Here is a 108,677-nt window from a genome sequence, read left to right as displayed (position 1 = left end):
CAAATGGGTTATGAAGTAGAGCTACGTGAGATAGTCCCAGCATAACTGTAACTTTATGGATATTAATGTTGCTTAGGAAACCTTTTCGGTCCAAGGGACTTTAGCGCTTTAATGTTAAATAGTTTATTTTCGTACAAACAGCCTCAAATGCAGGTTCTATGAAGGAGCGCTTATGGATTTGGTCGCAACATGCCGTTTGTTTTGCGAGAGTGGGGTTAGTATCTCGAATGTTATCATACAAGGTTTAATAGTTTTTTTGTAAATTTTAGTACGAAGAAGAAGGCCATGATCGATATCTATAGTAAAATAAAAATAGTATCGTGTGATTTTCGATGATTCGGAGGAAGGCGAAATGGCTGATATACGGCATGACTTCTTGGCTACAGAGGTTCCAATAGGTACGAAATTGCATATTCCCGAAAGCGTCCCCTCGAGTGTCTATCGTTCACGTTTATTCGAGAGGCTGGACGAGGGGCGCAAGGGCAAGCTTACGCTCATCTGCGCCCCGGCGGGATTCGGGAAGACGACATTGGTGAGCGATTGGATTCGCAGTTCGCGCGTGCAAGCAGCATGGATTTCATTGGATGAAGGGGACAATCAACCGATCCGCTTCTGGCGATACATGGCTGCTGCCTTCGAATCGGTCGATCGGGGGATTGCCGATAATGTGCTTCAAGCGTCTGCTCAACTCGCTTCCATGGATTTCGAACAGGCGATTCGCCTGTTTCTCAGCGATTTGCAACGGTTGTCGAAACCGATTACGGTTGTTCTCGATGATTTTCATGTCATCCGGGATCAGGGGATTGTCCAAGGACTGGCGTATTTGCTGGCTCATTTGCCGGACTCGGTCCATTTTTGCATCATGAGCCGTACAAATCCCGGGTTCGACTTGTCCCGGCTGGAAATCGACGGGAAGGCCACCTGTTTCACTTTGGAGGAGCTTCGGTTCAGTGAACGGGAAGGAACATTGTTTTACCGGAATTGTATGCGGTTGGAATGGGACGATGCGACGACTGCAGCGCTGGTGCGCAAAACGGAAGGTTGGATTGCCGGGCTGTCCGCACTTTCGTTTCGTGACAAGGAGGATGCCGTTGGGGAGGCGCTGCGCGAATTTTCCGGAGATTTGCGGCAGGTGGAACGTTACTTGCTGCAGGAGGTATTCCGGCATTTGAGCGAGCCGATGCGGCAATTTTTGATGAAATGCTCGATATTGTCCCGGTGGAACGCTCCGCTCTGCCAGGCGGTAACCGGTTGGGACAGCCGGCCTTACATCGAAGCGTTGGAGGATGGGCAACTATTCATCGTGCCGTTGGATGCGAAAGGAGATTGGTACCGATTTCACCATCTGTTCGCCGAATTTTTGCGCAAACAGCTGGAGAAGCATGATCCCGCATCCGTTCCCGAACTTTATTTGAGAGCGGGAGACTGCTGCAGAGAGCGGCAGCTGGACGAAGAAGCGATTGAATATTATTTGCTCGGACGGCATTACGACCAAGCGGTCGAGCTGCTTGAGGAGACGGCGGCAAACGTGGTGAACCGGGGGTGGTCCGTCCTGCGTGGGTGGCTCTCCTCGATCCCCAACGCAATCTTGCTGAAGCATCCGATGTTGTACTTCTCTTATGCGCTCTCGCTCAGCAACAGCGGGCAAGGGCATCTGGCGGAACGCAAGTTGCAGGAAGCGCAACGCTGGTACGAGGAAGCGTCCCCGGAATGGAGCGAGGCGGAGCGCAGCCGGTATTTGGGCTGGATACATTATGTAAGAGGCAACACGATGGTTTTTCTCCATCACGATCTGAACCGGGCCAGAGAGCATTTTCGGCTCTCAGAGTTTTACGCTCCACATGGAATCGCTCTGATCTACGGAAAGGAAGATGCGCCTCTGCAAGCGATCGACGTAAGATCATACGCCATCGAGAACGGACATGCGTCCCCGGAAGTGGCCACTCCCTATACGATGCAGATGGCCGACATTTTTCGAAAGGCGAACCCGTCTTTTTTAGGCAGACTTTATTCCCATCACGGCGAATTGAGGTATTTATGGAACGATTTGCAGCAATCGGAGCACTATGCGGGAAAGGCGCTGAAATGGATCGAGCAGCTTCCGGCGCGTTCGGAATTCGAACGGATTCCAAATTGTATTCTGCGGGCGCGGCTTAAGGCGGCCGAGGGGAAGAGCGAGGCGGCCAAAGATATACTGCACGCCGGCATCGATTGGATGAAGCGGATGAATATACGGCGGGGTATTCTGCTGCTGGAAACGGAACGAGCTCGGCTTGCCCTGATGGAAGGCGATGCGGCTATGGCGGCGGCTTGGATTGAACGTTACCAATTGTCCGCCTCGGATATGATATCCGTCTTTCAGCTTTATGAATACGAATTTCTCGCCAGGGCTCTGATTGCCCATGATCGGCTCGATGAAGCGGGAAGACTGCTGGAGCGGCTGCAGGGGCTGGCGGAAAGCGAGTTGCGCCCGATTGACGAGGCGGAGGTGCTGGCGATGCATTCGCTTCTGCTGAAGCGCCAAGGGTTTCAGGAACCGGCGCTGCTGAAGCTGGATCAGGCGCTTTCCAAGGCGGAGGCCAATGCGATAGTGCGGATATTTATAGACGAAGGTCCCGATATGTCCGGACTTCTCATCGAACTGATTGCAACGCGGCAGCAAGGGAAGCTTCGTGGACGATGGCTGTCTTCTTTGGAATTTGCGCGGAAAATATTGTCCGGTTTCGGCATCGATGAAACGTTCGCGGGAACGGAGACGCCGTTAGCCGCTCTCCTTACGCCAAGAGAGTTGGACGTCCTTCATTGCATGCGCGAAGATTTAAGCGCGAGACAAATCGCCGAACGGCTGCAAATCGGCTATGAAACCGTCAAGACGCATCGCTCGCGCATATACGGCAAGCTGGGAGTCGCCAGCCGGATGAAAGCGATCGAGCGAGCCAAGGAGCTCGGTTTACCTGAATAAGCGAAGTTTAGGGCTAGTCCAGACATCCCCCGATTGGGGGATTTTTTTCGTTATGTTCTGCTTTAAAATCGTATTGTTGCCATCTATTTCGATTGGGACAAGAAGAATAGGATCGCCGCTGTCCGCTCGTACCAATTGGCGGGTAAAGATCGTTGCTATTTTTTCAAGACTGGAGAGGGGAAAATGGATAGAAAAACAATGCGAAGAGCGCTTCATGCTGCCTTGTTGGCGGTCATGCTGACCGCCGTCCTGCAACCGTTTGTTTTCCAACCGGCATATGCGATTGCAGCACAGAATGGAGACGGCAGCCGGGCAGTGATGACAATCGCGGCGGGACAAAACCATTCGCTGGCGTTGAAGCCGGACGGCACGGTCGTCGCTTGGGGACAGAACGATTCCGGCCAGGCGAACGTTCCGGCGGGACTGAGCGGAGTGGTGTCGATCGCCGCGGGAATCAACCATTCGCTCGCGTTGAAATCGGACGGCACCGTCGTGGTTTGGGGAAACAATGAATTGGGTCAAACGAACGTTCCGGCGGATTTGAATGGGGTCGTATCGATCGCTGCGGGAAATAGCCATTCGCTGGTATTGAAGTCGGACGGCACGGTCGTCGCCTGGGGCAGTAACGGCTACTCGCAAACGGATGTGCCTTCCGATTTGAATGGAGTGGTATCGATCGCCGCAGGATGGGGCCATTCGCTGGCGTTAAAATCGGACGGCACCGTTGTGGCTTGGGGGAACAATGATTTCCGGCAATCGAGCGTTCCGCCCGGTTTGAATGGAGTCGTGGCCGTTGACGCGGGAATATACCATTCGCTCGCATTGAAATCGGACGGCACCGTCGTCTCTTGGGGAGCCGCGGCGACCGCGCCTTCCGGTCTGAATGGGGTGGTATCCGTCGCCACAGGATGGACCCACTCGCTCGCGTTGAAATCGGACGGGACCGTTATCGGATGGGGGAATAACGGTGCGGGTCAATCGAACGCGCCTGCGGCTCTGAACGGGGTCATATCGATTGCCGCAGGATCAGGCCATTCTTTGGCTTTGAAATCGGACGGGACTGTCGTCGCCTGGGGGGGCAACAGCGAAGGCCAGACGAATGTGCCTGCGGATTTGACCGCACCGGTCAAAGGGATCGCGGTTGCCGCGGGAGAGCATCATTCCTTGGCATTGAAATCCGACGGCACGGTCGTTGCTTGGGGATTGAACAGCCTCGGTCAGACGGACGTACCCGCGGGGTTGAACGGGGTCGTTTCGATCGCTGCGGGAGCGCATTTCTCGCTCGCGCTCGAAGCGGGCGGCACGATCGTGGCTTGGGGAGACAACCAATTCGGTCAGACCGACGTGCCGGCAGGGTTGAACGGAGTGACGGCGATCGCTGCGGGAAACAATCATTCGCTGGCGCTCAAGTCGGGAGGTACTGTAGTGGCCTGGGGGAAGAATGACCTCGGTCAAACGAACGTACCGGCAGGTCTGAACGGAGTAGTGGCGATCGCTGCGGGAAACGACCATTCGCTTGCCCTTAAAGCGGACGGCACGGTCGTTGCTTGGGGATGGAACAGCCTCGGTCAGACGAATGTACCGGCAGGATTGAACGGAGTGAAGTCGATCGGAGCGGGGGCGGACTATTCTCTGGCGCTGAAAACGGACGGTACCGTCATCGCTTGGGGGGGTAACGCCTATGGCCAAACGAGTGCCCCCCCAGGTCTAAACGGAGTCGCGGCGATCGCCGCGAGAAGTTTCCACTCGTTGGCGCTGAAAGCAGACGGCACACTCGTCGCCTGGGGATATAATGACGCCGGGCAGAATGAAATACCGTCCGATTTGGACCAAGTGGCGGCGATCGCTACGGGCACGTATCACACTCTGGCACTGAAATCGGACGGAAGCGTCGCCGCTTGGGGGAATGTTGCTTTTGGCAAGACGTACGTACCGGAAAGCGATTTGCGCGATATACAGATGCAAGACAACGAAGGAACGGAATTGCCCTTCATTTTTAACCCGAATGGAACAGAATATATCGTAGCTGTCGACGGTTCGGCAACCGAAGTGCGCATACAAGCCGGCTTGGATCGGCCGGAGTATGCGGATGTTTATACGGGCGGCAAAAAACAATTATCCGCCTCGGAGGGAATAGTCATACCGCTCACCGGAGATTCAACCGTCATTCCGGTGCGAGTATCTCCCTATTTACGAGCCGATAAAACCTATACTATTACCGTGATCAGGGCGCCGGAAATTACATTCGACCCCGATGGCGGCGAAGAATGGAAGCAAACCGCTGTGACAAAGGTATCCGTTGAACATCCGGGAAATTTCGCTTTAAACTACGCATGGTCGGCAACCGATCAGATACCGGGGGCACAAGCGGAGTGGAAGACGTTTCACAGCGGCGAAACATTGAGTATGGCGGAAGGCGAGGGCGACTGGTACTTGCATATACGCGCGGTCCATTCGGAAGCGGGAACCGTCGACAAGCGGACTGAGCGGTTCCGGCTGGATTATACGCCTCCTCAAGTAACGGTGCGAATGACGCTTGAAGACGGATCCCCATACGCCGATGGGATGTGGATCAACCAAGCCGTTCATGTGACTGCGGAAGCAAGCGACGCACTGAGCGGATTGGCTTCCTTGCAAGTATCGTCGGATGGCGGTCAAACATGGCAAGAGGATATATCCGGGAGCGGGATCATCATCCGGTCGGACGGCGTCCATCATCTGCAGTTCCGGGCGATCGACCGGGCGGGGAACGAAAAGGTGGAACGACGAACGGTCAAGATCAGCGCGAACGGACTTGCGATGACAACAGTGTTGCAGCAAGCCGACGGGACGCCATACATAAGCGGGGAGTGGACTCGCGAACCGGTAATCGCCAATTTAGAGGCTTATAACTCAGATGGAGCGGCCGTTACATCCGTGACCTATTCATTCGATTTCGGTGTAACATGGAACACGTATACAGAGCCTGTATTCTTTACCGCCGATGGACAATACGATGTATGGTTTCAAGCGGAAGATGAAGCGGATAACCGCTTGACGGAGAAGGTCAGCATTCGATTGGATCAAGCGGCCCCTCATGCGGACTTTTCTCCGGACGGAAATGATACGTTGTCGTCTGCCGCCTCTACGATCGTTACGGTGAATGATGCCGGTGCCGGCGTGGACGAATCTTCCTTGCGCTATATATGGTCAGCAAGCGAAGCAACTTCGGAAGAAGAGGAAGAATGGAAGCTTTTTCGCAGCGGCGATACGTTGACCATGACCAATGCCGAAGGGAGATGGTACTTGCATATTCGCGCCTCCGACCGGGCAGGCAATCGGATCGAAACGCACTCCCGTCCGTTTCGGTTAGACAATCCCGCCAATCATAACGCCCGGTTAAGCAAGCTTCTTATAGACGGAACGCCTGTGCAAGGGTTTGACCCGAACGTCGCCGTTTATACGGTTTATGTCGGAAATACAACATCGAGCGTTACGATATCGCCTATGGCAGAAGTTCAAACGGCTGCGGTAAGCATGCGTATCAACGATGGAGAGTATGCGGCTGTGCCCGGCGGAACAGGCAAGAGCCTGGCGTTGCGCCAGGGGATGAATGTCGCAGAGATCCAAGTGCTGGCTCGAGACGGAGTGACGCAGAACAAATACATCTTGAATATTATTAGAGCGGAGCCCCCAAGTTATGGCGGCGGAAGCGGCGGAGTCTATCATGCCGCTCAACCCGCCAAGTCGGGCGACGCCGGCTTAAGCGGGCTGATACTATCCCATGGTCGACTGGCTCCAGAGTTTTCGCCCAATATACTGCAATATACCGTTCGGGTAGAAAATCAGATCGATCGTCTCACCGTCAAAGCAATGCCGGCGCATTCCAAAGCAACGATCCAATTGAATGGGACAACGACGGATGGGGGCAAAGAAAGCGATCCGATTATGTTGCATGTTGGCGATAATCGGATTGAAATCGCGGTCACTGCGGAGGATGGCACGAAGAAAACTTATGTTGTCACCGTTATCCGAACTGACCCGGAGAAACCGGGTTGTCATCCGGAGAGTCATCGATTGGCCGATCTTGTCGGCCACTGGGCGGATTCAACCATGCGGAAGGCGGCATGCGCCGGCATGGTGAAAGGTTATCCCGACGGTTCGTTCAAACCCGACCAGCCCGTCACACGCGCGGAATTTACCTTGATGCTGATGGATGCGTTGACGCAGCAAGGGCGGATTGCGGAATTAGGAGTAGGGGCACCAAGCAATCCAGGTTCATTCAAGGATCAGGAGAAAATTGGCGCTTGGGCGCAACAAGAGATCGCCCAAGCGGTCGCGAGCGGCATCGTCCAAGGGTACGATGATGGCACGTTTCGGCCGGACGCGCCGATCATCCGTGCGGAAATGGCGTCGATGATCGCCAGAGCGCTTCAGTTCACCGTTGAGACCGACGCATTAACCGGTTTCGCGGATGATCATGTAATTCCAGAGTGGGCGAAAGGTGCGGCGGAAGCATTGAGACAGATCGGCATAGTAGAAGGACGCGGCGGCAACAAATTCGTTCCGGACGGCATGGCCACACGTGCGGAAGCGGTGGTCATGCTATGGCGTATGGTTGATCGGGAATGACATATTGAGGAAATTCGATATGAATGAACGAGCAAGGGATCGTCGAGCAGTTGGAGCAGAAGGAATACAAGCGGAGAGGCGGGGCCGGCTAGCGGCAACGAATCTAACAACGCGGTGCGTTCTTGGAACGCGGACCGCGTTGTTTTTTTACAGATATTTACTTCTATACCGGATATGCCGAAGATATAAATAGACAACGAATATCGGGGAAAACCCATATGGAGGGCTATTTCATGAGCAATAGAGGTATATTTGAAAATAGATCCCGATCGTTACTTGGATTACAATGAAGAAATTTCGAAGAGATATAAAAGAACAGATGAGGAATTTCAACTCTCTCTTTTAAGAGGGATAAATAACAAATTTGATTTAATGACTAGATTTCATAAGCGAAATCTGGTTGCCGAGAATATAACCGTTTATTGTTATTGGGGCGAATCTTTGCTGGGAAAAACAAATTTTACTCGTGACAAGGATGAATATAAAATGGTCGAGCCTTATCCTGATCTTTCACTGTTAGGGGAGGATAACAAATGGTATTTGAAATATGATGTGAATGGGAAGGAAGAAAGAGTATTTCTCAAGGAACGCCAAGGACGTGATTTCGGGATTCGATGGGATGAAATGGGACCATGACAAGAACAACGCGGTCAACGAATTCAAACTAACTGCGAAATTCAGACTGTTGAGAAACCCGAACGCGCCTTGCTCTATGATTGGGAACGATAGTGCCTTCCTAAGCACTAGCGTTGCATTAAATCTTCTGGCTGGGATGCGGTACCATGGAAATATAACGGATTTCCGAGGTCTTATTTTTTGAATTCCAGTCGAATATTGGAATTAACGGATTTTCGAACCGTTAACATGTCGCGATCGGGTGAGAATCCTTGGTTTTGTGAAGTTTCGACAAAAATAGAGCCCTCAAAATCCGCTAACTCCGCCAAAATTGCGTTATTGGATCAAATAAGGCCTCCAAAATCCGTTAACCTTGTTCATCCCTATCGCAATCATCGGCTTGAAACGCAGTAAAACATTCGGTGCAACGCTAGTGCCTTCTTAAGCCCCATTTGTTCGCTAATTCTTCCGGATTTCGCCGTACCCTAAAACCACACCAATCGCGGAAAATAAGGAATTTCGAGTCCCCAATAGGGCATTTTGATAATCAATCTGCTTCACAACGATTTTCACAGACACGCCATATCTCAACAGTCTGATAATTGCATTTACATGGCCGCCAAACCGGAGAGCCGCCCCCCAATGTATCTGGATTTCTGCGTTCGTAGCGGCAAATCTCCGGCAACCAACGGAAAGAATGCGGGCAGCCCCGGCACCTCAACGGGTCCGTAACGGCAGCCAGGCGAGCACATCTTTTATTTTAGCGTCCCAATAGCCCCAATCGTGATTGCCGGGGCCTTCTTCGTAGGTCAGCGCCAAGCTCGTGCGCCGGCAGGCGTCGCGGAAAGCCGCGTTGTCCTCGTAGAGGAAATCCTCCGTACCGCAGCATTGATACAGCATCGGCTTCGGACCGTCCGCCCGGTCGAGCCGGTCAAGAAGGCACAGCAAATCGTTGTCTGTTCCTGTTACTTTTTCCTCGCCGAATATTAGCTTGAACGGACGCCGGAGCGCGTACTCGTCGCCGTCCGGCGCCGCATCCGCCCGGCGGGCGACATGCAGCACCCCGGACAGGCTGGCTGCCGCCGCGAACGCATCTGGCCGCCGCAGCGCCCATTTGAAGGCGCCGTATCCGCCCATGGACAAGCCTGCGACGAAGTTGTCCTCCCGCGCGGCGGACAAGGGGAAGAACGAGCGGGCGATCTGCGGCAGCTCTTCGCTTAGAAACGTCCAGTACTTCTTGCCGTAAGCCATATCGGTATAGAAGCTGTGATCGACTTGCGGCATCACGACAGCCAAGCCCAGCGGCGCCGCATAGCGTTCGATCGACGTCCGCCGCAGCCAGATCGTATGGTCGTCGCTATACCCGTGCAGCAAATACAATGTCGGATGAAGCTCTCCGAATTGGGTGTTCGTCATGCCGATTTGCGTTGCCGTCCGCTGCGGCAAAATCACGGTCATCGCCGTGCTCAAGCCTAATACTTCCGAGTAAAAACGGCAATCGATCAAAGCCATTCAATCAAGCTCCTTTGCGCATCGAATTTTGGGCCAGGTACGACTTATTGGCATACCCGGACTACATCATTATATCAAGCTACAACTTTTTCAACACCTCGAAAATTCTCAGTTCGTTCACCGTTTTCACGACGTCGGCGGCGCTGCTCATATGAAACTTTTTCAAGATGCTGCTAATTTGTTTTTTCACCGTTTCATATTCCACGATTCGTTCCTCCGCGATTTGCCTTCTCGTCTTGTACTCGCATAATAGCTTAAGCACTTGCAATTCGCTTGGCGTCAGTTCGGAAATAATGCGGATGATGTAAAGCAGACTGTTCTCCGTCTTCTTGATCCGCGCGAATTCTTCGCGAATTTTATGGGCGATCATCGGACGGATCGGGGAACGATCGGCGTATGCGAGCCGGATCGCTTCCGTAATTTCTTCCTTCGGCGCCGATTTCAGCACATAATCGATAATCCCCGTCTGAAACGCGGCGAAAATAATATTGTCGTCCTTATGTACGGTGACGACGATAATTTTCATCTCGGGGAATTGCTCGTTGATTCGTTTGGCGGCTTGAACGCCTGCCAGCTTGTCCTCCATTTCAATGTCCATCAGCACGATATCGGGCTGCAGTTTCTCCGCCACGGCGACAGCCTCCTCGCCCGATTCGGCCGACCCGACGCATGTCATGTCCGCACAATCGGCGATCATCCTCTCCAGCCTGCGGCGATGCGCTTCCATGTCGTCGACGACAACGATGCGTATATTGCGCTCCATATCGAATATTCCACCTCCTAGAATCCTTGCGATCAAACGAGGGGCAAATAAATTTTGAAGGTCGTTCCTTGTCCCGGCTCGCTTTCGGCCGTTATTTTGCCGTCATGTCCTTCCACGATTTTATGACAGAACGAAAGTCCGATTCCCCAGTTCGTTACCGAAGATTTCGTCGTGAAAAACGGCGAAAAAATCAATTCCAACTGTTCCGCCGGTATGCCCGGACCGTTGTCGGCGATCGATATCGTTCCCCACCCGTTTTGCCGTTTCGTTTCGACCGTAATTTGCAGCCTTTGTTTGTCCTCCGCCGCTTCGGCCGCATTCGTGAAGATGTTGTAAACGACTTCTCCCATATGCTTCTCGTCCAGGTAGGCGAGCGCGCTCTCGGCTTCCGAACGGTAGAAGATGCGGATATGTTCGTGCTCCGCTCGCATTCTCGCCATGGCAGGACCGATCGGGGCGCTTAAAGAGAGCGGCTGCAAATTCAATTCGATCGATCCTAATTGGCGGGCGGCGAAATCGATGCTGTCCAGCGCTTGGCCGACCGAATCGTCGATCAGTTTGAGACTGTATGTCGTCTCCCCATCGCCGGAATGCTTGTCCTTGAGATATTCCGTTTCCGCGCGGACGGCCAGCAAATGGTTTTTCAACGCGTGCGTAAAGGCGCGGGTGCCCAGCGACGCGGTATCGATGCTTTTGTTGATTTGCATGCTGTGGTTTTTATGATACGCTTCGATCGAATTGTACCGGTATATGATATAAGCCAGCAGCGCGAGCGCCATAAAGACGACGTACGGAAAGATTGACAAAATTAACGGGTACGCTCCGATCGGCGGCTGCAAATAATTATAAAACCCTCGCAAAAAGGTTGCCCGCACTAAATTTTTCGGCGCCCACGGAAACAGCATGCTGTGCACGACGGCCACGAAAACCAAAATATAGATATGGTATAGGGCGTAATTTTTCAAAAAACGAATTTTAGGATAGGTCAAGTAATCATGGATCATTAATGCGAACGTTAGCAGGATATAGATATATTTCATGTATTGAAACACGTTGTTCGCGGCGTTCACGGCGGAATTGGACCAGGCGGCGGCATGCTCCGGCAGACCCCCGATCGCATTCTGCATCCAGACGTTGACGGCCGGATCGTAGAAAACGATTTGCGCCAACGAAATGACGGTAATGACTGGATATATCGCTTTGTTGTTCCACTTCTTCCGGGTGCCCGCAAAGGATACCGCAAAGCACAGCAACGAATAATGAAACAGGATGACCCCGCCGTTCAACAGCCGGATCAGCAGATCCGTATTAAAATTGGTTAGTACGAGATAGTTCCACGTTCCGGGGCTAAAGTTGAAAATAGAATTGATTATGTTGTGATAATAATTGAATTTGCTTAAATATAAAATGAGACAGAAAAAAGAGACGGTCCAACCGACGATGATGCCGTACATGAAACGGATCGATTGATTGTTCAATCTCCGATAGGTGAATAACAGCGAGAAAATAAGAAATATAAGCGCCAAGTAGATCATCGGATGTCCCTGCCTTTAGAAGGTGGACGAGCGGAGCGGGAGGGGGTATAAAACTTTCACCTTCTTCCCGGCGTGCGCCACCATTATAATAAACACAGGAAAAAGAAAGCGTATACAAATCATACTGAACTTCAGGGGGAATGTAAATGAAAAAAATATGGTCTGCGATGATCGCTGCTGTTCTGTTGATCGGACTCCTGTCGGCCTGCGGCTCCGGCTCGAATTCCGCTTCCGGCGGAAACGGCGAGCCCGGATCGGGCGAACAGACGGCGCAAACCGGCGGCGAAAAAGTAACGTTGAAAATGACGGTGCTGCCGGACGATCTGGAAACGTTCAAATTGGCGTACGAAAGTTTCAAGCAAGAAAACCCGAACATTGAAGTGGAATTCGACACGATCCCGCAAAAGCAATATTACGAAAAACTGCGGCTGCAGCTTTCTTCCGGCGAACCGATCGACTTGTTCGGGGGCAATATGGATGTCTTTCTCGACACGGGAATTGTCGAGCCGTTGGACGATTTGATCAAGAACCATAACGTCGACGTGTCCGGCTTCGGTCCGCTGTACGACGAAATGAAGGTAGGCGGCAAAACGTACAGTTTGCCGTACCGCAAATCGAACTGGATTCTGTATTACAATAAAACGTTGTTCGATCAACTGAATGTCCCGTATCCGAAAGACGATATGACATGGGACGAGTTCCGCGAACTGGCCAAACAAGTAACGAAAGGCGAAGGGGCGGATAAAATATACGGCGCGTTCCTGCATCCTTGGGCGCAAACATGGTATATGCAAGCCGTTCAAACCGGCGCCTCCATCATCGATAAAGATCTGACTCCGTTCAAGGATGCGCTCCAATTCCGGATGGATATGGAGAAGGACGGTTCAATCATGCCTTGGAGCGAACAAATAACGACTTCCGCTCATTATAACGCCGCATTCCAGAAAGGCAACGTCGCCATGAACCTGATCGGCGATTGGCATGTGGCCCAGCTACGAACGGCGGAAGAGGAGAAGAAGATCGATTTCGATTGGGATATCGTCCCGGTTCCGCATCCCGAAGGGGTGCCTGCCAACACCAGTATGGCGACGCCCGTGTCGATTATGATCAACAAAGATTCGAAACATAAAGAAGAAGCTTTTAAAGTGCTCGAATATATGACGGGAGCGAAGGGAGCGGCCATCTTCGCAGCCAAAGGATTCCTCACCGGCTATTCCAACGATGAGATCAAGAAAGCGTACGTCGGCGACGGAAGCAAAAAACCGGCCAATATTCATTATTTGGTGGAGCAAAGGGAATATCCCGAATATCCGCTGTTACCCGGCGTGAAAAGCGCCGTTGTCGGAGCGATCTACTTGCAGGAAGGCGAAGTAGCGTTAACCGGCGGACAAACGGCGGAGCAGGCGATCCAAAAAATCGCCGAGCGCGTGCAAAAGGAATGGGCCGACAATTACAACGAATACGCAAACGCCAACCAATAAATCGAACGCCAACAAGATAGGAAACGTATCGAACTTCACTTCCGCGGTGAAGTTCGATACGTCAGAGGAGGGAAACGGCATTGAAGCATACATCCAGTAAAGCGTCCAGCGCATATGTGAGAAGAAACAGGCTCGTCGGTTACGGCTTCCTGCTGCCGAATTTGATCGGTTTTGCCGTCTTTATTTTATTTCCGGTATTAGCGTCCTTTTTCATGAGTTTCACGGATTGGAACGGTTTCGGACAGATGAAATTTACGGGATTCGCCAATTACATCCGCTTGTGGTCGGACGAGACGTTTCGCATTTCGTTTGTGAACAGCTTGATCATGACGTTCGTCACCGTTCCGGTCACGCTGTTCCTGGCCATTCTTGCGGCCGTAGCTCTGAACAAGGGCGTTAAAGGGTTAAAACTGTTCCGTACGGCCATGTTTCTCCCGCATATTACGGCCACGATCGCCGTCGCTGTCATTTGGCAGCTGCTGTTCAATCCGACGATGGGGCCGATCAACAGCTTTCTGCGCGCCGTCGGGATCGACCAGCCGCCGGGATGGTTCGCTTCCGCCGATTGGGCGCTCGTTTCCGTCATTATCGTCAATATTTGGCATTCGGTCGGGTATTATATGGTTTTGTATTTAGCCGGACTCCAAGGCATTCCAAGCGACTTGTACGAAGCGGCGGAAATTGACGGCGCGGGCAAAGCGTCCCAATTTCGCAACATTACGCTGCCCATGCTGTCGCCGGTCATTTTTTTCACGGTCATTATCGGCATTATCAATTCCTTTAAAGTATTCGATATGGTATTCGTCTTGACGCAGGGCGGCCCGGGCCGCGCGACGCATGTGCTCGTATTCGACATTTACAATACGGCATTCCAACGCTATCAATACGGATACGCTTCGGCAATGGCCTATGTTCTGTTCATTCTGATCTTGATCATCACATGGATCCAATTTCGAGGCCAGAAAAAATGGGTGAATTATTAACGGATAGAAACAGGAGGGTTCGAGATGCAGACGACCGTTAAAGCGGAAATTCCCCGCGCGTACCGCAAATCGTTGAAACGAAGCGTGAAGTTGTCCAAGGCGTTGCTCTATGCCGTGTTGATTGTGGTGTCGTTGTCCATGATACTGCCGTTTCTGTGGATGATCTCCGCATCGTTCAAATCGGAAGGGGAAATCTTCGGCTTCCCGATTCAATGGATTCCGAGCACATTCTATTGGTCCAACTATGAGAAGGTGTGGACGAAGCTGCCGTTCGGCACCTATTACATGAATACGGTGAAAATATCGGTCATTACGACATTGATTCAAATTTTCACCTGTTCCATGGCGGCGTATGCGTTCGGAAAGGTCAAGTTTCCGGAGCGGGACAAATTATTTTTCGTATATGTCGCGACGATGATGATTCCGTACCAAGTCATGATGATCCCGCAATTTATGCTAATGAAAGAAATCGGATTGGTGAATTCGCATTGGGCGCTAATTTTGCTCGGCGCTTTCAGCCCTTTCGGCGTGTTTCTGTTCCGCCAGTTCTATATGACGATTCCGGAAGAACTGTCGGAGGCGGCGCGGATCGACGGTCTGGGCGAATTCGGAATCTATTGGCGCATCATTCTGCCGCTTACCCGTCCGGCGATCGCCAGTCTCGTCATTTTCACTTTCATGCATTCGTGGAACGATTTCCTCGCTCCGCTTATTTATTTGAACTCCGATAAGCTGTTTACATTGCAGCTCGGCATGCAGCATTTCCAGTCCGAGCACAGCACCGAATACGGTCCGTTGATGGCCGCCGCGGTGTCTGCCGTGATCCCGACGATTATTCTGTACTTTCTTGCGCAAGATCAATTCGTGAAGGGCATTACCGCGGGCGCGGTCAAAGGTTGAAGGCCGGCTGGGTCGGCCGAATCAACCTTAATTCAATCACTGCGGGATGAACGTGTGTTGGCATACCGTGCCATCCGCGTATTTTGTTCAACAGGAGGGAGATTGTCGATGAGCGCAGAGCGACCGAATTTAATCTATATTTTTGCCGATCAATGGCGCCGGCAGGCTGTCGGCTACCGCAACGAGGACCCGGTCATTACGCCCCATATGGACGAGTTCGCCCGCAACAATCTGGTATTCGACCATGCGATCAGCTGCACGCCGCTTTGTTCCCCGCATCGGGCGGCGCTGCTGACAGGGCGTTATCCCCAATCGACCGGCGTCTATACGAACTGCAAAATAGGAGCCGACGTCATGCTAAGCCCGGACGAAACCGCGATCGGGGATGTGTTGAAGGAGGCCGGGTACGACACCGGTTATATCGGCAAATGGCATCTTGACTTGCCGGAGATGAACTTGTCCGAGGCGTCGGAATCGGGCGCGCGGGATTGGGATGCCTATACGCCGCCGGGACCGAAGCGGCACGGCTTCGATTTCTGGTATTCCTACGGCGCGGACGACCATCATTTGACGCCGCATTATTGGCGGGACGATCCGCGGATGATCGAGGTCGATCAATGGTCCGCGGAACACGAAACCGACGTTGCGCTCGAATATATGCGAAACCGGAATCAAGACAAGCCGTTTGCGCTCTTCCTTTCCTGGAACCCGCCGCATAGCCCGTTCGAGCTCGTACCGGACAAGTACAAGAAATGGTACGAGGGGCGGGAGCTGCCTTTTTATCCGAATGTGCGGTTCGAAAGGCTGCAAGCTCATACCGGCGAACCCGTAGCGGGAGGGAAAGAGAATCTCGAACGGTACATGCGCGATTACTATGCCGCGATTACAGGCTTGGACGAACAGTTTGGACGAATTCTTGCCGGTTTGCGGGATATGGGATTGGAGGACGACACCATCGTCGTTTTGTCGGCCGATCATGGGGAACTGCTGGGAGCGCACGGCTTGATGGCCAAGCATGCGTGGTACGAGGAATCGATTGGCATCCCGTGCCTGATGCGATGGCCGCACCGCATACCGCAAGGCCGCACCGACATCCTTTTCAACAGCGTGGATATTATGCCGACATTGCTGGGGCTCATGAGCTTGCCGATTCCAGCAAAGGTAGAGGGCCGCGATTATTCGGGCGATTTGCTCGGGCGAACGCGATCGGAAGTTTCCTCCGCCTTTATCTCCGCTTTTCCCGGACGCAAGGAAGCGATCGAGGCATTCGCCCGTTGCGGCCTGGATAACAGGCGATACGGTTGGAGAGGCGTTCGAACGCTGCGCCATACGTATGTCGTTCATCGCGGATATGCCCCGAACGAGCCGTTGCGGCGCTATTTGTACGACAATGTCGAGGATCCGTTCCAAATGAATCCGGTCTGCCTCGATTCATGCGCGGATCATCCGTTGGCGCGGGAATTGGAGGAAGAGTTGAGAGGGTGGCTGAGCAAGACGAACGACCTTTTTGCAATCGATTGATTGGGGGAGATCTATGATATGAATAAGAAGAGGAATGCGTTGATTGCCGGCATGCTTATTATTGCATTATTGATAAGCGTCTTTCCGCCCCATACGGCGGAAGCGAAAATAGCGGAGGGACAGACGTTCGCGAAGGTTACGTTCGACAATTATCCTGCGGAGCCTTCCTCTTCCGCACCCGCCGCGGAGATCGGGGGCACTTGGGGAGTGTATAACTATAACGTTACGGGCGACGTCTATGGCCATTATTTGCAAGGGGAGACGGTAGAACCGCGCACCGACCGCAGCTTAAAGATGGTTTCCGGCTTGAGCGGCCAGACGATGTATATCGCCAAAAATAATATGGGGCTGAACGGCATCGTCGTGCTGGAAGCAAGCGTCCGGTTCAACGATACGCTCCATGACCGGCAGGCATTCCAATTGAAAAGCTTGAGCGGCAAATTTGCCAATATGGTCGTGTTCGGCGGCAACGGACGGGCGAAGTTGTTAGGGGGAACGATGTTCGATTACGAACCGCATAGTTGGTATTTCATTCGAATCGTTATCGACAACCCCGGCCGGACGGCGGATATTTATGTGAACGAAGAATTGAAAGAGGCGGGCGTTCCCGTCGATGCCGCCTGGGACAAGCTGAATAACGTCAAGTTCCAGCAAACCGGCACGGAAAGCGCCGTCGGTGAAATGTGGATTGACGATATTAGAATATACGAGCAATTGGAGCAAATCGATCCCGTAGAGAATATCGCCTTGCCTTCCGCCGCGAAGGTGGCCGAAGGAGACACGGTTTCATTGCGGCCTAGATCGATTGCCGTTCCTCCGGACAATGCCGGCTTTGCCTGGTCGTCAAGCGATCCGGACATCGCTTCGGTGGACGAGAACGGAATCGTCTACGGCCGCCGGAGCGGGCAAGCGACGATTACAACGGTTTGGGATCACGGGGAGCAATCGGCGCATACGGAAATAACCGTATTCCGGGACGAGTCGGCGGAATGGGACGATTATCGGCGGCTGCGCCAGAAATGGACGGTCATTTTGCTTAACGGGGTCCCGTATACGGGAAGCGATCCCGAAACGGCCCGTCTGACGAAGGAGAAAATCGAATCTGTCAACCGGGAAGCGGTCCAGTGGTGGGAATCCATGAACGTGTACGAACAACGTAGTACATTGTGGGATGACGCTCGGATTCCCGCCGATTTGAAGACGTCGGATTTTCTTGCCCAATGGTCGAACCGGTTAAGAACGATGGCGACCGCTTATGCCATGCAAGGCGGCGTATTATACCATAACGCCGTCTTGTGGGACGATATGATAGCGGCGCTCGACTGGATGCATGACAACGTGTACCGCGATTCCGGAGAAATATACGGCAACTGGTGGAACTGGGAAATCGGCGCTCCGCTCAGGCTGGCGGACATGTACATTTTGCTGGCCGACGAGCTTGACGCCGAACGAATCGGGAAGTATGCCCGTTCGATCCATCATTATATCGGAGACGTTACCTCCCCGTCATTCCGTCATGTAGGCGCGAACCGCTCCGACATATTGCTGATCGAGCTGCTCCTGGGGCTCGTGGAACGCAACGGCAAGCGCTTATCCGACGTACGCGAGCAAATGAGTCCGTTATTCGAGTACGTGACAAGCGGCGACGGCTTCTACGAGGACGGTTCCTTCATTCAACATAAGACGATCGCTTACACGGGCAGTTACGGCGAGGTGCTCATTCGCGGCGTCGGCAATTTGCTGTATTTGTTGAACGACTCCCCATGGGAGATTGTCGACCCGAATGCAGACAATGTGTATCGCTGGATATACGAATCATTCGCTCCGATTATTTATAAGGGCGAAGTGATGGACATGGTTCGCGGCCGGGCGATTGCCCGCGATTTTCTGGACGGATATAAAGCCGCATCGGGCATGATGTCCGGCATCGTGCAACTGGCCCGAATCGCGCCCGATCATCATGCGCAACGACTGAAAGGATTGGTCAAGTACTGGATTGCGAGCAATCCCGGCATTCACGATGTCAATCGCATATTCGACAATACGGAGCAGATCGAAACGGTCAAAGGCTGGCTGGCCGATTCCACCGTCGTGCCGCAGGGCGATGAGCCGGGGCATTTCGAGCTGAACGCGATGAATCGAAGCGTGCATAAGGGAGAGGGTTACGCCTTCGGGGTCAGCAAAAGCTCGAAGCGCATCTGGACCTACGAACTGACGAACGGAGAAAACCGCAAGGGCTGGTATACCGGCGACGGTATGACGTATTTGTATAATGGAGACGCGATGCATTACAGCGACGATTTTTGGTCGACCGTCGACTACTATCGATTGCCCGGCGTTACCTTGAATACGCGCGAACGCGATTCAAGCCAATATCAGTACGGGGACGGCGAAGGGGCTCCCGCCAACAACTGGGCGGGGGGCGTTACACTGGACAAATATGGAACTTCCGGCATGAACTTGCGGCAGATCGGAACGACGCTGACGGCGAACAAATCGTGGTTTATGTTCGACGATGAAATTGTCGCGCTCGGTTCGGGCATTACAAGCGAGGATCGGGAAAATATCGAAACGATCGTGGAGCAGCGCAAACTTTCCGCCGAGGGAACGAACGTTGTGACGGTTGACGGCGTTCCGCAACCGGTTGCGCCCGGCCGGAGCGACGGCCAAGCGGCAAACTGGGCGCATTTGGCGGGCCATATGCCGAATTCGGACATTGGATATTACTTTCCCGAGCGGCAGACGCTGCATATGTTGCGCGAACGGCGCAGCGGAACATGGTTCGATATTAACCGCAACGAGAACGGGGATGCGGGAGGGCCTCAAGACGTTAGAACGCGCGATTACATGACGATGTGGTTCGATCACGGGGTTCGTCCCCGCAATCAAACATACAGTTATGTCTTGTTGCCCAACAAGACGGCGGAAGAAACGGAGCGGTACGCCGCCAATCCGGATATCGAGATCGTGGCGAATACGGCGGATGTCCATGCCGTGCGCGAACGAAAGCTCGGTTTGACGGGCGTGAATTTCTGGAGCGCTGCCGGCGGTAAAGCCGATTTTGCGGCAAGCAACCGTCAAGCGTCCTTAATGATCGGGGAGCATGACGACGATACCCTCGCGGTCGCGGTTGCCGATCCCACGTTGGAGAATACGGGCGTCATCGAAATCGAATTGGATCGATCCGCCGCGGGCGTTGTAAGCGCCGATCCGGAAATCTTCGTGACGCAATTGTCTCCGACGATTCGATTTCAGGCGAATGTAAACGGCTCGCTCGGACGGTCGTTCAACGCCGTGTTCGATCTCGATCCGGACAAGCCGCGTCCGGAACCGGAGCGGCCGTTGCCGGAGCCGGGGAACGAGCCCGAACCGTTGCCGGATCCGCCGCCGATCGCATATATATACGATCATTTCGACGATCAGACGGAAGGGAATATTCCTGAAGGGTGGAAAGCGTCGATCGCCCCGGATACGACCGCAAGCCTTCAGCAACCGGCCGGGCGGGACGGGTTGTATTTCCGCCTGCTGGACCGGAACGCGAGCGGCGGTTCCGTTTCCGCCGAGCGCAATTTCGAGCCGCAATCCGGCAAGCTCGAAGTGGAATGGAAGTTCGCCGAACCTGAAGGCGCGGCATCCTCCACGTTCGAATTGCTGGACGGAAACAACGTTGCCGTGCAACTGGTCAGCGACGAAGAGGGACTGCAATGGGTCGGCCCGGACGGATGCAAACATCCGATTCGCGCACTGGCCCCCGCAACATGGTACAAGGTGAAATTAAGGCTGGATCCGGCCCGCGGTTCGTTCGATGTATACGTTGACAACGAATTGGCTGCGACAGACGCGCAATTCAGGAACGGGACCAATTCGATCGGCGCGATTCGTTTCGCGACGACCCCCGCGGCGAGCAGGGCCTCCTTATACGTCGACGATGTCATTGTATATGTAACCGGTGCGAAATCCTTTGTCTACGAGACGTTTAACGGATACGAGACCGGAACCAAACCGGCAAGTTGGACGATTGCCGAGCAAACCGACGCGACGGTAGCGATCGCGGACGAACCGTCGGCAGCGAACCGAAGCTTGCTGCTCGACGATAATAACGCCAAATTCAGCGCGAAAGCGAGCAAATCTTTCCCTTCGCAGAACGACCGCATTGTTGCCGAGTGGAAATTCAAGGAGGGGACGAGCGGCAAATGGCCGGTGTTCGAACTGACGAACGGCAAAGATCCGGTCATCACACTCAAGTCGAACGGACAGTACTTGAAATATATCGATCCGGACGGCGGAATCGTCGATTTGATCAAATTTGCCCATAATGTGTGGTATTCCGTCAAACTGGATGCGAATATTGCGGAGAATACGTTCGATCTTTATTTGGACGGTGCGCTGCTGGAGCGTTCTTTGCCTTTTACGCAACCGTCCGCTGCGATCGACGGGATTGCCTTTACTACGAGCTATGGCGCCGTGAATGCGCCGCTATATATTGACGATGTCAAGATTTACGGATTCGAGCGGCAGGTCGAGCGTATAACGGTGGTCCCGTCGAACGCGAACCTGCGCGTGGGAGATACATTAGCGCTGAAGGCGGAGGCTGATCCCGCGGATGCGGTCAACGCGCAGTACGTCTGGGAATCGCTTCAACCCGCAATCGCAAATGTCGACGATCAAGGATTGGTAACCGCTCTTGCGCCCGGAACCGCAAAAATCATTGTACGGACAGAGGATCGGCGCGAACGCGCCGAGAGCGTCATTACGGTTACGGGCAATGAGAAACCGGGGGATGGCGGCGGCAACGGAGAAGGCGGCAGCGGCGGAGGAAGCGGCGGCAATAGCCGGAATGACGATAAACCGGACAACATGTCTGCCAATATCGACCAACAGGCCGGGAAGAGTGAAGAGGACGAAGACGGTAACGCCGATAGCGGAGAGCGCGGAACAGACAATTCCGGAGAAGAGGAGTCGGCAACGAAGGGCGATCAAGATGCGGCAATTCGCGATATCGCCGGCCATTGGGCGGAAGAGACGATTCGCAGAAGCATTGAAGCGGGGTGGATGAACGGCTATCCGGACGGAAGCTTTCGCCCCGATCGGGCGATGACCCGCGCGGAATTTGCCGTTTTGATCGTACGCGTTCTTGGTCTTGCGCCTCGATCCGGACCGGCATTCGCCGACCTGAACGGGCACTGGTCCGCGGAACTCGTAGGAACGGCGGCGGCGCACGGCATCGTTAACGGCGTATCGGATACGTCGTTCGCGCCGGACGAGCCGGTTACGCGGGAACAAATGGCGTTAATGGCGTTCAGAGCGTTTCCGATCGAATCGGCGTCCGGCATGAGGCCGTTCCAAGATAGCGGACAAATTGCGGAATGGGCAGGCGAGGCGGTCGCTTCTTTGACTGCGGCAGACGTGCTGCAAGGTTTTGAAGATGGTACCTTCCGGCCGAAACGGCGTGGTACAAGAGCGGAAGCGGTCGTCCTGACGGAACGGATCTTCAAGGCAGTGCCGGCCGGATCGTAACGGCCTGTGCGACATCAAATCAGAAACTATACGCTGGAAAAGGAGAACAGAACGATGTGGGAGCGGGCGATTGACGATGCAATGACCAAAATAAAACGGAATATCGAACGTTATCCCGGCCTCTTCCCCCATATTGCGGGGAAAGAAGCCGCGGGGGAGAAACGTTACGAATGGGGAGCGAACGACGATTGGATTGAAGGCTTTTATACCGGTATGATGTGGCTTGGTTTCGAATATGGGGGAGACGCCTCGCTCCGCGAAGCGGCCGCGTCGCAATTGGACAGTTATCGGGAGCGGTTGGAAAAGCATATTTGTTTGGATCACCATGACATCGGATTTCTATACTCGCTTTCCGCCGTCGCCCAGTGGCGCGTGCTGAAGGACGAAGGGGCGCGGGAATTGGCGCTGCGGGCTGCGGACAAGCTGCTCCAGCGTTGGCGTCCGCGAATCGGCGCGATTCAGGCGTGGGGCGTTAGGGACGATCCGGAGAACGGAGGGCGCATTATTATCGATTGCCTCATGAACTTGCCGCTCTTGTTCTGGGCATACGAGCAGACCGGAGAGCGGCGGTATTACGACGTTGCGTACCGGCATGCTCATATCAGCCGCCGATATCTGGTGCGGGGCGACGATTCGTCGTACCATACCTTCTACTTCGACCCGCAGAACGGCAACGCTCTCCGCGGCGGTACGCATCAAGGCTATCGGGACGGGTCCACCTGGACGCGCGGACAGGCATGGGGCATTTACGGGTTTGCATTATGCTTCCGCTATACGAAGGATGTGCGGTTTCTGGAAACGTCGAAACGAATGGCGCGTTATTTCATCGAGCGTTTGCCGGAAGACGGCGTCGTCTATTGGGATTTCGACGTGCCGATCGAACCGGATACGCCTCGCGACAGTTCCGCCTCGGCCATCGTCGCATGCGGCTTGCTGGAACTGCTCGATCTGCTGGAAGGGGGCGACCCGGATCGCGCTCTGTTCGCGGACGCCGTCCAGCGCAAGATGAAATCGCTTGTCGACCATTACTCGACCGTCCGCCTTCCCGACGCGGAAGGATTGCTGCAGCACGGATCTTATCATGTCCGCGGCGGGCGCGGCCCGGACGATTACATGATCTGGGGCGATTATTACTATCTGGAGGCGCTGGTCCGGTTGTCCAAAGGCATCAAGGGGTACTGGTACGAATAAGCGGCGGTTCGGGACGAAACGTTAGGGAGTTCCGACAGGCCGAACGGCGGCATTGCTGCCCATTGCATCGCTTTGATGTTGCGATTGCGTTTGTTAAAACTTGTATATTACAATAGTTAGGTCGAGTGCGAAGAACGCTCGGCCTATTCGCACTTATTCGTCCGGAAACGCGGAATGCCCGGTGGTCTATCGCGGATACCGATGCCGGATACGAGGGAGGATGAATGATGAAAGAGCAGGTCCCGCCTGGGATAAAATGGAAAAGATTGGAGTTTCTGAATAAAAGGGTGTGCGGCGCGTGGCTGATCTGGGTGGCGTTGGTCATCTTCGCAGGGCTCATGGCAGGAGGAAAGGAGCTAATCATGATGCCTGTCTTTTCATTTGGCTACGTCATCGGCATCGTCGGCATTCTAGGCAATAAAACGGTGAACCGCAAACTGTCCTACGGCAAACCGACCGTTCTGCAGAAACGGATGCTTATTTTTTCCATTGTATTGATGATTGGTTTGATGGTACTGATTGGCGGTCCGCATTTCGCGGACGGGAATTACCGCTTGATCTGGCTCGGCGCCTTTCTTGCCATCGGCATTCATTTTATACCAATGGCTTGGGGTCACGGCCCATCCATGATAGCGCTCGCCGTCCTGCTTTCTGCGAACGCCTTGTTCGGTATGTTGGACGAGAATGCCAGCTTTCAATTGGTCGCGTATATCGATATCGGCCTGAAATTGATTTTCGGCCTTTACCTGCTGCTCGCCGGCAAACCGGCATTTCAAAGAACGAATCATATTCAAGGGTAAGGCGATGATTAAGGTATGTTGGGAACGAAGCCCCTTATTTGACGAACGTTAATTCGTGAATGAGGGATACTTTGTTCCCATTTTCGTGTTTCATTACTGACCGCAAGAGCCTGGGTAGCCGTCATTCTTTTTGAATTCTTCAAGCTGCTCCCGCATTTCTTCGTCCTCAGGCATTTCGGCAACGACTTTCACCTTTTGAGCAGGTTTTTGCCGAAACTCGTCTTGATCGCTCCCCCAGATATAATCATATCCCGGCTTTATGTCGGGGGTATTTTGAAGTTCTGTGTTGTTTCTTTCATCTTTGTGCGTCAATGAAGATAGCTCCTTTCAGCCGTAAATTTGGAATCATCCATATCATTCGCAGCTTTAGGGGGGAGTATGCGGAACAAAGCGCGGTCGAAACAAGGGGGCGAGCGGTGTCCGATTGTGATCCCGCTGCCATTGCTTTCAGTGAACGGCATTATATATTTATATGTTTAAATATTTTGCCGGAGTGGACAGCAAGCAATATGATATAATTCGATTATAGAATTCAATATTTTGAAATGGGAAGGCGGTGCTCTGAAACTCTATGGAGCATATCGTATCGAAACAATGGCTGCTGGCGAGGCTCTATGAACCCGATCTTGTTATTGTGGACTGCCGCTTTGCTCTGGGTAAGCCGGAATCCGGCAGAACTGATTATGAAGAAGCGCATATTCCGCGGGCAATCTATCTAGACCTGGAGAAGGACCTCTCCGCTCCTGTGGCAAGACATGGGGGACGCCACCCCCTTCCGGACATGGAGCAGCTTGCCTTGGCACTCGGCAAAGCCGGCATCCATCGAGGCGTGCGCGTCGTCATCTATGACGACCAAGGCGGCGCGATGGCCAGCCGGTTATGGTGGCTGCTGCAGTACACGGGGCATCGGCAGGCTTATGTCTTGGATGAAGGCTTTACGGCCTGGAAGAACGCTTCTTATCCCGTCACGAACGAGCAGCCTGTCGTCATTCCGGTTACGTACGAGCTGTCGCTTAAGCCGGCCATGCTGGCCTCGATGGAGGACGTCCGCGCCGCTTCGAAGGATGGGTCGAACATCATTATCGATTCCCGCGAGCCGCGCCGCTATGCCGGTTTCGAAGAGCCGCTCGACGCGAAGGCCGGCCATATCCCGGGCGCGGTCAATTACTTCTGGAAGGGCGTTCAGGATTCCTCCGGGCATTGGAAGAATGCCGATGCGCTTCGCGAGCATTTTGCAGAGCTTCCGAAGGATGCCGGAATCATCGTCTATTGCGGGTCCGGCGTTACCGCATGCCCGAATGTGCTCGCCCTGAAGGAAGCCGGCTTTACGAAGGTGAAGTTGTACGCGGGCAGTTGGAGCGATTGGATTTCGTACGCGGAGAACCCGATCGCGACGGGAGAGAAGTAAGAGGCGGGTGGCCGCGTCGGACGCGGGCTGGAGGGCTGTGGCAGGTTGCCGGTTGACGACCTGTTGCGGCCCTCTTTTGGTTTCTCGTTCAACAGTTTGCAAACATGAAGTCGGGGAAAGCAGTTGCAAGTGGCCAGGAGTCAGCCAAGGTCAGGCAGTCGAGACTAGATCGACCACAGTAAATTGAACAGATAAATAAAGGGCTAGTTGAATGAGCAAAACAGATAAGGAGCGAAACTACAATGCCTCAAGCTAGTTGAAGTAATGTAGTCATGGTGATAGCCTAACATTTAGAATATTATTTCTTAACTATGATGGATGTACTTTCGTTTCAATGGGTCAGAGATAGAAAGGAGATGGTGTATTGTGCTGAATGAAAAGTTTGTTATCGAAAATTTGGTGCAGCAAAAGCGTTCGAGCGAGGCTCCCGTCGTGGTGATGATGTGCGGCGTGGCAGGATCGGGTAAAACAACCTTTGCTCAAAAGCTGGAGAAAGAGGGATTCGTCCGGCTCTCGATAGATGAGGATATCTGGGCCAAACACGGCCGTTATGGAGTGGATTATCCGGAGCGGAATTATGAGTCCTATCAAGAAGAATCGGAAATAAAGTTGCGTGGCGTGCTGATTAATCTGATTCAGGCTAAACACCCTGTCGTCATCGATTTCAGCTTTTGGCAGCGTCAAAGACGAAACGAATACAAGCAACTGATCGAGCGGCATGGTGGCGTATGGAAACTGATTTACTTAAAGGTTCAACCGGATGAATTGCGTCGGAGGCTTCTCGTCCGGAGTGAACGTTTTGATGCCAATGCGGCGTTTCCAATCACTGAAGATACCCTAACCCGGTTTTTAAGTGGTTTTGAGACCCCTACTGGAGAAGGGGAAATGGTGATCAAAGCATAGATAACCCTCGCACAACCTGTTACTTAGGACACCACCCCGTTGAAGGCCAAACTAACGGGATCGATAGTGCTATTTGAGGTTGGTTAGTAAAATTGCAAACAACTGTCAACAGGTTGCAAACAACAGCGTTCCAGCCTTCCCCGGCCCATCCACCCTTCGGGTATTACCTTGCTTCACTTGGCCTTTTGTTGGCGTTCCGTTCGGCTTGACCCAGCCACAGGTGGATGACTTGCTCCGGCTCAAACCGGAGTGTCGCCCCTTCCAAGCTGAAAAGGACAAAACCCACCTTTGGCCGCTAAACCTTGGGGTGGGTTTTTACTTTCTCTTGTAGTTATTCGCGATGTATGTTAAAAGAGCAATGATAAAGGTTGAAAAAGCAATCATGATGAGGATTGCATCTTTTAATTCCACGGCTTCACCTCCTTTCGAAGGGAAACCATGCCCACCCAAGGTTCAATTGTACAAGAATATCTTATCGTATACCCAAGATGCGAGCAAGTGTTCCTGCTCGAAACGGATAAGATAAGTTTAATTGACCTCTTTCATGAGATTTTCTAGATCATTCATCAAATCAGGTATCCAAGCCTCAGAACCAGGAATGGTGTCCGTTCCCCCGTATACTAGCCATTTCAACGTTTTGACAAGCCAACATATCCCGCCTACGCTTACTTGCCAGTTAAGCTGTTCTATAGATAAATCGGAGTGAACCTCATCACGAAACGCTGATAAAATATCCTTCTTTGACACGTTGCTAAAAGAACGGGCTTCAGCAATTAAACAATATAAATCTCCTAGATGGGGACTTAAATAAGCAAGTGACCAGTCAATCGGCAAAATGCCATTCTTCTGAATTACCAGGTTCTTAGCATGATAATCATGATGGACGAGGGTAAATGGGACTGTCTGATATAATTTCTGAAGTTCATGTGGGAATGTGGTTTGCAGACTTAAAAGAGTTTCGTTTCTTACAAGATGGCGCGACCTAAGCAGATCGTCCAAAAGTGCAAGGAAGTCTGCAGCGGACGCCGAGTAGGAACGAATGACTTCGCTGCGAAGATTCTTCCCTAGATTAGCCGATGCCGTTTCTCGCAATCTCGCCAATACCCTTGCCGCCTCCAGAAAATGAGCAGGGTTAGGCTGCTGTTCCAAATTATACCTTCCGCAATCCTCCATGATTATAACTGCGCTATTTTCCAGTTGAAAAAAGCCATAAATATGGGGAGATGGTACCTTTAAGGAACTCACGAGCTGTTGGTACATGGTTGCTTCCCCAGCCATCTCTTTTCCGCCCCATTTCATAATACGAGTTTGGCCCGATTTCAAAGTTACCCTGTATACTTCAGAAAGAGACCATTTCCGCAAGAGCGACCATTCAATGACTTCATCAAGCAATGGTATAATTGCATCATAAGCAGATAAACGTTCTGGAATCATAGACATCCTCCTGTGTTGTTTTTATTTATACAGCGGGAATTTTACATGAATATCCAGAAAAGTATAGACTTATAATTTCCTGTTTGATATGATGTTGAATGAGGTCTTGAAGAAATTCAGGACTCTTTTGGAAAAATAAAACAGGCTGCGCCATTACGGGCAGCCTGTTTCTTTATTTATGAACAGAGAGAATGAACTTCTCCAGTGGTCCTGTATCGGTAATGCTCTGATTGCATAGATGATGATCCATACATACGTACTGGCCAATAGCAAAATAATTATCCGGCGAAGCGTTCGCAGACTTGGTCTTGACCGAGAAGAAGGCAAGTTCTTGATGCCGGTTGCAGAACAGGCAGTACCCTTTCTTGTTGATCGGCATAATCCTTCCCTCGATCCCGGCGAATTGTCCTTCGAACGGGTAGACAATGAACAGCCTGCCCGTGGCAATATCGACCCAGCTCAAGTATGTCAAATATCGGAAGTCGATGGTTTGCAGATCCGGAACTTTCAACTTCTTATTTTTAGGGAATAACTTCTGAAGCTGTTTCGGCGTAATCGGCGGATACGGCTCTAAGTATGGTTCTAATTCGCCAAGATATCTCTGGAAATCATTGTCCGTCTCCAAGGCGGATACTTGTTCCAGCATCTGCCGCTGATCCTCTGTCAATTGAGGAAACGCTTCAATAATGTTCGCCGCAGTACGATATCTTACGGATTCAATAACCCTCCGATCCGCGACGGTTTGCAATGTCTTCTGAAGAAATTCCGCTTGCTTTTTAATGACATTGTATTGGTGGTTTCTAATAAATGTTGTACTCATAGCTTTTCAGCCCCTTATTTTTTGTTCAAAAGCAATAAGGTGCAAAGCCCATTATTAGAAACGATATAGTTGTTTGGGCGATGGAATCTATTCTATCGCACCCCACGCAAAGTATCGCCCTAGATTAGGCTTTGCATGAGGACTTCCTAGCTAATGAGCAATTCAGCATTGCCATATCTATACAACCCCCGTTTCGCTAACATACGAAAAGTATAGCAGAAGATCACTGAGTGACGCAATTGACCCCAGTGGGTAGATCATCAGATCCTTAATTTTGGCAATTTCATCATCCGACATTTGCAACATCGCGGCCTCTCCTGCCGTCTCAAGTGTGAAGATTACTTTTCCAGTTGGGGTTGATGTAGATGAAAATCGGGATGGCATTCATTATGATACTCATTGTATTGCTTACGGCATGTTCAACTGAAGTTGCGGAAAAAAGCATGAGCGGGACTAGCGGGATAGACGCAATATCTAAAACAAACAGCGGCACGGAACCGTTGCATCGGGAAGAGTCCGCTTCAAAACAAGATATGGGGGAAGCGTATAGTCTCGTTTTCGACGAGTTCATGCAACATGGAGGCGGGCTTGAGCGCGATATGCAGTATCTAGCCATCGAATTAAGCAAAATAGAGAATATTACCGCAGAAGACAAAGAGAAGGTACAAAACGATTTGAGCAAATATGGTGTGGATGTGCTGGATACGACATTGGATGAATTGGAACAAGAGGGGCGCTTGGGAGAGGCACGTTATATTGAAGGGGTGCTGCTTACTGTGGAGAGCGCGGAAGTTTCGGACAATAAAGTGATCGTTAAGGGTTCTGTCTATAAATCCGCCAAAGGCGCGATCGGTATTGAAGTCGTTGTCGAATATCGGGATGGGAAATGGGAAGTTGCCAAATCCGCAGAAACTTGGATCAGTTAATGTATACTGCAAACTTAGAATGTAGTTATTGACTTATTTTGGAGCGCGGGTTCGAAACATTAAAGACGCTTCTCGTCAAAATGGTTGGCATTGCGCAATAAATTGAACGACCAAGGGGTTGTAATGACGGATATATACGATCAAGGAAGCATACGCAATTTTATTTTTATCGATAATAACGGAATTCAGTTGGAAGCCGCTTGGCCCAAAAAGGGAGAATGAGACATATCATACGAAAGTTCAAGGAACAAGCCTCATAGTGCCGATCGTACCGGCGATGAAGGCTTGTTTCTTAATTATGGGAAAAATTTGTTTACTTTACATTACGATTATATTATGATTAACAATATTATCAATGATAATATAAAATGGATTGCAAAATAGGTGGGAGCAAATTGAACATTCAAAACGTCATTCTAGGTTTTCTATTGGACGGTCCGATGGCCGGATATGATTTGAAAGGCAAGTTCGACGAGTCGATTTCTTATTTTTTTGAGGCCACCTTCAGCGGCATTTATCCGGCCCTCAGAAAAATGGAGAGAGAAGGGCTAGTAATCAAGGAAGTGATGTTTCAAGAGGGGAAACCGAATAAAAATGTATACGCCATTACGAACAAAGGCCGCGAAGCGTTCGCGGAATATTTGGCGTCGCCGGTAGCGCAGAGCGTTCAGCGTTCCGATCTGCTCTTACGCATTTACTTCGGCTCCCATTGCTCGGACGAGCAAATCGTGAAGTGGCTCGCACAAGAACGAGCGCGGCTTCAAGACGGTCTTGCCCATCTATCGGCGATGCGGGAGGCGTTGCTTGCGAATCCGGCAACGGATCCGTTTCGGATGAAGACGTTGTCGTTCGGCATCGAGCAGCTTCAGTTAAGCTTGCAATGGGTCGATAACGAATTGGCAAATTACTCCGAAGGGGGTCGCCGTCATGAGCGATAAACGGTTATTACACTTAAGCGCGGCGGAAATGGCCAGAGGAATTCGACAGGGGCAATGGACTTCGGAAGCATTGGTGGAAGCTCACATCGGACGAATAACGGAGATCAATCCGCTCCTCAATGCAGTCATTTTTCCGATGTTCGAAGAGGCCCGGCAACTAGCGAAGGAAGCGGACCGCAAGATGAAGAGCGGAGAAGCGCCGGGGCCGTTGCACGGCGTGCCGATCACGGTGAAAGAATCGATCGAGGTTGCCGGAACGCCAAGCACATGGGGACTTGCGAGCCGCCGCGGACAAAGGGCGCAAGAGGACGATCCAAGCGTAGCTTTATTAAAGGATGCGGGCGCCATCGTGCTAGGCAAAACGAATGTCATGCAGCTATTGATGGGAAGCGAGTCCGTCAATCCGTTGTACGGTCGGACTTGCAATCCTTGGCGCCCGGGGGAGCGTTCTTCCGGCGGAAGCAGCGGGGGCGAAGCCGCTGTGATCGCGGCGGGCGGTTCCCCGCTCGGACTTGGCACCGATGTCGGAGGAAGCGTTCGAACTCCGGCCCATTACTGCGGGATTCATGCGCTCAAGCCAACGCCTGGGCGGGTGCCTGCGAAGAAACCGGAGGGAATTGCGCACGTTGTACCGGAGGCTGCGTCAATGTCAAGCATAGGCCCAATGGCGCGGCATGTCGAAGATCTCGCTTTGGCGATGCAGGTTATTTCCACGGCAGAGTCGCTGAGCCGGGCCCCTATTCGGATGAACGCTAACGGAGTGAAGGGCTTGCGCATAGCGTTTTACACGAGCGATGGCATGCTTGCTCCTTCTCCTGCGATCCAACGGGCGGTGCGCGACGCTGCCGGCGTTTTGCAACGATATGGGGCCGAGGTGCGGGAATTCGCGCTGCCGGATCCGGAGATTGCGCTGCATTCTTTTTACGCATTGCTATCGGCGGGAGGAGCGGAAGGAATCGAGAAGACCGTCGGAACGGATGAAATAGCGGAGCAAATCGCCGGCATTCGCCGGTCGTTCGGTATGTCCGCCGGCAAGAAGCGCATAGGTTCCCTGATCCTTCGCTTGCTTGGACAAAATCTGGCGGGAACGCATCTCATTCCATACATGGGGAAAAAGTCGGCGAAGGAACTGCAACGATTGATATCGCAACGGGAAGAGTACCGTCAAAGATTTCTTCGGCAATTGGAACGGCAGCAAATCGATGCGCTCATTGGCCCGCCTTTCCCGGTTCCCGCTATACCGCATGACCTATCGTTGGAAATGAGCTTCGAAGGCGCGTATGCTCTGTTGTATAACTATTTGGGCCTGCCTGCCGGCGTTATCAGCACGACTGCCGTTCGTCCCGAAGAGGAGGCGGGCGCTGCAGGAGTTGTCGGCAAGGATCGAATGGCGCAAGCCGCGGCGAAGGCGAATGTGCGCAGCGCGGGACTGCCGGTAGGCGTACAGGTGGCCGGACGGCCGTGGCGCGAAGATTTGGTACTGACGGTGATGGAATGTTTGGAAAGAGAAAGTTCCGCAGCGCAGGATTATCCGGTTGGAAAGCCGGTTCGTCGGTTGCCGGCTGGATACACCATCGACGAATAGCGGACTAATATGAAAAGCTTTCACGAATATCGAAATATTGCACAAACATATTCAAATATTGCACACCGTGGAAGCGCTCTCCCTACTACAATCGAAATCGAAGGAACTTTATGAAAGGTAGGGGGATACCAAATGACAAGGTTCAAAATGTTATTGATAAGCTTCCTTGCGATCGCATTGGTTGCGGGATGCGGATCAACCGGGGGCAATACGCCGGCAAACGAACAGGCTGCGGGAGGCGAGCCGGCCGCAACTCAGCCGAAAGAGGAAGAGAAACAGGATATGGTTACGATCAAATACTATACTTGGTACAATGGTTCGCAATTTGAGGATATCAAGAAGATTGCCGACAATTTCGAGAAGGACAATCCCGATATTCATGTAGAACCGGTACAACTTGTAGATAACGCAAACAGCACCGACTTCTACAAGAAGTTGGATATTATGAGCGCGGCGGACGATCCGATCGACGTCATTCAATTCTCACATGTCGACTTTATTATCGAGCGGGCGGCCCGAGGCGTTCTGGCCCCGATCGACGAGTATCTGGAGAAGAATAACATCGATCCCGGTAACGACTTTTACGTCAATCCGGTATATCAGGGTAAAGTGTACGGTCTTCAAGATATGGCCAGCCCTTGGGTGGTTATGATTAACAAACAAGCGCTGGATGAAGCGAATCTTCCGATTCCGGAGTGGGGCTGGACATGGGACGATTTCCGCGATTATGCGAAAAAGTTGAATAAGGGCGAAGGAGCGGATAAACAATTCGGAGCTTATTTCCATACTTGGGGAGAGTACGTGAACTTCCCGGCATACTCCGAAAAGCCGCATCCGTATTTGTCCCAAGATCAGCAGCCCATTTTCGACGACGCATCCTACAAGCAATTTTTCGAGCTGCGCCGCGCGATGGAGAAGGAAGACAAATCGGTCAAGTCGTTCTCTGAGATCGTCGGCGCCAAGCTTCATTACGCGTCGGAATTCTTCAGCGGGAAAGCGGCCATGGTGCCTACGGCAACATTCATTGTGGGAATGATCAAGGATAAAGAGAAATATCCTCATGATTTTCAGACCGTGTTTGCGCCGCTTCCCCGTTCGTCCGCCAGCGCGGAAATCGGATCTTCTTATATCGGCGGGAACTATTTATCGGTGGGGGCCACTTCCAAGCACAAAGAAGAAGCTTATAAATTCATTCAATACGTAGCTCAGCAGACCGATGTGATTCGGGATTTCCCGGGCTACAAGAAGGCGGATGCCAACAAAGTCATACAAGCTCTGGTCGGCCCGGACGCCGCATTGATCGACGAGGAATCCTTGAAAGCGACTGTCTTTGACAGCAGAGCGAAGACAGTTTACGACGCGAACTGGACAACCGATTATGCAGGGCAGATGAAGAAGGTGATCGAGGACGGTTTTAGCACTTATATGCTCGACAACCTCACGTTTGAAGCCGCACAGAAACAGATGATGGAAGATGCCAATAAAATCATCAGCCAAGCGAAAAAATAAATAGATCGACCGATTGAGAGATTGGTATAATGAGAAGGCGGCCGCCAAATGGCGGCCTTTTCAGGCTTTCGATTGAATCGGACTTCAGAGCGGAGTGAGGCGAAAGACGCATGTACAAACTGTTTAAACGATCGTTCTATATGCGGAATCAGCTAACCATGTTTATATTTATCCTGCTTCCGCTGTCCATCGTTTCGTTCATGGCCTTTTTCCTGATCAAGGATGTGGTGATCGACAAGGTACAAAGCTCGCGTCAGAATGTAGTCAATGTGATAGCCGGAGATATGGAAAAGAGTGTGGAGGACATTATATACGCCTCCAATTTATTCCGATACAACGCGCTGTATGACGACTTGAAGGCGTTCAAGAATGTGAACCGGATTGCTTCTTCGGAAGATTATAAGAGATACGGGCGCATTTCCGAAATGCTGGACCTGGCCTTCTCCAAGACTTCCGGCTTGAAAGCGCGCGTATTCTATGTGAACAAAGCCCGGTTCCAGATAGGAACGGCCGGTGCCGATTACGCTGCCAATAACAGGATCGAAGCGGTATCATCCGAACGGATCACCGAACGGTGGAAGAAGGAAGCGAATCCGGAGCGGATTTATTGGTTAAACGCGCCTGTACGACAAGGAGAATTCTACGATATTGGCGAATCGAATTATCTTTTCGTGAAAGTGATCAAAGATCATAGCGGCAATGATTATTTAGGGGTGTTGTATGTAGCCGTTTCCTACCGGTACTTCCATCAGTTGTTCGAAGGCATCGGAGCGGGACAGATCGGCTTGTATGAAGCGGACGGGACCCCGATTCTCTTATACCCGCAACAATCGGGGCTTGAATCCGTCCCTGAAGTGATCGAATTGCAGTCAACGGTCGCGAGAACGGGCTGGCAAGTGCTATATAGGTTCTCGCCTCAGGAGATTACGGACGAAATCACGAATATATTTTTTCTGTACGGGCTAATTCTTGGCGTATCGGTCCTTATTTTTATCGCGATTTCCATCGTCTTGGCGAAACGGATTCATCGGCCGTTATTCAAGCTGCAGAGAACGGCGGAGCAATTCGGAGGCGGGAATCGGCTCGTTCGATTTCCTGTAACAGGCACCGACGAATTCGGAGTTCTGGGCAGCGCCTTTAACAAAATGCTGGACCAGATCAACCGGTTGATCTCCGACGTCGAACAAGAGCAGGAGGAGAAGCGGATTATTGAACTGCAGGCTTTATTCTCCCAAATTCGGCCTCATTTCTTGATTAACACGTTGAATTCCATCAAGTGCGAATTGCTGCTTGCCGGAGATTCCGTTCGCGGCCGGCAGGTTGAAGCTTTAATGAGTCTCTTGAGAGCGTACATGCGGGTCAACGATATGAGTACGTTAAGGCAGGAATGCAAGCTGCTCCAGGATTATGTCGATATCATGAAGGTCAGAAGCCGGTTGCGCCTTTATCTCATCGTAGAGCTTCCGAAAAATCTGGAGTCATTCGAAGTTCCCCGCCTTATTCTGCAGCCATTGGTGGAGAACGCGATCGTCCACGGTTTTGCGGATCCCCCCGATTATGCGGAGATTGAGGTACAAATCGGCGAAACGGAGTCAGGGGTGGCCGTACAGGTGAAAGATAACGGGACTGGCATGGAAGAAGCGCAGATCGACGGACTCAGGACAATGCTTAGGGAGGAAGCGCATGTTGAGGAAAATCGCGGAGTCGGGTTGTTAAACACGCTCAGGCGCTTGCGTCTAACTTACGGAGAGAAGGCAGCAATAGACGTGCGGCGAAATGAGGATGCCGGAACCACATTTATTATGTTTCTTCCCAAACCGGAGGAAAGCAGCCGCCAACAAGCGCAGGGCGAATGACTGCAGCCGATGAGCGGTGAGCAGCCAAGGTAACAATATTTCACATATGAGTATAAATCGTTTGCGCCGGTCTTCCCTCAATCCATTATATTACTCTCATAGATACATATAGATTGAGGTGAGAGAGATGGCATTGATTTCCACGAAGACGGATGGGGAGAGAGGCAGGAAGGTTTTTTGGACGAACTCCCGCAGGGAATCGTTGGTCGGATTTTTATTTGTCGTCCCGGAGATTACGGGCATCCTGTTATTCGGCGTTTTCTCGTTATTCTTTTCGCTTTATTTGAGCTTTACGGAATGGAACCTGGTAGGAGGATTCGATGCGATCCATTGGATCGGTCTCGATAACTACAAGGCGATTCTCTCCGATGCGAAATTTCTTAAAGCATTGAAGAACAATTTGCTCTATTCGGTCATTCTCGTTCCGGTCAGCATGGCGCTCGGATTGATTCTGGCTGCAGTCATCCATTCCAAGGTATACCTGAAAGAACTGTTCAAGGTGGTTTTCTTTATCCCGTATATTGCTACCACCGTAGCGATTGCAACCGTGTTCAGCGTATTGTTCCACCCTACGCAAGGCGTAATCAACAACATCTTGATGTCGTTAGGGATGAGCGAGCCTCCGGGGTGGCTGGGCAGCACCAATTACGCTCTTTGGGCGATTATTATTATCGCGGTGTGGCAGGTTCTCGGCTACAATATGATCATTTATCTGGCCGGATTAACGAACATACCCGATGAGCTATACGAAGCGGCGGAAATCGACGGCGCCGGATCTTTACACAAATTTTTCAAGATAACCGTTCCTTTGCTCGGGCCGACCACTTTTTTCTTGAGTATTACCGGCATCGTCTCTTCCTTTAAGGTGTTCGATTTGATCGCATTTCTGACTTCGGGAGGTCCGAATAACGCGACCAACGTATTGGTTTATTACCTTTACGAGGAAGGCTTCCAAAATTTCCGTATGGGCTACGCTTCGGCATTGTCTATGGTGCTGTTTCTGATAATCGCTATGATTACGATAGCCACATCGCGTATGCAGAAGAACGAGTTTTAGGAGGTACAACCGGTGAAAAAATTGCGTTTAGGTAAATGGATCGCTACCGTCATAATCGGCCTTTTCTCCTTGTTGTTCATTTCTCCATTGGTTTGGATGCTCTCCGCAGCCGCCAAGTATGAAGTGGATGTGATGAAATTTCCAATCGAATGGATTCCGGCCCAGTGGAACATGATCGAGAATTTCAAAACCGTATGGCTCGGACATGTGCCGTTCGGCTTGTACTATATGAACTCGCTGAAACTTGCGATCCTAATGACATTGCTGACGCTGCTCTTCTCATCCATGGCCGGCTATTCGTTCGCCAAATTGAATTTTCCGTTCAAAAATGCGTTGTTCGTGCTTGTGCTCTCGTTCTTTCTTATCCCGCAGGAATCGACGTTGGTCCCAAGATATATCCTTGTCAAATGGTTCGGGCTTTACGATACGCACTCCGCACTGGTATTGATGGGAGCGTTTTCGATCCCGCTGACCTTTCTGGCGCGCCAATTTATTAGGGATATTCATACGGAGTATATCGAAGCGGCCAAGATTGACGGCGCCGGCCATTTGCGAATTTATTGGCAGATCGTTCTGCCGATGGCCAAACCGATCTTGGCTACCGTAGGCATTCTGAAGTTTCTCTGGACATGGAACGATTACCAGAACCCGTTGATTTTCCTGATCAGTAAAAGCAAGTATACCGTTACGCTCGGCATACAGTCGTTTGCTTCCCAATACGGTACGAGTTATGCGGTGATTATGATGGCTGCCGTCTCGACGATTTTGCCTATTCTTATCGTTTTCGTGCTTCTTCAGAAACAAGTGATTAAAGGAATAACTGTGGGAGGAGTCAAAGGATAGACAGACCTGCCTGCAGATGCGGAGGGAAGCTGCATGACTTATCGGATGATGCTGGTTGACGACGACGTTCCCATGCTAAGTTATTTGGAGCAGCTGCTGCCATGGGATGAGCTCGGCCTAAGAATAACCGCTTCGGCTTGCTCCAGCGTTCAGGCATTGCGCCTGTTCAAAGAGAAGGACCCGCAATTGGTTATTACGGATATAGGTCTTCCGCAGATGGATGGGGTCGAACTGGCTATGGAGATGAAGAAAATCAATCCGGATGTCCGGATTATTTTCCTCACCTGTCACGAGGATTTCTATTACGCCCGCAAGGCGGTACAGATCAGCGCGGACGATTATTTGATCAAGGATGAACTCGATTCCGACAAATTGAAGGAAAGCGTTCTTAAGGCGGTTTCGCATCTCGACGAAATAACAAGCCGCCTGGAGCAATTATCGAATCGAATCGAAATTCAACGGCACAAAAACTTGCTTAAACAGTCGTTCATGAAGCAGATTTTGTCCGGAGACGACTCGGATTCGGCGAAGCAATTGGGTTTAAGAATAGGAGTCGTGTGGAAAAAAAACGACTTCCTGATGGCGCTCGGCATGTTCGATTACGCTTCATTCGCGGCGCGCTACAGCTTCAAGGATCTTCCGTTGATCCGGTTCGCCCTCTATAATATTGCGGAAAATGTGGCTTTGGGTATGGATGGAATATCGGTGTTTCAAGACGAAGAAGGGACGATTCTGCTGATCTATAATTACGAGAAGAATCTTGCCGTCAATGCGCATGAACGATTCGGCCGATATATGGACCAAGTTCATAGCGCGGTGCAGGAGTATATCAAGGTGCGAATGCGAGTCGTCGTCAGCAATCCGTTTCGGGACGTCCAATCGATCGGTTCCGTCCATTCCCGCCTGAAGCAGTATGATTCCGACCTGTATTACGATTCGGTTTCCTATGCCGTCCTGCAGGAATGGAAGCCGGCCGAGTGGCTGAGAACCCCCCATATGACGACAGGCGTAAGAGCGGCATTCTTGTCTGCCGCACGCGAAGGGAACCCGGAATCGATACTGGAATTGTTCGATCAATCGTTGGCAGAAATGAAGGAAAGCGCGGTCTACCCCTCCAGAGGGCTATCGGAATGCTCGCAAATGATCCGTATGATCGAGTTTGAGCTCGGTTATCAGGTGGAATCGGAGTCCTTTCATTACTATCTCTTGCATTCGGGGAGAATCGAAGAGACGTTGGAACTGATCCGTATGCGGATTCGGCATGTCATGGGTCCGGCGGCAAATTCCGGCATCATGTTCTCGAAAACGCCCAGGCTGAAAATTATTGAGGATTATGTGAGAGAGCACTTGTCGGAGAATATTACAGCCGTCACGATGGCGAATCGCCTGTTTCTGAATCCGAATTACTTCTCCCGCTACTTTAAGAAATTAACCGGCATGAATTTCACGGATTATGTTCATCGGCTGAAGATGGATATAGCGGCGCAGATGATCAAGAACGATGCGGGCAAGATCGAAGTCATATCCATGAAATTAGGCTATTCGGATCGAACTTATTTCTCGAAGGTGTTCAAAAAGTATAACGGCGTAACTCCAAGCGAATATAGGTAAGGCCGAGAAAAGAAAGGGCTCATCCGCATGACGGCGGGTGGGCCTTTCGTTTGTTTGCAATCGCAACTGTGCCGCACACATCCCCGTACAAAAATTGCACATATTAGTAAATTTCGTGCACGCTCCGGAAGAATCGTTTCCCTATTATAGTATTAAAACAAAAGCCGGCATGAAGCCGTTCAGGAGGTGAATTTTTTTGACGGACCGCCCGTTTTTTCATGGCAAAGCGAAGAGAGTTGCGTTGGTTTCATTGGTTGCCGCCGTTGCCGCAAGCTTTATTTTCGTCGCTTTCTTCTTAATCAAGCCGGTAAGCGGATCGTTTCAACAGGGGGATGAAGGCGACTTGTTGACCATTGACGGATTTGGGGTGTCCGAACAAGAATTTCTGCTGTTTTTATACGATGAACGAGCATTGACCGCCAATACTTTTTATCAGCAATACGGCGCGGATGCCGACTCCGATTTTTGGGATCGTAAGTTTGACGGGCAAACCCCCTTGGAATACGCCCGCAACAGCGCGCTTGACAAGCTGCTGACAGCCAAAATGGAAGCGATCGTTGCCGTGGAACAGGGACTGATCGGCAAGGACATCCGCTTTTCCTCCATCATGAACGAACGGGAAAGGACGAATGCCGAGCGTGAGCGCATGCTGAAGGACGGCGAGGTGTTTTACGGTTTGTCCTCCTTTGACGAGTATCAATATTACAACTATATCAGAAACCATGTTTGGTCCGAACTTGTCAAGTGGTACTCGAATAAAACGAAGGTGACGGATGAAGAGTTGTATCCCGTTTACGAAGCGAATAAAGATTTGTTTACGTTGGGTGTAGAACTTACATACATGATGTTGCGCCAAGACGGCTCCACCGAAATATTGACGCAGACGGAGAACGATATCCCCAAAGGAGATACGCAAGCGCTTGACATATGGTATGAACTGAAGGAACTGGAGCCGGGTCAGAAACGGAGTGAAGTCGAATACAAAGGCGAGGTCGTCGATGTATTGTTGATGTCCAAGAAGGAAATGGGTGATAAGCCATTTTCGGATGCGAAACCGCTTTTGCTCCAAATCTATGCGGAGGATCAGCTTCGATTGTTGGTGAAGGAACGCGTTGAAAGCGCAAACATAAGCATTGACCGGCAAAAATTTAACGCTATCCGATTCTAATTCTAATTTGAGGGGGGAAATATATGTCTCTTTTTCGACAGTTCAAAAAGATTGTATCGCTTGTTCTCATCTTCTCGCTTGCAGGAGCGAATTTGGCGCAAGCTAATGTACAAGCCGATCATTCAGAGGCGGGGTTGCTTACGCCGAATGCTGCCTATGACAAGCCGGAAGGAATCGGGAAGGGGGAAAACGGACGGATCGTTCTTGACGCGAATGATGTTCCGGCAACTGCGGACACGGTGACGGTGACCGCGGAAGTGTACTACTCCATCTCTCCTGAAAGCGCTGTCTATCATCGTGGATCCGCACAGGATCTGACGGTGACCGTTTCGCCTCATCTGGATGGTTTTGCGGATGTAAAGTGGAACGGCGCGTCGATCGGCAGCGAAAATTACAGCGTGAATACGCCGGGACATACTGTTGCGATTGCAAATCAATTTTTAGACAGTTTGCCGCCGGGAAGCTATACGTTTCAATTGAGCTTTGGGGATGTTGCGCGCGAATTGCAGCTGACGATAAGCGGCGAATCGAATGCGGCGACAGGCCTGGCATGGTCCGGCGCCAAGGCGATATGGGACGAGATGCCAGGTGCGGCCGGCTATGTGGTTGAATTGTTTAAGAACGGAACGTCACTGGGTTCGGAAGCCTCTTTGACGAACCAATATGATTGGACTGGTCTGATTAGTCAACACGGCCCGGGAGACTACGCATTCAAGGTGAAAGGCGTAACGGCCGATAATCGGCATACCCCGGATTCCGCATTAAGCGATCCCAAAGGCTTCGGCCTGTCGATTACGCAACAACCCCGTTTTCAAATCCTGTCGAATCCGGGAACTGTGACGTTGTCCGCAGCTGCCGATTCGGTTAACGGCGATCCGTCGGAGTACCAATGGTATGTTGTAGACAAGGAGCCGGATGCGGAGCCTGTAAGAATAGAAGGCGCGACCGGCAGCAGCTATACGTTTGCGGCCGACTTGGCGGATAATGCCAAGAGCTATTACTGCGTCATCACGAATGGAGTATCCGTCGCGTCTGCCAGAGCGCTGCTCTTGGTAGGGGACAGTCAAGCCCCTGACCGATTTATTGCGCCTGCAGCCGTTACATTGGGCGAAGCGAGCGGCAAGGATGCGGTTGTCGGTTTTAGCTCAAATCTGGCAAACTACGATTTTTGGCATGCTTTTATATTGTATAAGGACAATATGGCCGTCGATGCGTTCGTCTTTAACGCGCAGTCGAACCGGCAAAGCCTGATTTCACAGATGAGAGCAGCCGGTTCGGGCGACTACCGGGTATCGATGGTTACGCTCGGCACAATGTATGACGGTAAATCTTACGCGAACAGTCCGGAATCGGATCTGTCAAACGCGATTGCAATCCAATCTCTCGGCAAGCCCGAAGCGACAGGGTGGAAGGGGAGAACGGCGAACTGGAACTCTGTTGACTATGCCTGGAAGTATGAATTGCAGCTCTGCCTGAACGATGTTCCCGTTCATCAACCCGTACTGATCGATGCGCCGGCGACACAGTATACATTCGCTTTGCCCGATGCGCAGGCATACATATATACGGTAAGGGCGTTAGGCAATCCGGATACGCGATATACGGATTCGGAACCGTCTGACCAAAGCGCAAGTTACAGCGGGAAAGATTTGGCGTTGAGCTTTGATTCAACCGTGTTGAGCAAGGGCTCCGGCGACAGGCTGTTCATTGACGGCGGATTCGACTACGTCATCGATCATGTCGCCTATAGTCTTAACGATGAAGACAAGGATAAGGTTGAAGTGGACCGGGACGGCAACATCCAAGTCAAGCCCTCTTACAATCCGGACGAGTCGGGAGATGACCAGGTAACTGTATACGCGACGGTATCTTATTATGAGGGAGACGACATCCTCTTCGTGGATCATTTTGAGGACGACAAGAAGTTTACTGTCGGAATTCCCGGCTCCTATAGCCATTCCACGGTGAAGCCGCATTATGGGCGAAGCGCCGCTACGGCCGTGTCCGGTACGACGGGACCTGCCAGAGCGGTGGTGAATTCAAGAGCGGACAGCCCGGTTCATGGCACGGTAACGGCTTGGTTTTACGATCCCGGCGATATGGACCAACTGATCAAATTGGCGTTCAGCGTCCAGAATGCCGCCAATAACAACAGCACCAGCAATTATTATGCGCTAGGCGTAGTGCAGGATAAAAGCGATACAAACCGGTACGGTTATTATATCTGGCGCGCCGGCAGCGCATGGAACCCTACGGACGGCTCGACCGGCGATAAAATCGAACGTTCCGCAGGATGGCATAAATTCGAGTGGGTCGTTAACGGCGACGGCATGACCGCCAAAATTGACGGGCAAACCGCATATAGAACGACTGCCGTCAAGGACATCGGCGCTCTTGTTCTGATGACGAACTGGAACGCTAACGCCGGAAATATCGAAAATCGCTGCTTTTTTGACGATGTTTCCGTCGTCTCGGAGTCGGCGGCTCTGAAGACCGCCACGGTCTCCGCGCAGGTCAAGTTAGCCGGCAAACAATATACGGTGACGCCCGATGTTGTTGAATTTGACCTGGCCAACAAGAAAAATATCGCCCTGCGCGTGACGCCGGACCTGGCTGACCTGACCGGAGTGTTGTACAACGGCCGGAAACTTGTCGAAGACGTCGATTACCGCCTCATAGACGCCACGGACCTAATGTTGCTCAAGGACGGCTTCTTAAGCTCGCTTCCCGTGGGCAAGGCAACCGTCGCGCTTGAATTTGAAGGCGGAAAGACGCTGGATATTACGGTCGACATTGCGAATCACGAACCGAGAGCGTATTATGTTTCGAATCAAACCGGAAATGATGCCAATGACGGCTTGACGCCGGAGACTGCCTGGAAATCGTTGGACAAGATCAATCAGACCGGATTCAATCCCGGGGACCGAATCTTCCTGGATGCCGAGTCGATTTGGAACGGGCAACTGAAGCTGCGAGGCTCCGGCACGGAGGGCAAGGCGATCAAGCTTGGCAAATACAACGACGGAGGGCACAAGTACAAGAGACCTGTTATTAACGGCGGCGGCACCATAAGCAAGGACCCGTACTATATTTTTGACACCAATCCGGTAGAAAAACGTTTAGCTTCCGGCGCTGTTGAGCTCGTCAATGAGGAATATTGGGAAATCGACGGGCTTGAAGTGACAAATCTCGGTCCCCAATGGGAGATAGGGCGCAACGGCATTATGATTATGAATAATTACGCCGGGACGCTGGAGGAGCGCACTCCCGAAAACTTTATGGCCAGCAAAAAAAGCCATATATACGTGACCAATTCTTACGTACACGACGTCAATGCCCTTCATCAGAGCTATGGCGGCGCCAAGGTGGCCGGCGGCATTATATTTTACGGCTATATCGACGATATTTTGGCTGAAGGCAATACCGCCATCCGCTGCGACAACGAAGGAATTCGCAATACGGGATTCCATCCGGACGGTTGGACGAAAAGCGGATATCCCGCCATTATGAAGGTTCGTTACTTCAACAACTACATGGCGAACGGCTCGGGCGACGCCATGGTTCTATCCAACGCGCTTGAGGGAGAAGTCCGTTACAACTATATTACGGGGTTTGGGAAAACGTATTTGACCGACGCGAAGCCGAACGGGGAAGGTCCGAACATCACCGACGGGATCGGCAAATATATCAGTGTGGCCAATTACGCCGCTCTCTGGTTCATGGGCGCCAAGGATTCCGTGATGGAATATAACGAAGTGGTGGACAACCCGTACAATTGCGCCGACGGCGAAGCATTTGACATCGACAGTTTCAATGACGGGGCAGTTTATCAATATAACTACAGCCGAAACAATTATGGCGGTTTCATGTTGTTCATGCCCGCTTCGAAGAACAGCGTTGTGCGTTACAACATTAGTATTGACGACGGCAGTCCCCAAGAAGGATCCGCGGCATCCTCGCATTTGTTTTATTATGCGGTTGGCGGCAGTTCAAGCAGCGCGGATTATCCGTTGATACACAACAATATTTTCAAGCTTGGCGCAAATACGACGCGAATATTCGGTACAGGCAGCACAGGCTCGATCTGGACCCATTTTTACAACAATATTGTGTACGGCAAAGACACGATCAGCGTTTTCGACATAGGTTCAAAGAGCGTCATGACGCATGGGAGCTTCGATTACAATATCATTTATCCGGAAACCTTGATCGATCGAAGCAAATTTGCCGCAGGCGTGTATGGATCGCATAATATGTATGCGGATCCGGCCACGATCTTGGCAAATATAGAGCAGTCTCTCGATATTGACGTCATTCCTAAAGACGATATTCCAACCAACGGAACGATTGTTGAGAACGGAGATAAGAATACGGTTCTGTCCAACTCTAGAAATACAGGGACCGGCAAAGCGATCGCCCGTTCCGAGTTTGACGCGTCCAAGCTGGCGGGCTTCAAGCTCAAGTCGGCGGATAGCAATGCCGCGGTAGGCGCCGGATTTCGAGCGGATCAAACGCTTGCAGGCTGGCGGGACGTAAGCCAAATTTTCCCGTTGACACGCGACTTCTTCGGAAACGCCATTCGACCCGACGATGCGCTTGACATCGGCGTGCAACAAATCGGGAACGAAGGCCTGAAAGCGGTCGAGTTTGAAACGGGTCGGGGAGGAAGCTATATTCCGCATCAGGTTGTACCTGTCGGCGGCCATGCAGCCAAACCGTCAACGGACCCAACTAGGGAAGGTTACAAATTCGGCGGCTGGTATACGGACGAAAGCTATGCGACGGCGTGGAACTTTGAAACCGGCACGGTCTTCGATAATACGGTTCTTCATGCCAAGTGGATCGCGCCTACGGATGCGTCTCCTGCCGAGAAGGCGGCAGCGGACATGGAGGCGCTCGAAATAGGCTTTGCCGTTGGCGATACGGCCGATGGGGTAACCGGGAACCTTATCTTGCCGAAGACAGGCGCGGTATATGGATCCACGATTGTTTGGACGACGGATCGACCGTCCGTTATCGACAATAACGGAAATGTGAAGCGCCCTGCCTATACCGAAGGGGATGCTCGCGTGACGATAACCGCTCTCATCATTAACGAAGAAGCGAAAATAACGAAAACATTCGCAGTAACGGTACGCAAGCTCGACAATACGGCCGGCAATGAGTTTACCATAGCTCCGATCATCAACCAGACAGCGGCGCCGTTAACGGAAGGTTACGCGTCCGGTTCGCAGGAGACGAAGACGATTGTCGTCAAGCGAACGGGTACGGGCGATTTGACGAATCTGGCCGTAGCTTTAGGCGGAGCGGATGCAGACAAATTCACGATCACGCAGCCGGCGGCAACGACGCTCAATGCCGCAACGCCTGCCACGACCTTCACTGTGACAGCGAAGAACGGTCTGGCGGCAGGAACGTATACGGCAAAGGTAACGGTATCCGCGGCCGAGATGGAGGACGTAACGTTTACCGTGACGCAAGCGGTGACGAAATCCACTGCGCTTGAGGCTCCGCAGCAACTTGCCGCAGCGGGAGGGGATCGTCGGGTAACGTTGAGTTGGAAGATAGCGGCCGGAGCCGTTACCTACGCCGTATACAAATACGAAGGAACGGCTGCGCCAATGGACCCTAACCAGTGGGATCTCGTAACAAGCAATGTAACGACGAACTCTTATACCGTTCCCGGATTAACGAACGGAACGAGCTATGCGTTCGTTGTAAAGGCCATCTATGCGGAAGGCGCCAGCGATTTCTCGAATACGGCGACAGCGGTCCCAAGAGCGGCCGGAGGGAATAGCGGTTCCGGCAGCGACGGCGATTCGAGCGGGCGGTACGGCGGCGGTCCCGGAATCGTCGCATCGGCCAACGGCTTCGTTTCCATTCCGGTTGGAAGAAGCGGAGAAGTCAGCCTGGGCGGGGAAATCATCATTAAAGTTCCTGCTGGGGCGGCAGGGCAGGAACTGCGCATCGCGATCGAGAAGCTGTCCGATCCTTCGCGCCTCTTGACGGATCGGGAAACGCCGGTCAGTTCAATGTTCCAAGTGTCGAAGAATATCGGAGGCAACCTTAAGAAGCCGGTCACGTTGTCGATCAAGTTCGATGCGGCGAACGTCGGCAAGGATCGGAAAGCCGCCATCTTCTATTACGACGATGAGAAGAACATGTGGATTGAAATAGGCGGCAAAGTTGACGGCGAATGGATCACTGTCGAGGCAGAGCGCTTTGCCAAGTTTGCCGTGATGGCGGCGGAAAAGGAGGAGGACGGAGAAGAAGCGGAGCAGCCGGACCCGATGTTCACCGACATGGCCGGTCATTGGAGCGAGCGTTCCGTCAACGCGCGGCGTCGCAACAGATCGTAAGCGGCTACCCGGATGGAACGTTCAAGCCGGACAGCCCGGTCACCCGCGCCGAATTTACGGTCATGCTTGCGCGTACGCTGAAGTTGGATGGCGCTGGATCGGCGCCAGCGCTCACGGATTGGTCCAAGATTGGCGCCTGGGCTGAGCAAGCAGTCGCACTCGCCGTGCAAGCGGGCATTGTGAACGGGTACGAAGACGGAAGCTTCCGGCCGGAAGCGCATATTACCCGGGCGGAAATGGCATCGATGATTGCCAGAGCGCTAGGGGGGCTTCTGGACGAGAATGCGACCACGGGCTTCGCCGATGACGAAGACATTCCAAAGTGGTCGAAAGGCGCGGTGGCAGCAATCCGTCAGTTGGACATCGTCATCGGACGCGGCGCCGGCCGATTCGTTGCGAACGATGCCGCAACGAGGGCGGAAGCGGTCGCGATGCTGCTCAGAATGCTGGAATATCAAACCCATCCATAGATTGTAGAGGGCGGATAAGGGGTTCATCTTGGATGAATCCCTTATCCGGTTTTACCCCGGTTTGTTGATTATCCTTACGGGGGCCCTTTTTTTTCATAAGAACGGTCAAAATATTGCACGCTTCAGGTCGCGCTTGTTCATTGGATTTATATGAATTTGTTTTTATTATGGTATTATTATCGAAATTTGAATTGAACGATCGGGAGTGACGATATGGGTAACAAAAGCTGCAAATTAACGGAGCGGCGGCCTGCCGGAGTATGGACCGAGGCCTTCCCCGTCGGCAACGGCCGGTTGGGCGGCATGATCTTCGGGGGAATCGGCGGCGAGCGGATACAGCTGAATGAAGATTCCATTTGGTACGGGGGACCGAATCGGGGCGGCTGCCCGGATGGCGCCGGAAAGCTCGCGGAAATCAGGGAGTTGCTTCGGCTGGGCAAACCGCGGGAAGCGGAGAAGCTGGCTCTATTGCATTTGGCCAATGCGCCGCATTATTTCGGGCCATATCAGCCGCTCGGCGATTTATTGCTGAATCTGGAGGGGCAAGCCGCGGCGACGGACTATCGGCGGGAACTGGATCTTCAGACAGGCATCTCTTCCGTTGAATATAGGGCGGGAGATACAACGTACCGCAGGGAAATATTTGCGAGCGCCGTCGCACAGGCGATCGTTGTTCGTATCTCGGCTTCGCGGCCGGGGGCTCTCTCTATGACGGCCAGACTGAGCCGCAGACCGTTCGAGGGCGAGATCGGGAGAGAAGCGGACAATATCCTGACGATGCAAGGGCAATGCGGGCCGGACGGCGTGCATTACGCGGCCGTGCTGCGGGCGGTTGCCGCCGGAGGCGAAACGGAGGCGGCGGGCAACTATATCGACATTCGCCATGCCGATTCGGTAATGTTGGTCATCGCGGCGCAGACCTCGTTTCGATGCGGCGACCCTTACGCGGAAGCGATGGTTCAGGCGGAGCGGGCGGCCTCGACCCCATATGCGGAGCTCAAGGCTTCGCATATCCGGGACCACGGCCGCTTGTTCGACAGAGTCGCGCTGGAACTTGAGGCCGGAGACGATGCGGAGGTTGAGCGGTTGCCGACTTCGGAACGGCTGTTAAGATATCGGGAGGGCTTGGCGGATAACGGGCTTGAAGCGCTGTTTTACCAGTACGGACGCTATTTGCTCATCGCCAGTTCGCGTCCCGGAAGCCTGCCGGCCAATCTGCAGGGGATATGGAACGAGAGCTTCACCCCGCCGTGGGAATCGGATTTCCATCTTAATATCAATCTGCAGATGAACTATTGGATCGCGGAGGGAGGGCATCTGCCGGAATGCCACGAACCGCTGTTCGACCTGATCGACCGGCTCGTTGCGACCGGCCGCGAAACGGCCCGCCAATTATACGGGGCCAGAGGCTTCGCTGTTCATTCCGTAACGAATCTGTGGGCGGAAAGCGGCATATTCACCGCCTGGACGCCCGCCGCTTTCTGGCCGACGGGCGGCGCCTGGCTGGCCCTTCACCTCTGGGAACATTACCGGTATAACGGTTCCGAAGCGTTTCTGCGCGATCGGGCGTACCCGGTGCTGAAAGAGGCGGCGCTCTTCTTGCTGGATTTTTTGATCGAAGATGAGAGGGGACGGCTTGCAACCGCGCCTTCGCTTTCGCCCGAGAACCGTTATATTACGGAAGCAGGGGAGGTCGGGGCGCTCTGCATCGGTCCCTCGATGGATTCGCAAATTGCGTTCGCTTTATTTGGCGCCTGCATGGAGGCGGCGGAGCGTCTCGATCTGGACCGGCCGCTTCGGGAGGAGTGGTCGGCCGCCCGAGACCGGCTTCCCCAGCCTGAAATCGGACGGCACGGCCAGATCATGGAATGGTCCGTCGATTACGAGGAAGCCGAGCCCGGTCATCGCCACATCTCGCATTTGTTCGCTCTGTACCCCGGAGAACAAATTGATCCTAGCACGATGCCCGAATTGGGGACCGCCGCCCGACGTACGCTGGAGCGCAGGCTGGAGAATGGAGGGGGCCATACCGGCTGGAGCCAGGCCTGGATTGCGAATTTCTGGGCAAGGCTGGAGGACGGGCAACAAGCCCATGCCAGCATTCGCGACTTGCTGCGCAAAGCTGTGCATCCGAATTTATTCGGCGATCATCCGCCGTTTCAGATCGATGCCAACTTCGGAGGCGCGGCCGCGATTCAAGAAATGCTGCTGCAATCGCACAAGGGCGAAATTCGCTTGCTGCCGGCGCTCCCTCCCGCATGGCCCTCAGGCCGGGTGAAAGGTCTTCGGGCTCGCGGAGGATATGTATTCGATATCGAATGGGCGAATGGACGATTGCGGCAAGCCGACGTTCGAACCGAGACGGGGGGAGCGATAGCGGTCCGCAGCGCGGAGCCGATTGAAGTGTTCGGACCGGAAGGCAAGCCGGTTTCGGTGGAAACGGTCGAAGACCTTCATCGCTTTTTTATTCCGCCCGGGGTAATGTATCGGATAGAGTCAAAATGAGAGATTCGTTCGGATTCGTCCTAAGCGTCTTTTTAACGGTATCTGGAATTGCGTGCTCTTGGAGTCAAAAAGGAAAATTAGCGGTATTTTGTGGAGATAATTGCGGGCGGGTTTGACGAATATGCCACCGGTTGCATCAAAAAGGCTGCGGACTCAGGTTTGTGTGGATTGTCATGCGTGATTGACCCGCAACTGACCGCGACAAATATGCCGTTGGCGGCTGACGACCCATCGAGCGGTCTAACGAAACGTAAACACGCTAATAGCCTTGTAAATCACCTTGTTGGTCGTGTAACGAAACTGAAACACGCTAATGAGGGGAAAATGGCCATAAAACCGCCGATTTTCAATGAATAACGATGCGTACTTTCGTTAGGATGGGAACATCTTCATTTTGAGCCCAGTAAGGATTGCCAGTTTCGTTAGCGCCAAATGCGCAATAAAGCAAGTTACATCAACGGTAGCGAATCATGAAGTTGACTCAAAATGCAGGTAATTCCCCATCGAAACAGGAAAAGAGGGAAAAAGTCTTCGATTATGCAGGAGTTCCGCATCAAACCATCCCATTTCCATCGAAGAGAGATGCATTTTCACAGGCTTTGCCTTAGCATCCGATCGAAACGGGTAAAAAGATGCACAATTGCAGATCTCTGAATGAAAGATCCTAGCCTGTAGGCCTGCCCTATGAATAGGAGGGCTGTGCAATGAACGCCGGCTTAGCGTACATCTTGCACAGTCCTTATCTCCGCACTAATGTTTTTCCCTCTCCTTTTGTCGACATCCCCTTCGTTCAGAAAACCGGGTTCTTCGCATCAAAGAACCTTTTGTTCCACAACGATTTCCCGCTCCGGATCTCGTCGGTCTTGCCCCCGATTCCGGTACGAATCTTTGCCTGAACAAGAGGGATACCGACAAAAGGAAATTCAAAGGACATGCCGTCATACATAACTCCGCCGCGCTTCCCCGAAGGCAAGTCAGAACCAAATGCTCTCCCTCATTTTTCCGCAAATAAAGTCAAAATTTTGCACATCCCAGCTAAAATTTGACCCCTTTAGGAGACCGTTTTTTCACTATATTAATAGTAAGCAATGTTAACAATGCGAAGGGAGCTTGCTATTGTGTGGAAAAACGCGATTGACGACGCTGTTGCCAAGACGTTACAAAATATAGACCGATTCGGGGATCGCTTCCCCCATGTCAGCCGGAACGGCATGTACCAACAAATCGATAATAACGATTGGACCAACGGATTTTGGTCCGGCATGCTGTGGCTTTGCTACGAATATACGCGCGACGAACGCTTTCGGGCGGCCGCTTCGCGGACGGTTGAGAGCTTTCGGGAACGGCTGGACGCCGGCGTCGTGCTCGATCATCACGACATCGGATTCTTGTATTCCCTGTCGGCGAAAGCGAAGTGGATTGTGGAGAAGGATGAGGAAGCGCGGCAGTTGACGCTGCAAGCCGCCGATACGCTGATGAAGCGCTGGCGCGAGCCGGGCCGCTACATTCAAGCGTGGGGGCCGGCGAACGACCCGAAGGAAGGCGGGCGCATCATTATCGATTGCCTGTTGAACTTACCGTTGCTGTATTGGGCGAGCGAGCAGACCGGCAATCCAACCTATAAGGAAGCTGCGGCGATCCAGGCGGACAAAAGCCGGCGCTACCTCGTAAGAGGAGACGACAGTTCTTACCATACCTTCTTCTTCCATCAGGAAACGGGAGAACCGATCGGCGGTGCGACGCATCAAGGCTATACGAACGGCTCGACCTGGACGCGCGGCCAAGCATGGGGCATATACGGCTTCGCATTATCGTACCGCTATACGAAAGATCCGCTCTACCTGGAAACAGCCAAACGTATGGCAAAATATTTTTTCGAGCATTTGCCGGAAGACCATGTCGCTTATTGGGATTTCAACGTTCCCGTAACGCCCGATACTTATCGCGACAGTTCGGCGTCCGCAATTGCGGCCGCGGGATTGCAGGAACTGATCGCGCAATTGGACGAGTGTGATCCCGAGCGGGCTTATTATCAGGAATGGCTCGTCAAGTCAATGACATCGCTGGTGCATCATTATGCGACGATCGGGGAGGAAGCGGAAGGGCTGCTCAAGCGAGGTTCCTATCATGTTCGCGGCGATCTGTCGCCGGACGATTTCATGATCTGGGGCGATTACTTCTATTTGGAGTCGCTGATGCGGTTGGAACGGGGAATCGGAGGATACTGGTATGAACGCTAGACACGAGGCCGGCCGCGAATTCGGCCTGTTTGCCTTGCTCGACCTGGACGCTCCGGGCCTGGAACGGGCGAAGGAAGCGGTTCGGTCGGAGCGTTACGACGACGCCTATGCGGCGCTGCATCGGCATATGGCGAACAGAACGTCGCCGACATTCTCTATTCGCGACGAGGACAAGGCGGAGATTGCCGCCTATGTGAAACAGCGCTGTACAAGCGAGTTGGACGAAGTGATGCGAACGGCCGACGAAGTCGTGCGGCAAACGTTCGTTTTCCGTTTTCCATGGGATATGGAGCGCACCCATATTCCTGTTTCCTTCGACGGCTCGATCGATTGGGAACATGTTCCCTTTCAGGACGTCGAATGGGCTTATATGCTCAACCGGCACCGCTATTGGATCGCGCTCGGACAAGCGTATGCATTGACGGGCGACGAGCGCTACGCCGAAACGTTCTGCCGCCAGCTCGAGCATTGGATCGACCGCAATCCCGTTCCCGCCGCGCCGACGAGCGAGACGAAGACATGGCGCTCGATCGAAGCGGGGCTGCGCTGCTCCAATTGGATCAAGGCGTTCCGGTATGTGAAAGACAGCCCGCACATGACGCCGCGGCTTGCGGCCCGAATGCTGCTGTCGCTGCACGAACATGCGCAATATATCGCTGCCGCCTATTCGGGCTGGAAGCGGATCAGCAATTGGGGCGTGCTGGAGAACAGCGGATTATTCGAGCTCTCCTTGTTCGTCCCGGAGTTCGCGGAAGCGGCGCAGTGGCGGAGGCTGAGCATGGACAGGCTCCGGGAAACGGCGCTCGTCCAGGTGATGGAGGACGGCGTTCATTGGGAGCAATCGCCAACGTATCATCACGAAGTGCTTCTCTGCTATCTGGACGTTCTCCTGGCAGCCCGCAACAACGGGATTGAAGCCGATCCGGCCGTAACGGAGACGGTGCGGCGCATGTGCGAAGCTTCGCTCTATTGGGCCAAGCCCAACCATAGGCAGCCGATGTTGGGAGACAGCGACAATAGCGATGTCAGATCGATCCTGACGGCTGCGGCGATTTTCTTCCGGGATTCGACGTTCCGTTTCGGAGGAAACGACGAGGTCGATTTCGACAATGCCTGGCAGTTTGGAACGGAAGGCATTCGGATTTACGAAAGTATGCCTGCACGGACGCCTTCGCAAACGTCGTATCCGTTCGAATATTCCGGTAACTACGTAATGCGTTCGGGGTGGAGCGAACAAGACGCATACCTCCACTTCCACTGCGGCCATCTCGGCGGCGGACATGGACATGCCGATATGCTGCATATCGATATTCATGCATACGGCCGGGATTTGCTTACCGATCTGGGCCGGTACAGCTATAGCGACCATACCCCGCTGCGCCGGGAGTTGAAACGGTGCGGCGCGCATAATACGACCGTCGTCGACGGAATCGACTTTACGGAAATCGTCGACACATGGCAATTCGGGCGAATCGCCAAGCCGGCAGGAAGAAGATGGATTTCCACGCCCGGCTTCGATTACGCCGAGGCGAGCCACGACGGTTACCGGCATCTGGACGACCCGGTATATCCGCTCCGAAGAATTCTGTTCGTGAAGCCCCATTATTGGGTGTTGATCGACAGTTTTGCCGCCAAAAGAGAGCATACGTATACGCAATACTTCCATTTTGCGCCCGGCTCGGTTCGTATAGACCCTGCGACGCAAATATGCCAAACCGAACACGCGAGCGGAGCGAATCTATGCGTCATTCCGGTCCAAAGCCAAGAGCTGCAAGCGGATATTGGCGAAGGAGTCGTCTCGTACGAATATAACCGGACGGAACCGAACCGGTATGCAAGCTACTCGCGCACAGGAACAGGCCCTGTTTCGATCATGCAGGTGCTGTATCCGCAGCGTCCGGGCGAGACGGGATTTCCCGAAGTGGAGAAAGTTCCGGTAACCCGATATACCGGCGAGCCGGCGGACGACGCGTACGCGGAAGCGTGCAAGATTCGCATGCCGGGATCGGATGAGGAACATATTGTCGTCGTATGCCATCAAACGCCTTCCAGGCATATCGATTCGGTTGTTGTCGAGGGCGTGCAAATATTCGGCGAAGTCGTCCTTGTAACCGTCTCGGAGGGAAGGAAAAGGGCGACGGTTGTAAAGTAAATGTGCATAAAAAGGAAATGCGGGCAATCCGCCGTCCTGATACAATAAAAGTAAAGTATCATGAAAGAGGCGCGAGTACATGTTCAAGATGACCTATTATCGTAGAATGCAGTTGTCGTTCCTTCTCTTCATTTTTTTGCCTATTATTGCCGTATCGGTCATCTCTTTTGGCCTGATTAAAGAAACGATGGTAGAGAAGCTGCAATTAACTAACGATAACTTTCTCAATGTGATGATCGATGAAATAGGTAAAACGATTGACGATGTTTCGTTTGCCTCGCACTTTATTGTCAACGATACGAGCTTCAGGAAATATTTGAAGAGCTTTGCGGATACGGGCCGCATTCGTTCTTATGACGATTACACGAATTTTACGCAGATTAAGGAAATCTTCTCCCTAATCACATCCAAACCGTTGAACAATAATATTCGCATGTATCTGGTAAACCGGGAGCGGTTTATTATTTCTTCCAGTACGGAAGAGTTGACGCCCGTCACGCAGAATCTGGACATGTTGCTGAGCAAAGTGGATTTGAACCGGCCGGAGACGCTGCAATGGCTGGGCATGGCCACCGACCGTACGACGAAGAAGAGCAGTTACTATATCGCCAGAGTCATCCGTGACAGCAGCGAAGGGAAGTATCTTTCCGTGCTCCTTATCGGCATATCCGAATCTTATTTTGAAGGGTTGCTGAAGCCGGTGGAGTTCGGGAAGGTAGCCTTGTTCGACGCGGAAGGGCAGCGGATTGCCGGCAACGCCGGGCTTTCGCCGCATGAATCGGCGGCCCAAAGCCCGAAACTCCGCTCCGAAGTCACGCTGGACAAAACGAACTGGACGCTCGTATACGAAGCGTCTCAGGAAGCGTTCACGGGCCAAATCTCAAGAACGTTCTATACCGGTATTGCGGGGGTTTCCTTATTTTTTATCATATTTTCCATATCGTCAATGTTCATCGCCAGAAGACTGCACCGGCCTATCCAAAAGCTGCAGCGCGTCGTCCGCCAATTCTGAACGGGCAATCTCGACGCAAGGCTGGAAGTGAAAGGCAAGGACGACATCGCCGAGTTGGGGCAGACATTGAATACGATGCTGGATCAACTCCAAGGATTAATTCACGATATCGAGCAGGAACAGGAACAGAAGAGGGTGATGGAGCTCGAGGCGTTGTTCATGCAAATCCGGCCCCACTTCCTGATCAATACGCTCAATTCGATCAAATGCAGCCTGATCTTGCAGCAGGATCGGCTGCACAGCGGCATCATCGACTCGCTCATGAGCTTGCTGCGGGCGTATCTCAAGGTCAACGAACCGGCCACCTTGCAGGAAGAATGCAAGCTGCTCGGGCATTATGTCGATATTATGAAGATTCGCAACGAAATTCCGCTGGAACTGACGATTGACCTGGAGCCGGGATTGGAACAGACGGTCATCCCCAAATTGGTTCTGCAGCCGCTTATTGAGAACGCCATCGTACACGGGCTGGTGGACAAGCCCGACGCCGGCATTGCGGTGCGCGCCGCAAGCGGGCCCCACGGCATAACCATTGAAATCGAGGATAACGGCTGCGGTATGGAGGAAGAGCTTCGAACGGAACTGAACCGCCGCCTGTCGTCCGATGGTGCGGAGCAATATTCTTCCTATAAAAGAGTAGGTCTGATTAACGTTATCCAAAGGCTGAGACTGACATTCGGTCCGTCCGCCTCTTTGACGCTTTGCCAAAATGCGCTTGGAGGGACCAGCGCTGTCCTTTATCTTCCTGTGGAAGATCGAAACGTGTTCTTGTCGGGAGGGACGAAACTATGATGCATAAAGTCATGTTAATCGACGACGATGTGCCTATGCTGAAAGTGCTGCGGCAAATGATCGATTGGGAATCGCTCAACCTCCACATCGTCGGCACGACGTATTCGAGCGCCAAGGCGCTGCATATGTTCAAAGAAACGGCGCCGGACATTGTCATTACCGACATCGGCTTGCCGCAGACAAACGGGTTGGAGCTTGCCGCCGAGTTCGCCAAGATACAGCCCCAAATCCGCGTTATCTTTCTTACTTGCCACGAGGATTTCCATTACGCCCAGAGTGCGGTAAGATTGAATGCGGACGATTACCTGCTCAAGGATCAGTTAACGGCGGAGCAGTTGGAGCAAAGCTTGCGCAAATCGATCCGTCTGCTGAAGGCGAAAGCGACGAGAATGGATCACGAGGTATCCAATTATAACAGCGAACTATTCAAACAAGGCCTGTTTCAACGCGTAATCGACGGCGTACACCCCGAGACGACGCTCGGGTATGCGGCTCAACTGGGCATCTCCTGGGGCTATCCTTGGTTTATGCTGGGAATTGTCACTCTCCAGTATTCGTCTTACGAACAATTATATGACCGCAGCGATTTTTCGCTCATTTTATACGCAATCTACAATATTGCCGTCGAGTTATCCGAATCCTACGAGGGCATTACGCCGTTCATGGAACAAGAACATCTCGCCATTTTATATAATTATCGGCTGAATTTGGCGAGTAACGCGAATGAACATTTCCGCAATTATTTGCAGGATTTGCAATGGCGATGCTCCCAATTCATTAGAGTGCAGTTGAGCGTCGCCGCCGTAACGGACAAAATGACGCTGCAGTCGATCGGGCCTGTGTACCATCAGATCATTCAGCGCAAACACGAGTTCTACGAGAGCGACGAACTGGCTGTCCTGGATCTCGGGCGCTATGCGCAGCATCTGTTCCTGCCGTCTCCTCAAGGCTTCCTCGATTCGTATAAATCCGAGCTGGAACGGGCCATGCTGCATAACGACGCGGACGCCATTCGGCGCGTTGCAACCGATATCGGCCAAGCGGCGCAGGAGCAAAGAATCGAGCCGGGCGAACTTGTGAGAGACGTATCGTTCCTGCTGCGCAGCATGGAAATGATGTTCGCCGGCCGGAACTCGGACGAGGAATTCTATGTCTATCTCGCTTCCGCGAGAACATTGCGGGATGTAACGGAACTGGCGGCGAATAAGCTGGCGCAAATCGCGCAAGCAAGGCAAGGCGCTAGCCAGGCGGTGCGGGAACCGAAGCTCCAGGTCATTCAGCAATTTATCGACAGGCATTTATCGGAGAATATTACCTCTATCGATATGGCCCGGTATTTATTTCTGAATCCGAGTTATTTCTCGCGCTATTTCAAGCGAATGACCGGCGTCAATTTCACGGATTACGTCCACCAATACAAGATGAAGATTGCCGCGAAAATGTTGACGACGTCGAGCCAGACCCTCGAATCGCTGGCGATGGGCCTCGGATACTCGGACCGAACCTATTTTTCGAAAGTATTCAAGAAATATACGGGCATGACGCCCAGCGAGTATAAAACGCGGCACGCCGCAAGCAGATACGCCAAATAAGCCGAACGCCGGCCAACGACCTGTCCAGAGAAGCGAATGGACAGGTTGTTTTCTTTTTCCGCAAATAAAAAGTCAAAATCTTTCACATAGCTGGTCAGAATCCATCCTTCGAGCCGGGGGGGCGATTGTTTATGATTAGTGGCAACGAACAAAATGTTGAGGTGATACGACGTGGATGTTGCTAAACAAACGACGCCCGAAAGTTTTCCCAAACCCCGGAAATTCTGGACTCCGCAGCGTAAGGAAGCGCTGGTCGGTTGGCTCTTTCTTGTGCCGGAGATCGTTGGCATGTTGCTGCTCAACGTATTTGCGCTTGGTTTCTCGCTGTACTTGAGCCTCTCCTCCTGGGATCTGTTGTCGGGAGTGAAAGGGATCAAATTTATCGGGCTCGACAACTATATTCGCATGTTTCAGGACCCGACCATCTTGCAAGCGTTGAAAAATAATTTGCTTTACACCGTTCTTACGGTCCCGGTGCCGATCGCCATCGCCCTGGTGCTGGCCGTGCTGATCCAAAGCAAAGTGTATTTGAAGGATTATTTCAAGGTGGCGTTTTTCATCCCTTATATTTCGTCCATTATTGCGGTAGCTGCCGTATGGAGCGCCTTGTTCCATCCTTCCCTCGGTCCGATCAACCAGTTTCTGTTAGACATTGGCATTTCCAATCCGCCGAAATGGCTGGCCGATCCGAAGACGTCGCTGATCGCCATTGCGATTATCAGCTCCTGGGCGGGGCTCGGGTATACGATCATTATTTATTTAGCGGGACTGACGAATATATCGGATGAATTGTACGAGGCAGCGGAGATCGACGGAGCGACCGGATTGCAGAAATTTTTCAAAATTACCGTGCCTTTGCTGCGTCCGACGACGTTTTTCCTGTTTATTACCATGTTGATCGGATCGTTCAAAGTGTTTGACATTATTTCGTTCCTGACCGAAGGCGGCCCGAACAATTCCTCGACCGTGCTTGTTTACCGCATATACGAGGAAGGCTTCCAATTTTACAACATGGGTTACGCGTCCGCGATTTCCTGGCTGTTGTTCGCGATTATCGGACTTGTGACGGCGCTCACCTGGAAGATGAGACAAGAGGATACGCTATAAGCGGTTGAACACGCATTTTATTTGAGGAGGGATCGTCTTGCTGCTTATTCGCAAAAATTTTGCAAAAATCGTTACGACCGTCGTTATGGCAGGGGTATCCGTCATCTTCCTGATTCCGTTAATTTGGATGGTGTCGGCGGCCTTCAAGTTTGAAAAAGACGTGATGCGCTTCCCGATCCAATGGATTCCCGAGAAGATCAACGTGTTATACAACTTCAAAACCGTCTGGATGGGGAAAGTGCCATTCTATCACTTTTACGGCAACTCGCTGAAAGTGGCGGTCATTACGACAATCATTGCCTTGATTATTTCGTCGATGTCGGCTTACGCCTTGACCAAACTGCGGTTCCGGGGAAGAAATCTGGTGTTTCTGGCCCTCATATCGTTTATGATTATACCGGATCAGGCGACGCTGATTCCGCGGTTCCTGTTAATTCGCTGGTTCGGCCTTTACGATACGCATGCCGCGCTGATTCTGATGAGCATGTTCTCCATCTATTTCACCTTTCTGCTGCGCCAATTTATGGCGGGCATCAGCGACGAATTTATCGAAGCGGCGAAGATTGACGGAGCGGGGCACATCCGCACGTTCGCGTCCATTATGCTCCCGCTGTGCAAGCCGGTGCTAGCTACGGTGGCGATCATTAAATTTATTTGGACCTGGAACGATTACCAGAATCCGCTTATTTTTCTGCTTAGCAAGAAGCTGTACACGATTCCGCTCGGAATGACATTGTTCCGCGACGATTATACGAACAATTATGCTATTATGATGATGGCAGCGTTGTCGGCGATCGTTCCGCTGGTGATCGTCTTTATTACGATGCAAAGACAGGTGATTAACGGGATTGCGCTCGGCGGAGTGAAAGGTTAGTTCGGCGGAAAAGGTCAAAATCGTCTGCCTAGGACCTCAAAATTTTGCACTTGACCGCGTGAGCCCGTGTTTATACTGATGTTGAAAGGAATTCGAACCATTTATCATAACGGGGGTTGAAGCAAAATGAATCAAAAAAGCAAACGAAGAATTTCATTATTGCTTAGTCTGTCGCTGGTGCTTATATTGTTGTTGAGCGCTTGCGGCAAATCCGGTTCCGAGCCGGAGGCAAGCGGCGGTTCCTCATCCGATGGCGGAGGGAAACAGGAACAAGTGACTATCAAGTATTACAACTGGGATAACGAGGCGCAGTCGGTCAGCACCGACGCTATGCTGGAAGAGTTCATGCAGGCGAATCCGAATATCAAGGTCGAGCATGTTGTGCTCGTTCCCGGCGATTCCGTAGAAATGTTGAAAAAGCTTGATTTCCTCATTTCTTCCGGCGAAGCGGTCGACGTGGTGCAACTGCCTAGTCTTAACGACGTCCTCCTGCGGGGAAGCCGGGGCGCGCTCGCTCCATTGAACGAGTTCTATGAGAAAAACGGCTTGGTGCCGGAAGACGAATATTACGTCAATCCGAAAATCGACGACAAATTTACGGCATGCAGTACACGAAAAGCGTCAATTACGTCATGCTGAACAAAGACGCGCTGGACGAAGCGGGGCTGCCGGTGCCTACCTACGGCTGGACCTGGGACGATTTCCGCGATTACGCCAAGAAGTTGACCAAAGGCGAAGGGGTGGACAAGCGTTACGGGACGTATTTCCACACTTGGGAGTTGTACATGAACGCGCCGGCGCAAACGGTCATGAGGGATCCTTTCCTTTACAGCGACGGGACGACGATTTTGGCGGATCCGACATACAAGTACTTTTTCCAATTGCGCAAAGACATGGAGGAAGTAGACAAAACCGCGAAGCCGTATGCGGACGTGCTTGCCGCCAAGCTGAATTACCGGACGGAGTTTTTCAACGAAGAAGCGGCAATGATTCTCACCGGTAACTTTACGATTCCGGATGCGGGCAATCAGGAGCAATATCCGCACCAGTTCAAAACGGCGTTCGCTCCGGTTCCGTTGCCGCCGCAAGGGGCCGAGCCTAAAGAATACGAGGGCGGCAAATATTTCACCAGCGGTTCCCAAGTGGCGATGGGCGCGACTTCCAAACATAAAGACGCCGCGTTCGAATTGATGAGATTTATGACGACGGCCGATTCGACGGCGAGAGCCGAATTCTCGGGCTGGAAGAAAGCGAACAACGACGCGATTCTCGACCGCTTGATCGCCGGCAAGGAAGAATGGTACGACGTAGAATCCTTGAGATATTCGGTAGCCAGCAATGAGATTCAATTCTTGGACGCTTCCCCTGTCATGACGACGGCTTCGCCGGAGTTGACGAAGGTGATTAACGACGGATTCAGCAAATTTATGCTGAGCAACGAGCCGATCGACGAAGTGCAGAAATGGATGGTCGATGAAGCGACGAAAATTATAAACGAAAAAGGAACCATTAAATAAAAAAGTGCTGAATGCATTGAGCTTTGAGGAATCCGGCTGCGGCCGTCTCAAAGCTCTCTTTGCAATAAGGGAGAGGATTATGAAGTGAGCCGGTTAACGTGGCAAGAAGAACAATATCTATTGGATGGGGAACCGTTCCGCATTGTATCAGGCGCCATTCACTACTTCCGGGTCGTTCCGGAGTATTGGGAGGATCGTTTGCGAAAATTGATGGCATGCGGGTTCAACACGGTGGAAACATACATTGCCTGGAACGTGCATGAGCCGAAAGAAGGCGAATTCCGTTTCGAAGGGATAGCGGATGTGGTCCGATTTATCGAGTTGGCGGGCCGGCTGGGTCTGCACGTGATTGTCAGACCGAGCCCGTTCATCTGCGCGGAGTGGGAGTTCGGGGGATTGCCGGCCTGGCTTTTGCAAGACACCGACATGCAGCTCCGCTGCTTCGACCGGGCTTATTTGGAGAAGGTGGACCGTTACTACGACCGTTTGATTCCGCTCCTTGTTCCGCTGCTTTCGACGAACGGTGGGCCGATAATCGCCGTTCAGGTGGAGAATGAATACGGCAGTTACGGCAACGATACGGCGTATTTGGAATATTTGCGCGACGGGCTGGTACGGAGAGGAATCGATGTGCTGCTCTTTACTTCGGACGGGCCTACGGACGAAATGCTGCTGGGCGGCACGATCGAAGATGTGCACGCCACGGTCAATTTCGGTTCGCGCGTGGCCGAATCGTTCGGTAAATTCCGGGAACATCGGCAGACGGAACCGCTTATGGTGATGGAATATTGGAACGGCTGGTTCGACCATTGGATGGAGCCGCATCACGTCCGCGACGCCGACGATGTGGCGAACGTATTGGACGAAATGCTGGAGAGCGGCGCTTCGATCAACATGTATATGTTCCACGGCGGAACGAACTTCGGCTTCTATAACGGCGCCAATCATATTCGGACGTACGAGCCGACGGTGACAAGCTACGATTACGATGCGCCGCTGACGGAGTGGGGCGATGTTACGCCCAAATACGAAGCGGTCCGGCGCGTTCTGGCCAAGCACGGTTTCGAGCCCGGCTGCCCGCTGCCGGAACCGGTGCCCAAGCTTTCGTACGGAAACGTTACGCTGGCTGAGCGGGCGGATCTGTTCGGGCAACTGGAACGGTTGTCCAAGCCGGAAGAACGGGTTGCGATTCAGCCGATGGAGAAGTTCGGGCAGGCCTATGGGTTTATCCTGTATTCAACCTGGGTCAAGGGGCCGCGCTCCGGACAGAAGCTGTATATCCAGGACGTTCGCGACCGGGCGCAAGTGTTTCTGGACGGGAAGCTGCTCGGGGTCATAGAGCGCTGGAATCCGCAGCCATTGGACATTTCCGTGCCTGCTGAGGGAGCGAAGCTCGATATTCTGGTCGAAAATATGGGCCGGGTCAATTACGGGCCGCTGCTGCGCGATCCGAAAGGCATCACGGAAGGGGTGCGCATCGACAACCAGTTCCAATATCATTGGACCGTTCGGACGCTGCCGTTTGAAGCGGAGGCGCTGGCTTCCATTCGTTATGAGGAGCATGCGGGCGGCGATGGGAACAAGGAGGTTCCCGCATTGTATCGCGGCTATTTCGAAGCGGACCGGATCGGCGACACGTTCTTGCGATTCGACGGCTGGAAGAAGGGCGTCGCATGGGTGAACGGCTTTCTTCTCGGCCGGTATTGGGAGGCCGGGCCGCAGCGGGCTTTATATGTCCCGGGTCCGCTGCTGCGGAAGGGGCGCAACGAAATCGTGCTGTTCGAGCTGCATGGCTGTTCGAACGGGCCAGTCATTACGCTCACTGACCAACCAGATCTCGGGACGGTCGAAACGATGGACGAAAGCGTCTTGAATTTCGTGCAGGATGATCCGGAATCATAGTCGGCACGATTCGCGATAACGGGCGAAGGGCTTGCGCTTCAGGTATCATATGACCTGCGGCATTCAGCCTTTCGCCCGTTCTTAATCCTGTTCATTATTAAGGACAGTAACTATTTGTAGGGACATGGGCAGGCCATGATTTGCGATTTAAATCACATATCTTGCCCTGCCCAAAGGTTACAATGGAAGCAGATAGAGAGTATAAGAAACGCATCCTAGAAGCGGTGAAGGAGTGGGGAGAACATGAAAGAAGTGTTCGTATTAGGCGGAACAGGCTTTTTAGGATATTATACGACGAAAGAATTGCTGAAGCGGGGTTACGCCGTATCGACGGTAGCGTTGCCGCCGATGCCGGCCGAAGATTTGCTTCCCCCGGAAGTGAATTGCACGCTCGGAGACATGAATCGCATGAGCGATGAAGAAATTATGCGGATGCTGCAAGGAAAGTACGCTTTCGTCTACGCGGCCGGAGCGGACGAGCGGATCGTGCCTCAAGCGCCTGCGTTGAAATTTTTCTATGAAGCGAACGTGCTGCCGACACAGCGGATGGCGCGGCTTGCCAAGCAAGCGGGCGTGAAAAAGTTCGTGCTGTTCGGTTCGTATTTCGCCCATTTCGCCGAAGTGTGGACCGACCTCGATTTGAAGCGGGATAACGCTTATCCCCGTACGCGGCTGCTCCAAGAAGAAGTCGCCTATATGGAAGGGGAGGGGGCCATGGACGTCATGACGCTTCGTCTGCCATACATTTTCGGCGTTATGCCGGGACGGACGCCGTTATGGACGATGTTCGTCGATCAAGTGCGGGGCAAAGACACGGTGCCCGTGCTTGGAGGCGGTACGGCGATGGTTACGGCCAGACAGGTGGCGGAGGCTGCCGTAGGGGCGATTGAGCACGGAACGCACCGGACCGGCTATGCGATCTGCGGTACGAATATGAAGCATAGCGAATTTATGCAAATGATCGCCGATATGCTGGGCCAAACCGAGACGAAAATTACGGTTGTGCCGCTTGAACAAATGAAACCGGTCATGGAACAATACGATGCCTACGATCGGCAGGCGGGCAAGGAGCACGGCATTCACTTGGGATATACGGCAGAGATTCAAAACCGGGACGCTTATCTCAATCCGGACGATACGATGCCGATTCTGCAATACCGGCCGGACGATGTTCGGGCATCGATAAGAGAAACGCTGCAAAGATGCATAGAGGCGCGTAACTAAACAAAGGGAACGGACGGGGCTTATAGCCCCGTCCTGTCTCGTTATACGCCGGAAAGCGCGTTTATACGGCTCCAGTTCCATCCTCGCTTTGCTGGCTTCGCAAATATAGCTCGTATTCTATCGTGAATTCGAGCGCTTGCTTAAAGTCCGGCGACAGAAGCGACAGCGCCTCGACGACATCGTCCTTCCTCGTCTCGTTTAAGGCGATAATTCCAGGCTGGCGAGGGATGCGAAACCGGGTATGGTCGTGATGCGTAATCGTCACGATCGTGCCTAACGGTTCCTCGTCCGAACCGTATATCGTACTCCACATCCAACGCTGCTGATCGTTCTCTTCCTCGTTGCCCCATTCCCTTGAAATGTCAAAGTCTCCCGGCAACCGGGGCTCGGGACGCAAACCGGCTTCCTTAAACTGCCTATGAATAGGCAGCAGCAGCAGGTTCAAATACGTTCCGTACGCCGCATCGCCCGCCTCGCGATAAGCCTTCTCCAGCTTCTCCCGCTCGTCTAGAAGTACGGATTGCCAATGCTTGCCGATATGATTCTTCATAAATTCGGCAATGGATTCGATTCGGCCCCTCTTATTTTCCTCCAGAAAATCTTTGAGCGTCTTTTCTTGGTTCATACGCAATCTCCTTTCCAGCTTCTTTAATTTTGGAATGACACTTCAATCTTACAACATTCAAGCAAATGATAAGGTTGGCAGTATTTCTCTTTGATATCAAGCGGGTTACAATCATTTTATCATCATGTAGTTCAATCTTTTTTTACCGTGTTTTATCAAATTGCCGAAGCCGAGAAAGAGCGACTTGACAATGCGCTGCTCGAATGGCAAAATACGCTGCATACCGTCGAAAATATAGGTAACCGTCAAAGGTAGCGACGAAAGGAGGATGGCGCTTGAGGACCGATATTTACAATTGGCTCCCCATTTCAGTGACTGAGATACATGAGATCTTTTCCAACATTCCTGTTACGTGGTGTATTGCCGGGGGCTGGGCTTTGGATTTGTTCCTGGGCCATCAGACAAGGAAACATGCGGACATCGATGTCGTCCTGTTGCGGGAGGAACAACGAACCGCCTTCGACTATCTTTGCAAAGACTGGCAGCTGTACAAAGCCCGTAACGGAACGCTTGAACTCTGGGAAGAGGGAGAATTGTTAACCGAGACGAAAGATATATGGGTTAGCAAGGATCGCAACTCTCCTTGGGCCTTTCAAATCATGCTGATCGAAACCATACAAGGATCTTGGGTCTACGGCAGGGAAAAGTCGGTACACAGGCCGCTTGCTGATATCATCGCTTCGACGCAGGAAGGAATCCCTTACTTAAAACCGGAAATCCAACTTCTGTATAAAGGGGGCGGCGCGGAAATTCGCGACAAGGACCATGGCGATTTTCAAACGGTATTTCCTCATTTGACTTCTCAGGCGAAGGAGTGGCTGAAAGCCTCTTTGCAAAGACAATTTCCGCACCGCCATGAATGGGTTGATGATATTAAAAAGAAAGAACAATGAAGACGGGCTGCAACAGTATGCCAAAACGGCATATGGTTGCGGCCCTTTTTCGTCACTGTTTTCGCTTGACAAAAAATAGAATCCTGTATATCCTAAATGTATCGATTAGATATATCGAAACGATATATAATGGCGGAAGAGGAGGAGAAACGCATGTTGGAGCATATGATTCTAGGCTTGTTGATGGAAGGGAAAATGAGCGGTTACGACATCAAGAAAACGATGGACAGCTCGATCGGGCTTTTTTATACGGCAAGCTACGGAAGTCTGTATCCCGCGTTGAAGAGGTTGACGGACAGAGGGATGCTCAGCGTTACCGAATTGGACAACAGCAAAAATAAAAAGCTGTACGAATTGCTCCCAAGCGGTCGGCAAGCGTTCATGGACTGGTTGGGGGAGCCGCTCGAGTTGTCCCGCAACGAACTACTAAGCAAAATTTTCTTTTACGACTATTTGGCCGAGGACACCCGGATGATGAGGCTCAATGAATTGCAGTATAAATTGGCTAACGAAATCGGCCGTCTGGAGGCGGTCAATCAAGTCGTCTTGGGAGAACTCGAACGAATCGACCGTCCCGAGGATTCCTATTTTCGGGTATCCGTTCTTACATACGGTTTGAATTTTTTTAATATGGTGAACCAATGGATTCACGCCATTAAGGAAAGGAAGGAATGGGACGATGTTGGCCGAAACAAGTAAAGCTTCATTCTCGTACAGACGTCCCGTTCTAGCTGTCGTTATTATTGAATTGCTGCTGCTTCTGGCGGTTATGGCGGCCGGAGCGTATGCGACCATTCGGAAATTGGATTACACTGCGCCGGTGCTCCTGTCTTTTGTGCCTATTGCGCTCGTGCTCGTCATTTATTTTTCTTGGAGGAGCAAATGGGGGGATTACGGGTTCCGCTCCTTGCGGAGCATTCCGGGCAAAGAGTGGATATACTACTTGCCGCTTGCCGTCATATTAATCGTTCTGGCAACGCAAGGCTTCCAGGCGATGACGCCGCAGAGCGTACTCTATTTTCTCTTTTTTACACTGCTCGTCGGGTTTGTGGAGGAGACGGTTTACCTGCGGCTTGATTTTGAATATTTTATTGAAAAAGGGTGCTGTTACGGCTGTTGCGACTTCGAGCGTTTTGTTTGCGATCACCCACGCCGCGAACGCATTGTCGGGACAAAGCGCCGCCGATACGGCGATTCAAATCGTCTATGCCTTGTTAATCGGGTTATCGCTCGCGTTGTTGATGGTGAAACATCGGAATATTATCCCATTGATCCTGTTTCATTTTTTACATAACTTGATTCAATTTACGAGCCATGACGTGTCGTCGTTAGGTTACAATTTGCTGATTATGGGATTGCTGTTGGCGCAATGCATTTGGATCGTTGTATCGATGAGAAAATCGGCTCAAACCGCGTAAGTTCGGCAATCCCGCACAAGAAGAAGGCCGGAAGCTTCGTGGAGGCTCCGGCCTCTCGCCGCGGATGCGCAAGGTTATGGCAGCATGCCGGTTTCGATCTTTCCTTTGACGCCCATCATAAACGCATAAAATTGATCCGGTTCTTCAAAATGAGGAAAGTGCACGGATTGTTCGAACCAGACAAATTGCTTGTCCGGCGCGGCCAAAGTTTGGTAATTGCGCTGATCCCAATTAACGACAACAAAATCGTTCTCGAGCTCGCGCTGATATTTCCGGGCGTAAGCGATTTGGGGATAACCGGGGCCGCCGTGCAGGATTATAGCTCTCCGATCGTCAGCGTAACGGGACAATGGTCGCTGCCCATGACATGAGCATCGATTTGCGCGTCCAGCAGGCAGGGTTCGAGTCTCGACGAAATGAGAAAATAGTCGATGCGCCATCCGATATTCCGCTCTCTTACCTTCGGCATGAAGGACCACCAAGTATAAGCGTCGGTCCGCGCAGGGTAGAAGTATCGGAAAGTATCGGTAAATCCGGCGTCCAGCAATCGGGTCATTTTGCCCCGCTCTTCAGGGGTAAAACCGGAATTGTTGCGGTTCGATTTGGCGTTCTTCAAGTCGATCTCTTGGTGGGCAACGTTCAAATCGCCGCAGACGATAACCGGTTTGCGAGCGTCCAATTGCTGCAGATAGCTGCGGAAACGATCCTCCCACTGCAGCCTGTAGTCCAGTCGCGATAAATCGCGTCTGGCATTCGGCGAATAGACGTTCACGAGATAGAAGCCGTTGAACTCCAAAGTAATGATGCGCCCTTCGGGTTCGTAGTCTTCTTCCAGGCCGTATCGTACCGTAATCGGTTTGAGTTTGGTAAATACGGCGGTTCCGGAATACCCTTTCTTCTCGGCGCAATTCCAATATTGTGCGTATTCATCGCCAAGATCCAGTTCGATTTGACCCGGCTGCAGTTTCGTTTCTTGAACGCAGAAGATGTCCGCTCCCGTTTCTTTGAAATACTCGTTGAAACCTTTATTTACGCAGGCTCTGAGGCCGTTTACATTCCAAGATACTAGTTTCATCTATTACCAATCTCCTTGCGTAAGTTCTGAGCGGCTGTCCGCTGGCTCCTTCTAACGAATCTTTCTTCCGATGTAGATGCGATGCGGACAAAGGGTTAGCCTCGTATATCTAGCAATTATATCACGACTCCTTGCCGCGGTTGCGAGGAATATTGTAAAAATGCAGCACAAACCCCGCACCCCTGACCGCACCTCATCCGCGAGGTTAAAATTGTACCTCTTCCGTCGGACTCAAATCACATCCATCCATCGGACTAAAGCCGCACCCTCCATCGCATCAAAGCCATTTCTCATCCATCAGACGAAAACCGCACCTACCTATCAATCAACCCGCTCTATGTTCACTGGCGTTGCATTAACTTCTACCGCCCTGCTCCCCAAGTTCGCGGACACAGAAGACGCTAATTGTGACAAACGACCCGATTTCGGCCAGTTTGCGGACAGACGATCCTTTATTCGGGGCAAAAGCGTAAAAATAAGCTCTGCGACGAACGGATAACGGAACCAATGTCCGCCGAAACCGCGAATAAGCGGTTTTGACGCAAGATAACGGTCGTACGGTCCGGATAGCAATTTCTCGATGCAACGCCAATGCTCTATGTTGTAAAAAATGCAGCATAAACTCCATCTCCCGCACCAAAACCGCTCTATGTTGTAAAATATACAACAATATTGTCGGTTTTTCACACGAAGAAGCCATTTTCACTCCATTATGCTGTACAGAATACAACATAGCAACGGCTTGTCCGCAGTTTGACCTCGCTATGCTGTACAAAGTACAACATAGGCAAAACAGGGCAGCTATTTAAGCGGCTAACAGTGGCTTGAAGCAGCTAAAAATGGCTTAAAGCAGCTTAAAGTGTGGCTTGTAGCAGCTGAAATGGCTTAAAGCAACTAAAGTGGCTTGAAGCAGCAAGATAGGTAGTCATATGCAGCCATAAACTGGCATAAACAGCAGGCAGTCATAGTTTCATAGCGATGTACCTCCCCATATCGAAACAGGCGCGGCGGCGAACGGGCGTCGAAGATACTGCGAAACCAAATCCTCTTACCGTAACTGCTCGAAATATCCCTTGCTCAATTCATAGCTGCGAACATACTTGCCGCGAACGAGCGGGTGCAGCAACCTTTTATCGGCGAGACCCTGCAGCCATTTCCGCGCCGTACGGAAATTAACTTCATAATATTGGCTAACATCCATCGGACGGATCGGCCTCCCCAAGCTCCATGCCAATCGAATGACATCCTTCTCGACCGGTGAAACGGATGCGGCGGATTGGCTGCGGATCAGATAAGGGCCCACCACTAATTGCAGCAGCATGCGGCATACATCGGGACGTTTCTGTACATCGTCAAAAGAAAAATGAATCATCTTCCAGCCGATTCCCGTAAGAAAGGTTTCCCGATTCAAGGAATAGCTGAAGCTCTCCCGATCCATATCTTTCACATGGCTTTGGAACCCGTCGCATTCAATGCCGAAACGGCCGAATGGCGGCAGAAAAGCGAAATCGAGGAATTGCGACTTTCGATTCCAATCGTATATCTCATATTCCGGATGCAGATGATTGAAGTTCCCGAACAACGGCCACCATACGTTTTGAAGCAGCAGCTTTTCCGCGTACAGATGCCCTCTTAGCAAACGTCCTTTTCGCTCCCCGCTCCTAGCGGCAAGGTGACCGTCGATCCATTCGCGATGCGCTTGTTCAAAATCCATAACATTCATCTCCTTCATCTTATCAATAAAAAAAGAACGCCCTATGCCGATTGGCTATGAGGACGTTCTTCGTCTGAACTATATTATACTATTGGAAAAGTCTGTATGCTAACTGTTTTTTGAGATTTCCGGACAAAGGTAACATAAATCAGCGATTCGCCGCGCTTGATTTCAACCGAAATTTTATCAATAATGGAACTAATCGATGGACAAAGGAGCGAAAGCCGACTATGGAATGGAATTATTACAATACATTCATCACCGTCGCCCCGGATTGTCCGGCAACGAAAGGAACGGTGCCGCCGGACAAAAAATCTGGAAAATCGAAAGCCGGGATCGAGTTTGAGTTGATTTCCTCCCATCCTTACGAGTACACCCAGGAAGATATTCTATACGAGGTGCATGTCCGGCATAAGGGGATACCGCAGGAGGAATTGGAAGAGCGCGGCACGCAAATAAGAGACGAATTTTTCCAGAAGCCGACAGCTTGCATGAGAGCGTCGATGCTGCCGAAGAAATTCGGCTGGGGCCTTCATTTCGATACGGAAGGCAAAGTCGCCCTCGTTCCGATGGAATCGGATCTGTACCGGGAATTCGCCGGCGGTGAGCGGGAAGGCGTCAAGGTGCTTGCCGCAATGCGCAACGCAAGGAAGAAATAACTAGCCGTCCTACGGTTCGCGAATGCGAAACCGTCAGGGCGCTTTTTTAGATCAGCAAAAAATATCAAAACCCGCATCCCGCGATTTGCTATGCTGATATCAAAGGAGGGCAGGGGATGAACGTTCAAGCGATCATACGCCGAAGCATCGATTACATCGAACATCATTTGGAAGAACCGATCGATCCGGAGCAGGTGGCTTCTTACGCCGGATTTTCCATGTACCACTTTCACCGGTTGTTCAGCAAGGAAGTGGGCACGTCCGTCGCCGATTACATTCGGACCCGTCGCCTCTGTCATGCGGCGCAGCTTTTACTTTACTCGGAGGAGCCTATTATTGAGATCGCCCTCCAATACGGGTTCGAAAGCCAGGAGGCGTTCACGCGGGCGTTCAAAAAAATGTACGGATTGCCGCCCGGTCAATACCGTAAAACGATCGCAAGCGTCGGGCATCAACATAAAGGAGGCAATATAATGGAGCAAACGGCTAATGCAAATGTACAAGGTTGGTTTCTGACCGGAAGTCATCCGCAACATTATGAAATCGGCGTCGATCGCCAAATCGTGCACCAGGGCAGGGCATCAGGCTATCTTAAGTCGATCGCGGCGAATGGCAACGGAGAATTCGGCACGATGATGCAGCAATTTAAAGCGGACCAATATGCCGGCAAGCGGATGAAATTTTCCGGTTTTGTCAAGACGGAAGGGGTTAGCGGCTTTTGCGGACTATGGATGAGAGTCGACAACAAAGCGCAGGATGCGTTGGAGTTCGACAATATGAATAGGCGTCCCATTAAGGGCGACACGAATTGGAACCATTATAGCGTTGTACTTGATGTGCCGGATAACAGCGCCGCCATAAGTTTCGGCGTATTGCTGACAGGACAGGGGCATGTGTGGGTTGACGGGTTTCAGTTCGAGGAAGTCGACCGCAGCGTCCCGACAACGAACCAAGACGACTACGACGATTTGCCCGACGAGCCCGCCAACCTGTCTTTTGAAGCGGAAATCGAATGATTCATGACAAGTACCTGAAGAACCTGGCTTTGATCAACCAAGCCCAGGTTCTTTACGTTTATTCGCTTGTGCAAATCATCCCGGAGCGCTAATCATTGACAAATTTTTTTGTATCTAATACAATTATTTTGTATAAAATATAATCCGCGGAACAATGCATTCTCATATGTTATATTGCAACGCGTCCCGAGAGAGAAATAGGTGGTTTCGAATGATCAAAAACTTAGAGGATATTTACGATGTGCTAAAGCCGTTGATCAAGGCGATCGCACATGCGTTAGGTCCGAATTGCGAAGTGGTATTGCACGATATGAGCAAACTCGAACAATCCATCGTGGCAATTGAAAACGGTCACATTACGGGGAGAAAGGTGGGAGACTCCAGCACGAATCTCGGACTGGAGGTGTACCGTAAACCGCCGGAGGAAGGCAATCTCCTGAATTACATGTCGACGACCAAAGACGGTAAGGTGTTAAGATCTTCTTCGATCTATTTGCGTGACGAAGCCGGGCAAATACTAGGCTCTATCTGCATAAATTATAATATTACCGACTTCATGCTAGTATCCAATGTGATTAACGATTTCATCAAGACGGATAAAAAAGTGGAAGAGACGTTCGCCGGCGACATTAACGAGGTGATCGAGAAGCTGCTTGAAGACGCCGTATCGATGGCAGGCAAGCCCGTTCCGTTTATGCAGAAGGAAGACAAGATGAAAGTGTTGAAATTTTTGGATGAAAAGGGGGTATTCACCGTAAAAAGGTCCATGGACCGCGTCGCTATGTTTCTGGATATGTCCAAATTTACGATTTACAATTACTTGGAGGAAATTCGGCTGGGGAAAGAAAGTAACTTGCTGTAAAGTTTTCGCGCATGAATCATTTTTTCCGTTGAGGGAGGATGCGTTTATGAATTCAAAGGAAATTCGGCATGAGGCGGCAAAAGATTATCTGATGTATATTGACGGCAAGTGGGTTGAGGCTGAAGGCGGGAAATATTTCAGCACGTACAGTCCCGCAAGCGGAGAAACGATCGGAAGAATTCCCGAAGGTTCGAGAAACGATGCGGTTAAGGCGATCCATGCGGCTCGGCGGGCCGCGGAAAGCTTCAGGGACGTATCCGTTTGGGAGCGGTCGGAGCTGTTGAAGCGGGTCGCCGCCGTCATTGAGAAAAGGAAAGATGAGCTTGCGTATATTTTGACATTGGATCAAGGTAAGCCATATTATTCCGAATCTGTTTATGAAATCGCTAACATGGCAAAAACCTATCTGGAAGCCGCCGAACAGATCAAATGGCTGGAAACGCCGGTCATACCGGTTGAGGACAGAAACAAACGCGTATTTAGCATCAGACAGCCGAAAGGCGTGTATGCCGTCATCACGCCATGGAATTTTCCGTTTATGATTCCTACCGAATATTTGTCGGCCGGACTGGCCGCAGGCAACACGATCGTTTGGGTGCCCGCGCCGACGACTTCGATCTGCGCCGTGAAGCTGATGGAATGCTTCGAGGAAGCGGGGATGCCGAGGGGCGTCGTCAATTTGGTAACCGGCAGGGGGGACGTTGTCGGGGATGAGATTGTGTCCAATCCTGGAACCGATGCGATCGGTTTTACGGGCAGTTCGGCAACCGGCAAGCAAATCGCGATCCGGGGAGCCGGCAAACCGTTGCTGCTGGAGCTTGGCGGCAACGGCCCGACCATCGTATTGAAGGATGCGGATATCGACTATGCGGCGAAGTCGATCGCGGCCGCTTGTTTCTCCAATGCCGGCCAGGTCTGTTCTTCGACGGAAAGAATTTTAGCGCATCGGGACGTCTACGATTCGTTTGTGGGCAAAATGGTGGAACAGGCGCGGCAAATTAAGCTGGGAGACCCGTTCGAGCGGGCTACAACGATGGGACCGTTAAACAATTATCCGGTTGTGGAGAAAAACGTTCTCCATGCGGAGGACGGACGCAAGCGAGGGGCGAATATCCTTACCGGCGGAGCGGTTGCGCAGGAATTTCCCGGCGGATTGTATTTTCAACCGACCGTCGTCGCCGATGTAACGCCGGAATGCCTATATAACGCGGAGGAGACCTTCGGTCCCGTCGCGCCGATCATGCCGTTCGATTCGCATGAAGAAGCGCTGGATATTGCGGGGCGCAATCAATGGGGGCTAGTGAACGCCGTCTATACGAACAGTCTGAGGGATTCCATGTATTTTGCGGAAAAACTGCGCGCAGGCATTGTCAATATTAATGAAAACAGCAATTATTGGGAGCCCCATATTCCATTCGGCGGAGTGGCCGGGAAATCGAGCGGACTCGGCAGAGTAGGCGGAAAGTATTCGATTATGGAAATGTCCGATTTGAAAACGATATGCATGAATATACGTTAAAACGATTGGCGAAGGGAGCGCGCTTATGCGAATTGCAGACCGTATCATGCTCATAGGCAGCGGAGAGACCGGGACGATGTTGAGTCATGCGCTGGATTGCAATATGTATTTGATCGATTGTCACACCGAGTTTGTTATGATCGACGCCGGTTCGGGGGTGGAGCCGGAACGCATCGTCCGCAACATCGAATCGGCGGGCGTCGATATGAAGAAAGTATCCCATCTGCTGTTGACTCACGCTCACGGAGACCACGCCGCGGGAGCGGCGTTTTTCCGCGATGCGTTCGGGATGCGCGTCGTATGTCCGCAAGAGGCGAAGGCATGGCTTGAGAACGCCGACGAGGACAAGCTCAGCATTGGCCCGGCGAAGCGTGCCGGCATCTATCCCGAACATTTTCGGTTTCCGCCTTGCACGGTCGACGATGCCGTAGGCGATAACGATAAGTTGAACATTGGGGACGCAGTCTTTCAAGTCATTGAAACGCCCGGGCATTCCCGGGGCCATGTTTCTTATTTATGGATTGATGGCGGTACGGTCCGCTTATTTTCCGGCGATTCCGTCTTTTCCGGCGGAAAAATCAGTTTGCAAAATATTTGGGACTGCTCGATCCAGGCATATGCCCAAACCGTCGCGAAACTGCATGCCCTGCGCGTCGATCAATTGTTTCCCGGCCATGGCCCGTTCTTGCTGCGCGAAAGCTGGAAACATATCGAGAAAGCGCATATGGCTTTTGAACGGTTGGCTTTGCCGGCAAATATATAAAAAGTATTTACAAATTTTTTTTGGTATATTGACAAATTTTTTTGTATTAATTAAAATAAATTTGTAATGAAAGCGCATACGAAGGAAGATACATCTTAGAAACGGAGTGAATAACATGTCAAGCATTGAAGCAAGATTATTGGAGTTGGGTGTCGTACTGCCCGAAGCTCCGAAACCCCGGTTCAAATATGTTCCGGCGAAAACCGTAGGAACACTCGTCTATACGTCCGGACAAGACTGCCGGATTGACGGAGTACTGAAATATGAAGGCAAAGTAGGGAAAGAGTTAACGATCGAACAAGCTCAAGATGCGGCGAGAATAACCGCCATCAATTGTTTAGCCGTCCTCAAACAACATATCGGCAATCTGGATAAAATTAAACAAGTCGTGAAATTGTTAGGTTTCGTCAATTCGGCAGAAGAATTCGCCGATCAACCGTATGTCATCAACGGCGCCTCCGAGTTTCTGGAAGAAGTATTCGGGGAGAAGGGCAAGCATGCAAGATCCGCGGTATCCAGCAATGAACTTCCGTTCAATACGCCGGTAGAGATCGAAATGATCGTAGAAATTGAAAGCGATTAATTCATTTCGGCGAAGCCAAGGAAGCGATCTTCATTTTGATCGGGGGTGATGTATGAATAATATTCAGAATATTCAGAATATTTGATGGTTATTGTGAAATCAGGAGGGGACATAAAAATGAAAAAGAGAACAACGAAAATGATAGGTTCAATCATGATTGCAATCGTCCTTATCGTCTTGTCGGCTTGCGGATCGAGCGGCTCCGGCAATACAACGCAAGGAAGCGGCGGCTCCGCTCCCGCGTCGAACGATTCGAATAAACCGAAATTAGGAATTGCCGTTATCGATTTGAAAAATGCGTTTTTCGTACGGATGAAAGAAGGCGGAGATGCGGCCGCTAAAGATTACGGCGTAGAAGCGATTTGGCAAAGCGCCGACGGCTCGTTGGAAAAGCAAATCTCGATTATTGAAAATTTCATTCAACAAAAAGTCGATGTGATCTTAATTGATCCGATGGATGCCAAAGGATTGATTCCGGTCATCGACAAAGCGGGAGAAGCCGGCATTCCGGTTATTACAATGGGAAATAAAGTAGAGGGCAAACAAAATCATAACACATTATATCCCGATTACGAGAATATGGGCATGATTGCCAGAGCGATGGCGACCGCCATGGACGGCAAAGGGCAAATCGCCTTGTTAACCGGGGCGGCGGGCAATTTCGTATCCGATACGCGGGAGAAAGGCTTTAAAGATGTCATTCAGAAAGAATTTCCGGATGTTGAAATTGTAGGCGTGCAGCCGACTAGCTTCGATCCTGCGCAAGCGCAGCGCATTACGGAAACATGGCTGAACAACTATCCGGATTTGAAGGGCATTGCGGTCATCACCGATCCGCTTGCGCTTGGGGCGATGTCAGCTGCCGAAGCGAAAGGGAAGCAGCTGATTTACGGAGGAATTGACGGCGATGTCGAGATGCATCCGTTTTTTGAGAACGGTTCCATGATTATCGACGTGCTTACCGGATCCGCGCGCGTAGGGTACTGGAACGTTGCGGCAGGAGCGCGCATTGCCAAAGGCTCGAAATTCCCAACCGACCTTTTCATGCCGACCCACTTTATTATGACGGACGACATGGCATTGAATTTGAAGAGCAAAGGGATGGAATTCCGTCACATTACGCCGCAGACGGCGACCGTTATTGCAACCGGATACACCGAAGAATTAGGCCCGAACCAACCCGATGAGAGGATTAGCGGCCAATGATTCCGGCAAAGGCTAATTTGAACGGGAACAATTCGGTCCATCGAATCGCGCTGCTGTTCAGGAACCGTTCCGGCAGAATTAATATTACGTTAATCGGAACGAGTGTGTTGCTCCTTATATTATTCGGCAGTACGCTGCCCCATTTCATCTCCTTCGGGAATTTCATCAATATGGGGCATCAAATGGCAATCACGGCTTTAATCGCGTTTGCCATGACCGCTGTTATTCTAGCCAGAGGAATCGACCTGTCGGTCGGTTCATCTCTGGCTTTAGCGGGAATTGTCGGCGGAATCGCCCTTCAAAGCGGGCTGCCGTCGTTTCTTAGCCTTCTGATCACAATCGCGGTTGGAATCGGCGTCGGCATATTGAACGGCTTTTTGGTCACAGGCTTGAACATTAGCCCGTTTATCGCCACATTCGGGACGATGGCGATGTGCCGCGGGGCGGCGCTCAGCCTGTCGAACGCTTCCAGCATTCAGATCAACGATCCCGTCATGATTTGGCTCGGCTCGGCTACCGTCGGACCTGTGCCTGTATCGATCTTTCTGATTATTCTGTTCTTGATCGTTTGGTGGCTCGTATTTAACCGTACGATCCTCGGCCGCTATATTTATGCGGTCGGCGGCAATGCCGAAGCGACCCGCGCCTCGGCGGTGAACGGCAAACGGATCCAGTTTCTCACCTATGCGATGGCCGGCGGGTTCAGCGGTTTGGCGGCGATCCTGCTGATCGGGCGGGTACAGTCGGCCCAGCCGTTAGGCGGATTCGGCCTGGAGTTTGACGTCATTACCGCGGTGGTCATCGGCGGGACGCTATTGAGCGGCGGAGTGGGCAGCGTGCTGGGGACGTTTTTCGGAACGATCTTGGTGACAATCATCCGAACAGGCCTGTCCTTTTTCGGAATTGCGCAGGAGATTACCTATATCGTAACCGGCGGAATGATCTTGCTGTCCGTTCTCTTATACCAACCGGATCTGCTGAAGTCGTTCCGAATATCCGGCGGGAGAATCCACAGGCTGCAGCCGATCTCCCATGCGGCGGGGGGTGAAGGACAACGCGCGCGCAGGGAGAACCATACGCTGCGCTTGAACAATATCGGCAAGCTATATTCCGGCGTTCGCGCATTGCAGCAAGTCAATTTCGAGGTATCGTCCGGAGAAGTGGTATCGCTTGTCGGCGAGAACGGTGCCGGCAAATCGACGTTGGTGAAAATTTTGTCCGGCGTCATTACACCGGAAGAAGGGACGCTGGAATTGGACGGCGAGCCGATCGAACTGCGTAATCCGAAGGAGGCGAGAGATGCCGGCATCGGCGTTATTCATCAGCATTACAGCCTCGTTCCGGAATTAACGATCTATGAAAATCTGTTCATCGGCCGCGAAGAGACAGTGACCGGCTTCCTGCGAAGAACGCGCATGAAACGAATCACCAAGAAGCTGTTGGAAGAGTTTCGCATCGGCCTAAAGCCGGAAACGAAAATCGGACAATTGACGGTAGGGCAATGCCAGCTCATTGAAGTGGTGAAGGCGACACTGGGCAACCCGTGGCTGATTATTATGGATGAACCGACGTCTTCCCTTTCCCGGAGCGAAAGCGAGAAGTTGTATGAATTAATCCGGGAACTGACGGCCAAGAATGTGGCGATTCTTTATATATCCCATAAAATGGAAGAGTTGTATCAACTTTGCAATCGTGCCGTCGTGCTGCGCGACGGGAAGCATGTGGGGAATGCGGAGCTTCCGGAAACGGAAGAAAATGCGCTGATCAATATGATGGTAGGGCGCAACATTGAAAGCATCTTCCCATATCGCGAAGCGAAGCCGGGAGACATTGCGATTCAGGTTGACGGTTTATCCGACGGCGGTTTGTTAAAAAATGCGTCTTTCCAAGTGCGGCAGGGCGAAGTCGTCGTGCTGGCAGGGTTGATCGGCGCGGGAAGAAGCGAGGTGCTGGAAGCGATATTCGGATTATCGCCCATCAAGCACGGCAAACTTGCCGTATTCGGACAAGAAGTGAAGCGGCCGACTCCGCAAACGATGAGCGGCATGGGGCTTGCCTTCGTACCGGAAGACCGCCATGAAGCCGGCTTTGTGCCGATGCTCTCCGTTCGTCATAATATAAGCTTGTCATGGCTTAGAAGAAACAATAAGTTCGGCTTTATTCCGATGAAAGAAGAAATATCGCTCGTCCATAACATGATGGACAAGTTGAATGTGAGACCGGCCGACCCGGACAAGAACACGATATTCCTTTCCGGCGGCAATCAGCAAAAGGTCGTGTTGGGCAAGTGGCTGGTGACGCAGCCGAAGATTTTACTGCTTGACGATCCGACCAGGGGCGTTGACGTTGGGGCGAAATCGGAAATTCATCAGATCATCGCCGAGCTCAAAGCGCAAGGCGTCGCGATCTTAATGGTATCTTCCGAACTGCCGGAGGCGTTGAACGTCGCCGATCGCATTATCGTGATGCATGAAGGACGAACGGTTGGCGAATTGGCGCATGGAGCTGCCGAGAACGAAGTGATGAACTATGCGCTGGGCATGAATCGTACGGGATAATGCAAAATGAGCGAACACAATAGACAAAAGGAGTGTTTTGAAATGAGAAGATTGAAAATGGCGATTGTCGGAGCGGGAGTTATGGGACAAATGCATGCGCGTACGGTGGCGGAATGCGATTCGGCCGAACTGGTTGCGATTGTCGATTTGAATAAAGCGGCGGGCGAAGCGGTTGCCGGCCAATACGGGGTTCGATATATATCGAGCGTGGAGGAAGCGTTAAAGGACGAATCGATCGAAGCTTATACCGTTGCGCTGCCGGACAGGCTGCACGTGGAAGCCGCCTCGAAACTTTTAATGGCGGGCAAAGCCGTATTGCTGGAAAAACCGATGGCCGACACGCTCGAAGGGGCGAGACAAATCGCCGAAGCGGCGGAAAAAGGCGGCGGCCGGTTAATGGTGGCGCATATTATGCGTTTCGACCCTCGTTACGCGACGGCGGCCGAGGCGGTAAGAAGCGGAAAAATCGGCGATTTGGTTCATGCCCACGCCAAACGTTTTTCCTTTCAGGAAGTGGGCATTCGCATGAGAGGCACGAGCTCCGTTTGTTTTTACCTGGGGATTCACGATGTGGATGCCATGCAGTGGGTAACAGGCAAAAAGGTAAAGAGCGTCTTCGCCAGATCCGTCTCCAAAATTATGCCTTCGCACGGCGTCTCCTCCGAGGATGCCATCTTCGCGAATTTCCTGTATGAGGACGGAGCGATCGGCAATATCGGCATCAGTTGGGCGATGCCCGAATACATGCCTTCCGGCATTAACGCTTCGCTGGAAATTGTCGGAACGAAAGGCGTGCTGCAAATCGATACGTCCGATCACGGCTTAACCGTCATTAACCGCGATGCGGTCGTCATTCCGGACGGTCTGCACTGGCCGGAGGTGCATGGCAGAATTACCGGCGATCTCAAGGATGAAGTGCTCCATTTCGTAACTTCCGTCCGCGACGGCAAAGATTTTATCATTTCCGTGCGGGAAGCGATGCAAGCGGTCGCCGTGAACGATGCGATTCTCAAATCGGTGGAAACCGGGAAAATCGTGGATGTGGAGGCACTATAACATAAGGAGGGCGACATCATGATGTATCCGATGTACATCGACGGAGCATGGTACTCCGGCGATGGCAAACATGTGAAAGATGTGATTAGCCCGGCGACGGGCGAGACAATCGGCACGATTCCGACGGGAACGAGAGAAGATGCGGACCGGGCCGTTCGCGCCGCGCACCGCGCGGCCCCTTCCTTGGCCGCCATGACGGTATTTGAGCGGGCGGAATTATGCCAGCGGATCGCGGATGCAATTGCCGCTAACAAAGAGGAATTGGCGAAAGTGCTGAGCATGGAGCACGGCAAGCCGTATCATACCGAGGCGCTTGGCGAAGTGGAAGCTTGCATCACCTCTTTCCGGGAAGCCGCGGAACAAATCAAATGGATGAACTCGGAGATTATTCCGCTCCGCGACCCGAACAAACGGGCGTTTGCCTATCGCCGCCCCAGAGGAGTATACGGCGTCATTACGCCTTGGAATTTCCCCATCGGCTGCGCGAGCGCTTATTATCTCGCTCCCGGCTTGGCGGCCGGGAACACGATCGTATGGATTCCGGCCCCTTCGACGGCGGCTGTGGCAAGCCGGTTCATGCGGTGCCTGGAAGAAGCGGGCGTGCCGAAAGGGTATGTCAACCTTGTCATCGGGGAAGGAGCCGTTGTCGGAGATGCGGTCGTCGTGCATGAATTAACGAGCGCCGTCGCTTTTACCGGAAGCACGCCTACCGGCAATACGATCGCTGCGAGAGCCAAGGCGAAGCCATGCTTGTTGGAGCTTGGCGGAAACGGGCCTTCCATCGTACTGGCGGACGCCGATTTGGAGAAGGCATCGGATGCGTTAATTCGCGGCAGCTTTGCCAATGCGGGGCAGATTTGCACTTCCACGGAACGGGTGCTCGTACATGAGGCGGTCGCCGACAAGCTTGCCGAATTGCTTAAAGCGAAAACGGCCGCCGTGACGCTGGGCGATCCGTTCGATCCCGGCACGACGATGGGACCGGTCCATAATCGAATCGTGGCGGAGAAGGTAGTCGCTCAAGTGGAGGATGCCGTTCGCAAAGGCGCGAAGGTGATCGCCGGCGGGAACATCCAAGCGGACCGGCCTACCGCGCTGTATGTGGAGCCGACCGTAGTGGACCATGTGTCCGTCGACGCTCTTATCAACACCGATGAGACGTTCGGCCCGGTCATTCCGCTCATCCGCTTTCAGGATGAATCCGAACTCCCCAGCTTGATTGCTTCCAGCCCTTACCGTCTCTCTGCCGCCATATTTTCCGACAATGTGGGCAGGGCGATGAGCATGGCGGAGGAATTGAATTTCGGTTTCGTTCATGTCAACGAAGCGGGCAACTACTGGGAGACGCAAATACCGGCGGGCGGCACGTCCGGAAGCCCGAGCGGGTACGGCCGCAGCGGCGGGAAATGGTCCATTGAAGAGATGAGCGAAATACGAACCGTCATCGTTACGCTCTCGGGAGAAGGAAACCGATGAACGCGAAGAAGCATCTCTCATGGAGCCGTATATTGCAATTTGCCCCGGTCATTCTGCTGATTGTATTGTTATGCGTTTTTGCGTTCGTAGACGACCGAATTATTACCGGTCCGAATCTGCTGCAAATATTGGTCCAGGCCGCGCCGATCGCGATTTTGGCTTTAGGCGCCATGATCGTATTGATCTCGGGCGGCATTGACCTGTCGGCGGGTTACGGCGTCGGGTTATGCGCCGTCGTTGTCGGATTGGTGCTGACGAACGGCGGATCCTTGTTCAGCGCGATCATCATCACGTTGATGGTGGGAGTCGTCATCGGATTGTTCAACGGTTTTTTCGTCGGAATGTTGAAGATACAAGCGTTTATTGTCACGCTCGGTTCCATGACGTTAGTGCAGGGCGCCACCTTATTGCTCGCTACCGGCGGCGTATTGATCGTGACCGATCCCGTACTGAAGAAGATAGGGGTCGGAGCGACCGCTGGGGTGCCGAATATTGCGATTGTGACGGCGGTGTTAATTGTGGCCGCGGCTTTGCTCATTAAACAAACGAGCTTCGGATTAAGAACGTACGGCATCGGCAGCAGCTTGGAGTCTTCCAGATCGTCCGGCGTTCCCATTGTCAGACAGCAATTGTTCGTTTACATCTTCAGCGGCGTCTGTACGGCGATCACCGCGATTCTGCTCGTATCCCGCGCTTCGATCGTCTCGCCTAACATCGGGGGCGTCAATTTGATGCTGGATGCCATTACGGCGACCGTTATCGGAGGAACAAGCATATTCGGCGGCCGAGGGTCCATTGCCGGCACGTTGGTAGGGGCGATCATTATTAGCCTTATTACGCACGCCATGTCCGTCTTTGGCATCGGCGCCTCCAGCCTGGATTTTTTCAAAGGAATGATCATCGTCATTGCCTTGGCCATGGACTCGTTGTTAAGAGCAGCGCAGCATAAACTGGGCGCCAGACAAGCTTAATATCGTTGTTGACCGTAAACATGCCCGTCGGGGCATGTTTACGGCAATTTGGAGAGAGGGGAACGGAAATGGACGAGCGGGCGGCATCTTATTTCAATTCCGGCGAACTATTGGGTATCGCGCAGCGTCTCATACAAATGCCAAGCGAGAATCCTTCCGGTACGGAAGAAAGCGTCGCTCTATGTATCAAGAGCATTCTGGAGGAAAACGGAATTTCCGCCGAATTGTCGTGGGCTGCTGCGGGAAGGCCCAATCTTATGGCTGCCATAGAAGGGGAATTGCCCGGACCTGTATTGGTATACAACGGTCACTTGGACGTCGTTCCCGCCGGTCCGTATTGGACCAAGCCGCCGTTTGACGGGTTGGTGGAAGACGGGAAATTGTACGGCAGAGGGGCCTCGGACATGAAATCGGGCGTGGCGGCGATGCTGTATGCGGCGATCGTATTGAAACGTTCGGGCGTTCCGTTTCATGGGAAGCTGATCTTATTTTTTAACGTCGATGAAGAGCGTTCCAATCTGGGCATGAAACATTTCATGCGGGAGGAATTTACGGCCGATTATGCGGTGATCGGCGAACCGACCGATCTGGACGCATGTATTTGCCATAAAGGGGACGGACGATACCGCCTTGATACGTACGGCATATCCGGACATACGTCTGTGGTGGAACGTCCGGATAATGCCATTTATAAAATGGCCAAGCTGATTATCGGCTTGGAACTGCTGGGAAATGAAGTGAAGCGGCGCAAGCATGAAATGCTCGGTTCCGCTTCATTGACGGTGGCGCAGATCCATGGGGGCACCGCGCCGAATATCGTACCGAGCCACGCGCAGATCGAAATCGACCGCCGCGTGCTGCCCGGGGAATCGGAGGAAGAAATATACGGGGAAATCGAACGTACGGCGAGGGAAATTTCCGCCCGGGAAGGATTCGACGTGCGCTTGGAACAGTATTTGTATTTGCCTCCTCATTCGCTTGAGGAGCATCATCCGCTCGCGCAAACCGCGCTTCGAATCGCAACGGAAATTACGAACGAGCGCAAGCGGATCAAGCCCTTCCTGGCGACGACGGAGGCTCCTTTTTTCTCCGTGGCCAGAGGAATTCCAACGCTCGTTATGGGGCCGGGCAGTTTGCATCGGGCGCATACGGAAGACGAATGGGTCGACGTACAAGAATTGACCGATGCTTCCCAAATCTATATCGCGCTGGCGTTGGAGCTTTTACAACATTGCGAATCTAATGAAGGAGGGCGTTTATGATTCGAGGATTGCGTTGCACGTCTTGTGAAACAGCCTATCCGTTGGAGCCGCTATACGAGTGCAAACAATGCGGTTCCATCTTGAAAGCGGATTACGATTATGAACGAATCGGCATAAAGTGGGCGGAAAGCGGCGTAGACACGGAAGACTTGCTTCCGCTGCCCGCAGCGGAGAGAGTGTCGATCGGGGAAGGCAATACGCCTCTGGTGAGAGCCGATCGCCTGGCCAAACGGCTTGGCCTGCGGCATCTCTTCCTTAAATGCGAGTTCGCCAATCCAAGCGGGGCATTCAAGGATCGCCCGGTCTCGATGGGCGTCTCGATGGCCGTGAAGTTCGGCTACGACCGTATCATCGTCGCATCCAGCGGCAACGGCGCGGCGGCGACATCCGCCTTTGCCGCCAGAGCCGGCTTGGAAGCCGTCGTGCTCGTTCCCGAATCCACGCCGCAAGAGAAAGTAAAGCAATCTTTGGCTTACGGCGCCCGCGTCGTCAAAGTTGAAGGTCCGTACAGCAATTCCTTTGCGGTGGCGAAGGAAATCGGCGAGAAATATAACATGTTTAACGTGACTTCTACCTTTATTAATCCTTATACGGTGGAAGGGGACAAGAACGTCGCCTTCGAATTGCATCGCCAATTGAAGAACGTGCCGGATGTCATCTATGTTCCGATCGGAGCGGGACCGCTCCTTGTCGGCATATTCAACGGCTATGAAGAATTGAAGAGGTTGGGCGTAACCGGAGCGTTGCCGCGAATGGCGGGAATTCAAGCCGAGGGCTGCAGTCCGATCGCCCGCGCCTATTTGGAAGGAAGAGACCAGGTGCAATCCGATCCGTCTCCGCGGACGATTGCCGGAGGAATTTGCGACGGCCTCCACGGATATGCCAAGGACGGGACGTACACGTTGGAAACGATTCTTCGTTCGGGCGGGTTCGCTAACTGCGTTTCGGACGAAGAGATACGCGCCGCCCAGAGCTGGCTTGCTCAAGACGAGGGGATGTTCGTGGAGCCTTCTTCCGCCGTCAGCATCGCCGAGCTTGTCCATAGCGTGAAAGCCGGCAGAGTCAAGCCGGATTCCGTCGTCGTTGCCGTTCTGACCGGGCACGGCCTGAAGGACATGACGCAGGTGCAAACGGAAATGAACGCCCCGCTCATTCCGAATCGGGCTGGGGCTTTGGCGGATTTGTTAGGCGTGTAAGATGGGAACGGATGGCAGAGTGGAACATATAGACCAGAGAAATGGAGGAAGGGCAGACATGGATAAAATTCGCATCGGAATATTGGGAGTCGGCCGCTTCGGCAGGCTGCATCTGCACGTATTGCAGCAGCTGCCGAATTGCGAGGTCGTCGCGATCTCCGACTTAAACGAAGATTTATTGCAGCAGGTGTCCGAGAAATACGGCATTCCCCATACCTATCGAAATCCGGAAGAGATGATGAAGTCCGACCTCGATGTCATCGACATCGTGTCCGACGAAAGCACGCACGGCACTTTTGCCATTCAAGCGTTGGAACACGGCAAACATGTCTTTATCGAGAAGCCGATCGCTACCACCGTACGGGATGCCGAACGAATCTATCAATTGTCCCGCGAGCGCGGCAAGCAAGTCATGGTAGGCAATATTAGCCGCTTTGCGCAGCCGTACTACATGATGAAAAAATCGATTGAGGCGGGCGCTCTGGGAGAGATCGGGCATATTCGCGCCAAACGGGATTTTAGCCGGGACTGGTTTCAAAGCTTCGGGAAAAGAGTTCATCCCGTCTACGAATCGGGCATTCACGATCTCGATTTGATTTTATGGTTCGCGGACAGCGCTTGCCAAGAGGTTTACGCCGTGGAGCGAAGCTTGAGCGGGAATCGATACCCGGATCTGTTCACGGCAACGTTGACGTTTGCCAACGGCATTGTCGCTACGCTCGAATCGGCATGGCTTGTCCCGCGCAAAGGTCCGCGCAACTTGACGTAAACGCTGGAATTGGACGGCACGATCGACGCCCACATGGAGATCGTGGGTACGAAGGGATCGACGCAATTCGGGACGCTTAACACGGGGCTATCCTTATGGTCCGACGAGGAGATTCAAGTGCCGGACTATGTGCTTTGGCCGACCGAGCATGACGGAATCGGCGGAGCGATTCGGGCCGAATTGCAGCATTTTACGTATCAGGTGCGGAAGGGGGAAGAATCCCGGGTCGCGCCCTTGCTTCATTCGGTGGAAGCTTTGAAAATCGCCGATGCGATCGTTCGTTCCGGCCAAGACAAAACGATCGTTCGTTTGTAATGGGAGGACAAGATGCATACCAATCCGGTTCAACTAATTCGTCCGCAAGAAACGATAGATTTGCTTGAACGGCTCATTCGCATTCCCGGCCACGAAGATTGTCCCGGGCAGGAAAAAGCGATCGGGGAATTTTTATATAGGTTATTTCGCGAGGAAGGGATCGATGTCGAGCTTCAGGAAGTGTCGGACGGCCGCTCGAACGTAATCGCGCGCTTGCAGGGGACGGGGGGCGGCAAAAGTTTAATGTTGAACGGCCATATCGACACGATCCCTCCTTACGATATGCCGGACGCCTTGCGGCCGGCCGTTCGGAACGGCAAGCTGTACGGCAGAGGAGCCGTCGATATGCTCGGCGCGATCGCCGCGATGGCCAGCGCGTTGATCGCTGTGCGGCGTTCGCAAATCCGGCTGCGCGGCGATCTTATCTTTACCGGCGTGATCGGGGAGGAAAGCGGCAGCGCCGGCGCATGGCATATGGTGAACCAAGGCGTCCGAGCCGATTATGCCGTCGTCGGCGAACCTACAATGATGGATATCGCGGTGGCTCATAAAGGCGTCGAGTGGTTCGAGATTCAATTCGAAGGCTTGGCTGCGCACGGCAGCAATCCGGATGCGGGAATCAATGCCATTTATCATGCCAACCGGTTCATCCAGAAGGTCAGGGAAACCTATATTCCGGAATTGGCAAGACGCGCGCACCCTTTGCTTGGACATTCTACCGTGAATATTGGTGAAATACGCGGCGGCAAACGGCCCACGATCGTGCCGGATTGCTGCGTAGTCAGATTGGAGCGGAGGTATATCCCGGGCGAAAACAGAGAGCAAGTCTTTCAAGAGATGCTGTCGCTGCTGGAAGAGGTCAAACAGGCGGAGGATCATGTAAAGGTGTCGATCCGCCGAATGCCGATCACGAAGGATGTGCCTCACGATGCGTTGGAGAGTAATCCGGACTCCCCGCTCGTTCAAGCGTTGTCCGACGCTTGCCGGGAAGAGACGGGACGGAACCATGCCGCGATCGGGGTTCATTTCTGGACGGACGCGGCGATTCTGTCGAATTACGGGCAAATGGAAAGCGTCGTGTGCGGTCCGGGCAATGTCGCGCAAGCTCATTCCAATGACGAATATATCGAGTTGTCGCAATTGGAAGCGGCGACGCGCGTCTATATCAAGACGGCGCTGCAAATTTGCGGAAATTGAGGACTTCGAAGGCCTTTGCACGGCAACGAGCGGTTGCTGGTTACGAACGGACCGTACGTCCCTTATTGCGCTCCGAACCCTCTGATTCGCCGTTTTCGCGGACCGTAGATCCTTTATTCGTTCGATGGAGTGCTTAATTTTGCATGTGTAACGCGAATAGCGTACTGTGTATCCGCGAACGGTCCCAAATCGGGCCAATTGCAGCAAATAGCGTCTCGTGTGTCCGCGAACCTGTGAAATATAATTCGGTATAAGACGTTTTATTGACTAGCGTTGCATTGAGCGATTTTGCTGCCCTTTACACTTAGCGGCAAGATGGTTGCGGACACATTCAACGATTCGTTCACAGATCTACGGACAGCACTCCCTTTTGTCGAAATCCCCTTCGCTCAGCAGACTTAAATGGTGTGTCCAACACGACAAATCTAGTCTCATAAAGGCGTTTAGGACGTGATATTCTGAAGAGGCATAATGGTGTCGAATAACCGATAGTGTCCCCGGACAAGTTCAATTTTTCTGAACTTCTGAACGAGGGGGATTTTCACAGAGGGCCCAAAAAACGCTTGATCTGCGCGAAAGGATGAAAAAGTTTAACGGAACGCTAATAGGGCTGCGCCGGTTCATTGGATTTTATCCAATGAATTCCCCGTTCTGCACCGGAATGAAACCTCTTCATTGGAAATGATCCAATGAAATCTTCGAAAAACGGCTAAAACATGAAAAATGAGGGGAATCCGCTGGACAATTTCCAATAGAAGGCCGCTTGGAACGAAAATCGGCAATTTCCGTTGGACATTTTCCAATGGGAGTTGGAGCAGAGGCACTATAATAGCTGCATGTGAAACCCCTATGCGCATGGGTAAGGTGCATGGAAATTCATTGTTAAGTCCGAAAATTCCCGTTTTATTCTTCAAAACAGTCGTTTTGAAGGGAAATTCATTTTTACACAGTCTAACTTAATAAAGGAATCTATTATTCCAAATTAAAGGAGACGTGTAAAGGAATGTCCGTGACATTTGGCAAGAAGCTGATTCAATCCGGCTGGATCGTTTGGGAGAAGGGGTTTGGGCTTATATCGCGTTTGCGCAGCTCGCATATGTCGCAATACGGGATTTGCAAAGTGTTTGTAAGAAGGCATCAAGGGAAGAGTCTCGAGTGCGGGGACGGCACTTTTGTCCGCAGAGGAGATTGGATCGGAGAGCTTCATCTGGACAACGAAAAAGTGTTGCAGCTGCTGCGGACGGTCGGCGCGCGGCGCGCGGCGTTAATTACGGCGCGTATGACGAAGGAATCGTTGCGGGAAATTAGCGCCGCGCTCGAGACGATGCCGGAAATGGTGAAGGTGAAAGCCTTGACCGGCGTGACGCTGCTTCACCGCGGCATTACCCATGGGCTAGGTTTTGAAATACGGGCCATGGAGTCGAATTTATTCTATCGATTGTCTACCGTATATCTTCGTTTTTTATTGAAAGTGCTGCATCCGGACGGACAAAGCAGAATCGATGCCAAAGCGGAAAAACTCGTGCCGCTGATGCTCATTCACTCCAGAGCTTCCTTGTTACAGCATTTCTCTTCCAAAGGGACGGTATCCGTCCGTTCTTCCCGCGATCAGCCGCTTGTCGTTTCGGGGTAAACGACGGCGGCTTGTTCCGCAGGCGCTGCCGCATCGCCGCCAGACAGTATGCCGTACCTTCTAACAATAGGAGAAAAGTAATGCTAGATATCGTGCCGTTAGAGGGTTACAATATAACTATCGGCAAACGCTTACATACCCGTATTTCATCATCTCGGAAGAAGAGAGCCGAAGATTGAGGCAAATTTTACAATCGGAGGTGATTCGTTAACATTCCTTTAATACTAGCCTGGTAGAATGAGTAAGAAAACTATTAAATCGTGGGGTGTAGTGTGTTGAAAAAGTTGATGAAAGTTAGTGCAACGTTTTTCTTAGCCTTCGGACTTGTTTTCTCGACGTTCTCCGCTTTCGCATTTGCGGAAACAACGGGCGCGGCAACGAAAAAGATTACGATTCTGCATACAAACGACACGCATTCGAGAGTGGAAGAATCGGAGCAAGACGGCATGGGTTTTGCGAAAATCTCTACACTGGTCCAAAAGCATAAAAAGGAAAATCCGAATACGCTGCTGCTGGATGCCGGCGACACGTTGCACGGAACGAACTTCGCAACGCTTGTCAAAGGGGAGAGCGTAGCGCAAGTTTTGAATAAAGTCGGCTACGATTCGATGGCACCGGGCAACCATGACTTCAACTACGGGTACGAAAGACTGCTAGAGTTGGAGAAAATGATCGTTTTCCCTCTCGTCAGCGCGAACGTGAAGTACGAGAACGGCGAGCGATTGTTCAAGCCGTATATTATTAAAGAAGTCGACGGCATCAAGCTCGGCATCTTCGGCTTGACGACGCCGGAAACGACATACAAGACGCATCCTAAGAACGTGGAAGGCTTGACGTTCACGGATCCTGCCGAAGAGGCCAAGGCGATGGTTAGCGAGCTCAAAGGCAAAGTGGATATGATCATCGCGGTCACGCATTTGGGAATCGACGAATCGAGCACGGACACAAGCATTAAAGTTGCGAAGGAAGCGCCGGGCATCGATTTGATCGTGGACGGGCACAGCCATTCGACGCTCGTGGAAGGCTTGGAGGCCGATCATAGCACGTTAATCGTCAGTTCAGGGGAATATACGAAAAATCTCGGCGTCGTAGAGCTTACCTTCGAAGGCAATAAGTTGAAGGATAAGAAAGCGAAGCTGATATCGAAACAGGAAGTAGCGGACGTCGAGCCGGATCCGGCAATCGTTGAGACGATCGCTTCGATCAAGAAAGCGCAAGAGAAAGTTCTTGCCGAAGTGATCGGCAAAACGGCGGTGAAGCTGGACGGCGAGCGGGAGCAAGTCCGGGCCGGAGAAACGAACTTGGGCAACCTCATTACGGATGCGATGATCGACATTACCGGCGCGGAATTGTCCATGACGAACGGCGGCGGTATCCGCGCTTCGATTCCGGAAGGCGACATTACGAAAGGGCATGTAACGACCGTATTGCCGTTCGGCAACTATATTATTACGAAGAAGGTCAAAGGAGCGGATATTAAGGCCGCGTTGGAAGTCGGAACGTCCGCTTATCCCGATGTGAAAGGCGCGTTCCCGCATGTCGGGGGAATGACGTACAAGATTGATGTCGATCAGCCGGAAGGACAGCGCGTCCATTCGGTTACGATCCAAGGCAAACCGCTCGATCCGAATCGCGAATATTTGCTGGCGACGAACGACTTTATGGCTGCCGGCGGCGATGAATATACGATGTTCAAAGATTATCCGATCGCCAACGAATATCCGGCATTGGATGAAGCGCTGATCAGCTATATTCAAAAATTGGGAGATGTGAAAATTAAAGCGGAGGGCAGAATTAAGGCCGAGCCGCAAGAGCAGGAGGCGGCACAACCGGCAACGGAAGAGAAGGCGAAGGAAGAGGTTCATCCTAAGCCTGTCGAAGAATCGAAGTCGCAACCGGCAGAAGAGCCGAAATCGGAAGCGAAACCGGTTGAAAATCAGCCTGTTGCGGAAGAAAAAGCGGAGCGGGCTCCGGAAATATACATCGTCAAATCCGGGGACAATCTTACGAAAATCGCCAAAATCTATGGCACGACATGGCGCAAGCTGCAAGAGTTGAATCAGCTTCGCAATCCGAATTTGATTTACCCCGGCCAAAAAATTGTGATTAGCAAGTAATGTAAAAGAGAGCGGTCCGGCACAATAAATTGTGCTCGGACCGCTTGTCACTCCGGGAACGTCCTTGTTATTCCTCCCGCGCCGCGGCCGCCTGCTTCTGCGCCTTGCCCGCAGCGTCCGCTTCGCCGCCGGGTGCGGACATTTTGCTTTCGCCGACGAAGAGGGCGCCTTCGTGGATAATGACCGACGCACTGGTGAAGTTGCCGTGCAAGCGGCCCGTAGGCGTGATCGTCAGCTTGCCTTTTGCGTGAATATTGCCATGAACCAATCCGGCGATAACGATGTCGGCGGCAGAAATATTGGAATGGGCGGAGCCGTTCTCTCCAATCGTCACATCGCGGGCGCATTCGATTTCTCCGGTAAAATTGCCTTCGATGCGCAAATTCGTTTCGCACACGATTTTCCCTTCGATTTGCGTGCCGTAACCGATGAGCGTATCGGTCTGCTGCGCTTGAGGCTTCGAACTTTTAAACACGGAAGCGTCCTCCTTCAATTTCAATAGAATTTATTCTAGTATCCGTCTCAACTCATTCATGTTCCATATGCGTATCGGCCGTTGCCGCAATATCCGCAAGCCTCTCCAGAAACGGCAGCGGATCGATCGGGGTATCCTGCTCCAACACTTCGAAATGAAGATGCGTGCCGGTGCTGCGGCCGGAACTGCCCATTTGCCCGATCCGGTCTCCCTTCGAGACTTTCGCGTTCGCTTCGGTTTCGATCTGGTATAGATGGAAGTATCGGGTGCTTAAGCCGGATGGATGCTTGATGACAATATACCGTCCGCGCGAGTTGCTGAATCCGGTTTCGGTAACCGTACCGTCAGCCGCTGCGTATATCGGGTCTCCGGTGGTTCCGCCGATGTCGATGCCGGAATGGTATGCCGCTTTTTTCTTGAACGGGTCTTTGCGGTAACCGAACAAGGACGTCAGCCGGGTCGATTCGGTCGGCCATTGCGTTGGAATTCCTTTGAGCAGGCTTTCCATATTGAGCACCTTCTGCAGCGTGACGGGAACTTTCTCGTCCAGCGAGGAAAGGGCCGTTTGCAAATTCCGCAAACGTTCGCCCGTTTCCTTGGCGACGCCGACGATTTCGGCGCTGGTCGCTTCGCGGAATTCCCCGCCGACGTTGTCCGTCGCGTCCCAAGGGGAGGCAAGCGGAGATAGACCGGGCAACGGCGATTCTCCGGCCGCCGAAGACGATGCGCCCGATAACGCCGAAACGTTCGGCGACGAAGTCGACGTCCGGACTGTGCCGGACGACTTGGCGTACTCTTTCGGATTCCCGTATTCGTTCACGAACTGCTGCAGTTGGGATTCCATCTGCGCAATCCGGTTCATGCGATGCTCCACCTCGTCGGTCAGCGCCGTCAATTGCAATACTTCGTTTTGCAGCCGGTCGATCTCCTCTTCCTTCTGCGCCAGCGTCGTATCGAACGCCGATTTTTCCGCGGTCAGCGCCGTGAGCGACACTGTGCGCACATACAGCATGGAGGCGAGCAGCGCGAGAGCGGCCGCCAGCAGGAGCGGTACCGCGACAAGCAGCAGCTTATGCAGATGGATTTGTTTGACCGATTGATGCGCGCCCCGCATGACGACGATCGTTATTTTATTTGAAATCCATTGTTTTTTCATGAATGTCGAATCCTTTCTGCGCCAGCGTAAGCAAGTACGCATAAATTGGCGCAATCTAACCAAATTTCACCGTTTATTGTCGATTTTTGCCCACTATAATAACATATCATTTTCCCTATTTTTTTTCTATGATTTGGCAACAAAATTTTCATATTTTCATATGTTCAGCGCGGAGCGTCACACAAAAGTATGCTTCAATCGCTATTACCCATATTTTTCCTTGAACAAATAACGGAAAGCGCATACAATCTTCGCATATCGATCAATCTGTTATTCCATCATAGAAGAGGAGGAGCGCGCGAATGGAAGAAGCTTGGGTGTCATCGGTATGGGAGCGGTTATTAAGCAAGATCGACGGGATGAAAAACGAGTTGCAGCATAAATCGCCGCATACGACCGTTAACGGCGTTTATGACGATATGCGGCTGGATTGGTGGACTTCCGGATTTTGGCCGGGCATATTGTGGATCGTCTACGATATGACGAAAGACGAGTCGTACCGGGAAGCGGCGTGGGGCTGGGACGAACGAATCGAGCAATGCTTTGTCAAGCCGTCGAATTTGCATCATGATGTCGGCTTTCAATTTTTGCCGACCGCAGTAATCAAATATAAACTGACGAACGACGAGGACGGCTGCAGAAGGGGACTTGCCGCCGCCAATTTTCTGGCGGGCCGTTTCAATCCGGCGGGTAAGTTTCTGCGGGCGTGGAATCAGGAGATGCGCGGGTGGTCCATCATCGATTCGATGATGAATTTATCGATCCTTTTCTGGGCGGCCGAGCAGACCGGGGATCCTAGATTCCGGCATATTGCCACGGCTCACGCCGATACCGTTCTGCGCTGTTTCGCGCGCGGGGACGGCACCGTATGCCATATCGCCAGTTTCGATCCGGAAACCGGCGCGTTCATCGAGGCGCTCGGAGGGCAAGGCTACGCTCCCGATTCCGCATGGAGCCGCGGTCAGGCATGGGCGCTATACGGACTGGCCAACGCTTACCGCTATACGGGAGAACAGCGCTATTTGCGCGCCGCGCAGCTCGTCGCCCATTATTTTCTCGCGGCATTGCCGGAAGACGGGGTTCCGCCGTGGGATTTTCGCGTCCCTGCTGCGGAGACGGAGCCGAAGGACACTTCGGCGGCAGCATGCGCCGCTTCGGGAATGCTGGAAATCGCCGCTAGCTTGCCCGAACAGGAGGCTTGCCTATACCGGAACGGAGCCGTGCGGATGCTGCGCGCCTTGGCGGACGGCTACGCGACGTGGGACGAGCCGGAACAGCAAGGCATTCTTCGGGGCGGTACGGGCAATAAACCGGCAGGACAAAATGTGAATGTGTCGCTCATTTATGGAGATTACTTTTTCGCGGAAGCGATCGCCAAGCTGAAAGGCTGGGAGAATCGAATCTTCTAATTTGGCGCGACATCGCACTTGACAGCAGTGTCAGAAGGGCTTCTAGAGCGTCATTCGTTCAAGCGCAAGTAGAAGGAGATGCCTTCCTACATTTCAAAGGCGATTCGCGCGGCGATCTTGTTTGGCGCTAACGAAACTGACAATCCTTAATGCGCTCAAAATGAAGACATTCCCATCCTAACGAAAGTACGGATCGTTATTCATTGGAAATCGGCGGTTTTACCGCCTTTTTCCCCTCATTAGCGTGTTGTAGTTTCGTTACACCAGCAACAAGGCAATTGACACTCTATTAGCGTGTATATGTTTCGTTTAGTCCGCCCGACGGGGCGTCAGCCGCTGCGGTATGATGAAAATAGACTCCATTTGCAGGTCGAGAAGATCTCCCTTGTCCGTTTTTTATAATACCGCTTTCATAAGCAATATAGTAAAATACAAGCATCGATATTTCATTACGTTGGAATGGAGAAGGATGCTGGATGGGACAATTTCTTCAACAAAATGACGTCATTTTATTTCAAGGCGACAGTATTACGGATGCCGGCCGAAACAGAGACAGCGGAGACGATCTTGGCAGAGGCTACGCCTATATGATTGCCGGCCGGTTGTCGTTCCTGCATGCCGAGAAGCGGTTGCGGTTCGTCAATCGCGGCATTAGCGGCAATCGGGCAAGTGATTTGCAGGAACGTTGGGAAGCGGATTGCCTCGACATCAAACCGACGGTCGTCTCTATTTATATCGGCATTAACGATACGTGGCGCCGTTATGACCAGAACAACCCTACGTCGGCCGAACAGTTCGAACAAGGCTATCGCGATCTGTTGATGCGGACGAAGGAAAGGTTGGACGCCCGCCTTATTATGGTCGAGCCGTTCGTCGTGCCGTATCCGGAAGACCGCAAGCAGTGGAGGGAAGATTTGGACCCGAAAATCGCCGTCGTCCGCGAGCTTGCCCGGGAATTCGGAGCGCTGCTCGTGCCGCTGGACGGCTTGTTCGCCCAAGCGTGCACCCGGGCGGAGCCAAGCTTTTGGGCGCCGGACGGGGTGCATCCGTCTCCGGCGGGACACGCGCTCATTGCGGATGCATGGATACGGACCGTCGGCGCGTAGATTGACGCGAAGCCGGGCGGGAGCCCTGAGGCCGCGAACGAATATGGCTAATGCCAAAACTTCGACTGAGAGGTCGGAGTTTTTTGCGTTCTCATTAACCATATTAACGATTAAGGAAGCGAATTAACATTGACAGTAGGATGGACTTATGGGCATAAATAAATGATAGAAACAGCAACATTTCGGGAAGGATGGAGACGAAGCTTTGATAGAGAAGGTGCAGACGCCGTTTTACTATTATACTTACGCATGCCACGAGGATGAAATGGAGCTATGTGCGCTGGAATTGCGTTCGCTGTTCGGAGTGGAGCCGTTCGGGGGCGGCTTGGCAAGCGAAATCCCGATCGATCCGAGCCGTAGTCCGTTTATACGGCAACGGATTTCCGTCCTGTGCGAGGGGGCGTCCGTCCGGGAAATTGCCGAGCAAGCTTCGTCGCTGCAACTGGAGGGTGCAACGTTTAAAGTCGAATATATGAAGGGGGACACTGTCGCGGATTACCCTGAACGGCGTGCGATCGAACGCGAAATCGGGGCCCGCATTCGCGGCACGGCGGATATGCGCCGGCCGGAGCGGGTATTTGGCGTCATACATGCGGAAGGTCGATGGTTATTTGGCGAATGCCGCGGCAATGAGGCGATTTGGCTCGCCCATAACCGCAAACCTCGCCAATATTCCACAGCGCTTAGTACGCGCGTGGCCCGGGCCGTGGCCAATATCGCCGTACCGAACCCGCAAGGCGTGAGAGCGATCGATCCGTGCTGCGGAATCGGCACCGTCGTCATCGAAGCTTTATCGATGGGAATCGACATCGTCGGGTTTGATATCAATCCATTGGCCGTGCGGGGAGCCCGGGAGAATCTGGCCCATTTCGAAATGCCGCCAGCGGTGAAGCTCGGCGATATACGCGATCTTGCCGGCGAATACGATGCGGCGATTCTCGATTTGCCGTACAATTTATGCTCCCGATTGACATCGGAAGAACGCTTGTCGATGCTTCACAGCGCTCGCAGACTGGCGCGTAAAGTCGTCGTTATTGCGACAGAACGAATCGACGGCGATTTGGAGCATATCGGTTTTTCCATTGTAGATCGATGTGTCGTCAAAAAAGGGAACTTTTCCCGGGAAATTGTCATCTGTGTGTGAATTCCCGATTTTAGACGATTAAAGTAAACGAAAAGTCCTAGCTTGGTATAGAAAATTACAAAATATTACAAGACTAAAGTACCGTTTTTTGAAATTTTATTAAATTTTACCTACTGACCGTGTTATGATACTACCTATGATTTCAAAAAAAGATAAGGGAGAAATTGTAAGGTGAGTAAAAACGGTTTTAGGTGGATGACAAAATGTTTGTTGAGTGCGGTATTGTTGTGCGTTTTTGCAATGCCTGCGGCGGCGTCGGAAGAAACGACGGATGTTGCCGAGACGGATTTCGGGCCGGAGCTTCATTGGATTGAGGGAGGCGGAACCGTCGACTTGGGAAGCGACTTGGCCGAATTGAAATTGGGTTCTGAATTCGTTTTTTTGGACGGAGCGGATAGCAGGCAATTTCAAATGTGGGTAAGCGGAAGTTCTTCTTCCCGAGAGATCGGAACGGTATTTCCGGCAGACGAAAACGAAGCGTGGTATGTATTATTCGAGTATGACCATGTCGGCCACATTAAAGATAAGGAAAAAAACAAAATCGACGCCGATGCGATCCTGGACAGCTACAAACAAGGAACGGAAGAGAGAAATAAAGAGGTAGATTCGGAGCGGCAATTGTTCATCGACGGTTGGCATATTACTCCTTCCTATGACGATAAGACTCATCAACTGTCCTGGGCTTTGCTGGCGCATGATATACATAACGAGAAACTGATCAACTATAATGTTCGTTTACTGACTCGAGAAGGATACATATCGGCGATTCTCGTAACCGATCCGGACCAATTGGATCATGACCGCACAACGATGGAAAAATCGATCCTGCCGAACTTCCAGATGAAAACGGGACAACGTTACGAAGATTTCGACCAGAAGACGGATAAAGTGTCCGAGTATGGGCTCAGCGGGCTGATCCTGGGAGGCGCCGGTCTGGCGGTTGCCAAAAAAGTAGGGCTATTGGGCATTATCGTCCCGTTGTTGAAAAAGGGTTGGATCCTTATAGTCGCTGCCATTGCAGGGGTGTTCGGTTTCATAAAACGCAAAATAACCGGCAGAAGAAAGGAAGACGAGACGGTTAGCGAATACCATACGCAGCCGGAAGCTCCGTCGGAAGACAGTTCGGTGACGCTTGACGCCCAGCGCGATCCGGCGCAGGACCAATCGAAAACATTATGATCCGCAGCAAGGGGCTCCCCGGACGTCAATCTACCCGGCGGCTGCCCCTTTGTTTTCTTCGTTACAAGCCCCGATTTTCGTCAAAATGAGCGTGCAGAAGCGCGTATAAACGTTTTAATTCTTTATTCAATTCAGGGGCGTGGATTTGCCGGAGATGGGAAACCATGCCTTGTACAATAATTGTTTTCGGTTCGGTTTTCAGCAATTCTTCCTCAATGACTTGAAGCGAAGATACGATATCCTTGGCAGTTCGGCCGCTTATCCGAAGTTGTTCTACGCGTTCCTTCAATGCGACGATTTCATCCAGCAAATATTCGGTGTTGTCGAAATCAACAATATTCTCGGTATCCAGAAAATGCTGCATTTCGTTTGCCGTAAGGAAAGGCTTCGGTTGTTTCGCCAGCAAGCCGGATACGATATCGTCGAGACGATCGACGAGATATACGGCCAATTCGCGGGTATCGAAGCTTTTTTTATAGAAAATTATTAATCCTATATAGCTTGTCACCATCGATTTGAACATATTCGTGCAATCCAGCGCCCAAGGTTCGAACGGTTGTCCGTACACTTCAAGCAACTGCTTGTGCAGCAAAAGAAAAAGCCGCGCTTGTCCGTGCAAGGCGTATTTTTTAATTTCATCGTTATTTTCAAAAAATTGTTCTTTCAGTTGCATCGTAATAAAATCCCGGAATTCCGTCGTTTTCTCGAAATGGGTATGCAAGTGTGCGATTAATCTTTTCCTTGGAGATAAATCGTCTTGCTGTCCCGCGACGACAAGCGCATGATGCATTAAACCGAAGTAATATTTGTAAATGGAGAACAGAAGATCGTCTTTCGATTTGAAGTACAGGTACATGGATCCCTTGGCAATGCCGGCGGCATCGGCGATTTCCTGGATGGACGTAAGATGAAAGCCTTTCTGGGCGAAAAGCTTGATTGCCGTCTCGATGATGCGAATTTTTTTGTCTGTCATCCATAATCACCTCCTTTATGAATCGGATCCGGACATCCAATACGCTCATTCTAGCGAAGAACGCGCTTGAAAGCTGCGTTGACTGAGCGGTCATTATTTATTATAATAAACTGACCGTGCAGTTTTATCAAGCGATTCAGTCACCCCATTGTAAAAAGGAGCAAAGAAATGATCGAAATTAGGCTAACCGATGCCAATCAATGGAAAGCGTTTATTATCCCGTATAAATTCGCTCTCGATAAGTTAACGATAATGATAAATCACATCAATCAAGAAGCGGCCGCATTGTACGATTACAATCCGATCGAGCATATTAAATCGAGGCTGAAATCGCCCGAAAGCATCCTGAATAAATTGGAACGCAAGGGGCTTCCCGTCACGTTTCAATCGGTAACCAACGATTTGTTCGATATTGTCGGCATCCGCATCATCTGTTCTTTCGTCAGCGATATTTACGATTTGTACGAGCTGCTCCGGAAGCGGCAAGATTTGAAAATCGTCGAATGCAAAGATTATATCCGCAACCCGAAACCGAACGGATACCAAAGCTTGCATCTTATCGTTCAAATTCCGGTAACGCTGGCTTCGGAGACGAAGCAAGTATATGCGGAAATTCAGCTGCGGACGATGGGCATGGATTTCTGGGCTAGTCTCGAGCACAAAATATTTTACAAATACAATAGAGATATTCCCGACAGGCTGAAACGGGAGCTGCGCGACGCGGCGGATATGACGGTGAAGCTGGATGAGAAAATGAAGGCGATTAGCGACGAAATCGGCCGAATCGAGTCACCATACGCGCAATTGACGAACCGGGCGCAACTGCAGACATAAAGGAATGACCGGTGGGTCATATATACAGAGAGGAATGGAGTGAAGAAGTGTATGGTTGCAACGGCACCGCAAAAAGGAATTAACACCAAGCTAGTATTAATCGGTCTTATTATCGGTATGTTTTTCAGCGCATTGGAACAAACCATTGTCGGGACGGCGATGCCGACGATTATCGGGGAATTGAACGGTTTCAGCATCTTCGCTTGGGTGACGACCGCTTATATGATCACTTCCACCACGATCGTTCCGATCGTCGGGAAGTTGTCGGATTTATACGGCAGACGGTTTCTATATTTAATAGGGACCATTATATTCATCATCGGTTCGGCTTTATGCGCCACGGCGAATTCGATGGAAATGCTTATTTTGTACCGGGGATTGCAAGGGATCGGCGGCGGGATGATTATGCCGCTCTCGCAAACGATCATCGGGGATATCTTTACGGCCGAACAGCGGGCGAAATGGCAAGGCGTATTCGGCGCTTTGTTCGGACTTAGCTCCGTTGTCGGGCCTTTTATCGGCGGATTTCTGGTCGACACGATCAGTTGGCATTGGATCTTTTTGATTAACGTGCCGTTCGGATTGATATCCGCGATCACGATCTTTATCGGGTTAAAAAGGGAGAATGTGGACAGAAGCAAGAAAGTCAACATCGACTATTTGGGGATCGCCACCTTCGTGCCGGCCCTTGTCTTATTGCTGCTCGGATTGACGTTCGGCGGGGACAAATTTGCGTGGAATTCTCCCGCAAGCTATGCGGTCTTCGGCGGAGCGGTTCTGTTGTTCGTCATCTTCGCTCTGGTCGAGCGGAAAGCCGCCGATCCGATACTGGATCTTTCGTTGTTTAAAAACCGCGTATTCGCGGTGACGAACGGACTAGGGTTTCTGCTCGGTCTGGGCATGTTCGGCGCGATCATGTTCGTGCCGCTGTTCATGCAAGGAATACTCGGCGTATCGCCGACGAAGGCCGGCTCCACAATGACGCCGATGATGATCGCGCTCATCGTGGCCAGCGTGCTCGGCGGCCAATTGCTCTTGCGCGTCCGCTTTCGTTTCGTGCTCGTGCTCGGGATGGCCGTTACGACGTTAGGCTTTTATTTAATGAGCACGATGGGCGTAGATACGACGATGATGACGACGTATACGTATATGGTTATTCTGGGATTAGGCATGGGTCTTGTCATGCCGACGCTTATGATTGCGGTCCAGAACGAATTTCCGAAGAATCGTCTCGGTACTGTGACGTCCGCATCGACATTCTTCCGCTCGATCGGCGGAACGATGGGAGTGACGATTCTTAATGTGGTTATGAATCATAATATTGCAGCAAACATGCGGGATGTTGCGGCCAGCGAGCCGGTCGCGACCGACCCGGTATTGGGGCAAATAATGGGCAAGCTGGCCGAGAACACGGATGCGTTGTTCAGCATTATGCTCAATCCGGCCGTACTGCAACTGCCTGAAGAGATTTCGCGCCAGGTCGTCGGCTGGATTCAAGGCGCCTGGACGCAAGCCTTCAGCACCGTATTCACGGTCGGCCTGACTTTTGTGGCATTAGGCGTTATCGTTGCCGCATTTGTCGGCAAAGGCAAAATCAAGCGGGACAAAGACAAGGAGAAAGAGATGGCCGAGATGGCGCAGCCCGCAACGGAATAATATTGAACGCTGTACTTCAAGCCGCTGGGGAGGAATATAATTTCCTTCTCGGCGGCTTTTCGTTGTTGCTATTTTACGTTCACGCCTCTATAATACGTTATATGTAATTGATAATCATTATCACTGAGAAAAAGATCATGAACGTGATCGGTCCATCATATGTTGAATCGAACATTGTTCGAACGTCGACCGTACGCCGGCCGAATGCCGACGACGGGACAACAGGAGGTATGCGTCATGCAATTGGAAGAAGCGATCCGGGGACGAAGAAGCGTAGGCAAAGTCAAGCCGGACGACGTAGATAAAGCGATGATCGAGAAGCTGCTGGAGGCCGCAATATGGGCTCCGAGCCATCATTGTACCGAGCCGTGGCGTTTTATCGTCATGACGGGGGAGGGACGCAAACGGTTGGGACGCGCCTATGCGGAAATCGCGAAGGAGTCGTTGAACGGGGATCGTGACGATCCGGCGAATCGGGAACTGCTGCGCAAGCAGGAAGCGAAGGCGTTCCGCGCGCCTGTCGTGATCGCGGTTGCCGCGACTCCGTCGACGGCACCGAATGTCGAGCGGATCGAGGAGTTGGCCGCGGCCCACGCCGCCGTGCAGAACATGCTGCTGACCGCCCATGCGCTTGGGCTCGGCGCCATCTGGCGTTCGGGAAGCCCGATGTACCATCCGATCATGAAGCGGGCCTTCGAATTGGATGACAAGGACGCTTTGGTCGGGCTCGTCTATGTCGGCTATCCGCAGGACGAGCCGAAAGGGAAGGCGGCGCGCGTTCCGTATGCCGAGAAAACGGTCTGGATCGAGCAGGATAAATAACGGCTATTGGATTTTGTCCAATGGATTACCCGTTTAGACGCCGTTTTCCAGCTTCCATTGGATTCTGTCCAATGGATTTTTCGATATTGCGGGTAAATGAGCGAAAATCGAGGAATCTGTTGGATGATTTCCATTAGAACCCCGTCTCGTGCCACGAATTCGGCCGTTTTTATTGGATGAATTCCAATGGAGAGTACGGCGGAGAGCAGTACGAATGCAAGCCCGAGCTTACTTTTAATCGATTCATTCATTGCACCCTCAATCGAACGGTGCCCGTTTCTCGCACCTATATCATCATCATCGTATCGTCTGTCTCGGCCGGAAACCGTATGAAGGTTGCCGGCCGGTTTTTTATTAGAAGGTACCATTTTGAAATAAATTAAACATTTGTGAACTTTTTTGAACGTATTGAACCTAAGTGAACATTTATGTTATAGTGGGGGTACAGTAAACAATGACATGGGAGGTTTATACACATGAGTCAAATGGAAATCCGCTATGCTACCAATCCGCAAGCGACGAAGCAATATGACACGGAGCAACTGAGAAACGAGTACTTGATCCAAAACTTGTTCGAAACAGGCAAATTGAATATGGTATACAGCCATGTGGACCGTATCATTACCGGCGGTGTCGTACCGGGAGCGGAAGCGATTAAGCTGGAAGCGGACAAAAAGGAAATGGGCTCCGACTATTTCCTCGAGCGCCGCGAAATCGGCATCATCAATATCGGCCCGAAAGGTACGGTCGTCGTAGACGGCGAAGAGTACGGCTTGGAAACGAAGGACTGCATCTACATCGGACTCGGCGCGAAGGAAGTTGTGTTCAAAAGCGAGAATCCGCAGCAGCCGGCACGCTTCTATTTCAACTCGACGCCTGCGCACAAGACGTATCCGACCGTGAAAATGCCGATTAGCGAAGCGACGCCGAACCATCTGGGAAGCATTACGAACTCGAACGAACGCACCATCTACAAGTATATCCACACGGGCGGCATTCAAAGCTGCCAGCTTGTCATGGGCATGACGCTGCTGAAGCCGGGAAATATGTGGAATACGATGCCTTGCCATACGCATAATCGCCGTTCCGAAGTTTACTTGTATTTCGATATGCCGGAAGACGGCGTTGTTTTCCACTTTATGGGCGAACCGACGGAAACCCGTCACTTGGTGGTTCGCAACGAGCAAGCGATCATCTCGCCTAGCTGGTCGATTCATAGCGGCGTAGGCACGAGCAATTATACTTTCATTTGGGGCATGGCCGGCGAAAACCAAACGTTCGAAGATATGGACGCCGTTGCAATGCAGGAGTTGAAATAAGTTTATGACGACAGTCAAGCGCCACGAAAAAATTATGTCCCTCTTACTGCAGGAACGATCCGTAACCGTATCCGAATTGAGCGAACGGCTCCAAGTAACGGGGAAAACGATCCGCGAGGATCTGGAGAAACTCGAGGAGAAGGGGTTGCTCGTACGGGTGCGGGGCGGAGCGGTTCTGGCCGACGAGGACGATTTCGGTTTGCTGCCCGTCAAAACGCCGAACGTGAAGAATGTGAAGGAGAAGACCCAGGCGGCAAAACAGGCGCTGACGCATATCGCCGAAGGGGACATTATCGCCCTCGACGGCGGAAGCACGACGCTCGAAATCGCCAAGCTGCTGCCTAATCAGCCGCTTACGGTGATTGCGAACGATATTTTCATCATTTCGGAATTGGCTTATAAAGATCGCATCCGTCTCGTCGTTCCGGGCGGCGTGCGCGAACGGAACTTGCTGATCGGCCAGGACGCGGTCCAGGTCGTCGCGCAATTGAACATTGCCAAAGCGTTTATCTCGGCGACGGCTATTCATCCGGAGTACGGATTGACGACCTATACGAGCACGGCGACGGAGATGAAGCAGGCGATGATCCGGCAGGCGACAGATGTGTATTGCGTGGCCGATCATACCAAATTCGGCAAATACGCTTTAATGACGTTCGCGTCGGTCTCGGAAATCGGCACGTTCATTACGGATAGCGGACTGAGCGAAGAGATACGCAAGCAATATGCCGCGCTCGGGATGACGATCGAAACGCAACTAACGTAAAGGAGAGGCGAAACATGGGCTTGTTCGATTTAACGGGTAAAACCGCATTAGTTACCGGCGGAGGCGTAGGATTGGGATTCGGGATGGCAAAAGGATTGGCCGAAGCGGGGGCCGATATTTGCCTGGTCACGTTCCGGGATACCGGCGCTGCGGCCAAATCGGAATTGGAAGCGATGGGCCGCAAGGTTCATGTAATCAATGCGAATTTAGGCGATGAGAACGTTTTGCCTGGCGTGATGCGGGAAATGCTTGATGTATTCGGCCAAATCGACATTCTCGTCAACAATGCCGGCATCATCCGCCGCACGCCGTCCGCCGAGCATTCGGCGCAGGACTGGCACGATGTGATTAATCTGAACTTGAACTCTGTCTATTTCCTGTGCCAGTTGGCAGGCAAGGAAATGATCAAGCAAGGGTCGGGCAAAATTATTAACATCGCCTCCATGCTGTCGTTCCAAGGCGGTATTAATGTGCCCGGGTATACGGCAAGCAAGCACGGGGTTGCCGGCTTGACCAAAATTTTCGCCAACGAATGGGCGAGCAAAGGAATCAACGTAAACGCGATCGCCCCAGGTTACATGGCGACGGATAATACAAAACAACTTCGCGAAGACGAAGTCCGCCAGAAACAAATTTTGGAGCGGATTCCGGCGGGACGATGGGGCACGCCGGAAGATTTGGCCGGTCCGGTCGTTTTCCTCGCGTCTCAAGCCTCCGATTATATGAACGGGCATGTATTATGTGTCGACGGCGGTTGGATGAACCGGTAATACGGTCGTCGATTATGCGCAGCGCAAATAGCGTCTGCGCTTTTTTGCGTCGATAAGGGGAGGCTGCCCGACGCGGCAGGCCCATCTCTGCCGGATAAGGCTGCGCCTGTAAAGGGCGAACGTTTGAAATCGGCTGCCCGCTATGGACGCCTCCGCTAGACGTTTTCCTCATTCCTCCCCCAACCCCCTCATCCATCGCATAGCATATCAATGCATCCTATTTTCTACGGAAATGTCCGAATTGCTGAAAAAAAGACGGTTTATTGTAAATACATCGCTCACCTCTCTTTTCTACAATTAAGATTGATGAATTTGATAAAGAGGTGAACGAATGAACGCTGACTATATTTTGCAGATGAGAGCCATTTCCAAATCGTTCCCTGGCGTCCAAGCGTTGTCCAATGTCGATTTTAATTTGCGCAAAGGGGAAATTCACGCCTTAATGGGCGAGAACGGAGCCGGAAAATCGACATTGATCAAAGTATTGACCGGCGTCTATAAGCGGGAATCGGGCGAAACGACGTTGAACGGCAAGCCAATCGCCCCTAGATCCCCGGAGGAAGCTCAACAGATTGGCATCAGCACTGTGTATCAGGAAGTCAATCTGTGTCCGAATTTGACCGTGGCGGAAAATATATTTATCGGCCGTTATCCGCGAAAGAGAGGATTCATAGATTGGGCAGCGATGAATCGGCGCAGCGAACAATTGCTTGCTCGGCTCGAACTGCATGTGGACGTTACGGAGCCTTTGTCGCATTATTCGGTCGCCGTACAGCAAATGGTGGCAATCGCCAGAGCCGTCGATATTTCGAGCGGCGTTCTTATTCTGGATGAACCTACATCCAGTTTGGATACGAATGAAGTCAGGCAATTGTTTGCCGTCATGCGTAAATTGCGGGACGAAGGGATGGGGATTATATTCGTCACCCATTTTCTTGACCAAGTATATGAGATTACGGATAGGATTACGGTGCTGCGTAACGGAGAGCTTGTGGGCGAGTATGAGACGAGCGAGCTGCCGAGAACCGAACTCGTTTCCCGCATGATCGGCAAAGAGTGGAATCCGGATGATCATATCGGCGATAAGAAGGATGACGGCAACAAGGGTGAAGTATTCCTCCATACAACGGATCTTGGGAAGAAAGGAAGCATGGAATCGGTGAACCTTAGCGTTCATAAAGGAGAAGTGCTGGGATTAGCCGGGCTGCTAGGGTCGGGAAGAACGGAGATCGCCAAGCTTATCTTCGGCATCGATAAAGCCGATAGCGGGGTGCTGACGATCGATAACGATATGATTTCCTCGATGTATCCCCAGAAAGCGGTACAACAAGGGCTTGGATTCACCCCGGAAGACCGGAAAATTGCGGGCATTGTGGGGGAACTGACGATACGGGAAAATATTGTGCTCGCCTTGCAGGCCCGGCAAGGGCTGTTCTCCTTTATTCCGGTTCGAAAACAGAAGGAAATCGCGCAAAAATATATCGATCTATTGCAAATCAAGACGCCCGGCACGGAACAAAAAATCGAAAACTTAAGCGGCGGCAACCAGCAGAAAGTCATTCTGGCCCGTTGGCTGACGACGCAGCCCAGACTGCTCATATTGGACGAACCGACCCGCGGCATCGACGTAGGTTCCAAGCTGGAGATCAGAAAGCTCATTCTTGAGCTCGCGGCTTCCGGCATCTCCATTTTGTTCATCTCGGCCGAATTGGAAGAGATGGTGCAATGCTGCGACCGTGTTATCGTTCTTAGAGATCGGAATCAAATCGGAGAGCTGCAAGGATCGGAAATGACAGAACAGCGGATCATGCAAATGATTGCGGAAGGAGCGGAACAACATGGCGAGACTAGCGGCATCGGCGCGTAAACTTTCACAACATCATATCATATGGCCTATTCTTGCCTTAACGGTATTGCTTATTTTTAACCTGATTGCCATTCCCGGTTTTTTTAAGCTGGAGATTCATGACGGGCATCTGTACGGCAATCTCATCGATATTTTGAAGAACGGTACTCCGCTTATTATTATCGCCCTTGGGATGACGCTTGTTATCGCAGCAGAAGGCATCGATATATCCGTAGGCTCCGTTCTGGCGATTGCAGGTGCAATGGCGATCTTCCTGCTTGGCGGATATCCCGTCTGGGTTGCTGTGCTCGCAGCGGTTGGAACCGGATTGCTGTGCGGCTTGTGGAACGGAATGCTCGTGACGATGCTCGGAATTCAACCGATGGTGGCTACGCTCATATTGCTTACGGTCGGGCGCGGAATTGCGCAACTGATTACGAACGGGCAGATTATCGCCACCACGGAGAAGACGTATACGTTTATAGGAAAAGGGTATTTGCTCGGTTTGCCGTTCCAGGTGTTCATTGCCCTTGGAGTCTTCCTTCTGTTATATGTACTGAAAACGAAGACCGCGTTCGGACTGTTCCTGGAAGCGGCCGGCGGCAGCAAGACGGCGAGCGCTTACGCGGGCATCCAGCCGCGGCTCATTCTGATGATCGCCTACTCGATTGCGGGGGTGTGCGCGGCGATCGCCGGATTGATCGTAAGCGCGAACCTTGGCAGCGCGGATGCGAACAACGCCGGGCTATGGTATGAACTCGATGCCATTCTTGCTGTCGTTATTGGCGGAACCTCCATGCGGGGCGGCCGATTTTATCTGGGAGGCACGGTTGTAGGAGCAATATTTATTCAGTCGCTTACGACGACGATTTATTCGCTGGGAGTTCCGGCGGAAAGCATTCTGCTCGTGAAAGCGATCGTGGTCGTTATTGTGTGCTTGATTCAATCTGAAGTATTTCGCAAGATGCTCATTCCGACTCGAAAGAAGGTGCTCGCCGAATGAAACTGTTGCGTATCAATCATAACAATATCATTGTTTTGGCGACTATATTGCTTCTATTTCTTTTATACGCCGTCGGTTCCATTAGGTACACCGGATTTTTTTCCATGCAAGTATTTTTGAATCTGTTTATCGATAATGCGTATCTCATCATTGTGGCGACCGGGATGGCCTTCGTCATCATATCGGGGGGCATCGATTTATCCGTAGCTTCCGTCGTAGCGCTCATTACGATGGTGTCGGGAATGCTCTTCCACCAAGGGGCCCATCCCTACACGGTCATCGCCGTCTCGCTGGCGATCGGCGTTATGTTCGGGGCATCCCAAGGTTACCTGATCAGCAGGTTCAAGCTTCACCCTTGGATCGTTACGCTCGCAGGCATGTTTCTGGCGCGCGGCATCAGCTATTTAATCAGTACGGAAAGCATCGTCATCACAGATCCGACTTATAACCTCATCTCGCAATACAAAATTCGGTTAGGGGGAGGCAATTTTATTTCGATCAGCGTCGTCATCGCGATATGCGTCGTCGTCTTGGCGCTGTTCGTCGGGAAGTATACCGCGTTCGGAAGGGCGGTGTATGCGCTTGGAGGCAGCGAGAAATCCGCCGTGCTGATGGGGCTCCCGGTCGCGCGCACGACAGTGCTCGTCTATACGTTATGCGGTTTTTGCTCCGCTCTTGGAGGCATCGTGTTTACGTTTTATACGCTTTCCGGCTATTCGCTCCATTTGATGGGCATGGAGATGGACGCAATCGCTGCCTGCGTTATCGGCGGGATCTTACTTACAGGAGGTTTTGGTTATTTCATCGGGCCGATGCTGGGCGTGCTTTGCACCGGAATCATTCAAACGATCATTATGTTCCAGGGAACGCTTAGTTCATGGTGGACGAAGATTGCAATCGGTTTTCTCCTCTTTCTCTTCATGGCATTGCAGCGGATGATCGTCATGAGGAAAGAAAAGGAAAAAACAGCCGTGGCTAAAAGTCAGACGCAAGCTGCTCAACATGCCGGTAATTTGTAAAAAATAGGATCTCGGAATAAACCGGGCGATTGAGGCTCAATTTGGGGTGCTTGAGTTAAAATTATCGATGTAAACGTGTTTTTGAAAGCAATTTTCAAAAATGCGTATGCTAAAGAACCCGA

General features: G+C 52.0%; 83 protein-coding genes and 1 pseudogene. 70 read left to right on the top strand and 14 right to left on the bottom strand.

Annotated elements, in window-relative coordinates; genetic code table 11:
* Positions 1-352 precede the first annotated feature (352 nt).
* The 3 genes from KQI79_RS09430 to KQI79_RS09420 all read left to right on the top strand — a co-directional run bounded on the left by KQI79_RS09430 (position 353) and on the right by KQI79_RS09420 (position 8,209).
* Positions 353-2,962 carry a winged helix-turn-helix domain-containing protein gene (locus KQI79_RS09430; protein WP_216537976.1) on the top strand — a complete coding sequence of 870 codons (2,610 nt, stop codon included), beginning with the start codon at positions 353-355 and terminating at the stop codon, positions 2,960-2,962.
* A gap of 183 nt (positions 2,963-3,145) precedes the next feature.
* Entirely contained in the window at positions 3,146-7,573 is a 4,428-nt protein-coding gene (locus KQI79_RS09425; RefSeq protein ID WP_216537975.1) for an RCC1 domain-containing protein, read from the top strand.
* Between the two features lie 252 nt (positions 7,574-7,825).
* On the top strand, positions 7,826-8,209 hold the full coding sequence (locus tag KQI79_RS09420) for a hypothetical protein (protein ID WP_216537974.1): 384 nt from the start codon (positions 7,826-7,828) through the stop codon (positions 8,207-8,209).
* Positions 8,210-8,905: 696 nt separating this feature from the next.
* Here the strand turns inward: KQI79_RS09420 and KQI79_RS09415 are convergent.
* The 3 genes from KQI79_RS09415 to KQI79_RS09405 all read right to left on the bottom strand — a co-directional run bounded on the left by KQI79_RS09415 (position 8,906) and on the right by KQI79_RS09405 (position 11,998).
* On the bottom strand, positions 8,906-9,700 hold the full coding sequence (locus KQI79_RS09415) for an alpha/beta hydrolase (protein WP_216537973.1): 795 nt from the start codon (positions 9,698-9,700) through the stop codon (positions 8,906-8,908).
* Positions 9,701-9,779: 79 nt separating this feature from the next.
* A complete protein-coding gene (locus KQI79_RS09410; RefSeq protein ID WP_216537972.1) occupies positions 9,780-10,463 on the bottom strand; it encodes a response regulator transcription factor in 684 nt (227 codons plus the stop codon).
* 32 nt (positions 10,464-10,495) lie between these two features.
* Entirely contained in the window at positions 10,496-11,998 is a 1,503-nt protein-coding gene (locus KQI79_RS09405; RefSeq protein WP_216537971.1) for a sensor histidine kinase, read from the bottom strand.
* Between the two features lie 146 nt (positions 11,999-12,144).
* On the opposite strand from KQI79_RS09405, the gene KQI79_RS09400 reads away from it, so the two are divergent.
* The 7 genes from KQI79_RS09400 (at position 12,145) to KQI79_RS09370 (ending at position 24,391) form a co-directional block, all read left to right on the top strand.
* On the top strand, positions 12,145-13,479 hold the full coding sequence (locus KQI79_RS09400) for an ABC transporter substrate-binding protein (protein ID WP_253298040.1): 1,335 nt from the start codon (positions 12,145-12,147) through the stop codon (positions 13,477-13,479).
* Positions 13,480-13,559: 80 nt separating this feature from the next.
* Entirely contained in the window at positions 13,560-14,462 is a 903-nt protein-coding gene (locus tag KQI79_RS09395; RefSeq protein ID WP_216537970.1) for a carbohydrate ABC transporter permease, read from the top strand.
* A 24-nt stretch (positions 14,463-14,486) separates the two neighbouring features.
* Complete coding sequence (locus tag KQI79_RS09390; RefSeq protein WP_216537969.1) at positions 14,487-15,362, top strand: carbohydrate ABC transporter permease; 876 nt, start codon at positions 14,487-14,489, stop codon at positions 15,360-15,362.
* Between the two features lie 108 nt (positions 15,363-15,470).
* A complete protein-coding gene (locus KQI79_RS09385) occupies positions 15,471-16,883 on the top strand; it encodes a sulfatase family protein (RefSeq protein WP_216537968.1) in 1,413 nt (470 codons plus the stop codon).
* An 18-nt stretch (positions 16,884-16,901) separates the two neighbouring features.
* Entirely contained in the window at positions 16,902-22,400 is a 5,499-nt protein-coding gene (locus KQI79_RS09380; RefSeq protein WP_216537967.1) for a polysaccharide lyase family 8 super-sandwich domain-containing protein, read from the top strand.
* Positions 22,401-22,454: 54 nt separating this feature from the next.
* On the top strand, positions 22,455-23,591 hold the full coding sequence (locus KQI79_RS09375; protein WP_216537966.1) for a glycoside hydrolase family 88 protein: 1,137 nt from the start codon (positions 22,455-22,457) through the stop codon (positions 23,589-23,591).
* Positions 23,592-23,815: 224 nt separating this feature from the next.
* A complete protein-coding gene (locus tag KQI79_RS09370) occupies positions 23,816-24,391 on the top strand; it encodes a DUF6609 family protein (RefSeq protein ID WP_216537965.1) in 576 nt (191 codons plus the stop codon).
* 93 nt (positions 24,392-24,484) lie between these two features.
* Here the strand turns inward: KQI79_RS09370 and KQI79_RS09365 are convergent, their stop codons facing one another.
* A complete protein-coding gene (locus KQI79_RS09365; protein WP_216537984.1) occupies positions 24,485-24,703 on the bottom strand; it encodes a hypothetical protein in 219 nt (72 codons plus the stop codon).
* A 259-nt stretch (positions 24,704-24,962) separates the two neighbouring features.
* Here KQI79_RS09365 and KQI79_RS09360 point away from each other — a divergent pair, with 259 nt between their 5' ends.
* Positions 24,963-25,799, top strand: a complete 837-nt coding sequence (locus KQI79_RS09360) for a sulfurtransferase (RefSeq protein WP_216537964.1) — start codon at positions 24,963-24,965, stop codon at positions 25,797-25,799.
* 366 nt (positions 25,800-26,165) lie between these two features.
* Complete coding sequence (locus KQI79_RS09355; protein ID WP_367398157.1) at positions 26,166-26,702, top strand: P-loop nucleotide/nucleoside kinase family protein; 537 nt, start codon at positions 26,166-26,168, stop codon at positions 26,700-26,702.
* 315 nt (positions 26,703-27,017) lie between these two features.
* Here KQI79_RS09355 and KQI79_RS27520 read toward each other — a convergent pair whose 3' ends face one another.
* The 3 genes from KQI79_RS27520 to KQI79_RS09345 form a co-directional block, all read right to left on the bottom strand.
* Complete coding sequence (locus tag KQI79_RS27520; RefSeq protein WP_483311375.1) at positions 27,018-27,113, bottom strand: putative holin-like toxin; 96 nt, start codon at positions 27,111-27,113, stop codon at positions 27,018-27,020.
* 117 nt (positions 27,114-27,230) lie between these two features.
* Positions 27,231-28,136: a phosphotransferase gene (locus KQI79_RS09350; protein ID WP_216537962.1), complete on the bottom strand. Its 906-nt coding sequence runs from the start codon at positions 28,134-28,136 to the stop codon at positions 27,231-27,233.
* A gap of 172 nt (positions 28,137-28,308) precedes the next feature.
* The gene (locus KQI79_RS09345; RefSeq protein WP_216537961.1) at positions 28,309-28,956 is read right to left on the bottom strand and encodes a FusB/FusC family EF-G-binding protein; all 648 of its coding nucleotides are present in this window, start codon (positions 28,954-28,956) and stop codon (positions 28,309-28,311) included.
* 365 nt (positions 28,957-29,321) lie between these two features.
* Between KQI79_RS09345 and KQI79_RS09340 the strand changes: the two genes are divergently transcribed.
* From KQI79_RS09340 to KQI79_RS09240, 24 genes and pseudogenes are all read left to right on the top strand, one after another.
* Positions 29,322-29,882 carry a hypothetical protein gene (locus KQI79_RS09340; protein ID WP_216537960.1) on the top strand — a complete coding sequence of 187 codons (561 nt, stop codon included), beginning with the start codon at positions 29,322-29,324 and terminating at the stop codon, positions 29,880-29,882.
* 395 nt (positions 29,883-30,277) lie between these two features.
* Positions 30,278-30,820: a PadR family transcriptional regulator gene (locus KQI79_RS09335; RefSeq protein ID WP_216537959.1), complete on the top strand. Its 543-nt coding sequence runs from the start codon at positions 30,278-30,280 to the stop codon at positions 30,818-30,820.
* On the top strand, positions 30,810-32,405 hold the full coding sequence (locus KQI79_RS09330; protein ID WP_216537958.1) for an amidase: 1,596 nt from the start codon (positions 30,810-30,812) through the stop codon (positions 32,403-32,405). The genes KQI79_RS09335 and KQI79_RS09330 overlap by 11 nt, the downstream gene beginning before the upstream one ends.
* Positions 32,406-32,537: 132 nt before the next feature.
* Positions 32,538-33,914 carry an ABC transporter substrate-binding protein gene (locus tag KQI79_RS09325; RefSeq protein ID WP_216537957.1) on the top strand — a complete coding sequence of 459 codons (1,377 nt, stop codon included), beginning with the start codon at positions 32,538-32,540 and terminating at the stop codon, positions 33,912-33,914.
* Positions 33,915-34,024: 110 nt separating this feature from the next.
* Positions 34,025-35,770 (top strand): sensor histidine kinase, encoded by a 1,746-nt coding sequence (locus KQI79_RS09320; protein ID WP_216537956.1) that lies wholly within the window; start codon positions 34,025-34,027, stop codon positions 35,768-35,770.
* Between the two features lie 127 nt (positions 35,771-35,897).
* Positions 35,898-36,827 carry a carbohydrate ABC transporter permease gene (locus KQI79_RS09315; RefSeq protein WP_216537955.1) on the top strand — a complete coding sequence of 310 codons (930 nt, stop codon included), beginning with the start codon at positions 35,898-35,900 and terminating at the stop codon, positions 36,825-36,827.
* 12 nt (positions 36,828-36,839) lie between these two features.
* The gene (locus KQI79_RS09310; RefSeq protein ID WP_230191289.1) at positions 36,840-37,670 is read left to right on the top strand and encodes a carbohydrate ABC transporter permease; all 831 of its coding nucleotides are present in this window, start codon (positions 36,840-36,842) and stop codon (positions 37,668-37,670) included.
* Positions 37,671-37,703: 33 nt separating this feature from the next.
* Positions 37,704-39,281, top strand: coding sequence for a response regulator (locus KQI79_RS09305; RefSeq protein WP_216537954.1), 1,578 nt, complete (start codon positions 37,704-37,706; stop codon positions 39,279-39,281).
* 196 nt (positions 39,282-39,477) lie between these two features.
* A complete protein-coding gene (locus tag KQI79_RS09300; RefSeq protein ID WP_216537953.1) occupies positions 39,478-40,449 on the top strand; it encodes a hypothetical protein in 972 nt (323 codons plus the stop codon).
* Positions 40,450-40,472: 23 nt separating this feature from the next.
* Positions 40,473-46,808, top strand: coding sequence for an immunoglobulin-like domain-containing protein (locus tag KQI79_RS09295; RefSeq protein WP_216537952.1), 6,336 nt, complete (start codon positions 40,473-40,475; stop codon positions 46,806-46,808).
* The gene (locus KQI79_RS09290) at positions 46,763-47,278 is read left to right on the top strand and encodes an S-layer homology domain-containing protein (protein WP_216537951.1); all 516 of its coding nucleotides are present in this window, start codon (positions 46,763-46,765) and stop codon (positions 47,276-47,278) included. Before KQI79_RS09295 ends, KQI79_RS09290 begins: the two co-directional genes overlap by 46 nt.
* 213 nt (positions 47,279-47,491) lie before the next feature.
* Positions 47,492-49,783, top strand: coding sequence for a glycoside hydrolase family 95 protein (locus tag KQI79_RS09285; protein WP_216537950.1), 2,292 nt, complete (start codon positions 47,492-47,494; stop codon positions 49,781-49,783).
* 1,118 nt (positions 49,784-50,901) lie between these two features.
* On the top strand, positions 50,902-52,023 hold the full coding sequence (locus KQI79_RS09280; protein ID WP_367398156.1) for a glycoside hydrolase family 88 protein: 1,122 nt from the start codon (positions 50,902-50,904) through the stop codon (positions 52,021-52,023).
* Positions 52,013-54,175 carry a heparinase II/III family protein gene (locus KQI79_RS09275; RefSeq protein WP_216537948.1) on the top strand — a complete coding sequence of 721 codons (2,163 nt, stop codon included), beginning with the start codon at positions 52,013-52,015 and terminating at the stop codon, positions 54,173-54,175. The genes KQI79_RS09280 and KQI79_RS09275 overlap by 11 nt, the downstream gene beginning before the upstream one ends.
* Positions 54,176-54,254: 79 nt before the next feature.
* Positions 54,255-55,187 carry a cache domain-containing protein gene (locus tag KQI79_RS27515; protein WP_253298039.1) on the top strand — a complete coding sequence of 311 codons (933 nt, stop codon included), beginning with the start codon at positions 54,255-54,257 and terminating at the stop codon, positions 55,185-55,187.
* Positions 55,188-55,202: 15 nt separating this feature from the next.
* Positions 55,203-55,268: pseudogene (locus KQI79_RS27995) on the top strand (HAMP domain-containing protein); the annotation flags it as partial.
* Complete coding sequence (locus KQI79_RS27510) at positions 55,263-55,979, top strand: sensor histidine kinase (protein WP_367398158.1); 717 nt, start codon at positions 55,263-55,265, stop codon at positions 55,977-55,979. The pseudogene KQI79_RS27995 and the gene KQI79_RS27510, both read left to right, overlap by 6 nt.
* Positions 55,976-57,571 carry a response regulator transcription factor gene (locus KQI79_RS09265; RefSeq protein WP_230191281.1) on the top strand — a complete coding sequence of 532 codons (1,596 nt, stop codon included), beginning with the start codon at positions 55,976-55,978 and terminating at the stop codon, positions 57,569-57,571. Before KQI79_RS27510 ends, KQI79_RS09265 begins: the two co-directional genes overlap by 4 nt.
* Before the next feature lie 171 nt (positions 57,572-57,742).
* The gene (locus KQI79_RS09260; protein WP_216537947.1) at positions 57,743-58,678 is read left to right on the top strand and encodes a carbohydrate ABC transporter permease; all 936 of its coding nucleotides are present in this window, start codon (positions 57,743-57,745) and stop codon (positions 58,676-58,678) included.
* An 85-nt stretch (positions 58,679-58,763) separates the two neighbouring features.
* Positions 58,764-59,552, top strand: coding sequence for a carbohydrate ABC transporter permease (locus KQI79_RS09255; RefSeq protein WP_216537980.1), 789 nt, complete (start codon positions 58,764-58,766; stop codon positions 59,550-59,552).
* 126 nt (positions 59,553-59,678) lie between these two features.
* On the top strand, positions 59,679-60,191 hold the full coding sequence (locus KQI79_RS27505; protein WP_253298038.1) for a type 2 periplasmic-binding domain-containing protein: 513 nt from the start codon (positions 59,679-59,681) through the stop codon (positions 60,189-60,191).
* Positions 60,155-61,069, top strand: a complete 915-nt coding sequence (locus tag KQI79_RS09250; protein ID WP_253298037.1) for an ABC transporter substrate-binding protein — start codon at positions 60,155-60,157, stop codon at positions 61,067-61,069. Before KQI79_RS27505 ends, KQI79_RS09250 begins: the two co-directional genes overlap by 37 nt.
* An 84-nt stretch (positions 61,070-61,153) precedes the next feature.
* Positions 61,154-62,971, top strand: a complete 1,818-nt coding sequence (locus KQI79_RS09245) for a glycoside hydrolase family 35 protein (RefSeq protein WP_216537946.1) — start codon at positions 61,154-61,156, stop codon at positions 62,969-62,971.
* A 243-nt stretch (positions 62,972-63,214) separates the two neighbouring features.
* The gene (locus tag KQI79_RS09240; protein WP_216537945.1) at positions 63,215-64,195 is read left to right on the top strand and encodes an NAD-dependent epimerase/dehydratase family protein; all 981 of its coding nucleotides are present in this window, start codon (positions 63,215-63,217) and stop codon (positions 64,193-64,195) included.
* 61 nt (positions 64,196-64,256) lie between these two features.
* On the opposite strand, the gene KQI79_RS09235 is transcribed toward KQI79_RS09240, so the two are convergent.
* Positions 64,257-64,820 carry a DUF6022 family protein gene (locus KQI79_RS09235; RefSeq protein WP_216537944.1) on the bottom strand — a complete coding sequence of 188 codons (564 nt, stop codon included), beginning with the start codon at positions 64,818-64,820 and terminating at the stop codon, positions 64,257-64,259.
* Positions 64,821-65,095: 275 nt separating this feature from the next.
* On the opposite strand from KQI79_RS09235, the gene KQI79_RS09230 reads away from it, so the two are divergent.
* The 3 genes from KQI79_RS09230 to KQI79_RS27500 all read left to right on the top strand — a co-directional run bounded on the left by KQI79_RS09230 (position 65,096) and on the right by KQI79_RS27500 (position 67,131).
* A complete protein-coding gene (locus KQI79_RS09230) occupies positions 65,096-65,713 on the top strand; it encodes a nucleotidyltransferase domain-containing protein (RefSeq protein WP_216537943.1) in 618 nt (205 codons plus the stop codon).
* A 153-nt stretch (positions 65,714-65,866) separates the two neighbouring features.
* Positions 65,867-66,412: a PadR family transcriptional regulator gene (locus KQI79_RS09225; RefSeq protein ID WP_216537942.1), complete on the top strand. Its 546-nt coding sequence runs from the start codon at positions 65,867-65,869 to the stop codon at positions 66,410-66,412.
* A 347-nt stretch (positions 66,413-66,759) separates the two neighbouring features.
* A complete protein-coding gene (locus KQI79_RS27500; protein WP_367398155.1) occupies positions 66,760-67,131 on the top strand; it encodes a CPBP family glutamic-type intramembrane protease in 372 nt (123 codons plus the stop codon).
* Between the two features lie 74 nt (positions 67,132-67,205).
* On the opposite strand, the gene KQI79_RS28450 is transcribed toward KQI79_RS27500, so the two are convergent.
* The 3 genes from KQI79_RS28450 to KQI79_RS09205 form a co-directional block, all read right to left on the bottom strand.
* Positions 67,206-67,481, bottom strand: a complete 276-nt coding sequence (locus tag KQI79_RS28450) for a hypothetical protein (RefSeq protein ID WP_483311374.1) — start codon at positions 67,479-67,481, stop codon at positions 67,206-67,208.
* Positions 67,448-68,206: an exodeoxyribonuclease III gene (locus KQI79_RS09210; RefSeq protein WP_216537941.1), complete on the bottom strand. Its 759-nt coding sequence runs from the start codon at positions 68,204-68,206 to the stop codon at positions 67,448-67,450. Before KQI79_RS09210 ends, KQI79_RS28450 begins: the two co-directional genes overlap by 34 nt.
* Before the next feature lie 1,048 nt (positions 68,207-69,254).
* Positions 69,255-69,920: an endonuclease domain-containing protein gene (locus KQI79_RS09205; RefSeq protein WP_216537940.1), complete on the bottom strand. Its 666-nt coding sequence runs from the start codon at positions 69,918-69,920 to the stop codon at positions 69,255-69,257.
* 230 nt (positions 69,921-70,150) lie between these two features.
* Between KQI79_RS09205 and KQI79_RS09200 the strand changes: the two genes are divergently transcribed.
* The 18 genes from KQI79_RS09200 to KQI79_RS09115 all read left to right on the top strand — a co-directional run bounded on the left by KQI79_RS09200 (position 70,151) and on the right by KQI79_RS09115 (position 91,078).
* The gene (locus KQI79_RS09200) at positions 70,151-70,579 is read left to right on the top strand and encodes a DUF6157 family protein (protein WP_216537939.1); all 429 of its coding nucleotides are present in this window, start codon (positions 70,151-70,153) and stop codon (positions 70,577-70,579) included.
* A 116-nt stretch (positions 70,580-70,695) separates the two neighbouring features.
* The gene (locus KQI79_RS09195; protein WP_216537938.1) at positions 70,696-71,595 is read left to right on the top strand and encodes a helix-turn-helix transcriptional regulator; all 900 of its coding nucleotides are present in this window, start codon (positions 70,696-70,698) and stop codon (positions 71,593-71,595) included.
* A 211-nt stretch (positions 71,596-71,806) separates the two neighbouring features.
* On the top strand, positions 71,807-72,457 hold the full coding sequence (locus tag KQI79_RS09190; protein WP_216537937.1) for a helix-turn-helix transcriptional regulator: 651 nt from the start codon (positions 71,807-71,809) through the stop codon (positions 72,455-72,457).
* Between the two features lie 46 nt (positions 72,458-72,503).
* Positions 72,504-73,976 carry an aldehyde dehydrogenase family protein gene (locus tag KQI79_RS09185; RefSeq protein ID WP_216537936.1) on the top strand — a complete coding sequence of 491 codons (1,473 nt, stop codon included), beginning with the start codon at positions 72,504-72,506 and terminating at the stop codon, positions 73,974-73,976.
* Positions 73,977-74,001: 25 nt separating this feature from the next.
* On the top strand, positions 74,002-74,739 hold the full coding sequence (locus KQI79_RS09180) for an MBL fold metallo-hydrolase (protein WP_216537935.1): 738 nt from the start codon (positions 74,002-74,004) through the stop codon (positions 74,737-74,739).
* Positions 74,740-74,854: 115 nt separating this feature from the next.
* Entirely contained in the window at positions 74,855-75,322 is a 468-nt protein-coding gene (locus tag KQI79_RS09175; RefSeq protein WP_216537934.1) for a RidA family protein, read from the top strand.
* Between the two features lie 117 nt (positions 75,323-75,439).
* A complete protein-coding gene (locus KQI79_RS09170) occupies positions 75,440-76,528 on the top strand; it encodes a sugar ABC transporter substrate-binding protein (RefSeq protein ID WP_216537933.1) in 1,089 nt (362 codons plus the stop codon).
* The gene (locus tag KQI79_RS09165; protein ID WP_216537932.1) at positions 76,525-79,086 is read left to right on the top strand and encodes an ATP-binding cassette domain-containing protein; all 2,562 of its coding nucleotides are present in this window, start codon (positions 76,525-76,527) and stop codon (positions 79,084-79,086) included. Before KQI79_RS09170 ends, KQI79_RS09165 begins: the two co-directional genes overlap by 4 nt.
* Before the next feature lie 42 nt (positions 79,087-79,128).
* Positions 79,129-80,142: a Gfo/Idh/MocA family protein gene (locus KQI79_RS09160; protein WP_216537931.1), complete on the top strand. Its 1,014-nt coding sequence runs from the start codon at positions 79,129-79,131 to the stop codon at positions 80,140-80,142.
* Positions 80,143-80,160: 18 nt separating this feature from the next.
* Positions 80,161-81,618: an aldehyde dehydrogenase family protein gene (locus KQI79_RS09155; protein ID WP_216537930.1), complete on the top strand. Its 1,458-nt coding sequence runs from the start codon at positions 80,161-80,163 to the stop codon at positions 81,616-81,618.
* A complete protein-coding gene (locus KQI79_RS09150; RefSeq protein WP_216537929.1) occupies positions 81,615-82,589 on the top strand; it encodes an ABC transporter permease in 975 nt (324 codons plus the stop codon). The genes KQI79_RS09155 and KQI79_RS09150 overlap by 4 nt, the downstream gene beginning before the upstream one ends.
* A 68-nt stretch (positions 82,590-82,657) precedes the next feature.
* A complete protein-coding gene (locus KQI79_RS09145; RefSeq protein WP_216537928.1) occupies positions 82,658-83,851 on the top strand; it encodes a M20 family metallopeptidase in 1,194 nt (397 codons plus the stop codon).
* Positions 83,848-85,047: a threonine synthase gene (gene thrC / locus KQI79_RS09140; RefSeq protein WP_216537927.1), complete on the top strand. Its 1,200-nt coding sequence runs from the start codon at positions 83,848-83,850 to the stop codon at positions 85,045-85,047. The genes KQI79_RS09145 and thrC overlap by 4 nt, the downstream gene beginning before the upstream one ends.
* 58 nt (positions 85,048-85,105) lie before the next feature.
* Positions 85,106-85,816, top strand: coding sequence for a Gfo/Idh/MocA family protein (locus tag KQI79_RS09135; RefSeq protein WP_216537926.1), 711 nt, complete (start codon positions 85,106-85,108; stop codon positions 85,814-85,816).
* Between the two features lie 42 nt (positions 85,817-85,858).
* Complete coding sequence (locus tag KQI79_RS09130; protein WP_216537925.1) at positions 85,859-86,131, top strand: hypothetical protein; 273 nt, start codon at positions 85,859-85,861, stop codon at positions 86,129-86,131.
* Between the two features lie 12 nt (positions 86,132-86,143).
* Positions 86,144-87,328 (top strand): M20 family metallopeptidase, encoded by a 1,185-nt coding sequence (locus tag KQI79_RS09125; RefSeq protein ID WP_216537924.1) that lies wholly within the window; start codon positions 86,144-86,146, stop codon positions 87,326-87,328.
* A gap of 1,003 nt (positions 87,329-88,331) precedes the next feature.
* Positions 88,332-88,961: a YkoP family protein gene (locus KQI79_RS09120; RefSeq protein ID WP_216537923.1), complete on the top strand. Its 630-nt coding sequence runs from the start codon at positions 88,332-88,334 to the stop codon at positions 88,959-88,961.
* Between the two features lie 287 nt (positions 88,962-89,248).
* Entirely contained in the window at positions 89,249-91,078 is a 1,830-nt protein-coding gene (locus KQI79_RS09115) for a 5'-nucleotidase C-terminal domain-containing protein (RefSeq protein ID WP_216537979.1), read from the top strand.
* A gap of 67 nt (positions 91,079-91,145) precedes the next feature.
* On the opposite strand, the gene KQI79_RS09110 is transcribed toward KQI79_RS09115, so the two are convergent.
* Entirely contained in the window at positions 91,146-91,553 is a 408-nt protein-coding gene (locus KQI79_RS09110) for a bactofilin family protein (protein WP_216537922.1), read from the bottom strand.
* Positions 91,554-91,605: 52 nt separating this feature from the next.
* Positions 91,606-92,709: a M23 family metallopeptidase gene (locus KQI79_RS09105; protein ID WP_216537921.1), complete on the bottom strand. Its 1,104-nt coding sequence runs from the start codon at positions 92,707-92,709 to the stop codon at positions 91,606-91,608.
* Between the two features lie 302 nt (positions 92,710-93,011).
* Between KQI79_RS09105 and KQI79_RS09100 the strand changes: the two genes are divergently transcribed.
* The 4 genes from KQI79_RS09100 to KQI79_RS09085 all read left to right on the top strand — a co-directional run bounded on the left by KQI79_RS09100 (position 93,012) and on the right by KQI79_RS09085 (position 97,547).
* Positions 93,012-94,118: a glycoside hydrolase family 88 protein gene (locus KQI79_RS09100; protein ID WP_216537920.1), complete on the top strand. Its 1,107-nt coding sequence runs from the start codon at positions 93,012-93,014 to the stop codon at positions 94,116-94,118.
* A 476-nt stretch (positions 94,119-94,594) separates the two neighbouring features.
* Positions 94,595-95,224 carry an SGNH/GDSL hydrolase family protein gene (locus KQI79_RS09095; RefSeq protein WP_216537919.1) on the top strand — a complete coding sequence of 210 codons (630 nt, stop codon included), beginning with the start codon at positions 94,595-94,597 and terminating at the stop codon, positions 95,222-95,224.
* A 205-nt stretch (positions 95,225-95,429) separates the two neighbouring features.
* Entirely contained in the window at positions 95,430-96,368 is a 939-nt protein-coding gene (locus tag KQI79_RS09090) for a TRM11 family SAM-dependent methyltransferase (RefSeq protein ID WP_253298035.1), read from the top strand.
* A 195-nt stretch (positions 96,369-96,563) separates the two neighbouring features.
* Positions 96,564-97,547 (top strand): DUF2167 domain-containing protein, encoded by a 984-nt coding sequence (locus tag KQI79_RS09085; protein ID WP_216537918.1) that lies wholly within the window; start codon positions 96,564-96,566, stop codon positions 97,545-97,547.
* Positions 97,548-97,608: 61 nt separating this feature from the next.
* Here the strand turns inward: KQI79_RS09085 and KQI79_RS09080 are convergent, their stop codons facing one another.
* Positions 97,609-98,520, bottom strand: coding sequence for a TetR/AcrR family transcriptional regulator (locus KQI79_RS09080; protein WP_216537917.1), 912 nt, complete (start codon positions 98,518-98,520; stop codon positions 97,609-97,611).
* Between the two features lie 171 nt (positions 98,521-98,691).
* Here KQI79_RS09080 and KQI79_RS09075 point away from each other — a divergent pair, with 171 nt between their 5' ends.
* From KQI79_RS09075 to yjfF, 9 genes are all read left to right on the top strand, one after another.
* Positions 98,692-99,354 (top strand): GTP pyrophosphokinase, encoded by a 663-nt coding sequence (locus KQI79_RS09075; protein WP_483311376.1) that lies wholly within the window; start codon positions 98,692-98,694, stop codon positions 99,352-99,354.
* 51 nt (positions 99,355-99,405) lie between these two features.
* Entirely contained in the window at positions 99,406-101,010 is a 1,605-nt protein-coding gene (locus KQI79_RS09070) for an MDR family MFS transporter (RefSeq protein ID WP_216537915.1), read from the top strand.
* A gap of 237 nt (positions 101,011-101,247) precedes the next feature.
* Positions 101,248-101,832 (top strand): nitroreductase family protein, encoded by a 585-nt coding sequence (locus tag KQI79_RS09065; protein ID WP_216537914.1) that lies wholly within the window; start codon positions 101,248-101,250, stop codon positions 101,830-101,832.
* A gap of 485 nt (positions 101,833-102,317) precedes the next feature.
* Positions 102,318-103,151, top strand: coding sequence for a 5-dehydro-4-deoxy-D-glucuronate isomerase (gene kduI, locus KQI79_RS09060; RefSeq protein ID WP_216537977.1), 834 nt, complete (start codon positions 102,318-102,320; stop codon positions 103,149-103,151).
* 4 nt (positions 103,152-103,155) lie between these two features.
* Positions 103,156-103,917 (top strand): DeoR/GlpR family DNA-binding transcription regulator, encoded by a 762-nt coding sequence (locus KQI79_RS09055; RefSeq protein WP_216537913.1) that lies wholly within the window; start codon positions 103,156-103,158, stop codon positions 103,915-103,917.
* A gap of 14 nt (positions 103,918-103,931) precedes the next feature.
* Positions 103,932-104,687 (top strand): 2-dehydro-3-deoxy-D-gluconate 5-dehydrogenase KduD, encoded by a 756-nt coding sequence (gene kduD, locus KQI79_RS09050; protein ID WP_216537912.1) that lies wholly within the window; start codon positions 103,932-103,934, stop codon positions 104,685-104,687.
* Between the two features lie 331 nt (positions 104,688-105,018).
* Positions 105,019-106,554, top strand: coding sequence for a sugar ABC transporter ATP-binding protein (locus KQI79_RS09045; RefSeq protein WP_216537911.1), 1,536 nt, complete (start codon positions 105,019-105,021; stop codon positions 106,552-106,554).
* On the top strand, positions 106,526-107,536 hold the full coding sequence (locus KQI79_RS09040) for an ABC transporter permease (protein ID WP_216537910.1): 1,011 nt from the start codon (positions 106,526-106,528) through the stop codon (positions 107,534-107,536). Before KQI79_RS09045 ends, KQI79_RS09040 begins: the two co-directional genes overlap by 29 nt.
* Complete coding sequence (gene yjfF, locus KQI79_RS09035; protein WP_216537909.1) at positions 107,533-108,555, top strand: galactofuranose ABC transporter, permease protein YjfF; 1,023 nt, start codon at positions 107,533-107,535, stop codon at positions 108,553-108,555. The genes KQI79_RS09040 and yjfF overlap by 4 nt, the downstream gene beginning before the upstream one ends.
* Positions 108,556-108,677 lie beyond the last annotated feature (122 nt).

It is taken from the genome of Paenibacillus sp. MSJ-34 (genome assembly GCF_018918005.1).
In the GTDB taxonomy this organism is placed as follows: Bacteria; Bacillota; Bacilli; order Paenibacillales; family Paenibacillaceae; genus MSJ-34.
Note: the sequence above shows the minus strand (reverse complement) of the source record. Positions and strands in the feature narration are given on the sequence as shown.

Bases quoted from the DNA above. Each gene is read 5' to 3' on its own strand.
- KQI79_RS09430 (WP_216537976.1), top strand. From the start codon at position 353: ATGGCTGATATACGGCATGACTTCTTGGCTACAGAGGTTCCAATAGGT.
- KQI79_RS09425 (WP_216537975.1), top strand. From the start codon at position 3,146: ATGGATAGAAAAACAATGCGAAGAGCGCTTCATGCTGCCTTGTTGGCG.
- KQI79_RS09415 (WP_216537973.1), bottom strand. From the start codon at position 9,700: ATGGCTTTGATCGATTGCCGTTTTTACTCGGAAGTATTAGGCTTGAGC.
- KQI79_RS09410 (WP_216537972.1), bottom strand. From the start codon at position 10,463: ATGGAGCGCAATATACGCATCGTTGTCGTCGACGACATGGAAGCGCAT.
- KQI79_RS09405 (WP_216537971.1), bottom strand. From the start codon at position 11,998: ATGATCTACTTGGCGCTTATATTTCTTATTTTCTCGCTGTTATTCACC.
- KQI79_RS09400 (WP_253298040.1), top strand. From the start codon at position 12,145: ATGAAAAAAATATGGTCTGCGATGATCGCTGCTGTTCTGTTGATCGGA.
- KQI79_RS09390 (WP_216537969.1), top strand. From the start codon at position 14,487: ATGCAGACGACCGTTAAAGCGGAAATTCCCCGCGCGTACCGCAAATCG.
- KQI79_RS09385 (WP_216537968.1), top strand. From the start codon at position 15,471: ATGAGCGCAGAGCGACCGAATTTAATCTATATTTTTGCCGATCAATGG.
- KQI79_RS09380 (WP_216537967.1), top strand. From the start codon at position 16,902: ATGAATAAGAAGAGGAATGCGTTGATTGCCGGCATGCTTATTATTGCA.
- KQI79_RS09375 (WP_216537966.1), top strand. From the start codon at position 22,455: ATGTGGGAGCGGGCGATTGACGATGCAATGACCAAAATAAAACGGAAT.
- KQI79_RS09370 (WP_216537965.1), top strand. From the start codon at position 23,816: ATGATGAAAGAGCAGGTCCCGCCTGGGATAAAATGGAAAAGATTGGAG.
- KQI79_RS09360 (WP_216537964.1), top strand. From the start codon at position 24,963: ATGGAGCATATCGTATCGAAACAATGGCTGCTGGCGAGGCTCTATGAA.
- KQI79_RS09350 (WP_216537962.1), bottom strand. From the start codon at position 28,136: ATGATTCCAGAACGTTTATCTGCTTATGATGCAATTATACCATTGCTT.
- KQI79_RS09345 (WP_216537961.1), bottom strand. From the start codon at position 28,956: ATGAGTACAACATTTATTAGAAACCACCAATACAATGTCATTAAAAAG.
- KQI79_RS09340 (WP_216537960.1), top strand. From the start codon at position 29,322: ATGAAAATCGGGATGGCATTCATTATGATACTCATTGTATTGCTTACG.
- KQI79_RS09330 (WP_216537958.1), top strand. From the start codon at position 30,810: ATGAGCGATAAACGGTTATTACACTTAAGCGCGGCGGAAATGGCCAGA.
- KQI79_RS09325 (WP_216537957.1), top strand. From the start codon at position 32,538: ATGACAAGGTTCAAAATGTTATTGATAAGCTTCCTTGCGATCGCATTG.
- KQI79_RS09320 (WP_216537956.1), top strand. From the start codon at position 34,025: ATGTACAAACTGTTTAAACGATCGTTCTATATGCGGAATCAGCTAACC.
- KQI79_RS09315 (WP_216537955.1), top strand. From the start codon at position 35,898: ATGGCATTGATTTCCACGAAGACGGATGGGGAGAGAGGCAGGAAGGTT.
- KQI79_RS09305 (WP_216537954.1), top strand. From the start codon at position 37,704: ATGACTTATCGGATGATGCTGGTTGACGACGACGTTCCCATGCTAAGT.
- KQI79_RS09295 (WP_216537952.1), top strand. From the start codon at position 40,473: ATGTCTCTTTTTCGACAGTTCAAAAAGATTGTATCGCTTGTTCTCATC.
- KQI79_RS09285 (WP_216537950.1), top strand. From the start codon at position 47,492: ATGGGTAACAAAAGCTGCAAATTAACGGAGCGGCGGCCTGCCGGAGTA.
- KQI79_RS09275 (WP_216537948.1), top strand. From the start codon at position 52,013: ATGAACGCTAGACACGAGGCCGGCCGCGAATTCGGCCTGTTTGCCTTG.
- KQI79_RS27515 (WP_253298039.1), top strand. From the start codon at position 54,255: ATGTTCAAGATGACCTATTATCGTAGAATGCAGTTGTCGTTCCTTCTC.
- KQI79_RS27510 (WP_367398158.1), top strand. From the start codon at position 55,263: ATGCTGGATCAACTCCAAGGATTAATTCACGATATCGAGCAGGAACAG.
- KQI79_RS09265 (WP_230191281.1), top strand. From the start codon at position 55,976: ATGATGCATAAAGTCATGTTAATCGACGACGATGTGCCTATGCTGAAA.
- KQI79_RS09255 (WP_216537980.1), top strand. From the start codon at position 58,764: ATGGCAGGGGTATCCGTCATCTTCCTGATTCCGTTAATTTGGATGGTG.
- KQI79_RS27505 (WP_253298038.1), top strand. From the start codon at position 59,679: ATGAATCAAAAAAGCAAACGAAGAATTTCATTATTGCTTAGTCTGTCG.
- KQI79_RS09250 (WP_253298037.1), top strand. From the start codon at position 60,155: ATGCAGTACACGAAAAGCGTCAATTACGTCATGCTGAACAAAGACGCG.
- KQI79_RS09240 (WP_216537945.1), top strand. From the start codon at position 63,215: ATGAAAGAAGTGTTCGTATTAGGCGGAACAGGCTTTTTAGGATATTAT.
- KQI79_RS09235 (WP_216537944.1), bottom strand. From the start codon at position 64,820: ATGAACCAAGAAAAGACGCTCAAAGATTTTCTGGAGGAAAATAAGAGG.
- KQI79_RS09225 (WP_216537942.1), top strand. From the start codon at position 65,867: ATGTTGGAGCATATGATTCTAGGCTTGTTGATGGAAGGGAAAATGAGC.
- KQI79_RS09210 (WP_216537941.1), bottom strand. From the start codon at position 68,206: ATGAAACTAGTATCTTGGAATGTAAACGGCCTCAGAGCCTGCGTAAAT.
- KQI79_RS09205 (WP_216537940.1), bottom strand. From the start codon at position 69,920: ATGGATTTTGAACAAGCGCATCGCGAATGGATCGACGGTCACCTTGCC.
- KQI79_RS09200 (WP_216537939.1), top strand. From the start codon at position 70,151: ATGGAATGGAATTATTACAATACATTCATCACCGTCGCCCCGGATTGT.
- KQI79_RS09195 (WP_216537938.1), top strand. From the start codon at position 70,696: ATGAACGTTCAAGCGATCATACGCCGAAGCATCGATTACATCGAACAT.
- KQI79_RS09190 (WP_216537937.1), top strand. From the start codon at position 71,807: ATGATCAAAAACTTAGAGGATATTTACGATGTGCTAAAGCCGTTGATC.
- KQI79_RS09185 (WP_216537936.1), top strand. From the start codon at position 72,504: ATGAATTCAAAGGAAATTCGGCATGAGGCGGCAAAAGATTATCTGATG.
- KQI79_RS09180 (WP_216537935.1), top strand. From the start codon at position 74,002: ATGCGAATTGCAGACCGTATCATGCTCATAGGCAGCGGAGAGACCGGG.
- KQI79_RS09175 (WP_216537934.1), top strand. From the start codon at position 74,855: ATGTCAAGCATTGAAGCAAGATTATTGGAGTTGGGTGTCGTACTGCCC.
- KQI79_RS09170 (WP_216537933.1), top strand. From the start codon at position 75,440: ATGAAAAAGAGAACAACGAAAATGATAGGTTCAATCATGATTGCAATC.
- KQI79_RS09165 (WP_216537932.1), top strand. From the start codon at position 76,525: ATGATTCCGGCAAAGGCTAATTTGAACGGGAACAATTCGGTCCATCGA.
- KQI79_RS09160 (WP_216537931.1), top strand. From the start codon at position 79,129: ATGAGAAGATTGAAAATGGCGATTGTCGGAGCGGGAGTTATGGGACAA.
- KQI79_RS09155 (WP_216537930.1), top strand. From the start codon at position 80,161: ATGATGTATCCGATGTACATCGACGGAGCATGGTACTCCGGCGATGGC.
- KQI79_RS09150 (WP_216537929.1), top strand. From the start codon at position 81,615: ATGAACGCGAAGAAGCATCTCTCATGGAGCCGTATATTGCAATTTGCC.
- KQI79_RS09145 (WP_216537928.1), top strand. From the start codon at position 82,658: ATGGACGAGCGGGCGGCATCTTATTTCAATTCCGGCGAACTATTGGGT.
- thrC (WP_216537927.1), top strand. From the start codon at position 83,848: ATGATTCGAGGATTGCGTTGCACGTCTTGTGAAACAGCCTATCCGTTG.
- KQI79_RS09135 (WP_216537926.1), top strand. From the start codon at position 85,106: ATGGATAAAATTCGCATCGGAATATTGGGAGTCGGCCGCTTCGGCAGG.
- KQI79_RS09125 (WP_216537924.1), top strand. From the start codon at position 86,144: ATGCATACCAATCCGGTTCAACTAATTCGTCCGCAAGAAACGATAGAT.
- KQI79_RS09120 (WP_216537923.1), top strand. From the start codon at position 88,332: ATGTCCGTGACATTTGGCAAGAAGCTGATTCAATCCGGCTGGATCGTT.
- KQI79_RS09115 (WP_216537979.1), top strand. From the start codon at position 89,249: ATGAAAGTTAGTGCAACGTTTTTCTTAGCCTTCGGACTTGTTTTCTCG.
- KQI79_RS09105 (WP_216537921.1), bottom strand. From the start codon at position 92,709: ATGAAAAAACAATGGATTTCAAATAAAATAACGATCGTCGTCATGCGG.
- KQI79_RS09100 (WP_216537920.1), top strand. From the start codon at position 93,012: ATGGAAGAAGCTTGGGTGTCATCGGTATGGGAGCGGTTATTAAGCAAG.
- KQI79_RS09095 (WP_216537919.1), top strand. From the start codon at position 94,595: ATGGGACAATTTCTTCAACAAAATGACGTCATTTTATTTCAAGGCGAC.
- KQI79_RS09085 (WP_216537918.1), top strand. From the start codon at position 96,564: ATGACAAAATGTTTGTTGAGTGCGGTATTGTTGTGCGTTTTTGCAATG.
- KQI79_RS09080 (WP_216537917.1), bottom strand. From the start codon at position 98,520: ATGACAGACAAAAAAATTCGCATCATCGAGACGGCAATCAAGCTTTTC.
- KQI79_RS09070 (WP_216537915.1), top strand. From the start codon at position 99,406: ATGGTTGCAACGGCACCGCAAAAAGGAATTAACACCAAGCTAGTATTA.
- KQI79_RS09065 (WP_216537914.1), top strand. From the start codon at position 101,248: ATGCAATTGGAAGAAGCGATCCGGGGACGAAGAAGCGTAGGCAAAGTC.
- kduI (WP_216537977.1), top strand. From the start codon at position 102,318: ATGGAAATCCGCTATGCTACCAATCCGCAAGCGACGAAGCAATATGAC.
- KQI79_RS09055 (WP_216537913.1), top strand. From the start codon at position 103,156: ATGACGACAGTCAAGCGCCACGAAAAAATTATGTCCCTCTTACTGCAG.
- kduD (WP_216537912.1), top strand. From the start codon at position 103,932: ATGGGCTTGTTCGATTTAACGGGTAAAACCGCATTAGTTACCGGCGGA.
- KQI79_RS09045 (WP_216537911.1), top strand. From the start codon at position 105,019: ATGAACGCTGACTATATTTTGCAGATGAGAGCCATTTCCAAATCGTTC.
- KQI79_RS09040 (WP_216537910.1), top strand. From the start codon at position 106,526: ATGGCGAGACTAGCGGCATCGGCGCGTAAACTTTCACAACATCATATC.
- yjfF (WP_216537909.1), top strand. From the start codon at position 107,533: ATGAAACTGTTGCGTATCAATCATAACAATATCATTGTTTTGGCGACT.